This window comes from Acinetobacter sp. YH12076 (assembly GCF_013419525.1).
GTDB classification, from domain to species: domain Bacteria; phylum Pseudomonadota; class Gammaproteobacteria; order Pseudomonadales; family Moraxellaceae; genus Acinetobacter; species Acinetobacter amyesii.
Window position 1 is genome coordinate 173015 of the sequence record NZ_VOZY01000005.1, and the last position, 92158, is coordinate 265172.

93 protein-coding genes and 1 pseudogene (1 of these 94 only partly in view) are annotated in these 92158 nt (G+C 39.7%); 54 read left to right on the plus strand and 40 right to left on the minus strand.

Going from position 1 to position 92158, the window contains the following annotated elements:
• The 3 genes from FTU22_RS06515 to FTU22_RS06525 form a co-directional block, all read right to left on the minus strand.
• A protein-coding gene (locus FTU22_RS06515) for an LLM class flavin-dependent oxidoreductase (protein WP_180093571.1) crosses the window boundary here: on the minus strand, positions 1–921 show its 5' portion. The gene continues 87 nt to the left of window position 1, outside the view; only the first 921 of its 1008 coding nucleotides appear in the window; the start codon lies at positions 919–921; its stop codon lies beyond the left edge, outside the window.
• A gap of 178 nt (positions 922–1099) precedes the next feature.
• A complete protein-coding gene (locus FTU22_RS06520; RefSeq protein WP_168377731.1) occupies positions 1100–1627 on the minus strand; it encodes a hypothetical protein in 528 nt (175 codons plus the stop codon).
• A gap of 293 nt (positions 1628–1920) precedes the next feature.
• On the minus strand, positions 1921–2349 hold the full coding sequence (locus FTU22_RS06525; RefSeq protein ID WP_078188571.1) for a glycine zipper domain-containing protein: 429 nt from the start codon (positions 2347–2349) through the stop codon (positions 1921–1923).
• A 368-nt stretch (positions 2350–2717) separates the two neighbouring features.
• On the opposite strand from FTU22_RS06525, the gene prfA reads away from it, so the two are divergent.
• Both prfA and prmC read left to right on the plus strand, forming a co-directional pair.
• Positions 2718–3806 carry a peptide chain release factor 1 gene (prfA, locus tag FTU22_RS06530; RefSeq protein WP_078193958.1) on the plus strand — a complete coding sequence of 363 codons (1089 nt, stop codon included), beginning with the start codon at positions 2718–2720 and terminating at the stop codon, positions 3804–3806.
• Positions 3806–4624 (plus strand): peptide chain release factor N(5)-glutamine methyltransferase, encoded by an 819-nt coding sequence (gene prmC, locus FTU22_RS06535; RefSeq protein ID WP_180093573.1) that lies wholly within the window; start codon positions 3806–3808, stop codon positions 4622–4624. Before prfA ends, prmC begins: the two co-directional genes overlap by 1 nt.
• 115 nt (positions 4625–4739) lie before the next feature.
• On the opposite strand, the gene FTU22_RS06540 is transcribed toward prmC, so the two are convergent.
• The 4 genes from FTU22_RS06540 to FTU22_RS06555 form a co-directional block, all read right to left on the minus strand.
• Complete coding sequence (locus tag FTU22_RS06540) at positions 4740–5501, minus strand: ABC transporter permease (protein ID WP_373886245.1); 762 nt, start codon at positions 5499–5501, stop codon at positions 4740–4742.
• A gap of 70 nt (positions 5502–5571) precedes the next feature.
• Entirely contained in the window at positions 5572–6540 is a 969-nt protein-coding gene (locus tag FTU22_RS06545; RefSeq protein WP_078194005.1) for an aliphatic sulfonate ABC transporter substrate-binding protein, read from the minus strand.
• Between the two features lie 314 nt (positions 6541–6854).
• Positions 6855–7208 carry a hypothetical protein gene (locus tag FTU22_RS06550; protein ID WP_078193955.1) on the minus strand — a complete coding sequence of 118 codons (354 nt, stop codon included), beginning with the start codon at positions 7206–7208 and terminating at the stop codon, positions 6855–6857.
• A gap of 199 nt (positions 7209–7407) precedes the next feature.
• The gene (locus tag FTU22_RS06555) at positions 7408–8442 is read right to left on the minus strand and encodes an AraC family transcriptional regulator (protein ID WP_180093577.1); all 1035 of its coding nucleotides are present in this window, start codon (positions 8440–8442) and stop codon (positions 7408–7410) included.
• Between the two features lie 141 nt (positions 8443–8583).
• On the opposite strand from FTU22_RS06555, the gene FTU22_RS06560 reads away from it, so the two are divergent.
• The 3 genes from FTU22_RS06560 to FTU22_RS06570 all read left to right on the plus strand — a co-directional run bounded on the left by FTU22_RS06560 (position 8584) and on the right by FTU22_RS06570 (position 12750).
• Complete coding sequence (locus tag FTU22_RS06560; RefSeq protein WP_078193953.1) at positions 8584–9354, plus strand: 3-hydroxyacyl-CoA dehydrogenase; 771 nt, start codon at positions 8584–8586, stop codon at positions 9352–9354.
• Between the two features lie 318 nt (positions 9355–9672).
• A complete protein-coding gene (locus tag FTU22_RS06565; RefSeq protein WP_180093579.1) occupies positions 9673–10809 on the plus strand; it encodes an acyl-CoA dehydrogenase family protein in 1137 nt (378 codons plus the stop codon).
• A gap of 297 nt (positions 10810–11106) precedes the next feature.
• A complete protein-coding gene (locus FTU22_RS06570) occupies positions 11107–12750 on the plus strand; it encodes an AMP-binding protein (protein WP_180093581.1) in 1644 nt (547 codons plus the stop codon).
• Between the two features lie 162 nt (positions 12751–12912).
• Here FTU22_RS06570 and FTU22_RS06575 read toward each other — a convergent pair whose 3' ends face one another.
• Positions 12913–13428, minus strand: a complete 516-nt coding sequence (locus tag FTU22_RS06575; protein ID WP_180093583.1) for a pyridoxamine 5'-phosphate oxidase family protein — start codon at positions 13426–13428, stop codon at positions 12913–12915.
• Positions 13429–14082: 654 nt separating this feature from the next.
• On the opposite strand from FTU22_RS06575, the gene FTU22_RS06580 reads away from it, so the two are divergent.
• From FTU22_RS06580 to FTU22_RS06605, 6 genes are all read left to right on the plus strand, one after another.
• On the plus strand, positions 14083–14811 hold the full coding sequence (locus FTU22_RS06580; RefSeq protein WP_180093652.1) for a HesA/MoeB/ThiF family protein: 729 nt from the start codon (positions 14083–14085) through the stop codon (positions 14809–14811).
• 58 nt (positions 14812–14869) lie between these two features.
• Positions 14870–16168: an AarF/ABC1/UbiB kinase family protein gene (locus FTU22_RS06585; protein WP_180093585.1), complete on the plus strand. Its 1299-nt coding sequence runs from the start codon at positions 14870–14872 to the stop codon at positions 16166–16168.
• An 83-nt stretch (positions 16169–16251) separates the two neighbouring features.
• A complete protein-coding gene (folB, locus tag FTU22_RS06590; protein WP_111884985.1) occupies positions 16252–16632 on the plus strand; it encodes a dihydroneopterin aldolase in 381 nt (126 codons plus the stop codon).
• Entirely contained in the window at positions 16589–17038 is a 450-nt protein-coding gene (locus FTU22_RS06595; protein ID WP_180084829.1) for a 2-amino-4-hydroxy-6-hydroxymethyldihydropteridine diphosphokinase, read from the plus strand. The genes folB and FTU22_RS06595 overlap by 44 nt, the downstream gene beginning before the upstream one ends.
• A 243-nt stretch (positions 17039–17281) precedes the next feature.
• Positions 17282–17779 carry a DedA family protein gene (locus tag FTU22_RS06600; RefSeq protein WP_180093654.1) on the plus strand — a complete coding sequence of 166 codons (498 nt, stop codon included), beginning with the start codon at positions 17282–17284 and terminating at the stop codon, positions 17777–17779.
• Between the two features lie 77 nt (positions 17780–17856).
• Positions 17857–18537: a hypothetical protein gene (locus FTU22_RS06605; protein ID WP_180093587.1), complete on the plus strand. Its 681-nt coding sequence runs from the start codon at positions 17857–17859 to the stop codon at positions 18535–18537.
• A 69-nt stretch (positions 18538–18606) separates the two neighbouring features.
• Here the strand turns inward: FTU22_RS06605 and coq7 are convergent, their stop codons facing one another.
• Both coq7 and FTU22_RS06615 read right to left on the minus strand, forming a co-directional pair.
• Positions 18607–19242 (minus strand): 2-polyprenyl-3-methyl-6-methoxy-1,4-benzoquinone monooxygenase, encoded by a 636-nt coding sequence (gene coq7 / locus FTU22_RS06610; RefSeq protein WP_180093589.1) that lies wholly within the window; start codon positions 19240–19242, stop codon positions 18607–18609.
• A 3-nt stretch (positions 19243–19245) separates the two neighbouring features.
• The gene (locus FTU22_RS06615; RefSeq protein WP_180093591.1) at positions 19246–20565 is read right to left on the minus strand and encodes an MFS transporter; all 1320 of its coding nucleotides are present in this window, start codon (positions 20563–20565) and stop codon (positions 19246–19248) included.
• 177 nt (positions 20566–20742) lie between these two features.
• On the opposite strand from FTU22_RS06615, the gene FTU22_RS06620 reads away from it, so the two are divergent.
• Positions 20743–23484, plus strand: coding sequence for an autotransporter assembly complex family protein (locus FTU22_RS06620; protein ID WP_180093593.1), 2742 nt, complete (start codon positions 20743–20745; stop codon positions 23482–23484).
• Positions 23485–23505: 21 nt separating this feature from the next.
• Positions 23506–28026, plus strand: coding sequence for a translocation/assembly module TamB domain-containing protein (locus FTU22_RS06625; RefSeq protein ID WP_180093595.1), 4521 nt, complete (start codon positions 23506–23508; stop codon positions 28024–28026).
• 71 nt (positions 28027–28097) lie between these two features.
• Here FTU22_RS06625 and xseB read toward each other — a convergent pair whose 3' ends face one another.
• The 4 genes from xseB to FTU22_RS06645 all read right to left on the minus strand — a co-directional run bounded on the left by xseB (position 28098) and on the right by FTU22_RS06645 (position 31708).
• The gene (gene xseB / locus FTU22_RS06630) at positions 28098–28292 is read right to left on the minus strand and encodes an exodeoxyribonuclease VII small subunit (RefSeq protein WP_180004957.1); all 195 of its coding nucleotides are present in this window, start codon (positions 28290–28292) and stop codon (positions 28098–28100) included.
• Complete coding sequence (gene xseA / locus FTU22_RS06635; protein ID WP_180093597.1) at positions 28267–29562, minus strand: exodeoxyribonuclease VII large subunit; 1296 nt, start codon at positions 29560–29562, stop codon at positions 28267–28269. Before xseA ends, xseB begins: the two co-directional genes overlap by 26 nt.
• 136 nt (positions 29563–29698) lie before the next feature.
• The gene (locus FTU22_RS06640; RefSeq protein WP_180093599.1) at positions 29699–30994 is read right to left on the minus strand and encodes a Y-family DNA polymerase; all 1296 of its coding nucleotides are present in this window, start codon (positions 30992–30994) and stop codon (positions 29699–29701) included.
• 15 nt (positions 30995–31009) lie between these two features.
• Positions 31010–31708: a LexA family transcriptional regulator gene (locus FTU22_RS06645; RefSeq protein WP_257225896.1), complete on the minus strand. Its 699-nt coding sequence runs from the start codon at positions 31706–31708 to the stop codon at positions 31010–31012.
• A gap of 246 nt (positions 31709–31954) precedes the next feature.
• Here FTU22_RS06645 and FTU22_RS06650 point away from each other — a divergent pair, with 246 nt between their 5' ends.
• From FTU22_RS06650 to FTU22_RS06695, 10 genes are all read left to right on the plus strand, one after another.
• Complete coding sequence (locus FTU22_RS06650) at positions 31955–32389, plus strand: I78 family peptidase inhibitor (RefSeq protein ID WP_180093601.1); 435 nt, start codon at positions 31955–31957, stop codon at positions 32387–32389.
• 112 nt (positions 32390–32501) lie between these two features.
• Entirely contained in the window at positions 32502–32861 is a 360-nt protein-coding gene (locus tag FTU22_RS06655; RefSeq protein ID WP_078193938.1) for a hypothetical protein, read from the plus strand.
• A gap of 296 nt (positions 32862–33157) precedes the next feature.
• Entirely contained in the window at positions 33158–33427 is a 270-nt protein-coding gene (locus FTU22_RS06660) for a hypothetical protein (RefSeq protein WP_078193937.1), read from the plus strand.
• A gap of 296 nt (positions 33428–33723) precedes the next feature.
• Positions 33724–36363: a bifunctional aconitate hydratase 2/2-methylisocitrate dehydratase gene (locus FTU22_RS06665; RefSeq protein WP_180004960.1), complete on the plus strand. Its 2640-nt coding sequence runs from the start codon at positions 33724–33726 to the stop codon at positions 36361–36363.
• A gap of 99 nt (positions 36364–36462) precedes the next feature.
• A complete protein-coding gene (locus tag FTU22_RS06670; RefSeq protein ID WP_078193935.1) occupies positions 36463–37473 on the plus strand; it encodes a DUF4034 domain-containing protein in 1011 nt (336 codons plus the stop codon).
• 106 nt (positions 37474–37579) lie between these two features.
• The gene (locus tag FTU22_RS06675; RefSeq protein ID WP_078193934.1) at positions 37580–37795 is read left to right on the plus strand and encodes a hypothetical protein; all 216 of its coding nucleotides are present in this window, start codon (positions 37580–37582) and stop codon (positions 37793–37795) included.
• A gap of 204 nt (positions 37796–37999) precedes the next feature.
• Positions 38000–39223: a sodium/glutamate symporter gene (gene gltS / locus FTU22_RS06680; protein ID WP_180004961.1), complete on the plus strand. Its 1224-nt coding sequence runs from the start codon at positions 38000–38002 to the stop codon at positions 39221–39223.
• Positions 39224–39316: 93 nt separating this feature from the next.
• Entirely contained in the window at positions 39317–40174 is an 858-nt protein-coding gene (locus FTU22_RS06685) for a tetratricopeptide repeat protein (protein ID WP_180093603.1), read from the plus strand.
• A 203-nt stretch (positions 40175–40377) separates the two neighbouring features.
• Positions 40378–40590 (plus strand): DUF4177 domain-containing protein, encoded by a 213-nt coding sequence (locus tag FTU22_RS06690; RefSeq protein ID WP_078193931.1) that lies wholly within the window; start codon positions 40378–40380, stop codon positions 40588–40590.
• Complete coding sequence (locus FTU22_RS06695; protein ID WP_180004964.1) at positions 40587–40799, plus strand: hypothetical protein; 213 nt, start codon at positions 40587–40589, stop codon at positions 40797–40799. Before FTU22_RS06690 ends, FTU22_RS06695 begins: the two co-directional genes overlap by 4 nt.
• Before the next feature lie 85 nt (positions 40800–40884).
• Here FTU22_RS06695 and FTU22_RS06700 read toward each other — a convergent pair whose 3' ends face one another.
• On the minus strand, positions 40885–41370 hold the full coding sequence (locus FTU22_RS06700; protein ID WP_078188537.1) for an Lrp/AsnC family transcriptional regulator: 486 nt from the start codon (positions 41368–41370) through the stop codon (positions 40885–40887).
• 215 nt (positions 41371–41585) lie between these two features.
• Entirely contained in the window at positions 41586–42446 is an 861-nt protein-coding gene (locus FTU22_RS06705; RefSeq protein ID WP_180093605.1) for an alpha/beta fold hydrolase, read from the minus strand.
• A 173-nt stretch (positions 42447–42619) separates the two neighbouring features.
• Between FTU22_RS06705 and FTU22_RS06710 the strand changes: the two genes are divergently transcribed.
• Positions 42620–43081: a hypothetical protein gene (locus tag FTU22_RS06710; RefSeq protein WP_180093607.1), complete on the plus strand. Its 462-nt coding sequence runs from the start codon at positions 42620–42622 to the stop codon at positions 43079–43081.
• Between the two features lie 273 nt (positions 43082–43354).
• On the opposite strand, the gene FTU22_RS06715 is transcribed toward FTU22_RS06710, so the two are convergent.
• Both FTU22_RS06715 and brnQ read right to left on the minus strand, forming a co-directional pair.
• Positions 43355–43591: a hypothetical protein gene (locus FTU22_RS06715; RefSeq protein ID WP_078188534.1), complete on the minus strand. Its 237-nt coding sequence runs from the start codon at positions 43589–43591 to the stop codon at positions 43355–43357.
• A gap of 557 nt (positions 43592–44148) precedes the next feature.
• Positions 44149–45441 (minus strand): branched-chain amino acid transport system II carrier protein, encoded by a 1293-nt coding sequence (gene brnQ / locus FTU22_RS06720; protein WP_180093609.1) that lies wholly within the window; start codon positions 45439–45441, stop codon positions 44149–44151.
• Between the two features lie 349 nt (positions 45442–45790).
• On the opposite strand from brnQ, the gene map reads away from it, so the two are divergent.
• Positions 45791–46585, plus strand: coding sequence for a type I methionyl aminopeptidase (gene map / locus FTU22_RS06725; RefSeq protein WP_168378636.1), 795 nt, complete (start codon positions 45791–45793; stop codon positions 46583–46585).
• A 320-nt stretch (positions 46586–46905) separates the two neighbouring features.
• On the opposite strand, the gene FTU22_RS06730 is transcribed toward map, so the two are convergent.
• Positions 46906–47820, minus strand: a complete 915-nt coding sequence (locus FTU22_RS06730; protein ID WP_180004968.1) for a LysR substrate-binding domain-containing protein — start codon at positions 47818–47820, stop codon at positions 46906–46908.
• Between the two features lie 279 nt (positions 47821–48099).
• Between FTU22_RS06730 and FTU22_RS06735 the strand changes: the two genes are divergently transcribed.
• A complete protein-coding gene (locus tag FTU22_RS06735; protein ID WP_078188530.1) occupies positions 48100–49011 on the plus strand; it encodes a LysR family transcriptional regulator in 912 nt (303 codons plus the stop codon).
• Between the two features lie 127 nt (positions 49012–49138).
• Here the strand turns inward: FTU22_RS06735 and FTU22_RS06740 are convergent, their stop codons facing one another.
• On the minus strand, positions 49139–50050 hold the full coding sequence (locus tag FTU22_RS06740; RefSeq protein ID WP_180093611.1) for an alpha/beta fold hydrolase: 912 nt from the start codon (positions 50048–50050) through the stop codon (positions 49139–49141).
• 25 nt (positions 50051–50075) lie between these two features.
• Complete coding sequence (locus tag FTU22_RS06745; protein ID WP_078194002.1) at positions 50076–50615, minus strand: PadR family transcriptional regulator; 540 nt, start codon at positions 50613–50615, stop codon at positions 50076–50078.
• Positions 50616–50796: 181 nt separating this feature from the next.
• Here FTU22_RS06745 and FTU22_RS06750 point away from each other — a divergent pair, with 181 nt between their 5' ends.
• From FTU22_RS06750 to FTU22_RS06760, 3 genes are all read left to right on the plus strand, one after another.
• Positions 50797–52821, plus strand: coding sequence for an NADPH-dependent 2,4-dienoyl-CoA reductase (locus FTU22_RS06750; protein ID WP_180093613.1), 2025 nt, complete (start codon positions 50797–50799; stop codon positions 52819–52821).
• A 121-nt stretch (positions 52822–52942) separates the two neighbouring features.
• Positions 52943–53347: a nuclear transport factor 2 family protein gene (locus FTU22_RS06755; protein WP_078193923.1), complete on the plus strand. Its 405-nt coding sequence runs from the start codon at positions 52943–52945 to the stop codon at positions 53345–53347.
• A 203-nt stretch (positions 53348–53550) separates the two neighbouring features.
• Positions 53551–54642: a YheT family hydrolase gene (locus tag FTU22_RS06760; protein ID WP_180093615.1), complete on the plus strand. Its 1092-nt coding sequence runs from the start codon at positions 53551–53553 to the stop codon at positions 54640–54642.
• Between the two features lie 39 nt (positions 54643–54681).
• Here the strand turns inward: FTU22_RS06760 and FTU22_RS06765 are convergent, their stop codons facing one another.
• Together FTU22_RS06765 and dkgB are read right to left on the minus strand one after the other, a co-directional pair.
• Positions 54682–55857 carry an MFS transporter gene (locus FTU22_RS06765; protein ID WP_180093617.1) on the minus strand — a complete coding sequence of 392 codons (1176 nt, stop codon included), beginning with the start codon at positions 55855–55857 and terminating at the stop codon, positions 54682–54684.
• Position 55858: 1 nt separating this feature from the next.
• Positions 55859–56665, minus strand: a complete 807-nt coding sequence (gene dkgB, locus FTU22_RS06770; RefSeq protein WP_218945807.1) for a 2,5-didehydrogluconate reductase DkgB — start codon at positions 56663–56665, stop codon at positions 55859–55861.
• A gap of 110 nt (positions 56666–56775) precedes the next feature.
• Between dkgB and FTU22_RS06775 the strand changes: the two genes are divergently transcribed.
• Complete coding sequence (locus tag FTU22_RS06775; RefSeq protein WP_180063820.1) at positions 56776–57660, plus strand: LysR family transcriptional regulator; 885 nt, start codon at positions 56776–56778, stop codon at positions 57658–57660.
• 112 nt (positions 57661–57772) lie between these two features.
• Here the strand turns inward: FTU22_RS06775 and FTU22_RS06780 are convergent, their stop codons facing one another.
• A complete protein-coding gene (locus FTU22_RS06780; RefSeq protein WP_180063821.1) occupies positions 57773–58186 on the minus strand; it encodes an internalin in 414 nt (137 codons plus the stop codon).
• A gap of 229 nt (positions 58187–58415) precedes the next feature.
• On the opposite strand from FTU22_RS06780, the gene FTU22_RS06785 reads away from it, so the two are divergent.
• The 8 genes from FTU22_RS06785 to FTU22_RS16290 all read left to right on the plus strand — a co-directional run bounded on the left by FTU22_RS06785 (position 58416) and on the right by FTU22_RS16290 (position 65241).
• Positions 58416–60056 carry a CTP synthase gene (locus FTU22_RS06785; RefSeq protein ID WP_078188523.1) on the plus strand — a complete coding sequence of 547 codons (1641 nt, stop codon included), beginning with the start codon at positions 58416–58418 and terminating at the stop codon, positions 60054–60056.
• Positions 60057–60087: 31 nt separating this feature from the next.
• Entirely contained in the window at positions 60088–60945 is an 858-nt protein-coding gene (gene kdsA, locus FTU22_RS06790) for a 3-deoxy-8-phosphooctulonate synthase (RefSeq protein WP_078188522.1), read from the plus strand.
• Between the two features lie 64 nt (positions 60946–61009).
• Positions 61010–62299 (plus strand): phosphopyruvate hydratase, encoded by a 1290-nt coding sequence (gene eno, locus FTU22_RS06795; RefSeq protein WP_078188521.1) that lies wholly within the window; start codon positions 61010–61012, stop codon positions 62297–62299.
• Between the two features lie 16 nt (positions 62300–62315).
• Positions 62316–62708, plus strand: coding sequence for a septum formation initiator family protein (locus tag FTU22_RS06800; RefSeq protein ID WP_078188520.1), 393 nt, complete (start codon positions 62316–62318; stop codon positions 62706–62708).
• Positions 62671–63396, plus strand: a complete 726-nt coding sequence (gene ispD / locus FTU22_RS06805) for a 2-C-methyl-D-erythritol 4-phosphate cytidylyltransferase (protein WP_180093619.1) — start codon at positions 62671–62673, stop codon at positions 63394–63396. The genes FTU22_RS06800 and ispD overlap by 38 nt, the downstream gene beginning before the upstream one ends.
• An 85-nt stretch (positions 63397–63481) precedes the next feature.
• Positions 63482–64618 carry a rod shape-determining protein RodA gene (gene rodA, locus FTU22_RS06810; RefSeq protein WP_078193916.1) on the plus strand — a complete coding sequence of 379 codons (1137 nt, stop codon included), beginning with the start codon at positions 63482–63484 and terminating at the stop codon, positions 64616–64618.
• Positions 64619–64686: 68 nt separating this feature from the next.
• Positions 64687–64884, plus strand: coding sequence for a hypothetical protein (locus tag FTU22_RS16285; protein ID WP_257225897.1), 198 nt, complete (start codon positions 64687–64689; stop codon positions 64882–64884).
• A 39-nt stretch (positions 64885–64923) separates the two neighbouring features.
• Positions 64924–65241 carry a hypothetical protein gene (locus FTU22_RS16290; protein WP_257225898.1) on the plus strand — a complete coding sequence of 106 codons (318 nt, stop codon included), beginning with the start codon at positions 64924–64926 and terminating at the stop codon, positions 65239–65241.
• 138 nt (positions 65242–65379) lie between these two features.
• Here FTU22_RS16290 and FTU22_RS06820 read toward each other — a convergent pair whose 3' ends face one another.
• The 10 genes from FTU22_RS06820 to FTU22_RS06865 all read right to left on the minus strand — a co-directional run bounded on the left by FTU22_RS06820 (position 65380) and on the right by FTU22_RS06865 (position 73433).
• Complete coding sequence (locus FTU22_RS06820) at positions 65380–65682, minus strand: cyd operon YbgE family protein (protein ID WP_180093621.1); 303 nt, start codon at positions 65680–65682, stop codon at positions 65380–65382.
• A gap of 3 nt (positions 65683–65685) precedes the next feature.
• Positions 65686–65787: a cytochrome bd-I oxidase subunit CydX gene (cydX, locus tag FTU22_RS06825; protein WP_002120988.1), complete on the minus strand. Its 102-nt coding sequence runs from the start codon at positions 65785–65787 to the stop codon at positions 65686–65688.
• 24 nt (positions 65788–65811) lie between these two features.
• On the minus strand, positions 65812–66957 hold the full coding sequence (gene cydB / locus FTU22_RS06830) for a cytochrome d ubiquinol oxidase subunit II (protein WP_111884951.1): 1146 nt from the start codon (positions 66955–66957) through the stop codon (positions 65812–65814).
• Positions 66954–68540, minus strand: a complete 1587-nt coding sequence (locus FTU22_RS06835; RefSeq protein ID WP_078188514.1) for a cytochrome ubiquinol oxidase subunit I — start codon at positions 68538–68540, stop codon at positions 66954–66956. Before FTU22_RS06835 ends, cydB begins: the two co-directional genes overlap by 4 nt.
• Positions 68540–68731, minus strand: coding sequence for a cytochrome oxidase putative small subunit CydP (gene cydP, locus FTU22_RS06840; protein ID WP_078188513.1), 192 nt, complete (start codon positions 68729–68731; stop codon positions 68540–68542). The genes FTU22_RS06835 and cydP overlap by 1 nt, the downstream gene beginning before the upstream one ends.
• Positions 68732–69252: 521 nt before the next feature.
• The gene (locus FTU22_RS06845; RefSeq protein ID WP_180093623.1) at positions 69253–70332 is read right to left on the minus strand and encodes a porin; all 1080 of its coding nucleotides are present in this window, start codon (positions 70330–70332) and stop codon (positions 69253–69255) included.
• A gap of 312 nt (positions 70333–70644) precedes the next feature.
• Positions 70645–71058, minus strand: coding sequence for an HIT family protein (locus FTU22_RS06850; protein WP_078188511.1), 414 nt, complete (start codon positions 71056–71058; stop codon positions 70645–70647).
• A 31-nt stretch (positions 71059–71089) separates the two neighbouring features.
• Positions 71090–71359, minus strand: coding sequence for a YARHG domain-containing protein (locus tag FTU22_RS06855; RefSeq protein ID WP_078188510.1), 270 nt, complete (start codon positions 71357–71359; stop codon positions 71090–71092).
• 88 nt (positions 71360–71447) lie between these two features.
• Positions 71448–72320 carry an NAD(P)-dependent oxidoreductase gene (locus tag FTU22_RS06860; protein ID WP_180093625.1) on the minus strand — a complete coding sequence of 291 codons (873 nt, stop codon included), beginning with the start codon at positions 72318–72320 and terminating at the stop codon, positions 71448–71450.
• Between the two features lie 18 nt (positions 72321–72338).
• Positions 72339–73433 (minus strand): alpha/beta fold hydrolase, encoded by a 1095-nt coding sequence (locus FTU22_RS06865; RefSeq protein ID WP_180093627.1) that lies wholly within the window; start codon positions 73431–73433, stop codon positions 72339–72341.
• 142 nt (positions 73434–73575) lie between these two features.
• Between FTU22_RS06865 and FTU22_RS06870 the strand changes: the two genes are divergently transcribed.
• From FTU22_RS06870 to trpB, 10 genes are all read left to right on the plus strand, one after another.
• Positions 73576–74763 carry an O-succinylhomoserine sulfhydrylase gene (locus FTU22_RS06870; protein WP_180084924.1) on the plus strand — a complete coding sequence of 396 codons (1188 nt, stop codon included), beginning with the start codon at positions 73576–73578 and terminating at the stop codon, positions 74761–74763.
• A 32-nt stretch (positions 74764–74795) separates the two neighbouring features.
• Complete coding sequence (locus tag FTU22_RS06875) at positions 74796–75125, plus strand: YbaB/EbfC family nucleoid-associated protein (RefSeq protein ID WP_180093629.1); 330 nt, start codon at positions 74796–74798, stop codon at positions 75123–75125.
• 12 nt (positions 75126–75137) lie between these two features.
• Positions 75138–75734: a recombination mediator RecR gene (gene recR, locus FTU22_RS06880; protein ID WP_078188505.1), complete on the plus strand. Its 597-nt coding sequence runs from the start codon at positions 75138–75140 to the stop codon at positions 75732–75734.
• Positions 75735–75935: 201 nt separating this feature from the next.
• A complete protein-coding gene (locus tag FTU22_RS06885) occupies positions 75936–77078 on the plus strand; it encodes an HRDC domain-containing protein (protein ID WP_180093631.1) in 1143 nt (380 codons plus the stop codon).
• 124 nt (positions 77079–77202) lie between these two features.
• Positions 77203–77511 carry a YcgL domain-containing protein gene (locus FTU22_RS06890; protein ID WP_180011296.1) on the plus strand — a complete coding sequence of 103 codons (309 nt, stop codon included), beginning with the start codon at positions 77203–77205 and terminating at the stop codon, positions 77509–77511.
• A gap of 21 nt (positions 77512–77532) precedes the next feature.
• Positions 77533–77916, plus strand: a complete 384-nt coding sequence (locus tag FTU22_RS06895) for a hypothetical protein (RefSeq protein ID WP_078193907.1) — start codon at positions 77533–77535, stop codon at positions 77914–77916.
• A 21-nt stretch (positions 77917–77937) separates the two neighbouring features.
• Entirely contained in the window at positions 77938–78789 is an 852-nt protein-coding gene (locus tag FTU22_RS06900) for a MoxR family ATPase (RefSeq protein WP_111884943.1), read from the plus strand.
• Positions 78790–78868: 79 nt separating this feature from the next.
• Entirely contained in the window at positions 78869–79318 is a 450-nt protein-coding gene (locus tag FTU22_RS06905) for a hypothetical protein (RefSeq protein WP_180093633.1), read from the plus strand.
• A 202-nt stretch (positions 79319–79520) separates the two neighbouring features.
• Positions 79521–80708, plus strand: a complete 1188-nt coding sequence (locus tag FTU22_RS06910; protein ID WP_180093635.1) for a VWA domain-containing protein — start codon at positions 79521–79523, stop codon at positions 80706–80708.
• 131 nt (positions 80709–80839) lie between these two features.
• Complete coding sequence (trpB, locus tag FTU22_RS06915; protein WP_180093658.1) at positions 80840–82048, plus strand: tryptophan synthase subunit beta; 1209 nt, start codon at positions 80840–80842, stop codon at positions 82046–82048.
• Between the two features lie 31 nt (positions 82049–82079).
• On the opposite strand, the gene FTU22_RS06920 is transcribed toward trpB, so the two are convergent.
• The 4 genes from FTU22_RS06920 to FTU22_RS06935 form a co-directional block, all read right to left on the minus strand.
• Positions 82080–82442: a hypothetical protein gene (locus FTU22_RS06920; RefSeq protein WP_180093637.1), complete on the minus strand. Its 363-nt coding sequence runs from the start codon at positions 82440–82442 to the stop codon at positions 82080–82082.
• 122 nt (positions 82443–82564) lie between these two features.
• On the minus strand, positions 82565–82996 hold the full coding sequence (locus tag FTU22_RS06925; protein WP_078193901.1) for a CBS domain-containing protein: 432 nt from the start codon (positions 82994–82996) through the stop codon (positions 82565–82567).
• Positions 82997–83102: 106 nt separating this feature from the next.
• Positions 83103–83480 carry a DUF2750 domain-containing protein gene (locus FTU22_RS06930; protein WP_180093660.1) on the minus strand — a complete coding sequence of 126 codons (378 nt, stop codon included), beginning with the start codon at positions 83478–83480 and terminating at the stop codon, positions 83103–83105.
• Between the two features lie 139 nt (positions 83481–83619).
• Entirely contained in the window at positions 83620–83853 is a 234-nt protein-coding gene (locus FTU22_RS06935; RefSeq protein WP_078188494.1) for a hypothetical protein, read from the minus strand.
• A 221-nt stretch (positions 83854–84074) separates the two neighbouring features.
• On the opposite strand from FTU22_RS06935, the gene FTU22_RS06940 reads away from it, so the two are divergent.
• Complete coding sequence (locus tag FTU22_RS06940) at positions 84075–84434, plus strand: hypothetical protein (RefSeq protein WP_111884936.1); 360 nt, start codon at positions 84075–84077, stop codon at positions 84432–84434.
• A gap of 109 nt (positions 84435–84543) precedes the next feature.
• Positions 84544–84867, plus strand: coding sequence for a hypothetical protein (locus FTU22_RS06945; RefSeq protein WP_078193898.1), 324 nt, complete (start codon positions 84544–84546; stop codon positions 84865–84867).
• Here the strand turns inward: FTU22_RS06945 and FTU22_RS06950 are convergent.
• Complete coding sequence (locus FTU22_RS06950) at positions 84791–86359, minus strand: pitrilysin family protein (RefSeq protein WP_180093638.1); 1569 nt, start codon at positions 86357–86359, stop codon at positions 84791–84793. The two genes, FTU22_RS06945 and FTU22_RS06950, sit on opposite strands and share 77 nt — an antisense overlap.
• 126 nt (positions 86360–86485) lie before the next feature.
• Positions 86486–87799: pseudogene (locus FTU22_RS06955) on the minus strand (M16 family metallopeptidase); the annotation flags it as partial.
• A gap of 249 nt (positions 87800–88048) precedes the next feature.
• On the opposite strand from FTU22_RS06955, the gene ftsY reads away from it, so the two are divergent.
• The 4 genes from ftsY (at position 88049) to FTU22_RS06975 (ending at position 91685) form a co-directional block, all read left to right on the plus strand.
• Positions 88049–89155, plus strand: a complete 1107-nt coding sequence (gene ftsY, locus FTU22_RS06960; protein ID WP_180093640.1) for a signal recognition particle-docking protein FtsY — start codon at positions 88049–88051, stop codon at positions 89153–89155.
• A 174-nt stretch (positions 89156–89329) separates the two neighbouring features.
• The gene (locus FTU22_RS06965; RefSeq protein WP_180093641.1) at positions 89330–90016 is read left to right on the plus strand and encodes a nitroreductase family protein; all 687 of its coding nucleotides are present in this window, start codon (positions 89330–89332) and stop codon (positions 90014–90016) included.
• A 215-nt stretch (positions 90017–90231) separates the two neighbouring features.
• Positions 90232–90825, plus strand: a complete 594-nt coding sequence (locus FTU22_RS06970; protein WP_180093642.1) for a nitroreductase family protein — start codon at positions 90232–90234, stop codon at positions 90823–90825.
• Positions 90826–91007: 182 nt separating this feature from the next.
• A complete protein-coding gene (locus FTU22_RS06975; protein WP_180093662.1) occupies positions 91008–91685 on the plus strand; it encodes a DUF2057 domain-containing protein in 678 nt (225 codons plus the stop codon).
• Positions 91686–92158: the final 473 nt, after the last annotated feature.

A 92158-nucleotide genomic window follows, 5' to 3' on the forward strand; every position in this document is an offset into this window, starting at 1 on the left:
TTCATCAACGTCATATTTAGTGAGTAGGTTTTCTAAACCTGATCGAACGGTTGCATTTGAACCGACTTGTCCCATAGCGTAGAAATTATCAACAGACAGCTTTTCTGCAGCAGACCATAAGCCTTGCATACTGTCGACCGGAGCTTTGAGTTTTAAACTTTGACCACGCATTAAACCTAAAACCCGTTGGTAAGCACTCGTTGCTAGATATTCTGCTTCTTCATCTGTTTCAGCAACAACCGTTGGTACGCCCATAGACACATAAGGTTGATCTAAATATTCGGATGCTTGGAAATTTTCACGATAGAGCTGAATTGCTTGTCCAAGCATGCGTGGTGCGAAATGTGAAGCAAATGAATAGGGTAGACCTAAACGTGCAGCGAGTTGTGCACTGAATAAACTTGAACCTAGCAGCCATACGGGAACATGTGTATTTTGTCCCGGTGTGGCAATGATGCGCTGGTGAGGTTCAGGTGCTTTGAAGTATTGTAAAATCTCAAGAACATCTTGTGGAAATTGATCTTCGGTTTCCTGACGGCCACGGCGTAAAGCGCGCATGGTGGTTTGGTCAGTACCCGGCGCACGACCTAAGCCGAGTTCAATACGGCCGGGATATAGCGTTTCAAGCGTGCCAAATTGTTCAGCGACAACCAAAGGTGCATGGTTGGGCAACATAATCCCGCCTGAACCGAGCTTGATGGATTGTGTATTTGCTAAGAGATAACCGAGTAAAACCGCAGTTGCAGAACTTGCGATGCCATCCATATTGTGGTGTTCGGCTAACCATAGACGCTCATAGCCAAGTTGTTCTGCTTTCTGTGCTAACTGGAGTGCATGTTTGAGTGAAAATTCGATGGTTTTATCATCTCGAACAGGTGCGAGTTCAAGTATTGAAAATTTTGTATCGGCTAGAGTACGCATGTTTTCTCTCAGAGATCTTTATATCGAAATAATACGATATAAAAAGCTGAATGTATATCGAATAAATTCGATATGGTGTGGGGCGGTGTAAAAAGACAACTTTAGATATATCTAAACTTTTTTTATATACAAAAAAAGCACCCGAAGGTGCTGATTTTTTTCCATTGAAATATATCGATTAACGTTTACCGTTTTTGTACCAACCTAAGTGACGACCATTGTCTCCACGGTAGCCTCGGTCGTTGTAGCTGTAATTATTGGTACGATAGCCACGGTTGTTATAACGACGGTCATAGCGATCATCATAACGACCATTATAACGGTCATCATAGCGACGGTCTTCAGACACTTTTTTACCTAGTGCAGAACCACCGGCTGAACCAAGTGCAGCACCGATATAACCACCGTTTGTACCGCCCATGTTTTTACCTACGGTATAACCACCCGCACCACCAAGTGCGCCACCAATGATGGCACCATTACGGTCACGTTTGTTCGCCGATGCTGCAGCACCTGCACCGCCACCAATAGCTGAACCAATCATTGCGCCAGTTTGGCCGCCAACTTGGTTACCGATTGCTGCACCAACAACACCACCTAAAGCAGATGTTAATGCAGTATTGGTGCTATTACCTGCATGTGTTGCAGTCATAGTAAGCGCTGAAGCGGCAATTGCTGCACTGAATAGAATTTTATTAATTTTCATTTTTAAACTCCTTACGAAGCATGATGTTTATCTGTTGATATCAATATATGAAAACACATAGCGAATATTTGGAGCGTGATGTGAAATAAAATACGTGTTCCGTTGCTGCAATGTAAATTTTGCACTTTATTTCTACATGATTGATGACTTGGTTGGAGAGAAGGCAAATCTACATATGTATGAGCTGCAATAAATAAAGTTGTATTTATCATTTGAAAAAAGGCGATACATAAAAAAAGCACCCGAAGGTGCTCTTTTCACTATCCAATAAATTTGGACTCACTAATTTTGAATTAGTGACGACGACGGTAACGTTTTTTGTATTTACGTTCTTGCTGTTTGTCGTAAGCTTTGTCTTTAGAGATTTTATTACCTAAAGCCGCACCACCAGCAGCACCTAGTGCAGAACCAATGTAACCACCGTTTGTACCGCCCATGCTTTTACCAACGGTATAACCTGTACCGCCACCTAAAGCACCACCGATTGCAGATTCTGTACGGTTACGTTTATTACTTGCTACCGCAGCACCACCAGCACCACCAAGAGCAGCACCAATTGTAGCGCCGGTATTACCGCCCATGTTTTTACCAATTGCAGTACCTGCAACACTACCTAATGCACTAGCTGCAGCAACGCGTGTTGTACTATCTGCATTTGCAGACACAGTGAACATAGAAGCAGTTGCTAGAGTGGCTGTCATTAAAAGAGTATTCAGTTTCATAGTTCACTCCATGTCCTTCATAAACGCGAGGACTTTTTCATAATCATTTCGATGGCAGTAAATGTAACAAAACTATTCGCTATAAATATGGAGAGCTTTCACTTTATTTAGTGATTTGAGTGTCTAGTTTGTATAAGTTTTATTAATATTGTGAAAAAAACGGTCGAATGCTGAAAATCTGTACGACTTTGTGGAGAAAGGTAGGAGTGATGAAGTTCACATTTTGATATTTAGGCTCATAGATAGGCCAAAAAACAATAAATATGTCATTTCAGACCCATTATCGGTACACTAGCGCCATTATTTTGAATTTTGGCATATCCGTGAAAGTTTAGCGGTAGAGCCTGTGTATTGAGATTTTTTGAAAAATGAAAGAATCGTTACGTTTACGATTAGATCAGCTCTCTGACCGTCACGAAGAATTAAATGCATTACTCGCAGATGTAGAAGTCATTTCAGACAATAAACGTTTCCGTCAGTTGTCTCGTGAGCATAGTGATTTATCTGAAATCACCGAAGTTTGGAAAAAATACCGTCAAGCAGAAGAAGATATTGAAACTGCTGAAGTAATGATGACGGATCCAGATTTCAAAGAAATGGCTGTTGAAGAAATTAAAGAAAATAAAGCTTTGATTGGTCAGCTTGAAGCAGACTTAAACATTCTGATGATTCCAAAAGATCCGAATGATGCGAACTCTGCTTATTTAGAAATCCGTGCCGGAACAGGTGGTGACGAAGCTGCAATTTTCTCGGGTGACTTGTATCGCATGTACAGTAAATATGCTGAATCACAAGGTTGGCGTATTGAAGTGTTGTCTGAAAATGACGGCGAACACGGCGGTTATAAAGAAGTGATTTGCCTCATCAATGGTGAAGGCGTATATGGTCGTTTGAAATTTGAAAGTGGTGCACATCGTGTACAGCGTGTTCCTGCAACTGAGTCACAAGGTCGTGTTCATACTTCGGCATGTACTGTTGCGATTTTGCCGGAAGTTGATGTAGACACTAGTGTTGAAATTAATCCTTCAGAATTACGTATTGATACCTATCGTGCATCTGGTGCGGGTGGTCAGCACATTAACAAAACTGACTCCGCGGTGCGTATTACCCATATACCAACGGGTACAGTTGTAGAATGTCAGGATGAACGTTCACAACATAAAAACAAAGCCAAAGCGATGGCGTTATTAGTTTCTCGTTTAGAAAATGCCAAACGTGCGGCGGCAGATGCAGCGACATCTGAAATGCGACGTGACTTGGTGGGTTCTGGTGACCGTTCTGAGCGTATTCGTACCTATAACTATCCACAAGGCCGTATGACTGATCATCGTATTAATTTAACTTTGTATAAGTTAGATGCTGTGATGGAAGGTGATTTGACTGAATTGCTAGATAGTTTGCATCGTGAATATCAAGCCGATCAGTTGGCGTTATTAGCACAGCAGAATGGTGGTTAATGAATATTGCACAGGCTTTGGCCTATCGTGGTGAACCTGAAAGTTATGAACGTCAGGAAAATGCGTGGTTGTTAGAGCATATCATCAAGATTGATTCGTTTGATTTAATCATGAAAAAGGATCAAGAATTAACAGCTGAGCAAGAACAACAATATGTCGCATCACTTGCACGTATTGCAGCAGGTGAGCCTTTGGCATATGTCACAGGTTCTCAGCCATTTTGGACGCTAGACTTAAAAGTGACTAAAGATACTTTGGTGCCACGTCCTGATACGGAAGTACTTGTTGAAACTGTACTGCGTTTAGAACTTCCAGAAGATGCTCGTGTGGTCGATTTAGGAACAGGAACTGGTGCAGTAGCATTGTCATTAGCCAGTGAACGTCCAGATTGGTCAATTGTGGCTTCGGATATTTATGAACCTACATTGGAAGTTGCTGAATTTAATGCCAAAAAGCATGATCTTGAACATGTGCAGTTTGTCTTAGGTTCTTGGTTAAAACCTTTTGGACGTGCTTTCTTTGATGTAATTGTGTCAAATCCGCCGTATATCGATGCTGAGGATGTACACATGAAGGATTTGGCGACAGAGCCTGAACGTGCTTTGGTTGCAGACAATCATGGGCTTGCAGATCTTGAGCAAATCATTCTTCAAGCCAAAAAACATTTAACCGTGAATGGTTGGGTGGTGCTCGAACATGGTTATGACCAAGGTGAAGCGGTCAGACATTTGTTCTTACAAGCTGGGTATCGAAATGTTCGGACTGTAAAAGATTATGGTGGCAATGACCGTGTCAGCTTAGGTCAGTGGCAACATTGATTTGGTATTAGAGAAATAGTCAAAAATAAAGCGCATTGAATGCGCTTTATTTTTTTGTTTTTCAATTCACATGTGAGCGTTTGTATGTGTGCATTTGCAAGTGTAGAAAATAGGTTTACTTCACCACATCTCGCCAACGCATTAGATATTGTTCTAGATATTTCATTAGGCTATCGGTGATTTTCCCTAAGAGTGCCAATAGAATAATGGCGATAATCACGATATCTGGACGTGAGGTTTCACGACCATCACTGAGCAAATAGCCAATACCTTGCGTGGCTGCAATCAGTTCGGCAGCAATCATAAACATCCACGCCAAACTTAAACTATTGCGTAAGCCTGTAAGTATACCCGGTGATGCTGCAGGTAAAATAATCTCACGAATCTGTCTCAAATATTTCAAACGATAAACTTGAGCAACTTCAATGAGTTTTCGGTCTACACCTTGAATTGCTGCAACGGTATTGGTATAGGTCGGGAAAAAAGCACCTATGGCAATGAGGATGATTTTTGATGATTCATCAATACCTAACCATAAGAGCAGTAAGGGAATCCATGCCAAACTAGGGATAGATTTAATTGCTGAAAATGTAGGTTCCAAAAATGCTTCGGCTTGTTCGTTCAAACCAACTAAGAGTGCAAAAATCAGAGCAAGTCCGCTACCAATAAAAAAGCCTAAAAATACCCGCCAAGTACTAGTCCAGATATGCTGCCAAAGTTCACCTTCAGATAACTCTATAAATGACTGCCAAAGACTACTCGGAGCGGGGAGTAGATACGGTTCGATAACACCATTTTTGACCAAGATTTCACATAGCAGCAATAAAACCACAGGTAGAGCAAGACCTTTTAAAATCAAGATCAACTTGGGTTTTATATGGTTTGATGAATCGGAAGCGGTCGAAACCGCTGTATTGATTTTGGGTTGAGTCAGTGATGATAACATGTTATTTCACAACCTTTTTCGCATAACGTGCTTCAAAAAGTTGGTCAATGACTTGATTGACATTGGTTCCTTTACGAACTAAATCTTCTTCAGTCAAAATCGTGCCAGATTTCTTTAAGGCCGCAATGTGTTTAGCTGTTGGGATATTTTGATCAAAGTTGGTACGACTTAACTGGAGCTTGGCAACAGCCAATGGAAGCTTAGACTCACGTGCCAATAATTCGGCTAATTTATCTGGATTGGCTTTGGCCCATTGTCGTGCTTGTTCATAGGCTTTAATCACAGCTTCAACGGCTTCAGGACTTTGCTGGCTAAATTGTTGTTTGGTACTTAAAACGCTATAGCTGTTAAAACCCACATTTCGATAAAGCAAACGCGCGCCTGATTGTACCTGTGCCGATGCCATGAGTGGATCTAATCCCGCCCATGCATCGACTTGACCACGTTCTAAAGCTGTTTTTCCATCAGGATGTTGTAAATGTACCAATTGCACATCACGTTTATTGAGGCCGACTGTTTCCAACGACTGCAAAGTAAACATGAATGGATCGGTTCCTTTGGTCGCTGCAATTTTTTTGCCTTTGAGGTCTTTCAGACTTTTAATCGGAGAGTTTTTTGCCACAAGCAATGCCGTCCATTCAGGCTGTGACTGTATATATACGGTTTTAATCGGACTGCCATTGGCACGACTCAAAACGGCTGCAAGTCCTGCTGTTGAGGCAAAATCCACACTGCCACTATTGAGATATTCGAGTGAGCGATTACTACCTTGGCTAAAGACCCATTTAATTTGTGTTTTGGGTAATGCTTTTTCTAAGAGTTTTTGTTCCTTCACCACTAAACTGGTCGGTGCATAGTAGGCATAATCCAGTTTAAGTGTCGAAGGAATAGCAGCAAAGATAGAGCTACTGAATAGGCTGAATGTCAGCGTAGAAAAAATTAGTTTTGAGCTTTTAAATAGGGAAGTCATATCGTTCACAATCAAGTGTTGAATTATGAGCACATAGATACGACGGAAATATTTCAGAAACAAAACAGAATAAATGCTAAGAATAATAGAAATCGAGATAAGCGTATAAATCAAATATAGGTATTTGATTTAAAATACTTTATTGGATTTAATTGTGATGAAATTTCGTTATATAAATTAATGTGTAAACTTGCATGAAAAATGCTTAGATATTTTAGTGTAAAGAATATTCAAAAATTATAGTGAATTACAGACTTAAAATAACTTTTCCAATAAAAAAGCAGCTTTCGCTGCTTTTTATATGTGATCAATACTTACATTGGGTAGTCTTGTAAGCTATCGGAGACTTCAACTTGTTCTAAAGCTGATGTTTCTACTGCAAGACAGTAAGCAATAATTTTTGCAGTTGCACTCACTAAATTTTCATCTTTTAGATTTGCACCTGCTTGAATTGCTTCAATGTCATCTGCTTGGATATCCAGTGCATGAGCAACTTCAACTGCATTTTCAGTGCTAAAAAATTGTGAAATCAAATTTTGCAAATCGATATCTGCAACAGTTTTAAGCTGTTCGTGAAACAGTTCATCAATTGCGTCAATCTGAGTGAAAAGAGAATCTGAAAAGTTTTGAACAAGTTGTTGTTCAAGAACATCAATCATCTTAAGCATAGGAAAGCCTTTCAAGGAGATGCAGGAGAATTAGAAAAAAATAAGCAAAGTGCTTTAAATTGAGTGAAAAATAACCTAATTAGACTAAAGTAGCAATCGTTCAAGGATGAATGGTCAGTCTATTTATTGAATATTTTTAAGTTATTGATTTTCTATTAATTAGATGAATATTCAATTTATAAATAGCGAATATCAAATTTTAGGCCTTGAATTCAGGCGCATTATTTTGTCGATATGCACCAGGACTGACACCTGTCCATTTTTTAAAAGCCCGATGAAAAGCACTCGGATCATGAAAATTTAGTTCTTCACTGATATCTTGTAAGCTTTTATCGGTATGGGTTAAAAAATCGATGGCGGTATCTCGTCGGATATCATTTTTGAGTTGTTGATAACTCACACCTTCACTTTTAAGACGGCGATGCATCGTGGCTTCCGACATATTCATTTTGACCGCCAACTCATAAAACTCTAACCATTCGGCAGGAGGAACGTCTAACAGTTGTTTACGAATTTGGCTGCTGAGCGCATACGGGTTTTTAAAGCGTACCAAAAGGTTTTCAGGTGTTTGTTGTAAGAATTGATACCACGAACGTGTGTTTTGCTTGATTGGTAGACTTAAATAACTGGCATCGAGCTGTATGTAGTTTTGACTGGCTTGGTAATGAATATTTTCACAGAAGCGAACTTTGTAGTCGTGATCATCAATAGGTGCATCACATTTAAATTGGATTTGGTTTAATAAAATCCGTTGACCACTTAGCCAGCACAGTAGCGTATGGATAAGCATTAAATATGTGGCATAGCTGAACATGCGTTTAGGCGCATGTTGGTCATAGATCACGATATAAGCAAAGTGATCTTCAATGATTAAATCACTATGCAAGTCATCTAAAACCAGATTTAAAAATTGTAGGATTTGCTTGAGTGCATCACCCAAGGTACTGTTATGCATGACTATTTTCGACAGTAGCTTAAAACTACCACGTCGCATGGCATGCCGATCCATGCCAAAAAATTCATCATCCATCACATCTGCAAGATGAGTCCATAAAGCCGCATATTGTGAAACGGAAACTCTGGTCTTACTTGATAGCAGTAACTCTGAGGGTATACCAGACTTTTGTAAAATAGCAGAAATATCAAAGTGCTTTTTTTGCGCATCGTGTAATGCTTCATGCACCAAGTCGATTGAAATCGTCCCTTTGCTGTATTCGAGTCCATGCTTCGGCATATGTGCGGATAGGTCCTTGTTCAGAATTGTCCAAATACATCAGAAAAGATGCAACATTTGGAAATTGTACTGAATAAATTCTCTGTTTACTCTGCATCTTAAGTCGAATTTAAAACAAGACATCGTAAATAGGGAATTGATATGGACATTAAAGGAAAAGTTTTTGTTGTGACTGGTGGTGCATCAGGACTAGGCGCTGCGACAGCAACACATCTGATTGGCCTGGGTGCAAAAGTGATTATTGTGGATATGAATCATGAGCATGGCGAAGCGATGCAACGTCAACTGGGTGATCATGCCAAATTTGTTCAATTGGATGTCACTGATGAACAAGCGGTTGGCGCTTTCTTTGCACAAGTTGAAGCGGAATTTGGTCAACTCAATGGTTTAGTGAACTGTGCCGGTATCGCACCCTCTGCAAAAGTTTTAGGTCGTGACGGATTGCATGATTTGGCGATGTTCCAAAAAGTATTAAATATTAATGTTTCAGGTACATTTAATATGCTGCGCTATGCGGCACAACTGATTGCTAAATATGAATTAAAAGCGGGTGAAGAAGAGCGTGGCGTGATTGTGAATACGGCGTCAGTTGCTGCTTTTGATGGTCAAATTGGTCAGTCGGCTTATGCAGCATCTAAAGGGGCAGTGGTTGCAATGACATTACCTCTTGCACGTGAGCTTGCACGTGAGTCGATTCGTGTGATGACTATTGCTCCGGGCATTATGGAAACCCCGATGCTCAAAGGCTTAGCACAAAATGTACAAGATGCTTTGGGGAAAATGGTGCCTTTCCCACCACGTTTAGCAAAACCACAAGAGTTTGCAAAATTAGTGACGCATATTTTTGAAAATGCTTATCTCAATGGTGAAGTGATACGTCTTGATGGCGCGATTCGTATGCAGCCTAAATAGTTATTTATTAAAACTGCTTATTCAGGCTTCTACGGCGGAATCTGATCGAGAATAACTTCGTTGACAGTAGCTTATCTCGTTACTTTTGTTTCGGCAAAAGTAACCAAAACCATAGTCATTTGTAAAACTCGTCATCAAGTATTTATTGATTTACAGATTACAGAAACATTAGAGATTAATGGCGTCCTGCCTCAGACAGTTGCAAATGACGTCGTCGTGTATCCAACTTTGCTTTATACAGCCAAAGTATTTTTAATTTCGCAGTTATCCAAAAATTAAAGCTATACACGCTATAAAAGATTTAGAAAAGGAAGTCTCATGATTTTAAATGATGAACAAAAAATGGTTCAGGACATGATGCGAAGCTATTCGCAAGAAAAACTGAAACCGACGGCTGCAGAGCGTGATAAAACGGCAGCATTTCCTGAACAAGAGCTAAAGGAACTGGGTGAGCTAGGTGCTTTAGGCATGACGGTTTCGGACGAATGGGGTGGTGCAGGTTTAGACTACGTGTCTTTGGTTGTTGCCTTAGAAGAAATTGCTGCTGGCGATGGTGCGATTTCCACAATTGTTAGCGTACAAAATTCACTGCCATGTGGCATTACGCAGCGTTATGGTACAGAAGCACAAAAAGAAAAATACTTAAAAAAATTAGCCACTGGCGAATGGTTAGGTTGTTTTTGCTTAACAGAACCACAAGTGGGTTCAGATGCGAGTGCATTGGAATGTAAAGCGGAGCGTGATGGTGATGAGTGGGTGTTAAATGGCACCAAGCAATTTATTACTACAGGAAAACATGCCCAAGTAGCCTTGGTTTTTGCGGTAACGGATAAATCTGCAGGTAAAAAAGGGATTTCGTGCTTTTTAGTACCGACGGATGCACCTGGTTTTATCGTATCGCGATTAGAAGACAAAATGGGTCAGCATTGTTCCGATACAGCAACTATAGTTTTAGATGACTGTCGGATACCTGCCGATAGTCTTTTAGGCCAAGAGGGTGAAGGCTATAAAATTGCCTTATCAAACCTAGAGTCAGGTCGAATTGGCATTGCAGCGCAGTCTGTGGGTATGGCACGAGCAGCATTAGATGCAGCCGTTGAATATGCCAATGAACGAAAGGCATTTGGGGTGGAGATTGTACAGCATCAGGCCGTGGCATTTCGCCTCGCGGATATGGCTACCCAAATTGAGGCAGCACGCCAGTTAATTTTCCATGCAGCAACGTTAAAAGATGCAGGTTTTCCATGCTTAAAAGAAGCCTCGATGGCTAAACTTTTTGCATCGACAATGGCTGAACGGGTGTGTTCAGATGCCATTCAAATCCATGGAGGCTACGGTTATGTATCTGATTTCCCAGTTGAACGCATTTATCGTGATGTACGTGTCAGCCAAATCTATGAAGGTGCATCGGACATTCAACGTCTGGTGATTGCACGTGAAGTCACCAAAGGGTGATTGATTAAAAAATAGACTTTGGTCGATGTTCAAACCCTGCAATGGTATTGATGGTTATGGAAATTGCAGGGCACATCCAAACATGGTTATCTAGGTATAGACAGTCTAATAATAGATTGTTTAACAAAGTATAAGTTTCAAAACGAAAAAACCGACATTGCAATCGGTGTATGGAAAAGCAGTAAAAGCGGATGTGGCAAAGGAATCGTCACTAGTACGCAGCGGTACAACAACAAGATCAATAAACCTCAAAGTCTTGCACTTTGAATCATAGAGAACAGGATAGGAATTGTCGTCATGAAGACACTAGAACAAGCATATCGTGATTTTAATTTTGAAAAAATGGTTGCAGAACAATTGGTCGGTACGCCAAGTTCAATCAATGCTTATGATGAATGTTGTGGGCGCTATGTTGGGCAAAATCGAACTGCACTGATCTGGGAAGGTAAAAATGGTGAATCTGAACAATGGACTTTTGAGCAATTAGATTTAGCTTCTGCACAATTGGCAAATTATTATCAGCGCATTGGGCTAAAAGCAGATGATTGCATTGCAGGTCTATTACCCCGTACTGCAGAGTTATTGATCACCGTATTGGCAACATGGCGTATAGGGGCAATTTATCAGCCTTTGTTTACGGCATTTGAGTCCAAAGCGATTGAGCATCGGGTGCAAACTGCGGGAACAAAGCTGATTGTAACCAACACTGAGCAACGATCAAAACTCAATCATATTGATTTACCACATATTTTAACCGTGCATGCCGATCAAGCAATTCAGACAGATCCTGACTTTTGGTCAGAGCTGCAACTTCATGACACCACATATAACTCAGTACCACGTTCATTTGACGATGAATTTTTAATGATGTTTACATCGGGAACGACCGGTTTGGCCAAGTCTGTACCTGTGCCACACAAAGCGTTATTGGCATTTAAAGGGTATATGACACATGCGGTTGATTTGCGTGATGAAGATTCATTTTGGAATTTGGCAGATCCGGGTTGGGCTTATGGTTTGTACTATGGAATTGCAGGGCCATTAAGTTTAGGACACAGCATTATTATGGATGAACGGGCTTTTAGTGTTGATCATGCACTTCAAGTCATCAAAAAATATAAAGTCAGTAATTTGACCGGTTCTCCAACGGCTTTTCGTATGTTCTTTGGCTTCAAAGAAAAATTTGACGCATCCATAAAATCACATTTACGGGTTGTGAGCAGCGCAGGTGAGCCGCTAACGCCTGAAGTGATTCAATGGTTTAATCACGACTTAAACGTCAATATTTATGACCAATATGGACAAACGGAACTTGGAATGGTGATTGCAAATCATCATGCTTTAGAACACTACAAAAAAGTGGGTTCAGCCGGTTTTGCTATACCGGGTCATCGTTTCGCGGTGCTTAATAAAGACTATCAAGAAATTGAACGCGGTGGCATTGGAACATTGGCATTAGATTGGTCGCAATCTCCACTCATGTGGTTTACAGGCTATGGTGGCAATAACCGTAAAGCCTTTGTCGGGAACTACTATTTAACCGGTGATACCGTTCGTTTAAACGAAGAAGGCGGCATTGATTTTGTTGGTCGTGCAGACGATGTCATTACAACGTCAGGCTATCGTGTAGGACCTTTCGATGTGGAAAGCACATTATTAGAGTGTGAAGAGGTTTTAGAATCGGCAGTTGTCGGTAAGCCTGATCCTGAGCGAACTGAATTGGTTAAAGCTTTTGTGGTATTGAAACCACAATATCAAGCAAGTTCAGAACTCATGGATAAACTACAAGCCTATGTACGATCTCGTTTATCCAAGCATGCTTATCCAAAAGAAATTGAATTTGTAGATGGGTTGCCTAAAACATCGAGTGGAAAAATCCAACGTAACTTGTTAAAGCAACAAGAAGTGGCCAAAGCGCAATTAATTCAAAAGGTCAGTTGAGTCAATTTATATACGCAAAAAAGGCTGCTTGATGCAGCCTTTTTTAAATTGATGTTTGAGCTGGTGAAACCATTCATTCGAGATCATATATGCACTTGACTAACTATGGGACAATACAAATTAACCTAAAATTAAAGCATTAATTCGAATCAATAAAATCATTTATTCTAAGTTCAGGGTATTATGTTCAGTATCAAGTTCTTGAGTTTTACCCGTTAAATTGCCCTTCAAAACTTTGAATAAATGGGTGACTTTATTGTCTTTGACATTCCAGAATTCTGCACTAATAGCATTAGCTATCAAAACGCGAACAGTAGGATCAGTCTTGCCATCGAACCAGTTTTCAGCCCAAGGATTCCATAATTTATCGATTAGGGCCGCATCTGTACTGATTTCTCCATGAGCACTAATTGATACATAAATATCGTCTGAAGGTTTAGCGAATGCTAATCCAAGATGATTACGACCTGCATTGACTGCCTCTACAAGGTCATTGTTTTCTTTCATAAGAAAATAGATATTTTCATGCTCATTCATTTTATCAGAATTAAGCATGGTCATAGGTTGAGAATGAATTTCTTGCTTGTCAGTGACATGGCTAATCATGGTGAAACGCACGTCTTTAATGAGTTTCCATAATTTTTGTCGCTGATCTTGTTCAACGTATTCTTGTGACATTTTTATTCTCCACTTTTAAGTAATCACTTGGGGGTAAAGGGGTAAATATGACTGAGCACAAAGTATTTGAATAATGTGTGTTAGCTCATAAGTTTATCGAACATATTATGTCAGCAATTTAATTCTCACTGAATTCATACATATACCTACGGATTAAATCTCTTTGCATACATAAACGCTTAAAATGTCTTGAATTAAGTTTTATTTTTTGAAGCTAAGGTAGAAAAGAATCATTAAAATGAATTTAATGTAAGCAGCTCTAGTACAACTAAATATGTTTAAAAATATAACTATATTTATTATTTTTAAAACATGTATACGCTATACCTCTATGATGTTTCTACATACTAAGGTGTCTGAGATACTGTATTTTAAATAGTGTAATTGAAGATACGCTAACTAAGAAAAATACCATGTCTACAGAGCATTTATTTTAACTTTAAGCTGTATATTGTCTTGCTCAAATAGCAGGGTGTTTTTACACTGTTTCGGGTTTGTACTCGAACAACATTTGATGGATATCGGTGTTTTAATCTTTTGTGTGCGGTATAAACTCGCCCATTTTTTATGCTTGACGAATTTTAATAAGGAAATACTTTGTCTACGTTTAAATCGAATGAATCAACTTCTGAATTTGAATTAAGTGATGATGAAATGCATTTATACAGCCGTCAAATATTGCTTGATGGATGGGACATCGATGCACAAGAGAAGCTAAAACTTGCCAATGTACTCATCGTAGGGTGTGGTGGAATTGGGTGTACCACAGCCGAATTATTGGCACGTGCAGGCGTCGGACAAATTACTTTAATCGATGCAGATCGAATTGAAATCAGTAATTTGCAACGACAAATCGCGTATACCAAAAATGACGTAGGTTTTTATAAATCAGAAATTTTGGCTAAACGCTTACAAGCGATTAACCCGCATATCCGAGTGCAAAGCTATACCACAAAATTAGATGAAAGCAACGCAAAGACATTGATTTCACAGCAAGATTTGGTTCTCGATGGTTGTGATAATTTCAGCACGCGTTATTTGGTCAATGCAAGCTGCGTAGAAAATAATGTGGCGCTGATTAGTGCTTCAGCGATTGGTTTCCAAGGGCAACTGTTTATGGTCGAAGGAAACGCGGCATGTTATGAATGTCTATTTCCAAAAGAACAACAAGCCAATGAAAGTTTGCGCTGTGCAGACTCGGGTGTGCTTGCAACCACACCAAATGTTATGGCAAGTTTGCAAGCTCATCATGCTTTGCTCTATTTGGGTTTAGGGACGACAGCACTGAAACAAAAGCTTTTGTTATGGGATGGTTTGTCAATGAAACAAAAAATTCTCGCTTTTGAAAAAGATCCCGATTGTCCAATCTGTCAGGCAAGATAAAGCAGCAAGCCCTTATTTTTTTGCTACACTCATGTTAATTATTTTTTTCTAAGACATTATGAAAAACAATATCTGGTTAGATGGAATTCGCTCGGTTGCCCGAATGGGTGAGACCGCAGTGGTCGCGGCTAAAGCCGGTTTTAAATACGCGACAGAAAAACCAAGTAACGCAAAACTCATGCGTGAAACTTTTGAATCACTGGGTTCAACCTATATTAAATTAGGTCAATTTATTGCCAGTACACCTTCTTTATTTCCACGTGAATATGTCGAAGAGTTTCAAGGTTGTTTAGATCAGACACCGTCACTGCCGTTTAGTTATGTGCAGCAGGTATTGGCTTCAGAATTTGCTGGTCGTAATTTAGATGAAATATTTGCTTCAATTGATGAAAAGCCTTTAGCTTCTGCATCGATAGCACAGGTACACGCTGCTAAATTGGTCAGTGGTGATAATGTTGTTATCAAGGTGCAAAAACCGGGTGTCGAGACGATTCTCTATACAGATTTAAACGTTTTACATTGGGCAACCAAACTGGTTGAAAAAGCTGTACCTAAAGTCAAATTTGCTTCACTTGCAGATATCGTTGAAGAAATTAAAGTTCGCATGGTACGTGAGGTGGACTTTATTGAAGAAGCTCAAAATCTTGACGACTTTGTGAATTATCTGAATGTGACTCAAAACAAAGCCGCAACAGCACCAAAAGTTTATCACCAATATTCGACGCGTCGAGTCTTAACGATGGAACGTTTATACGGCGTACCATTGACTGATTTTGATGTGGTCAAGAAAGTCGCTAAAGATCCATCGCAAGTTTTGGTGACAGCGATGAATACATGGTTTGGCAGCTTAATGTTATGTAATAGTTTCCATGCAGACTTACATGCAGGCAACCTGATGCTGCTTGAAGATGGTCGAGTTGGCTTCATCGATTTTGGTATCGTGGGCCAGTTGAAACCTGAAGTGTGGACGGCATGTATTGCGTTTATGGATGCCCTACAAAAAACTGACTACAACTTGATGGCTGAAAATATGCTGAAAATGGGTATGACGGCTGTCAAAATTGACACACAAGTCTTAGCTGCCGACTTAGAGCGCTTATTTAGCGGTGTGCTTTTGGCCGATCCGCAAGAGTTATTAACCTCAAATCCTGCCGATTTGAATGACATCATGATGGATATGGTACAAGTCGGAGAGCGTCATGGTATTCGCTTCCCACGTGACTTCGCTTTATTATTCAAACAAATGTTGTACTTCGATCGCTTTATGCGCATCCTTGCGCCATATACTGATATTTATGCAGACCAGCGTATTCAAATGGTGCAGACTATGGACCCTAATTTATTGTTGAAGCAATAATTTAGCCGCAAGATATAAATAAAATCCTCTTGCTTAAACAGGAGGATTTTATCGATGTTTAAGATTTTATTTTGAGTGTAAGAATGGACGCAATTATCATTGAAGGTTTGAAAGTTGAAACTGTAGTCGGCTGTTTCAATTGGGAGCGTCAGATTATTCAGCCTTTGATGCTCGACCTCAATATTCAAACCAGTTTAGCGCAGGCGGCTCAGTCAGATGAGCTTGAAGATACCTTGAATTATGCTGAAATTTGCGAAATATCAGCCAAAGTCATTCAAACTGCTCAACCTAAATTGATCGAACATGCAGCAAAACTGGTGATTGATGCACTTTTCGCTACCTATGACAGCATTGAATCTATTATGATTACCATCCGGAAGCCTGCCATTATCGCGCAAGCCAATTCTGTAGGAATTCGTCTTGAACGCCACCGAAACGATTTTCGCCCTAGCTCTGGCGAGTAATTTCAATCCAAAACCGCATTTTCAACTGGCTTTACGTCAAATTCAGGCTTTGGGTCATGCTGAATTTTCCAAAATTTATGTGATTCCTTGTCGTGATGGCATTGGGGCGGATTATTGGAATGCAGCTTGTTTGGTGAAAAGCAGTTTATGTGTAGATGAAATCAGCACCTTACTGAAAAAAATGGAAGCAGACTCAGGTCGTGTTCGTCCATCTCATAATATCGCTTTGGATCTGGATCTGATCGCGTGGGGCGAAAGCTTAGCGCACATGCAATTTAATCCGAAAAAACTGCCTTTAGCACTCGATGTTAAAATACCAATGTTCGACATTTGGAAAAATGAAATGTTTGAACATCCAGCACATCAATTTCCTATGGTGAGTTGCCAAAAAGTTTTAGTGGATTGAGCGAATGAAACGAAATGTTTTCAATGCACATGAGTGATATTTCAAACTGACCTTAAATACGCTAGATAAACAATAACAAAAATATTCAAATCCTGTCATGGTATGAGCTAGCGTATAGGCTGTCGCAGGATTACATTATCTTTTTAGCTTCAAAATACTGATATGAACTGGACGGATCTGATTCAGCACTATGGCTATATTGCGATTTTTATTGGCATATAGTTTGAGGGAGAAACAGTGCTGATGATTGGCGCCTATGACGTCCATCAACACATACTTCATTTTCCAATGTTGATTGCAGTGGCGATGTTGGGCAGTTTTATTGGCGATCAGTTTTATTATCAAATGGGCGCTCGCTATGGGCAAAAACTTATCCAGTCGAATGCAGAATTTGCACAAAAATTCGATCGTGCGAGCCAGTTTATTGAACGTTATCCTATTTTGACCATTTTATTTATGCGCTTTGCTTGGGGTTTTAGAACTATTTTACCTATTGCAGTCGGTGTGCGTGCTTATCCTGTTTGGAAATATGTGCTGATTAATTTGGTTGCCTGTTTTATTTGGGCGATGTTGGTCGCAACGATTGGCTTCCAAATCAGTCATTATTTACATCTATTTTGGGCGAAAATGCTGCCTTATCATCAAGATATTTACATCGTTATTGCCGTTATTTTATGTATCGTATTCTTCCGTGTGCTCTATACGGTGTTGAAGTGGTGGTGTAAGCATCATCAACATTGATAAAGTGAACGTGGCTGATCTGATAAAGTCGTCAAGACATAATTAAAAGATTTAAAGGGATATTTAGTGAGAGCAATATGGGCTTAGGTTATGGTGCGGGTGCGGGAGGTTTTCTTATTATTTGCTTTGCGATTTTGGTGCTATTTATTGTCATTGCCATTTGGTTGAGTTGGAATAATTGGTATAAAAAGCAAAAAAATCGACCATATAAAGTAAATGCGGTACTTAAAATTGGTTTATCTGGCGTATTGTTTTTCCCTTTATTTGTTGCAGTAACGCTTGGATTTTTTGTGATTTCAGATCTTAGTTCTGACTATGCAGAGTGGCAGCATCAAAAGAAAATTCATATACAGTTGCAGGAACCCTTAAACTTTGGAGAGGTTGTATTGCCTGAAGGCACGTGGATTAACCGATCATTTGAAACCGACTATACTTTGGAGCAGATGACTGATATTCGTCAAGGTTTGACATCGGTTCGTTTTCCACAGCCTATTCAAATAGCTGGATTTGATGTTATTGCATTTGAGCTACATCGCCATTTATTGCTTGAGTTGGTACATGATCAAACCGTTATGATGAATAACCAAAAAGAAATTTGTCCGGCAGGATGGCTGCTTGAGTTAGGTGGAGCAGGTTATCCGTCCACTGCACAACGTTATAGTTTGAATTTTGATTGGTTTACACCAAGTCGATGGCAGCCTATAAACTGTTTTGATGGCGAAGGAATTATTGTATTAGAGTCAAAACATTACTTATGAAAAAGCCTGCATCATTGCAGGCTTTTTGTTCACTATTTATAAAACTTAGCGACAATCATTAGAAAAGCATTAAATGTAATAACTGGTTTTGGTCATCAGCTTTGAAATACCAGTCATGGCAATACGAACTGGAACAGGAAGGTCTACACCACCTGCATTGAGTGCTGTATCACGGTGATGAAGCTCATCTTCATTCATTTGCACTAAGATTTTACGTGAACGTTCGTCTTGTTCAGGAAGTTGGCGGATGTGGTCTTCTAAATGCAGACTCACCTGACGCTCAGTTTCAGCGACAAAACTTAAGCTGTATTTATCACCGGCAATACCTGCTAATGCACCCATCCCAAAAGAAAGGCCGTACCAAACAGGGTTGAGCAGACTGGTATGGCTGTCTAATTCTTTTAAGCGGTCTTCACACCATGCTAAATGGTCTTGTTCTTCAATCGCTGCTTGTTCCATTTCACGGCGTACATTCGGTAGTTTTGCTGTCAGTGCTTGCCCATGATAGAGCGCTTGTGCACATACTTCACCACTATGGTTGACCCGCATTAAACCTGCAACATGACGCGCTTCACTCACTGCTAATTGTGTTTCTTCAATGTTAGCAGGGTTTTCTCGATGTGCGGCAGTCGCCCCAGGTACTAAACTACGTAAGGCTTGATCAAATGAGTGAATAAGTTTGTCGACACCTGTAAATTGACGCATGGATTAATCCTCCAGAGAGACTTGCGTAGTTTGAAGCAAAGGTTTGATGCGTAATAGCAGCCAAATACAAAAGATTGCACTGAGCACTGCAGTTATACAAAAAAGTATTTTAATATCAATCTTTAAAACACTCAGAATGATAATTGAAAATATAGCAGAAGATACCATGAAAACGGCATTTAAAATGTTGTTTGCTGCAACTACACGGGCACGATGTGAGCGAGGCGAATAGGCTTGCATCATGGCATATAGTGGAACAATGTAAAAACCACCGCTAATACCCAATAAAGTCACTGCGATCATTACATGGTAATAGCTCCACCCTTGATGAAATACTTCCGATAAGGTAATAAGAGGGCCAGTTTGAGTGGGGACGAGGGTCAAACTAAACGCTAAATACAGTGCAAATACCGTTAAACCTACAGCACCGATGGGAACCATCTTAATATTGACTTGAGTGCCGCCCAATTTACGACAAAGCAATGAACCTACGCCCACACCGACAGAGAAAAAGGTCAATAGCAAGCTAACGACATTTTCAGAGGCATGTAGATTTTGCTGAGTCATTTGTGGAATTTGGGTGAGGTAGGTTGCACCATAAAACCAATACCACGAGTTCCCCAATAAAATAGTAAAAATCAGCGGCAAACTTTTGGCATATTTCATTGTTTGGTAACTAGTTCGGAAAAAGTTCCAATCGATTTTTAAATCTGGTGTAGTGACATTTTGCTTAAGAATAAAACGACTGGTGATATAACCTGAAATGGCGATGGTCATAACTGTCAGGCTGATCCATATTAAATTGCCTTGTGATGAAGCAATCACAGCACCACCCAAAATCATCCCGAATAAAATTGCCATGGATGTTGCCGATTGGAAGAGCGCATTGCCTGACATTAGCTCATTGGGTTTTAAAATTTCAGGCAAAATCGCATATTTGATTGGACCAAAAAATGTCGAATGGGTTCCCATCAAAAATAGAGCCAACAATAACAACCATAAATGACCGGTCAGAAAGCCAATGCTGCCGATGACCATGATGATAATTTCTAAAATTTTGATACCACGGACAAGTTGTGAACGTTCAAACTTATCTGCGATCTGTCCCGCTGTCGCTGAAAAAATAAAGTAGGGTAAAATAAACAATAATGCAGCTAGATTGTTTAGCGTGCTGATGGGTAATGCCTGTTGTTGGATTAATCCATAGGTGATGACCAACAATAAAGCCTGTTTGTAGACATTGTCATTGAGGGCCCCAAAAAATTGGGTCAAAAACATAGGCAGGAAGCGGCGTGTACCTAGCAGATGTTCGTTGTTATTCATAAGCGTCTTGCTACATTAAGTTTTATTAAGAAATGTGAGTGATTGGTAAAATCTCTAAAAAAATCATGTAATATGTTTTTGAGTTTGGGGATGGCGAAAAACCAATAGATATAAGATCTTTAGCTCTACATCTGATTGACTAAGTCCATTACATAATGAAATTTGTTAGAGTTTGCTATGCCTGCAAAAATCAAGTTTAAAAAAACAATGCTTCATCACAGTATGGCTCACTGCATACGACAGCATCATAGCAATAAAAGTCTTTATATGAGCATCTTTTTGACCTTGTGTGCTCAGCATAGTTTCGCCCAAACTCCCGCGGAAACTGTTCCAACCTTTGCAGATACAAAAGCAGAGATTGTTGCTGAAATCAAGGATGAAGCTGTAAAGCAAGGGTTGTCGACACCTGAAGTAGTTGAAAAAATTGAAAATATAAATGAGCCGGAAGAATCTGTTGATAGCATGAAAATGCTGCAAGAACAGCAGCAAGCAGGAACACAACTACAAGAATTTAAACCCATTGAGTTCGAAGATTTAGAAAACTTACCCGTGACACCTGTTGATCAAAACATGGCGAATGAAATCTTCCAAGTTGCTGAAGAAGCCAAACGTCAGGCGCAGGAGTACCGTGCGACACAGCAAACAGAAGTTGCTGTTGCGGACATTACCCAAAAAGAGTTAACGGAAATTAACCAAGCGCCAGTCAATATTGATCAGCTCATGAGTGAAATTCGCTCTGATAATGAAATTATTGCGACACAAAATGAAAATGCCAGTACTCTGCAAGAGCTGAATAATCCAACCGTGGAAGATGATGCAGAGCCGGGTATTTTTAAGCGCTTATTATATAAAGTACGTCCGCCACGTCAGATGAATACGGCAAAAGTGCCACGAATTAGTGCGGATGTTGAAATTACCTCAGCACATAATACCAGTCAGACTTCGAGTAAGGCTTACGGTGCGGCACTGGAGGATCTCAAAGCCAATATTAAAGGCAAGCTTTCAAGTTTTACTCAAGAGTCTTTTAGCGATTTTCCATCGGCTTTGCCTCAATTACGCAGCTTGTCCAATCAAGCTGCACAAGCTGTAGGTTTTTATCAGTCAGAATTCAAATTTGAAAAAGTGTCTGATAGTAAAGTTCGTGTATTGGTTACACCAAATACGCCTGTGCAAATTCAAAAGCAAAATATTGAATTTTCAGGGGCTGGAGCAAATCAAGCTCAGTTTCAGGTGATTGGTGTTTTACCAGATCAGGAAGAAGGTGACATTCTTAATCATGGTGAATACGAAACGACGAAAGGCCGAATTAATGATGCAGCAACTAATAACGGTTATTTCGACTCGTACTGGCGTTTGCACGATGTAAGAGTGGCTCAACCACAAAATACAGCCGATATCAATTTGCGATTTGAAACGGGTGAGCGTTATAAGCTTGGCGAAGTCGAATTTCGAATGAGTGATCCGAATGCAGAGTTTCCATTGGATCGCGATATTTTAGAAAGTTTGGTGACGTGGAAAGACGGTGCTGACTATACTTTCTGGCGTGTGAATGGTTTGGCTAACAACCTGACCAACTCTCGCTATTTTAACTACACCTTAGTTGATGCGATTCGACCAGACCCAATTGAAAAGCCGCTTGAACTGCCACCAGATATTCAGACCTTGGTCGATCAAAATCAGTTGTCTGAAAGTTCACAAGTAGTGAAAGACAAAACGGAAGTGATGTCGAATAAGGAAGTCACGCAAAAAGTGGTTGATGAAGACCAATTTGCGGGGGTGAATGATGCAGAGCAATCATCTAAATTACGCAGTTTGCAAGATACGCAAGATGCCAAACAAGCAGAACAAGAACGTTTAAAAGCGCAAGCACGTGAAGATAAAAAAGTCCCTGTGATCGTGACACTAAATGCAGATAAGTTGAATAGTGCAGAAATTGGTGCTGGTTTTGGTACCGACACCGGTACACGTGTTCGTGGCCAGTATCGTCGTGCCATTGTAAACAAACGTGGTCATTCTTTTGACGCCAACATGGAAGTATCCAAAATCCGTCAATCGATTGATGGTCGCTATAACATTCCATATAACCATCCATTAAATGACTATGTCAGCTTGGTCGGTGGTTATGAGCGTGAAGAACGTGATGATGTCGGTCAAGGCGTCAATCTTTCGATTGAATCTGCTGTAGCTGGGGTTGACCGGATTATTAAAAACCCACGTGGTAGTTGGCAGCATACCTTTGGTTTACGTTACCGTTTGGACCGTATTACCGATGACGGCCTAAGTCCTAGTGATGACATTCCAGATGCGTTCTTGGTAAATACCAACAATGAACAGCAGTCTTTGATGTTTGGCTATGAAATTTCTCGAACTGACTCTGATAAACGTGTGAATCCGAGTAAAGGGATTAAGCAAACCTATAAAGTTGAAGTTGGAAGTGAAAGCTTACTTTCAGATGCTGACATGGCGATCTTGAATGCGGGCTGGCGCTTTATTTATTCATTGGGTGAAAATGATAATCACCAGTTCGTGGGGCGCAGTGATTTAGGTTATATTCTGACAGAGAACTTTGATAAAGTTCCTTATAACTTACGCTACTTTACCGGTGGTGACCAAACCATTCGCGGCTTTGACTATAAGAGTTTAGCGGCCGAAGAAAATGGCTATAAAATTGGTGGTCAAGTCTTGGCAACGGGTTCATTAGAATATAACTACCAATTTAAAGAAGGCTGGCGTGCTGCGGTCTTTAGTGACTTTGGTAATGCGTACGATAAAGACTTCAATACACCGACTGCATATAGCGCCGGTGTGGGGATACGTTGGGCTTCTCCAATTGGCCCAATTCGTTTAGATGTCGCTACCGGACTTTCTGACGACAGCAAACCAATTCGTTTACATTTCTTTATTGGTTCACAATTATAATTTTTAGGTGATGTGTTTTTTATGACTGAACAAGAACAGCAAGAACCAGAAAACGAAACGCCGGTAGAGCAACTGCCGAAGAAGCGTCGTATTCTTCGAAGTGTCATTTTGACCTTCGTGTTCGTGCTTATCTTTTTGGTGGCTGCATTGGCGGTCATGTTCTCTACAGACAAAGGCAGTAAGTTTTTACTTGACCGTGTTCTGGAACGTCAGCAAATCATTCACTATGAATATGAAGGTGGTAACCTGTGGCGCGGCATTATTTTACGAAATGTCCTCGTTACGCTAAAACCTGTCGATGTAAAAATTGACCGTGCCGATATTACACTCGGTTGGCGTGCCATTATTAATAAAGAAATTCACTTAAATAAGGCAGATGTTAAAAATCTGCAAATTATTACCAAGACACCACCTAGCGATAAACCTTTTGCATTTAGTGAAATCCGTCTGCCTTTCGTCCTTCGTGTCGATCATGCAGATCTAGATCATATGCTGATTAAAACGCATAGTTCAGGTGTGGATTTTTATGATATTGAATTAAATGAAGCGCTTTGGTCTGGGACGGAATTAAAATTTGAAGATACCCGTATGGATATGGGCTATTTATCTGTGCGCCAAGCGTCTGGGAATATGAAGTTTGAAGGTAAATATCCGCTAAATGCTGTGGGTATAGTCAACTTACCTTCACTACGTGAAAGCTTGAATATTCATGATATTCAAGTGGTGGCTAAAGGATCGTTGGATACAATTCAAGCCGGTGTGGCAACACATACCCCAGATCTTTTAACTGGTTGGGCTGTGGTCCATCCGATGCGTCCACATGTCCCGATGTTTGGTGCGCTCAAATTTAAAAACTATCATTTACCGTTGCTGACTGAGCAAAAGCTTTTTGCTAAAAATGGTCTGGCAAAATTCAAAGGGGATATTCAGCGTCTCAATTTAGATTTAGATACGGACCTGAGCGGGGCCAATATTCCTGAGGGTAAATATACTGCGCTCATGAGTACGGACTTGGTCAACCAACTTGATATTACTAACCTAAATGGTCAAGTGATGGGCGGCGCTGTCAATTTGGGCGGCGTGGTGAGTTGGAAAGATCAGGTTACTTGGGATGTAAGCGGTCGTTTAGATAAAATTAATCCAAAACATAAGTTGATTCCGCAGGTGGTTCAAGATTTTCTACCTGTAAATTTAAACAGTAAGATTGCGTCTAAAGGCACCCTTGAAAAAGGCATGCACCTGACGGCGTTGGTGGATTTTGATCAATATGAAACTTGGAATTTAAAACTCGATCAAGCGCCTGCTAAAAATAATAAAGCTCAGCCGATGCTGATGGATGTGTCTTGGAAAAATATAGACCGTGCAGTGCCATATGTTGGATGGTTGAGTAGTGATTCGGGCAATGTGCAATTGGCGCTTACAGAAGATCAGCAAAACATTAATGTGGCGACCACCGTGTCACGACATGAAAAAGGTGCTCTGCCTGCTGGACAATATCAAGCCAAACTGGATCTGAAAAATAACAATCTCAATGTCCCTGCCTTTAGTTATGTGGCCGACAAAGGTCAGCTCAAAGGTAACGCAGTTGTAGAATTGCCTGATGAAAAACGTATGCTGAAATGGCAAGCCAATGTACAAGCACAGCAGTTCAATCCGCAAACTATCGTGGCTGCTGCGCCTGTCGATCAAATTACAGGGTCATTAAAAGCCAATGGTTATGCAAAACCAAATCAACAGATTATTCAGCTGAATAATATTGATTTGTTAGGCCGACTAGCACAGCAAAATGAAACGGTTCACTTAACAGGTCAATCTACTGCTGCGCTGACTTTCCATGATGAGAAACAAGGTGGAGGCTTTAAAGCTTTTGCTGTGAATTATGATGGTGGCCTCAATGCAAGCCAAGTTGCCGCAAGTAAAGGCAGTTTGATTTTCAAAGTATCTGGCACACCTGAATTAATTAAAATAGCCGAACTGCGTCATGATGGCGTGGCAGGTAAGATTTCAGCCAATGGACAAGTTTTACTACAAAAAGCCATTGGTTGGGATATTAATGCATCACTGGTGCATTTTAAGCCGCATTATTTTGCCTCAAATGTACGGGGTGAATTATCTGGAAATTTAAAAACCAATGGTGTGTGGTCAGATGCGCTAAAACGTATTCAAATTGAACGTCTGAATTTGGCAGGTATGATCAATAACAAACCTGTCCGTGGTCAAGGTAACTTGGCGATGGTGATTAATTCAAATCAATCTGGCTTTATGCCAAAACAGTTTGAAGCGAATAATTTGCTGTTGGCTTATGCCAATAACCAAATTCAAGCCACTGGTAATGCACAAAATTTACAATTGAAAATTAATGCACCAGCGTTATATGAAATTTATGCAGGCCTACGTGGACGTGCTTATGGCTACTTAAATGTTCAAGCACAGCCACGACTGCAAGCATCTGCCAATATCGCAATAGATGATTTTGCTTTTAATAATTTATTCAGTGTGAAAAAAATACGGATGCAAGGCGAGTTGCCAACTTCTGCGACTTCACCAAGTTTATTAACGGCAACGATGGATAATTTACGCAGTAACAACCGTGAGATTGTAAAAGGTCAAATTTCACTGGCCGGTACACGTAATGCGCATTTATTAAAAGTCAGTGCTGAAAATAAATTATCAAAATTTTATGTGCAGTTAGCTGGTGGTTTTAATGCACAAAATAACTGGCTTGGTCAGATTCAAAAAGGCGATTTTGACTCCTTGCGTACACGTCTCGTACAGCGTCAAAATGCATCGATTATTTACAACACTGCACAGTCTGACTTATTTGTTGGCGCACATTGTTGGATGAGCCAGCAAAGTGAATTATGTTTTGATCAGCCGATTCGTGTGAATAAAAACCGCGGCAATGTATCTTTTGTGACAAAAAACCTAGACCTAAATGACTTTGCTGCCTTTATGCCTGAAGGCCTGGCGATTACCGGTAAAGTGAACGGTTATGCAAAAGCGTCTTGGGCGAAAGGTGCAAAACCTAAAATTGATGCACGTTTAGTGACTCGTGACGGTTTACTTGGTTTAGCAGCTGAAGATCCACAGTATTTAGCATCCACTTTAAAATATGATGAAGTTGGCTTGATTGCGAAAAGTGTCGCTGAAGGGCTACAAATTCGACTCGATACCAAAGCCCCAGATATTGGTACAGGTTATGCCAATATTATTATTGATCCGTATAAAGCCAATAAACCGATCCGTGGTGAAGTGGCCTTTAACCAAGTTCAATTGAAAATCTTAAAACCATTTATACAAGATGTCCGTTCAATGGGCGGTACGTTGTCTTATGCGGCAAAAATTAGCGGAACATTGTCACAGCCTTTAATGGATGGTGAGATTCGAGTGAAAAATGGCTCGATTAGCATGATTTCATTGCCTGTGAGCTTGACCAATATTCAGTTGTATTCTGCTGTACGTCAAAACCATGCGACGATTGATGGTGCATTTAACAGTGGGCGTGGTGTAGGCAAATTAACCGGAAATATTGACTGGAAAAATGATCCACGTATCCAGTTGAATTTAACGGGTAATGAAATGTTGGTTCGTCAAGCGCCATTGATCACCGCTGTTGTAACGCCTGATTTATCTTTAGATGTGCTGCCTTTCAGTAAGAAATTAACCTTAAAAGGTAAAATTGATGTGCCGCGTGCATTGATTTCGATGCCAGAATCGTCTGCAACAGTGGTTGGGGTATCTTCAGATGTGCGTGTGGTACATGAAGGTGATAACCAACTTGAAATCTTAAAATCGGCACGTCCTTGGGATATTCGCGCTGACGTGCAGGTAAATATTGGTAATCAAGTGATTTTTCAAGGTTTTGATAGCCGAATTCCGTTGATTGGTCGTTTGAATTTGACACAACGTGGTTTAGAAACAGCAATGCGTGCCAATGGTGCAATTGGTGTTTCTCAGCGTGTGAAAATCGAAGCTTATGGTCAAAGTCTGGACTTGAACCGTGCGATTGCCCGTTTTAATGGACCATTGGCGAACCCTACTTTAGATATTGATGCCAATAAAGCCGTGCAAGGCAGTACTGTTGGTGTTCGTGTGACAGGTACAGCATCAAGCCCTGCAATTCAGGTGTATAACGATGCAGGTCTATCTGAACAAGAAGCCTTAAATGCCTTAATTACAGGTCGTATCAATGAAGGAAGTTCAGGTTTAAGTCAGGCGGAAGGTTTCCGTTCTGATGTGAACAACACGATTGCTGCAGCCGGTATTAGTATGGGCTTGGGTGGTACACGTGCATTGACCAATCAAATTGGTCGTACATTTGGTTTGAGTGGTTTGGCATTGGATGCTCAAGGAACAGGGGATGATACTCAGGTTTCTGTGACGGGTTATATCACACCTGACTTATTCATTCGTTATGGCGTCGGAGTATTTACACCTGTGAATAAATTGACCTTACGTTATCAAATGAATCAACGTTTGTACTTGGAAGCGAGTCAGTCTTTAGAGCGTGCAATCGACTTGTTCTATAACTGGCGCTTCTAAGAGAAGTCAAAATTTGAGTATAAAAAACGCAGCTTAGGCTGCGTTTTTTATACAAATGATGAGCTGAGATATCAATCTTTAAACGTATCATTCAGTGCCTGTTGTACCGCTTCAACACGAGACTTACAGGCTTTATAGGCTTGCATCGACTCTTCAACGATTTTCATAAGATTATCAATATCGGGTTCTTGCTGAGATTCGAGTAATTCAGCATTACGTTTTAAAACTTCATAGCCTTCTTTAAAACTTAGAGTATCGGTCGTCATGATTTTTTACCTGTATATGTTGAATGTCAGCCGTGATGACACCGTCTTGCATTTCAATTTCAATCGGTGAATGCGTGGAAGGCTGAAGATTTTGCGTTGCACGAATGGCGTGACCTTGCTGCCGGACGATGGCATAACCTTTGGAGAGCACATGTGCAGGGTTTTGCAGCAAAGTCTCACGTATGAGTATTTCAATATTCTGTGCAGCTGTTTTAAGTTGTAACTGAGCAAAATAAGCAGTGTTATCTTGGTGTTGTTGTAAGAGCCGAGTTGAGTCATTGATTTGACTCTGTGCCAAGGTCTTAATGACCTGTAGTAACTGATCATTTTGACTTTGATAAAGGGCAATTTGATGTTGAGAGCGCAGTTGAATGCTTTGTAATGCCTCTAAAACGTCCTGTGTTCGCTCAACAATATGATTACGAATACCCCCAATCACTTTACTCGGGGTGTCGAAAGAACGATGTGCAATTTCATCTAGAATCGTACGGTCTTTTTCATGGCCGATACCGACCCAAATTGGCACGCTACGCTTAGATAGAAGTGCAGCCAAATCATAATCATTCAGATAAGCAAGATCGTTAACAGCACCGCCACCACGAATAATCACGATCAAATCTGGCGCAGTTTGAAAGTCATTGGCCCATTGTCTTAAACCCAGTGCTAAAGCATCTCGGATACTTTGTGCTGCGGTATTTCCTTGAAAGGTTGCAGCATGATAGACAAATTCACACACGCCAGCATGTTGTAGCGCATCTGCATCTTTTTTAAAGTCACCTAAGCCAGCCGCATTTTCAGGCGCAATAACCAAGACATGCTGAATATCAAATGGCGCAGGCAAGTTTCGATTTTTATGAATCAGACCTTCGCTGGTGAGTTTTTCTAAAATTTGTTGATAGCGTCGAGCCAGATCACCCAAAGTAAAACTCGAATCAATTTCTTCGATATTGACTGAAAAGCCGTACTGCGGGTCAAATTTGGCACGCACTTTAACCAAGACATTTAAGTCACGACTGAGCTCAATGCCGCTTTCACGTTCAAATTTTCCGACAACTTTATTTGCAGTAAATTTCCAAATTGTGGCCTTACAACTGGCAATGACTCTATCACTTTCTTGTTCTTTTTCAGCTAATTCTAGATAGTAATGTCCACCTTTGATGTTTAAATTTCGAATCTCGGCTTTGACCCACACGGCATCATCAAAAGCCAATTGAATGACTTCTTTGACCGCAGATAGGTATTCGCTCAGCGTTAATTGAACATCAGACATAATTTAAAATAGGAGAATATACAAATGAATATTCATTTAAATACTAAATAAATATTCAGCAATTGCAAATGATCATTTCGGTTAACACAGCAGACATTAACAGCGCCACTACAGCGTAGCGTTTCAATCAAACGTTTTATTTCACACGGAGCAGTTCGTTCCAATTACTCAGGTAAGCGGGGGAACACAGATTTTTTTTCATCCGCCATGTTGCAGCATCGTCCTGCGCTAAGCCGATCGAGACAAAATGATGCCCAAATTTTTTTTGAATATCGTCGATGGTGTCGGACAGTTTCAAACGGCTTTGTCTTAACGCCATATCGCAAAACAAATCTGGGGTAAAGTTTTGTTTTGGAATGATTTCTAATAACACCACACCGGCTTTTTTATATTTAAATCCCGCTTTAAAGATTTTTTCGGCGGCACGCGTTGCTGCTTGGGTGATGCTAATTAAGTCATCGGTATGCTCATTCAGTGTAATGGCCAGATAAGGTGCGTATTTTTCAGTAGAATTAAAGCGACTCGTTTGAATAAACACTCCCACCATACGACATAGAGAATGATCTGCTCTTAAACGTGTGACGGCTCGCGCGATATATACACGAATAGAGGCTTTAATATCTTCCAGTTCGTAGACTGGCTGACCATAGGAACGACTACTGATAATTTGCTGTTTGCTCGGTGCTTCTTCTTCAATAGACAGACAAGATAGACCTTGCAGTTCCAAGACGGTTTTTTCCATCACCACACTAAATTTTTTTCGAATATCTTTAGGCTGTGCATTGATCAGATCTAAAACATAATGAATGCCAAGCTGATTCAGGGCTTTTGTATGATTCCGACCGACGCCCCAAACTTCATTGACTGGTGTCTGCGCAAGGAGTTGTTCTGAGGAACAAGGGTCCATTTCAACTAAATTGCATACACCGTTTAAATACGCATTTTTTTTGGCAAGATGGTTGGCCATTTTGGCTTCCGTTTTAGAGCGACCAATCCCGACACAGCAGGTTAAGCCTAGCCATTTTAGGATCGTCTCTCGTATTTCTTTGGCATATAGGCTCAAATCAAACAGTTCTTGATAGGCAGTGAAATCTAAAAAACACTCATCGATCGAGTAAACTTCACGGTCTTCGGGGCCGACATACAGGCCTAAAATATTCATAAATCGATTAGACATTTCGGTGTAGAGAGCATAGTTACTCGACAACACCTGAACATGATGCTGTTGGATTAAATCCTGAATTTGATAGACCGGCACAGCCATTTTAATCCCGAGGTCTTTGGCTTCCTGACTTCGAGATACAACACAGCCATCGTTATTGGACAGCACGACGACAGGGACATTATTGAGCTTTGGGTTAAAGACACGCTCACAACTGACGTAGCAGTTGTTAAGGTCAACTAACGCAAATATTTTATTTGCAGCTTTCATGGTGAATTCTTGTGTTTAGGTGTGTGATGAGCGCTTATAAAATTGCTTTAAATTAAAGGTCACGACACCCTGAACAACGATAGATTCGCTATCTGAAGGGATAATATGCGCATAGGCTGGATTTTCTGCTTTTAGCCAAATTTTGGGTAAGACTTTATTGGGGTCACCAAAAATGTCGGCAATTTCTTCTTTTGACATTTTTGCGGTGATCATCAATCGCTTTAAGGTGATTTCACGATTATCAATCAGTGCAACCACGATATCGCCATGTTTGGCTTCTAAGCTACGATCGACTAAAAAAGTATCATTAATTTCAAAGCCGGCGTTGAGTAAAGACTCGCTATCGACATGCGCAATAAATGTAGCGAGCGGGTTAATTACCAAATAATCATTTAGGTCTAAGGCTTTTTCAAAAACATCTTTATTGGCGAAAGCTGGGCCAGCAGGAATACGTTCCAAGGCAACGGGAAGTTCAATACGGGTATTTTTCTGAACAGGCTGAACATTGAGCGAAGAATCCAAAAATGGATCCATAGATAGTTCTTGAGATTGCCTTTCAAGCAGGGCATTGATGGTGGGACTGGGTTTGCCATCTGCGCCCATGAGCTGTTGCAAAGACGACCAAGCTTCGTCCGAAAAATAAATCGGCAGTTTTTTGACATATTTTGCTCCTACGCAACGTGGCGTGTTTGAAGAAAAGTACTTTTTTAGCATACGCGTTGAGCAGGTCATTTTTCAAATTTATAAAACCTTTAAAATCAAAGCTGCGACAAGTTTAGTCGTTTTAAATATTGCAAAAATCATCATCAGTTCAAAGAAAATGACGTTCTGTATTTTGAACATAGGGCACATTGCTGCCTAATTAAAGAAAGTGGAATGACAACTAAAAATTTCAATAAACAACTCGTTTATTTGGCACAAACTTGGTAAGTTAAATTTTTATATTCAGAAATAGACTTGATGAAAAATATATGGATTTTAGCTGCACTGACAGCATTTATGGCGGGTTGTAGCACAACACAGCAAACTGAAACTACATCAGAAAAAATTGGTATGGCAAATCCAGCCAGCCAGTATTGTGTAGAACAAAAAGGTAAGCTTGAAATTCGTGATGAAGCAAATGCTCAGGTCGGGTATTGCCATCTGCCAAACGGACAAGTGGTTGAAGAGTGGGCATTATTCCGTAGTAGCCAAACTGAATGTGTAGCTGATAAGGCTAAGACGCTGATTGGTCAAGTAAAATTGACTGAAGATCAGATCAAGGCGATTAGCCAAGCTCAAATTGTCCGTTTAGTAAAACCTGGGCAGCCAGTAACAATGGATTATCGTGTAGAGCGCGTCACCGTCACTGTAAATCCAATCAATAAAAAGATTATTCAAGCAACTTGTGGTTAATTCAAACGCATAAAAAAGGCCCGAAAGGGCTTTTTTTGTTTGTTCGGCTACGACTAATTTAAATGACAAATCCATTACGATCTTTTATATTGCCCCTCGTAAGGAGAAGTTCATGAAAAAGTTATTTGCTTTATCCGTTATGGTGGCTTTGGTCGGCTGTGCTGAAAAAAAACCATTAACCCCTGAAGAGCAGTGGCAGGGTTACTGCCGCAGTGTAGGTAATGCTGCACGTACGATTATGTTAGATCGTCAAAATGCAATTGAAAAAGACAAAGCAGTTGAGCATGCCAACAAAATTGAGGATGAAACCACCAAAGGATTTATCCTGAACATCATTGATGAAGTTTATGCCTTGCCGCAAGCTGAGATTAATACTGATGTTGAAAAAGCACGTGAAAAAATTCGTGCTGAGTTTACTGAAAAATGTATCGCAACACCGCATACCGAAATGCCAGATTATAAACCGTTCTAAGGAACGGTTTTTTATGCGAGAAAGCGCGTAAAGCAAAACCTAAAGGCTCTATTCAGCAGTGAGTAGTTACAACGGGGCAACTATCCGTTGTTTAGCCATATGATGGAGTTCATGCTTATTTTGCGAATGCATATTTATCTTCGGGTTACTTTGAATATGAGATGCTTAAAGATTTTAAAATAGCCTAAGCAGAGCGAAATACAAATTGTGACAACTTGCTAAATCATAAATATAGAAAAGCAAATCTTTTTAATGAATAATGAAATGGAGAATAAAAAACAGTAGAGGAGCAGAATATGGACGTTATAGGTTATATGCATCACTCAGATCTACTCCTAGAAGATGAACAAGGCGTAGCAATTATCGGTGGTGGGAACTACGTGCTCAGCATTGGAGATAAAGTCACATTACGCCAAAAAATAGATGAATTTTCTCAGCGTTATTTGGTCGATATCAGCTTTGCAAGTAATCAACATCAAACCACATGTCAGGACGAATGGTGCCTCAGATTTACAGGCGATCGAGCAGAACTTCAACAATATATCACTGCAACCACTGTACACTAAGGTGGAATATCCAATACTGATAAAAACAGGCAACATTTAGTTGCCTTTTTTTGATGGTTAATTTTAGTCAAAAGTTAATATGTGCAAGAAAAGCGTGTTCTAAGTATTGATTTTGCTTAATGTATAAACGATATGAGGATCATTTATTTATAAAATAACGGGCATCACGAAGAAACACTTGTAGTGCATTAACTTTTAACTGGAATTTTAGTAAAATTTAGCAGTCCATATTATTTGCGTAGCTTTATTTAAAGCAGGAATGCGTAAATAATTTTTTAAAAAAGAGGAATAACACCGTGCTAGAAGCTTACCGCCAACACGTTGAAGAACGTGCCGCACTCGGAGTCCCACCGAAGCCACTTGACGATGCTCAAACAGCTGCATTAGTTGAATTATTAAAAAACCCACCAGCTGGCGAAGAAGCATTTTTAGTTGATTTACTAGAAAACCGTGTTCCAGCGGGTGTTGACCAAGCTGCATACGTTAAAGCTGCTTTCTTAGCTGCTTTGGCAAAAGGTGAAGCGACTTCTCCACTAGTAACTAAAGAACGTGCGGTTTACCTACTAGGTACTATGCTTGGTGGTTATAACGTTGCTCCTTTAGTTGCACTTCTTGATGATGCAGAGCTTGGTGAATTAGCTGCTGACGCACTTAAGAAAACTCTTCTTGTATTTGATGCCTTCCACGACGTTGCTGATAAAGCAAAAGCGGGCAATGCGAATGCACAAGCAGTTATGCAATCTTGGGCAGATGCTGAATGGTTCACTAGCCGTAAAGACGTTCCTGAAGAAATCAAACTTACAGTTTTCAAAGTAACTGGCGAAACGAACACAGACGACTTGTCACCTGCACAAGACGCGTGGAGCCGTCCAGACATTCCGTTACATGCTAACGCAATGCTTAAAAACGTACGTGACGGTATCAATCCAGAAGTTCCTGGCGAAGTTGGTCCACTTAGCCAAATCAAAGAGCTTATCGCGAAAGGCAACCAAGTTGCTTACGTAGGTGACGTTGTTGGTACTGGTTCTTCTCGTAAGTCAGCAACTAACTCTGTACTTTGGTTCTTTGGTGACGAAATTGCTCACATTCCGAACAAAAAAGATGGTGGTTATTGCTTAGGTTCTAAAATCGCTCCGATTTTCTTCAACACTATGGAAGATGCTGGTGCATTGCCAGTAGAAATCGATGTTCAAAACATGAACATGGGCGACGAAATCACGCTTAAAATCGACCACGCTGCTGCTAAAGTAACTGCGTTCAAAGACGGCGTTCAAATCGCTGAATCTGAACTTAAAACTCCAGTTCTTTTAGATGAAGTACGTGCTGGTGGCCGTATCAACCTTATCGTTGGTCGTGGTTTAACAACTAAAGCTCGTGAAGCTCTTGGTCTTGCACCTTCAACTTTATTCCGTACTCCAGTTCAACCTGCAGCTACTGGTAAAGGCTTCACTCAAGCTCAAAAAATGGTTGGTCGCGCTTGTGGTCTTCCTGAAGGTCAAGGTGTACTTCCAGGTACTTACTGTGAACCTAAGATGACTACTGTTGGTTCTCAAGATACAACAGGTCCAATGACTCGTGACGAACTTAAAGATCTTGCTTGCCTAGGCTTCTCTGCTGACCTAGTTATGCAATCTTTCTGTCATACAGCTGCGTATCCAAAACCAGTTGACGTTCAAATGCAGCACACGCTTCCTGATTTCATCATGAACCGTGGTGGTGTTTCTCTACGTCCAGGTGATGGTATTATCCACTCTTGGTTAAACCGTATGCTTCTTCCAGATACAGTAGGTACTGGTGGTGACTCGCATACTCGTTTCCCAATCGGTATTTCGTTCCCAGCGGGTTCTGGTCTTGTAGCGTTCGCTGCAGCGACTGGTGTTATGCCACTAGATATGCCTGAATCTGTTCTTGTTAAGTTCAAAGGTAAAATGCAACCTGGTATCACTCTACGTGACCTAGTACATGCAATTCCTTACGTAGCGATCCAAGAAGGCGACTTAACTGTAGAGAAAAAAGGTAAGAAGAACATCTTCTCTGGCCGTATCCTTGAGATCGACCTTACAGAAATGGAAACTGACCTTACTGTTGAGCAAGCGTTCGAACTTTCTGACGCATCTGCTGAACGTTCTGCTGCAGGCTGTTCTATCACGCTTTCTGAAGAGAAAGTTGCTGAATACCTTAAATCAAACATTACTATGTTGAAATGGATGATTTCTGAAGGTTATGGCGATGCTCGTACAATGGCGCGCCGTGTAGAAAACATGGAGAAATGGTTAGCGAACCCAAGCCTAATCAAAGCAGATCCAGATGCTGAATACACTAAAGTGTATGAAATTGACCTTTCTACAATTACTGAACCAGTTCTTTGCTGCCCGAACGACCCAGATGACGCTAAATTGCTTTCTGACGTTGCTGGTACAAAAATTGACGAAGTATTCGTTGGTTCATGTATGACTAACATTGGTCACTTCCGTGCGGCTGGTAAACTTCTAGACAAAGTTCCTGGTGGTTCTTTATCTACTCGTCTATGGTTGGCTCCTCCAACTCGTATGGACGAACGTCAATTGATGGAAGAAGGTTTCTATAACATCTATGGTAAAGCTGGCGCTCGTACAGAAATGCCAGGTTGTTCATTATGTATGGGTAACCAAGCACGTGTAGCTCCGAACACTACTTGTGTATCGACTTCTACTCGTAACTTCCCGAACCGTCTAGGTCAAGGTGCGAACGTTTACTTAGCTTCTGCTGAGCTTGCTTCTGTTGCTGCTGTACTTGGTAAATTACCAACTCCAGCTGAGTACCAAGAATACGCAGCTCAAATTGATAGCATGTCTGCAGACATCTACCAATACTTAAGCTTCGACAAAATGGGCGACTATACTGACGCTGCTAAAGACGTTGATACTAAGAAAATTGCTGCTGCTCAATTGTCTTAATTGATTAAGTAGTTAATAAGAAAATCCCACGTCATGTGGGATTTTCTTTATTTAATAGAATCTTACTAATAATAAAACTGTAATTTAGAAATTGGCCTTATGAAACTAAAGAATTTATCTTTTATATTATTAACATTTTGTTCTACACAAATTTTTGCAGAAGTGTCGTATACGAAGTTAGCAAACATAAAATTGGTTGATGAAAGTATATATCCCACAGGATATGACATTCAGTCTGAAGTGGAAAATTTGATTAGAGAGAAAAAGTTCAAAGATATTTCAAACAAAGCACAACAGCTTTTAAATAGTGAAGAATATAATTTTGATGGTAAGTTTAAACATACTAGTTATTTAGATTCTTTTCTTGGGATTGTAAATAAACATCGAGTAACTTCTCCAAATTATTATAAAGAAAATATAGCAATCGCACAGAAATGGATTAAGGCTGAACCAGAGTCACCATTAGGTTATATTTACTATACGCTTTGGGTTAGAAAACATGCTTGGAGCATTAGAGGGGGAAGTTATACTTCACAAGTATCGAAAAAAAATATGCAATATTTTGGTGATCAATCAATTAAAAATTTAAATTTTTTATTAGAAAATTATGATGTTGCATCTAAAGATCCTTTTTATTACTACATACTGTTAATGACCCTACGTGATCTGGGGGCTGAAGAAAACTACTTAAAAGCTTATCAAGATGGAATTGTAAAATATCCAAAACAGCGAGTTATTTATAATACATTTATGGAGAGTTTTGAGCCAAAGTGGTTTGGAGAAAATTATGATGCTATTCAAATGATTATTAATGATATACAGGAAATGAATCCTGCAGAAAAAGATTTTCATTATTATCATATTCTATATACAGTACATAACAATAAGTATGATTTGAAAAAACTAAATGTAAATTGGGCTAGGGTTGAGCAAGGTGCCGTAGATTCTTTAAGTAAACTTACTTCTTTGAGTAAAATAAATGATGTGCAAAAATTGTATTGCTCTTATCCTGGGAATAGAGTGAGGTTGGAACGGTTATTAAAATCCTTTAAACAAGGACAATTAGAAAAAAGCTATATAGAAAATAGTTTGAATAACTGTCAAAAATAGAAATAATCGCCTCTTAATTGGAGGCTTTTATTTATAAATGTTATTTACAGTTCTAAGAATACAACGTTTAATCACAACTAATATTATTTTACAGTAGCATAGATCAGTGCCCAAACAATCCCGATTCCTCTGTATTGGTGGCTTCCTCAACGGAACCCAAGTCAAAGACCAAGGCGAAAGCTTTGTCTGTGTCGAAAATGGCAAACAGATGACTTACCACAAAAAAGAAATCTTTAACCAAGATGCTTGGGATCAAGATTACTATGTCTGTGAAACCACCAGTGATAAAGAGGCGCATAACTGGGTATTCGATATCAAATAATCTCTCAAAATTCCTGCTTTTCAGTCATAAACAGCAAATGCTCAGCACATCACATACGCTGAGCATTTTTATTTATTTCATTTATTAGGCTTCAGAAATGTGTAGTAGAAGAAGGGGCTAAATAACTTATTTACATTTTTCTAGCTGAAAAAATCAAATAATTATGTAAAAAGATAAATAAAATTGAGCACTTAAGATTAAATTATGAATTATGAGCTAGATGCTTTTTTGACAATTGTCGTGGCGGTTTTGGTTTTATTTATCGGGTATTTCTTTGTACATAAAATTTCTATCCTGAAAAAATACAACATTCCTGAACCAGTGGCAGGTGGTCTAGTTGCAGCGGTAATTACTTTTATATTATTTAAAAACTTTAATATCACCGTAAATTTTGATGCCAAAATTCAGCAAATATTCATGCTGATGTTCTTTACCTCTGTTGGCTTGAGTGCAAGTCTTGGAAAACTCAAAGAGGGTGGCAAGGCGTTAGTGCTGTTTTTAGGCTGTGTCATTATATTTGTCATGCTGCAAAACATCGTTGGTATCAGTTTAGCCAAAATTTTAGGATTAGATCCGCTCATCGGCTTAATTACAGGCTCAGTCACATTAACTGGCGGTCACGGTACAGCAGGCGCATGGGGTACAGTCTTTGAACAAGATCATGGTATACAAGGTGCAGTCGTACTCGGTATGGCAAGTGCAACCTTCGGCTTGGTCATTGGCGGCATGATGGGCGGGCCAGTGGCGAAATTCCTCATCCGCCGTTTTCAGTTGGCAGAAGAACTTGTACCCACATCAGGACGTAATGAAGCACCGCCTGCATCTGAAACGGCGCCTTTCGAATATCCTGAAAAAACTCGTTTAATTACCGCAGATGATGCCGTCAAAACGATGGGGATGTTTGCCATCTGTATCAGCTTTGCTTATTTCATGACAGAGTTTGCTCGTGGACAGTGGTTTGAATTACCTACCTTCGTTTGGGCTTTAGCGTGTGGTGTATTTTTAAGAAACACCCTTGAACTTGGCTTTAAAATTGAAATGTTTGATCGCTGTATCGATGTATTTGGTAACGCATCCTTGGCATTATTTTTATCCATGGCGCTGATGTCATTGCAGCTCTGGTTATTGGCAGATCTTGCAGGCCCGCTGGTGATTATTTTACTGGTACAAACCCTCGTTTTAGCACTGTATCTGTACTTTGTAACTTTTAGGATCATGGGAAAAAGCTATGACGCAGCAGTACTTTGTGCAGGGCAATGTGGTGTAAATTTGGGTGCAACACCGACAGCGATTGCTAATATTCAAGCAGTAACCAATACTTATGGGCCATCACATAAAGCCTTTTTAATCATACCTTTGACTGGGGCATTCTTTGTAGATATTGTCAATGCTGTGGTCATTCAGGCAACGATAGGCTTCTTTGGTTAATACTATATATAGCTTTAAAAAATGCTAAAGCATCTAGATAGAGTGTTTTAGCATTTCATTTTTCACCATCTTATTGATCAAGAATAATAAACAATGAAAGTTTTAAAATATCATTTGCCTTACATCAAATTGTTCATGCTATTTGTATTAACAGCACTTCCATTTTCTATAACCTATTCAGCCGAAATTGATGTCCAAAAGACCATAGTTCAAGCGCAAAATAACGAAAAGCAGGCGCTGTATGATTTGGCTGTACTGAAACATATGGGGCTAGAAGGTGTGGAGATTAATCTGCCTGAAGCCATAGCGCTGTATAAGCGTGCTTCTGCCTTAGGGCATCGCTCAGCAAATCAAAATTTGGGATTGATGTATTACAAAGGTGTAGGAGTAAAAGTAGATTATGCAGAAGCCGCAAAATGGTTTGAGATCGGTGCTGAAAGAAATTTAGAAGATTCAAAGCGTATGCTTTTGATCATGAATAAATATGAACTCATTCCAAGGAATGAGAAAAAATTGGAAAGTCTTTTAATTGAATTTGCAAATAAAGGCAAGCAAGAAGATATCGAACAATTGGCCGACTATTATTACTATACGAAGCAAAATATGCAGCTTGCTGAAAAGCCAACGATGTTGTTGGCTGAACAAGGCTTGGCTCAATATCAGTCCCGTTTGGGTATGATTTATTATCAAGGTATTGATGCAAAGCCTGATTATAAAAAGGCTTATCCGTGGTTTTTAAAGGCTGCGGAAGCAAATGATTTGAACGGAAAAATTAGCGTTGCAAGTTTTTATTTAGGTGGGCTAGGCGTACAGCGAGATTTTGAAAAAGCTGCTGCATGGTTTAATTCGGCTTATGAGCAAGACCCTGTGAAAACATGTGAAATTCACAGTCTTGTTTTGTCAAAATTGAACAATGAAATACAACAATGTGAGCTAAGTACAAAACAATAAAAAGCCCCATGGTTAGGGGCTAGTCGTATCACTCGCGTGATACTCATATAAGGCTCATCTCATACTGTGTATATTAAAGCATAAAATTGAAAAAAATGCTGAGTAAATTGACAGTTAAAACTTTGTTGTTTTAGGAAAAAGCGATCGCTATACTTTGCCATGAACATTTGTTCACTTCACTATAACCATAAAGAACTATATTGATGAAAGAATATAAAGTTGTTATCTATCAAGAAGGTATGCTGGGATCTTTGCTGCTTGGCTCTTCAAAAGTTGATCCTGTTAAATTCACCAATTTTTTAAATCAAAATGCACAGCAAGGTTGGGCGGTGATTACGATGGAAAAGGATATCCGTCGTATGCTGCTTTTTTGGAAGCGCGAAGCTTATGTAGTTGTTTTGGAGAGAGAAAAATGAAATACGGTGTCTTTAGTGCACTTATTATTTCAGTTTTATGGGGTTTATTAGCCATCGCTCAATTATGGTTTGAGTTGCTCAGTGTCGAAGTATTTACCAAACTAACCGTCACAGTAGCGATCTTAGAAGCCATCATTATTATTGCAACATTGGTCATACGTGAGTATTTGACAGATAAAAAATTGAAAAAAGATGGCTATATAGATTAGAACACATAAATAGGGCAATTGAGTGCTGAACTCAATTGCCCTTAAATTTTAAAGTCATCTTATAGATTAGATCTATATTGGCTCATTACTCAATCATCATGAGGTCAGCACTGCTGGCAGATTTTAATTGTCGTAGCGCAAAAATAGAGCGGGTATGGCGTATACCTTTCATAGAATATAAATTTTTACGTAAAAAACGCTCATAGTGTTCAGCATTTTTAACTGCAACTTTCACCAAATAATCATAATCGCCAGTGACTAAATGTGCTTCTACTACTTCTGGCATATTGGCTAAAGTTTCACTAAATTGATCTAAAATTTCATCGTCGTGACGTTCTAATGTGATTTCAATAAAGAATAATTCATTGATCCCAATCGATTTTGGGTTGATGTTGGCTGTATAGCCGTCGATAATTTTTAAATTTTCTAGACGCTTTAAGCGTGTCCAACACGGCGAAGAGGAGAGACCAACACGTTCAGAAAGCTGGGCTATGGTGAGTCGTCCATCTTCTCTTAATGCGGATAATATTAAACGATCAATTCTGTCGAGGTTGTGTCGTGCTTCACTCATGCCAAAATAGAATATAATTGAGAAAAAATAGTTATATCATTTTTTGCAATAGTCGGCTGATGAAAATAAGTACACTTGGACGTTCAGTGCAGATTTTAAAGATAGAAAATAGAATATGTAAGCTGTCAGGCAGTTTGAATGAATCTAAAAGTAGAAATTATTGTGCAGTCCATAAAAAGACCACTCAGCCGGATTACTGACTGAGTGGCAAAAACTTAAGCGTGTAACTGTTGTTCAATGATCGGCCATAGGTTTTGATGTGATGATTTAAACATCAACATATGTCCGATGGCTTTATGACCTGTTTCTTTCGGTTTTAACTCAATCATTTGAGTCAAAGCATTCGGGTATAAACGTAGCAAGTCTTTGACATTGGCTTCCGTGGCGATTTCGTCATCAGAGCTCCATACGGCAGTGATCGGGCAGCTCACTTGTTGATGAAAATCATGCTGAACAGTTTTGCCTAAGGCATTGATGACATAACCGGGTTTGCTACAAAATTCAGCCCATTCACGAGCTACATCTTTTGGCAAATTTTCACCCATGCCAATTGCATTGGTCGGGCCATAGCCAATGGTATAGCGTGCAATGGGGAAGATCACATTAAACATCACTGGAGCTAAAAGCTTGGTGCGACCTTTAAGATCTTTGATATGACCTGTAGAGCCAGAAACAGCAACCATTTTGGCGACTTTGTCAAAATTTGGCACGATGCCTAATAGTTGTCCGCCTGCGCTATGACCAAGTAATATCACTTTAGGCGCCTGCGTTTTACTGATTAAAGCGTCGATTGCCGCCGGGATATCAAGCTGCCCCCATTGAACAATACTTGCTGTCGATTCTTTTAGAGGGCTGTGTAGCGACTCACCAATACCACGAAAATCAAAAACTAAAACGTCATAGCCTTGTTGGCTCAACCATGTTGCATAACTATTATAAAATTGCTTGGTAATGCCTGTGGCTGGACAAATCAACACAGGTAAAACCTGTTTGAGCTCTGTCTGGTGTGGATAATAGCGCGCACTCAGTGAATAGCCGTCTTGGCAATGAATCGTGAGTTTTTCAGATGATGACATGATTCAAACTTCATGGGTGTGTTCCGATGACTCTAATTTACACAAGTTCCAAAAAGAAACCTGAAAAGAGTATGACTCTAAAGTCATGTCATAACAGGTTTGAAGCAAGTACTATTGCAGAAGAAATACAGATAAAAATAATGCGTGTAATTGAACAATGGATGTAAATTAAAATGGACATGCTTCAACTTTCGGGTGCAGTAAAAATTGCGATAGTCTTTAGTGGGATTTATTTATGGGTAGGTATGCTCACGGGTGTGTGGAAATATGCACAAATAAGACAGTCTGAACTGGCACGTGCGCATTATTATGTCGATATAGCACATCGGAGCAGTTTGTTATACGCCCCAGCGACGCTTATTTTAGCGGTATTGGCCTATTTTTCAGCACTTCCACATACACTCAATTTACTCTTTGTAATCATCAATTTGTTCTTTTTTAGCTTTTCGATTTTAAGCTATGTGCTGCATGGCTTTTTAGCTGATACCACCAATCAATTTAAAGTACCGCACGTCTTAGGCAAATGGCATTTACCTAAATGGATGATGAGTATGGCAATGCTTGGATTGGTGATAGGCGAGTTAATTGCAACATTCGGATTGCTCTTCGGAGTCATCGTTAAATTTTGGTTTTAAACAAAGCAATATCAATTAGAAATGGTTTGCATGAGATTGGAAGCTAATCAAGAACTAAAAGCTTTTAAAGTGCAGACGATGGCTATGTAGAAGAATTTATAAAACAAAATTTGAAGTTAAATAGAATCGAAAATTCATGAGAAAAGGCTGATGATTTTCTGGTTATTTTAGGGATTATTTGTATTGTTTTTTAAAATGGATTGAATAATCGAGAAGGTAGGGGTGGCATCTTTTCTTTTTTCAAGATGGATGATGCCTCATCCATCTTCTAACTTAAAATTCTGTTGATTTTTGCTTTCGATATTTGTGGTCAATGACTGCCCATAAATAAAAGGCTACAGAGACAATAAGCGCATAAGCAAAATATTCAGGTCTTAAATTTCCTTGTATTAAGCCTTGAATAAGTAGTGTCAGCATGAGAGCAATAGTGGTGCTTGTATAGGTCACCATGTTCTTATTTGCCTTCAGAGCGTTAATGAAGAATTGCTTTTTGAAATGTACTGATAACATCTCCACCCCTCCGTGTTGTTGTTTCGCCAAAACCCATGATTTTGGTCAGGTTTGAACTACTGTTGTACTTCGAAACTAGAAGTATTTCAATAGCAAATGTCATTATTTTGTCATAAAACTATGTTAGATCATCGTATAAGAATAATCATTTTATTCATATACTAAATATTATGAATCTAAAGGTGTTGACTGGTGAGTAAAATGGTCGATGCATAATATCTATGTATGAATAAGCAATATATATACCAACACGGGTATATCGGCTTTATGACACGAAACCGCCTAGCTTACAGTCTGAATCGGGCTTAATCATGGAGTTTGTGTACGGTGTATTTTGCAGAAAGTATTTGTATTTTAACTATTATTATATTTTGTAACCAAATGGCTGGCTTTTTTTCTCATCATGAAAATAAAACTTTATTTAAAAGTTCAATGACTTAGGATTATTGCGCTGTAGTAGGACAAATAAATGTCAGTTTGGGTAAAACTCGACAATTATTGGTCACAGGTAAAATCGTCATTCGGGTAAAACTCCGATTTTAGACAAGTCAAAAAGGTTATTTTTTAACTTTATCAATTACAGCAGCAATAATCAGCACAATTACAGAAGGGATCAGCCATGCTAAATTTTGTTGAGCAAGTGGTAGATTGGCAATAAAGCTTGGAAGAGTATCTTCGAAACCAGCCACTTTTAAACCATCAAAAATACCGAAAATAAACGCACATGCGGTAACAGGAGCAATAACTCGTGATGGTGAAATAAACCATTTAGAGCAGAAGCTCAGTAGGATAACTACAATCGCAGGTGGATAAATCGCACTTAAAACAGGAACTGAAACGGCAATGAGTTTGGTTAAACCTAAGTTTGAAATAAGCAGTGAGAAGCCAACTAAAATGAACACAAAAACTTTGTATGGAATTTTAGTCAATTCTGAGAAATATTCAGCACATGCGCAGGTTAAGCCAATTGCGGTCACCATACATGCAACAAAGATCATTGCAGATAGGAAATAAGCGCCCATATCACCAAAAGCATGTTGTACATATGCATGCAGGATCACTGCACCATTTGTTGCATTTGGAGCAATATCATGGCTGCCCATACCGAGTTTGAATAAGCTGATATATACCAGTGTAAGTCCAATACCAGAAATAATACTGGCAATGACAGCATATTTGGTGACGAGCTTACTATCCGTTACGCCGCGTGAAGTAATGGCTTTGACGATCACAATACCAAAAACTAAAGCGCCTAATGTATCCATGGTTAAATAACCATTTACTACACCTTCAGAAACTGGTGCAGTTACGTAGTTATCAATTGCAGGTGGAATCACACCGGCAGGGATAAAGAACGCAGAGATACCCAGTATAACGAGGCCTAAAATCTTGAGTGGTGAAAGGAAATAACCTACGGTATCTAAAATTTTATTTGGGTAAAGTGAAACAATCGTCACCAATGCAAAATAAATCAAGCTATAAATCAGCAGACTGTTTGCGCTGTTACCAAAATAAGAAGAGAAACCAATTTCATAAGAAACGGTAGCTGTACGAGGTGTTGCAAATAAAGGTCCAACAGCTAAGTAACACGCGACAGTAAGGATAATGCTGGCTGCTTTACCCAAAGGCGAACTTAAAACTTGAATAGAACCTTCAACACGCGACAAAGCAATAATCGTGATGACAGGTAGACCAACTGCGGTGATCAAGAAACCAAATGCAGCTAACCAAACATGTTCACCCGCTTGCTGTGCGACAATTGGTGGGAAAATAATGTTGCCTGCACCAATAAACAGTGCAAAGGTCATAAAACCTAAGGCAACAATATCCCGTGTACGAAGACTTGTCATAAAGGGGAGATGAACTGTGAAAAAAGGCAATTTTAGTGCAATTAAGCTCGTTTTTGGAGCAAAATTTATAAATCGTATAGATAGTTTTTATAATACGAATCATGAATATATTGACAGATAAAATAATGTTTTATTTATATTTATGATAAATAAAAGAAATTTATTGTATATAAAATTTTTATAGGAATAAGTTTAGCTATTAAGATTTATCAGATATAAATCAATTGTTCTAATTTTCAGCACTAAATAGGATGCTATAAGCCGAATAAATGCAGAAATATTGGCTGAATAAAACAAAAAAAATCTAAAAGGTCTATAATTCGGTGTATTCAAATTTGAGGATATTCAGATGAAAGCTTCCAAAATCACGATTAAAACCGAGCAAGATATTGAAAAATTACGCATTTCAGGTCGTTTAGCTGCTCAGGTTTTAGAGATGATCGGGGAGTATGTCAAGCCGGGCGTGACCACTGAATATCTAGACGATATCTGTAATGATTTTATCGTCAACACACTTAAAGTGATTCCTGCCAACGTTGGCTACTATGGCTATACCAAAACCACCTGTATTTCACCGAATGAAGTGGTTTGTCATGGTATTCCTTCGAAAGAAACCGTATTGAAAGATGGTGACATTATCAATATTGATGTCGCGATCATTAAAGATGGTTATTTTGGTGATACCAGTCGCATGTACTATGTGGGTGAGGTTTCGCCTGCGGCTAAAAAGTTAGTGGAAACTACCTACGAAGCCATGGTTGCAGGGATTCATGCAGTTAAACCGGGAGCAACTTTGGGGGATGTAGGCTATGCCATTCAACAAGTTGCTCATCGTGAAGGCTACAGCATTGTACGTGAATACTGTGGTCACGGGATTGGTAAAGTTTATCATGAGCAACCAAGCGTTTTACACTATGGTCAACCGGGTCAAGGTGTCATTCTGAAAAAAGGCATGGTCTTTACCATTGAGCCGATGATCAACAGCGGTAAAGCGCGAACTAAAGAATTAAAAGACGGCTGGACAGTGATTACTGCAGACCGCTCTTTATCGGCACAGTGGGAGCATATGGTGGTTGTAACCGATAGTGGTTTTGAGTTGCTATCTCCATGGCCAGAAGGTACAGGTACATATCCTGCAATCTAAGCTAAATCGCGAATTTAATCCTGAATCTGCTGTATCTAAATGATTGAAGTTAAATTAAATTATACATGTGTATAATTTTTGACTTTAGTCTAATAATTTGTGGTGTGTATGAACGTTATAGGTTTTAAGACTAAGAGGTTTTGTCTATAGCTTAATTTATAAGGCTTTGCTTATAACTCTGAAAATCAGTTAGAGCTATTAACGATTTAATAAAGATGTATTTTATTTATATAATATGATTACAGATTCTGCTGTAGTTTCTGATTTTACTTAGTTTTTAAGTTTTCGCTTACCCATCACATGGGTAAGCTTTTTTTTGCCTAAAATTTAGCGTGTTCATGTTGGCTGAGTTTTTCAACTAAGTAATCAATGAATACTCGTACAGCAGGTAATAAGCCACGACGAGATGGATAAACAGCATGGAATATACCATGTGCAGCTTTCCATTCAGGTAACACACGAACCAAAGCACCTGATTTCACATGGTCGGACACAATACTGTCGGGCAATAACACCACGCCACAATCTTGGCAGGCTAGCGCAGCTAACATAGACAGGTCAGAGCCCATCACCGTTGGATTCACTTTAATTTTTTTCTGATGATGCTGTGCATCGGTCACAATAATATGTTGATCGAGATGCTCATCCGCCATACTTAATATTTGATGTTGCGATAAATCTTCAGGGTGTTTGAGTTCGCCAAATTTATTCAGATACGCCTGACTGGCAAATAAGTGCTGCTCAATCGTTTCAAATTTACGAATGACTAAATTGGGGTCGTCGTCTAGATTTGAACGTACACGTAGCGCAAGATCGAAGCCTTCATTAATGATATCTACGCGCCGATTGGTCACCATCATTTGCACTTTGATTTCTGGATATTGCTTTAAAAATTCAGGCAATATTTTGGTCATTTCATTTTGCGCGATGGAAACAGGTAAGCTGACTTTAATTAAGCCGCGCGGCTGTGTGCTGAGATGATCAACCAAATCGTGTGCGGCTTGAGCGGCATTCATCATGACTTGTGCATGGCGATAGATATTCATACCAATATCTGTAACAGCAAAATGTCGTGAGCTACGTTGAATCAGGCGGACACCTAAACGTTCTTCTAAGTTATAGACCCGACGACTCAGTTTTGATTTTGGAATATCTGTTGCACGTTCTGCTGCACTAAAACCACCATGTTCGACCACTTGGGCAAAACAATAAAAATCATCTAGATCACTCAGCACTGTTCTTATTCCATATTTGCAACGATTTAGTTAATTAACTTGAATTGTTTCATGAAGTCAATCACGTTTTGTAGTTTTTCATGTGAAAAGGTTGAGCAAAATTGCCAAGACTAAAGTCGGGTTAACCTTGTAATCGTTTCACATTAGCATGACCAAACAATAAATGTGGTGTATACATCTTTTAAATAACCGAATTTGAAGGATGTGATTTGAGTGTCGTCCTGATATATTCAAATAAAAGACCATTATGAAAGAAATTCGACATTAAAGGACAATGTCATGGAATTAAGACATTTACGTTACTTTGTCGCCGTTGTAGAAGAACAGAGTTTTACGAAGGCTGCTGAAAAGCTATTTATTGCTCAACCTCCTTTAAGTCGTCAAATTCAAAATTTAGAAGAAGAGTTGGGTGCACAGCTTTTTGAGCGTGGCAGCCGTCCTTTAAGAACCACCACCATTGGCCGTTTCTTTTATCAGCAAGCCGTGAAATTACTTTCCAATGCAGAAGAAATTAAGCTCATTACGCAGCGGGCCAGTGCTACAGAACGTACCATTAATATCGGATATGGCGGTTCGCTACTCTGTGGTTTATTACCTCGAATTGTTTATTTGTTCCGTCAGCAATATCCACACTTAAATGTAAATTTAATTGAACTGAGTGCAGTCGATCAGATTCAGGCATTAAAAGAAGGTCGGGTTGATGCATGCTTTAGCCGAGTTCGGGTGTCGGATCAGGCGGTTAAACGTGTGCTATTGCGTGAAGAGCCTCTGATTGTTGCGGTGCATTCAAGCCATCCTTTATCTTCACAACAACAGATTGCATTGAATAATCTCAAAGATGAGCAGATTTTTATCTATCCAGCAACGGATGGTCAAAGTTATGCAACGCTGATCAAGTCGTTGTTTTTAGAATATGGTATGGAGCCGAAACGCTTTAACACTCAAGCTGATTTGCAGCAATCGCTAGGTATGGTCGCTGCGGGCGAAGGCATTTGTATTGTTCCTGAATCTGTACAAATTATGCAGTTTAGGCATGTGAATTATGTGAAATTATCGGATAGTGCTGCCATTAGCCAAATTTATTTGATTGTGCGGAATGATGATGAAGGGGAATTGGCGCGTCCTTTATTTGACTGTGTTTACCAAGTGTATGACTTGGAAGCAATTGAATACGATCGTCGGGTTTTCTAGGGTCTATTTTAAAAGTAATTATGAAGTTAATTTTGAAATTCAATTTTGAAGCAAACAGTTAAGTAACGTTTACCTTCATACAAAAATAGGCTCAATCTTGAAAGTTTTGAGCCTATTTTTTTCAGTCTTATAGGGTTACTTGTTTTAAGAACTTGGTGATTTCACGGCTAAATTTGACCGGTTCACTGATTAATGGAGTGTGTCCCGATTTTTTAAAAATAATCTGCTCAGCATTGACTAGGCTGTCAGCAATAATTTTTTGACCTTGAGCAGGATAGAGGATCGATTTTGCCCCTGTGAAAAAAGTCGTCGGAGCGGTGAGTGCTGCAATGGCTTCACGATAATCTTCAGTATGGTTCAAATAATTTTGAATATACCAATATAAATAGGCCACACTTTGTGAGGGTAACATCAGCTTCTGTAATGTTGGTTGTTGGTATGCAAAACGGAAAGCGGATAATGCATAAGGATTGCTATTTTGTAAGTCTATGAACCTTAACCAAGCGTCGACCAGACCTTGACGGTCATGTTTATTCATCTGCTGTGCAAATGGCACAGAGAGGTTGGTTGCAAGTACCTTCGAGATGTCTTCTAAAATACTTAAAAACTCAGTGTGGCGTTTGCCATATAAACCATATTGCCAATCTTCATCTACTCGAATTTTAGGCGTTTGATCGATGTGCAAATAACGTTTAATTTTTTCAGCAAACTGACCGTATTTTAAACCGTGCATGGTGGTCGTTGCCCCCATGGAGTAGGCAATGACCGTGATTTTATCGTAACCAAGTTGGGAAACTAAGCTGTCAATATCTCGCCAATGGCTTGAAATGGTATCCATATTTGGAATTTGACAATGTTTAGAGCCGCCAAATCCACGCCAGTCTGGAATGATAAATTTAAAGTGTTTTCGGTGTTGATGTAGAAAAGGGTGCCATTGCCAACTCTGCATTCCCAGCCCAGATAAAACCAGAATGGGTTCTCCTTGACCATATTCACGAACATACAGTTGTTGCTGATCGGGCATTGTATAGTGTGGCATGCGGCTTCCTATTTATTTTTTTGTTTTAGCGATTAAATTTATGCAACTGTGGAATGATGGTTTCGAGCCATTTGATCCAACCGATTTCCAAATCAATCCCAAGCTGTAAAATCATTTTATGAATGTACAAAGTACGGTCTTCATCATGCGCATGTGCAAAGTCTTTTGCAAAAATAGACTGGTACACTTTTAGTTTTTCTTTGTGAATTTCTAGATGACGTTCTAATTCGGGTAATACGCCATTTGTACCCAGCTGAGCTTCTGCACGTAAACGAACCATCAACTCTTCACGTAATTGAGCCGGAGGGCTTTGCTCAACCATCCAATTGGCTAATTCAACACGTCCAAGCTGTTCAACTTGGTAGGTTTTTTTACGGGTTGTGCTGTGCTCATCTTCAATGGTACTGATCCAGCCTTTTTGCAGCATGCCATTGAGTTCACGGTAGATTTGCTGATGTGTTGCATTCCAAAAAAAGCCCATAGAGCGGTCAAAACGGCGTGCAAGGTCAATTCCTGTACTCGGTTTTTCAAGTAAGCTCGTGAGTAAAACATGGGCTAAAGACATATATGGCTCAGTCAAAATAGTTTTGTACTTTTTATTATGCAACATGTTGCATAAAAATCAAATCTCGCATATAAATTAGTGCAACAAGTTGCAAAAATCTTGTATGCGTAGATGGAAAGAGAAAGCTCGTATACAAGCGAAGATAAAAATAGCCAGCTTTTCAGCACGCTAAGGAGAAAAAATGTCAAATTATCCAAATTTATTGGCACCACTTGATTTAGGTTTTACAACGCTAAAGAACCGTGTATTGATGGGTTCTATGCATATCGGTTTGGAAGAAGCGCCGGGTGGCTATGAACGCATGGCAGCTTTTTACGCTGAGCGCGCGAAAGGTGGTGTGGGTCTGATTGTAACCGGTGGTATTTCTCCCAATGATGATGGTGTGACATTTGCTGGTGGTTCAAAATTAGACTCTTTAGAAGAAGCAGAAAAACATAAAGTGATTACGCAGGCGGTACATGATGCTGGCGGTAAAATTGCGATGCAGATTTTGCATACAGGTCGCTACTCGTATCAAGCCAATAATGTTGCACCTTCATCTATTCAAGCACCAATTAACCCAGTAAAACCGCAAGCTTTAAGCACAGCAGACGTCGAACGCACGATCAATGATTTTGCAAAATGTGCTCAGTTAGCACAGACAGCGGGTTATGACGGTGTAGAAGTCATGGGGTCAGAAGGTTATTTAATTAATGAGTTTATTGCTGCACGTACCAACCACCGTGATGATGAATGGGGTGGCAGTTATGAAAACCGGATTCGTTTTCCAATTGAGATCGTGCGTCGTACGCGTGAATTAGTCGGTGAAAATTTTATTATTATTTACCGTCTTTCTATGCTGGATCTGGTTGAAGGTGGTTCGACTTTCGAAGAAGTTGTGCAACTTGCAAAAGCCATTGAAAAAGCCGGTGCAACTATTATCAATACCGGTATTGGTTGGCATGAAGCGCGTATTCCGACCATTGCAACCAAAGTGCCACGTGCTGCATTTACATGGGTGACCAAGAAATTAAAAGGTCTTGTGAATGTTCCTTTAATCACCTCAAACCGTATTAACACTCCTGAAATGGCTGAGCACGTACTTGCTTCGGGTGATGCAGATATGGTGTCCATGGCACGTCCAATGCTGGCTGATCCACGTTTTGTGGAAAAAGCAGAACAAGGTCGTAGTGATGAAATTAATACCTGTATTGGTTGTAACCAAGCCTGCCTAGATCATATTTTCTCGATGAAAATTGCAACATGTTTGGTTAACCCTCAAGCTTGCTATGAAACTGAACTGATTTTTAAAGAATCTGCACAGGTGAAAAATATCGCTGTGATTGGTGCGGGACCTGCAGGTTTAAGCTTTGCAACTTATGCTGCAGAGCGTGGTCATAACATAACTATTTTTGAAGCATCGAGCCAAATTGGTGGGCAGTTTAATATTGCGAAAACGATTCCTGGTAAAGAAGAGTTTTATGAAACGCTGCGTTATTTCAGACGTAAAATAGAACTATTGCCTCAGATTAAATTGGTATTGAACCATACGGCAACTTATGAAGAATTAGCTCAGTCTGATTTTGATGACATCGTGGTGGCGACGGGTGTAACACCGCGTCAGTTAGATATAGATGGTATTGATCATCCAAAAGTATTGAGCTATTTACAGGTATTACGTGAACGTCAACCTGTTGGCAAACGTGTAGCGATCATTGGTGCAGGCGGTATTGGTTTCGATACGGCTGAATATTTAACGCATGAAGGTGAAAGCGGTAGCCTCAATCCTGAGAAATTTTATGATGAATGGGGTATTGATACCACTTATGCGCAAGTCGGTGGCTTGAAAAATCCAGACGTCGAAGAATCGCCGCGTGAAGTGTATTTATTGCAACGTAAGGCTAAATCGGTTGGTGCTGGCTTAGGTAAAACCACGGGTTGGATTCACCGTACAGGTTTGAAACACCGCGATGTGAAAATGATTGCGGGTGCAAGCTACGACAAAATTGATGATCAAGGTTTGCATATTACCGTTGATGGTCAATCACGTATTTTAGATGTTGATCATGTGGTGATTTGTGCAGGTCAGGAATCCTATACCGCGATGTATGAACAGCTACAAGCAGATGGGAAAAATGTGCATTTGATTGGTGGTGCGAAAGAAGCAGGTGAGTTAGATGCTAAACGTGCCATTCGTCAAGGTGCAGATTTGGCTGCGGTGATTTAATCAGCCTCATACTCAACCACGACAACTTCATTCAATTTAATATGCAGTTGTCGTGCTTCCTCTCCATTTGGGAGAGGAGTTTGAGGAAAGGGAAATGATTCATCAAAAAAAAGACATAAACATGACTATTGAAACAACAAAAAAATCTGTTGCACGTTGGCACGAAATGCTTAACACACGGGATATGAATATTTTAAATGAACTCTTGGCAGAGGATGTGGTGTTTCGTTCACCTGTCGCGTTTAACCCATATCCAGGTAAGCCTGTAGTAACTTTTATTTTGACCAATGTGATTCAAATTTTTGAAAATTTTACTTACCACCGTGAGTTTTATAGTGAGGATGGCCTCAATGTTGTACTTGAGTTTTCTGCCAATGTTGGCGAGAAAAAGTTAAAAGGGATCGACATGATTCAGTTTAATGAACAAGGTCAGATGATTGATTTTGAAGTCATGCTTCGTCCAAAAAGTGGCTTGGAAGCATTGGCGGCGAAAATGGGTGAGCGCATTATGCAATATCAGCCTTAACTCTGCTGATTTTTAAATGCTCATCACAGAATGATAAAAAGCATGATGAATATTGTCATGCTTTTTGCTTATGAGGCTTAAGCAAACAAATATTGCTAGCGAGATACGGTTTTGTAGATACATTTTTTTAATGGGCATTGTTAGTCAAAGTGAAAAGATTGAAATGATTTGCTGTGGTGCGAAGCGAGGTGAAGGTAAGGTCAATGAATAATGTGATTCATAAAGGGCGTCAGGCTCTTTTAAATTTTGTAGATAATGCTATCGGTGCAGAATTACCACAGCTTTATTATCATCCTGAAGGGCAAATGAAACATGTGCTGCCGAAGTTAAAGCAACTACATGAAAAATATCGCCCTACGCCTTGGCTGTCGAATACCCACGCACATTTACTATATTTTGATGTCATTAAAAAGCGTCAAGTGAAGCTTAAATATGATGCTATAGAGCAGCTGACCATGGCTGATGGAGGGGTAACAGCCATTGCATGGTTGGGTTTGGATTTACCTGCGGATGTGCCAACTGTGGTGCTCATGCATACGATTACGGGAACGCCTGAAAGTATGCGGGAAGTGGTTCGGGATCTTCACCTATATACTGGTTGGCGCATTGCACTGTGTTTAAGACGTGGTCATGCTAATTTACCTATGCCTGTTGCCAAAATAAATTTATTTGGTTCAACCGATGACTTACGTGAACAGATTGCCTTTATTCAGCAGAAATTTCCCGCATCGAGTTTGTATGGCGTCGGTTCATCTGCCGGAACGGGGCTATTGGTCCGCTATTTAGGCGAGCAAGGTGAGGAAACACCACTTAAAGCGGCTTTTGCTTTATGTCCGGGCTATGACACTGAGCTTGGCTTTAAAAATGTTCATCCTTTTTACAGTAAAATGATGACCAAGAAGCTCTTTCAGAAGTTTGTAGAACCCTATTCTGCAACATGGTCAGCAATACCCTCTTTAGTTGAAGTACTAAAAAGTAAAGATCTGGCGCAGTTTGAGCGTGCTTATTTCCAAATGGCGGGTTTTGCCGATTATGAAAGTTATGCCAAATCCACTAACCCAATTTATGTATTTGAAAATCTTAAAATTCCTTTGATGATTTTAAATGCCGAAGATGACCCTGTTTGCCACATTCAAAACTTTGAACCCTATAAAGAATTAATCCGTTCTTTGCCGAATGTTGTGGTGGTAACCACCAAAAAAGGCAGTCACTGTGGTTATTATGAAGGTTTAGTGGAAACCCATTCATGGGCAACCAAATTAATGGCAGATTTTTTAAAGTTATATGCGAACTAAAAAATAGCCTACTTTGGGTAGGCTATTTTTAAGTGTGTGTTACTCAGCTTGTGCGCAACATGCGGTTGTTTGAGGTTTAAGCTTCATCTGTATCAATACTAAAATCAACGATATAGCACTTAGGGTGGCGCCTGCATAAGACACTGCTGCATAGCTTAGGTTGAGATTTAGCACTGCGGCACCTGCAACAGCACCCAAAGCATTTCCAAGATTAAATGCACCAATATTCACTGAAGAAGCGAGGCCTGGTGCATCGTGAGCGACTGTCATAACACGCATTTGTAAAGGTGGTACGACGGCAAAGGCTGCTGCTCCCCAGATGATTAATGCAATCGCTGCGCCAATGGTGGTGGTTGCTAAAATTGGAAATAACAGCATCATCAGCATCAGTAAGACTAAAAAGCCAATCAAGGTTTTATCTAAGGATTGATCTGCAAACTTACCACCGAAATGGTTGCCGATTGAAAATCCGATCCCGATTAAAACCAACATGAAAGTGATAAGCTCAGGACTTGCGTGGGTAAAGACTTTTAAGCTTGGTGCGATATAGGTATAGAGCGCGAACATAGCTCCAGCACTCATGACCGTGGTGAGCAGTGCTAAAACAACAGGCATGCGTGTTAATACTTTTAACTCTGCTCGTACATCAGGTTTTTCGGTCTGTTGCTGATGAGGTAGTGCTTTCCATAATGCCAACATGGTGATGATGCCCAGTAAGGTAATAGCGGCAAAAGACATACGCCAACCGATATTTTGCCCCACCCACGTTGCGAGTGGCACGCCGCCAATATTGGCAATGGTCAAGCCCATAAACATCATAGCAACGGCACTGGCTTGTTTATCTTTCGGCACAACACTCGCTGCAACGACAGAACCTAAGCCAAAAAATGCCCCATGATTTAAGCTAGTCACCAAACGTGCCGCCATTAAACCGAGATAATTGGGTGCAATCGTTGCCAAAATATTACCGATGGTAAAGATTGCCATTAGTAAAATAAGGGCAGTACGTTTAGGAAAACGTGCTAACCATAAGGTCATTAATGGGGCACCAATCATGACGCCAACGGCATAGGCACTAATCAGTAAGCCCGCTTGAGGAATGGAAACCGATAAATCTGCTGCGATTTCAGGCAAAAAACCCATCGGTGAAAATTCTGTTGTGCCAATTGCAAAAGCACCTACGGCTAATGCAATTAATGGAAAATTGAATTTCATATTAAATATCCCACACTGGAGCAAGTTCAGGTGGGTTCACTTCACGTGCATTTCTGTCTAGTGTGGCAATGGCCTGCATCTGTTCTGATGTTAAATGAATGTCTTGAGCTTTTAAGTTACTGGTTAAATGTTCACGTTGGGTTGACGATGGAATTACGGCATAACCCTTTTGCAGCGCCCAAGCGAGTGTCACTTGTGCAACTGAAGCTTGGTGTTGTGCTGCAATATCAGAAAGTATTGGGTCATTTAGCACTTTGCCATAAGCCAAGGTCATATAAGAGGTGACATCAATATTTTGCTGTTTTAAGTAAGTCGCAAGTCGTTCATTTTGAAGATAAGGACTCAGTTCAATTTGATTGGTTGCAATCTGCTCAGCACCTATACTGTCAATAGCTTGTTGAGTAAGCTCAATATTAAAATTAGATACACCAATATATTCAGTCAAACCTTGTTTTTTTGCCTCAAGTAAATGTCCCATTAATTCTGGAATATTGACTCCAAGTGCAGGTGCAGGCCAATGAATAAGTGTGAGGTTAACTGCATCCGTCCTTAATTTAATTAAGCTGTCTTTTAGACTGGGTATCAGTTTGTCGGCAGCATAATTTTCAGTCCAAATTTTCGTGGTTAAGAAAATATCAGCTCGATTGACCTGACTTTCATCGATTGCTTGGCCTACTTCTGCTTCATTACCGTAGATTTGTGCGGTGTCTACAGCACGATATCCAACTTCTAAGGCAGTTTTAACAGAATGAATGACAGTGTCACCTGTCAAACGGAAGGTGCCGACACCAAATTGAGGAACAATCATCAGGAATTCTCTTTTTTTGAGTTGATGCTATTGTGCTGCTAATTTTATTGAAGAAAAATGCATGAGTTTGGGATATATTATTGATTAAAAATCACGAATTCGAATATGCAATGAAATCGACCATTGAGGAGCTGCAGGCTTTTACTGTTATTGTAGATAGTGGCTCTATTATCAAAGCAGCAGAAAGATTAGATCAAACAGCATCTGGTGTCAGCCGCGCATTACAGCGTCTGGAATCTAAATTAAATGTAACCTTGTTGGAACGAACTACCCGCAAAATTAAGCTCACGCAAGAGGGGCAATTGTTTTTAGCAAAAACACGGCGGATATTGAATGATTTGAGCGAAGCAGAAGATTCTCTGCTGAAATTAGATGCAGATACTTCGGGGTTAGTGCGAGTCGATTCAGCAATTTCTTTTATTCTGCATATGATCGTTCCCTTGATTCCAGAATTTAATGCACGTTATCCGCATATACAGATTGAGTTAGTAAATCATGATCAAGTGATTGACTTATTAGAGCATAAAGCGGATGTTGCAATTCGCTTTGGAAAATTAAACGACTCCAGTTTACATGCAAAACTCATCTATAAGAGTCGACTGTGTTTGGTGGCGAGTCCTGAATATCTTCAGCAGCATGGACGTCCGCAAAATGCTGATGGGCTAACCGCACATGCTTTACTTGGATTTAGTCAAATTACCCATATGAATACTTGGCCGATCCAAGTCGCAGGGAAGCCCTTGACGATCCGACCAAATATTAAGGCATCAAATGGTGAAACGATACGTGAGCTTGCGATTCATGGTATGGGCATCGCTTGTCTATCGATTTTTATGTTAGAAAAAGATATTGCAGAAGGGCGATTGGTCCAGCTTTTAGACGATCAAATTGAGCCACATGAACAGCTTATTCATGCTGTCTATTATCAACAAGAGCATTTACCCAAACGTGTTCGTTTATTTATTGAATATTTAGCTGAAAAATTACAAGAATAGTTGTGAGAAAAAACAGTGCATTGTTGGGTACCGATTTTTATTTACATAGAAAAAATAAAAAACCCGACATTTGCCGGGTTTTTTTGATCATTTGTTTGATAAAACTTCGATCTTAGTTCTCTAAAGCTGGTGTTGCAGCGGCAATAGCAGCAGCAACGGCATCATCTTCAGATTGTGCAGAACCTGAGTTTTGTTTAGGTTGAGCAACTTGTGCAGGTTTTTCTGCCGCTTTAGGTGCTTCTGCTTTTGGAGCAGGAGCTTCTGCAGGTGTGGTAGGTTCACGACGAATTTCAGTTGTTGTATTCGGTGTTTCTTCACGAATCACTTCAACTTGCTGCTGAGTTGGTTCTTCAACAACGGGTTGTTCTTCAACTGGTTCTAATTGTGTAGGTACAGATGCTGTTGGTTCAGATGCTACAACTTCAACCTGTTCCTGTTCTTCTTCTTTTGGTGCTTCTTTTTTTACACATGCTGTAAGAAGTAGACCTGTTGCGATTGCACCGCAGATTAAAAGTTTCTTATTCATAATTACACAAAACAAAAAAGTGTGGATTGGATAAATGCATTATAACAGCAAATAAGAATATAGAAATGATAAGAACTTACTCTAAATTTTTATGATAATTGCTGTTACAATAGCCAATTGTTAATTGTTCTATGAATTGATGCGGAATGACTTTGCTTTCTTGGTACAGAGTAAAGTAAAATCGCACAACATTGTAGGCCAATTTAGGCTCCATTGTACGAGAAACTTAATGACCCATTTTATTTTCGTTACTGGTGGTGTTGTATCATCACTAGGTAAAGGTATTTCAGCTGCATCAGTGGCTGCGCTTTTAGAAGCCCGTGGTTTAAAAGTAACCATGGTAAAAATGGATCCATACATTAATGTCGATCCAGGGACTATGAGTCCATTCCAACACGGTGAAGTTTTTGTCACAGAGGATGGTGCTGAAACTGACTTAGACTTGGGTTATTACGAACGTTTCTTGCGTCGTGCGAAAATGACCAAACTGAACAACTTTACTTCAGGACGAGTGTACCAAGATGTCTTGAATAAAGAACGTCGTGGTGACTACCTCGGTGGTACAGTTCAAGTTATTCCACATATTACTGACAATATTAAAGAACGTGTTCTTCGCGCAGGTGAAGGCTATGACGTTGCGATCGTTGAGATCGGCGGTACAGTAGGTGACATTGAATCTCTCCCATTCATGGAATCTGTACGTCAACTTATGGTCGAACTAGGTCATAAGCGCACAATGTTAATGCACTTAACTTTACTCCCATATATTAAGTCAGCTGCTGAATTAAAAACTAAACCAACTCAACACTCTGTAAAAGAGCTTTTGTCGATTGGTATTCAACCAGACATCCTGATCTGCCGTACAGAGCATGATGTTGATGCTGACACTACACGTAAAATCGCGTTATTTACGAATGTTGAAGCTCGTGCAGTTGTGGTGTGTAAAGATGCGCGTTCAATTTACCAAATTCCACGTACTTTCTATGAACAAAACGTTGATGATTTAATCTGTGAACGTTTTGGTTATAACGATCTTCCAGAAGCTGATCTTACAGACTGGGATAACGTTGTAGATGCATTACTGAACCCTGAATACACAGTTCGTGTAGCGATGGTTGGTAAATACGTTGAACTTCCAGATGCATACAAATCTGTAAACGAAGCACTTTTACATGCGGGTATTCAAAACCGTGTGAAAGTTCAAATCGACTACGTCAATGCAGAAGAACTTGAAAGCCAAGATGTAAACGACGTATTAAAAGACGCGGATGCAATCTTAGTTCCAGGTGGTTTTGGTGAACGTGGTACAGAAGGCAAAATGAAAGCGATTCGTTTTGCACGTGAAAACGGTGTACCGTTCCTCGGCATCTGTTTAGGTATGCAGTTGGCTGTGATCGAATATGCGCGCAACGTTGCGGGTATTAGCGATGCAACTTCAACTGAATTTAACCGTTCTACAAAATCACCATTGATTGGTCTAATCACTGAATGGTTAGATGAGCGCGGCGAAGTTCAACAACGTAATGCAGATTCTGACTTAGGCGGCACAATGCGTCTGGGTGCTCAAAAATCTGAATTGGTTGCGGGAACAAAAACTGCACAAGTGTACGGTTCTGAAGAGATCGTTGAACGTCATCGTCACCGTTATGAAATGAACAACCGTTATATCCCAGTGCTTGAAGAAAAAGGCATGAAGATTTCAGGTTATTCTCCAGTACAGCGTCTTGTTGAAACTGTTGAAATTCCTGAACATCCTTGGTTTATTGCTGTACAATTCCATCCGGAATTTACAAGTTCACCACGTGATGGACACCCATTATTCGCAGGCTTTATTGATGCTGCTAAAAAGCAGTACCAAAAAGCGAAATAATGTGTTTTTGACTAAACCAGGAAGAGTTTAAATGTCACAATTAAAACCACAGGAAATTGTACGTTTAGGCGATATACAAATGGCAAATCATTTGCCATTTGTACTATTCGGCGGCATGAATGTACTTGAGTCAAAAGACCTTGCTTTTGAAATTGCTGAAACCTATGTGGATATCTGCAAACGCTTGGATATTCCATATGTGTTTAAAGCAAGTTTTGATAAAGCCAATCGTTCAAGCTTGAACTCTTTCCGTGGCCCAGGCCTGGAAAAAGGAATCGAGTGGTTAGCTGACATTAAAAAACACTTTAATGTGCCGATTATTACCGACGTACATGAACCATACCAAGCTGCGCCTGTTGCTGAAGTTGCGGATATTATCCAGCTTCCTGCATTTTTAAGCCGTCAGACTGACCTTGTTGAAGCGATGGCGAAAACTGATGCCATCATTAACATCAAAAAAGCACAGTTCCTCGCACCACACGAAATGCGTCATATTCTGCATAAGTGTTTGGAAGCAGGAAATGACAAACTGATTCTTTGTGAACGTGGTTCAGCATTTGGTTACAATAATTTAGTTGTAGACATGTTGGGCTTTGACATCATGAAAGAAATGAATGTCCCGGTGTTCTTTGATGTTACGCATGCGCTTCAAACGCCGGGTGGTCGTGCGGATTCTGCAGGTGGTCGTCGTGCACAAATCACGACATTGGCACGTGCAGGTATGGCGACTGGTTTAGCTGGTTTGTTCTTAGAAGCTCATCCAGATCCAGAAAATGCCAAATGTGACGGTCCATGTGCGCTACGCATGTCACAGTTGGAGCCTTTCTTGGCACAGTTAAAAGAACTCGATACCTTGGTTAAAGGTTTCGCAAAGTTAGATACACACTAATTCGATACACATTGATGCGTCACTTTTGACGCATCATTTTTATTAATCAACTGAGGAATTGTTCATGAGCCAAATCGTTGACATTCGTGCACGTGAAATTTTGGACTCTCGTGGTAACCCTACCATCGAAGCAGACGTAATCTTAGCCTCTGGCGTTGTAGGCCGTGCATGTGCACCATCTGGTGCTTCAACTGGTTCTCGTGAAGCTTTAGAACTTCGTGACGGCGACAAAGCTCGTTACTTAGGTAAAGGCGTTAAAACTGCGGTTAACAACGTTAACACAGTAATTCGTGATGCATTGTTGGGTAAATCAGTATTCGAACAAAAAGACATTGATAACACAATGATCGCGCTTGACGGTACTGAAAACAAAGAAAAATTAGGTGCGAACGCAACTTTAGCGGTATCGCTAGCTGCTGCACGCGCTGCTGCTGATGAAAAGAAAATTCCACTTTTCCAATACATCGCAGACCTTCGTAATAACAGCATTTTGACTATGCCTGTTCCAATGATGAACATCCTAAATGGTGGTTCACATGCGGACAACAACGTAGACATTCAAGAATTTATGATTGAGCCAGTTGGCTTCACTTCATTCTCTGAAGCTTTACGCGCTGGTGCTGAAATTTTCCATTCTTTAAAATCAGTTTTAAAGAAACAAGGTCTAAATACTGCAGTTGGTGATGAAGGTGGTTTTGCACCGAACCTTCGTTCTAACGAAGAAGCAATTACAGTAATTCTTGAAGCAATTGAAAAAACTGGCTACAAAGCAGGTTCTGATATTATGCTTGCGCTTGACTGTGCATCTTCAGAATTCTACAAAGATGGTCAATACATCCTTGCAGGTGAAGGCAATAAAGCATTCACAAGCAACCAATTTGCTGACTACCTTGCTGGTTTTGCAAAACAATACCCAATCATCTCAATTGAAGATGGTTTGGACGAGTCTGATTGGGAAGGTTGGTCTTACCTCACTTCAATCCTTGGCGACAAAATCCAATTGGTTGGTGATGACCTATTCGTTACGAATCCTAAGATTCTTCAACGTGGTATCAATGAAAAAGTGGGTAACTCTATCCTGATCAAGTACAACCAAATCGGTACGTTGACTGAAACTCTAGATGCAATTTACCTTGCAAAAGCAAATGGTTACACTACAGTAATTTCACACCGTTCTGGTGAAACTGAAGATTCAACTATTGCGGATCTTGCAGTAGGTACAGCAGCGGGTCAAATCAAAACTGGTTCACTTTGCCGTTCTGACCGTGTAGCGAAATATAACCAATTACTTCGTATTGAAGAATTGACTAATGCTGCATATCGCGGTAAAGCTGAGTTCAAAGGTTTGAACTAAGCAGATCATGCTATCTATGTTAAATGTATTTGACTCCAAAGCGAGTAAAGCATTGTTGGGCCTTGCGATCTTTTTGATCGCAGGGTTTCAATATTTATACTGGTTCGGTGAAGGTGGTTATCATCAACATCAACAACTGAGTCAGAAAATACAACAACAAGTCGAACTCAATGACGAATTAAAAGAACGAAATCGCGTGCTTGCCGCTGAAGTATACGATTTAAAAAATGGCGTTGAAGCTATTGAAGAGCATGCTCGTCTAGATTTAGGTTTAATTAAACCGCATGAAACTTTCGTACAGATGAGTACGATCAGTACTCAGTACAAACCAATTTATATTGATCCAAACGCAAAAGTAGACCTACGTACCAATGAGTCAGAACCAGCCGAACTTCCACCCGAACCTTAAATTGTGGGCTATTATTCCTGCTGCTGGTTCAGGAAGTCGATTTTCTAAAACTGAACTAAAACAATATCAAAACATTGCGGGTCTAACTGTGCTTGAACATACAGTTGCACGTCTCAACCAATTGCCGTTGACGGGTTATGTATTGGCTATAGGTGAGCAAGATAATGTTGCTCAGACCTTGGCACTCACTAATCAAGAGAAGGCTCATTTTTGTTTAGGCGGTGCAGAGCGTGTGCATTCTGTACTCAATGCATTGCAATATCTATCTTCGATTGCCAATGATGATGATTGGGTATTTGTTCATGATGCAGCACGACCATGTGTCTCACAATTGAGTTTAGAAGATTTAGTTCAATCGGCAGTCGATTCAGAGCTAAGTGCGATTCTCGCCATTCCAGTGCGCGATACTTTAAAGCGAGTTGAAGCGGCGCCACTTATATCAACAACGGTAGATCGTTCAACTTTATGGCAAGCGCAGACACCACAAATTGCCAAATTGGGTGTGCTGAAAAATGCCATTGAACAAGCGCTTGCCGCTGGTGCGACCATCACAGATGAAGCAAGTGCCTTAGAGTTTGTCGGTGAGCATGTCAATGTCGTGCAAGGTCGTTCGGACAATATTAAAATTACCTATCCTGATGACTTGGAATTGGCACGTTTAATTTTAGCGTCTCAAGTGAATAGATGATTATTTCAAGGAATATTTAAGGGACAGTGATTTTTACTGTCGCTTTAATCTATAATTCCCGCATCCTTTTTAGATCTGTTTCGCAATGATCCCTTCTCAACAGTATCGTTTTTTACGTCAGTCATTACGTGATGGCCGCAGTATAAAACACGATTCTTCTCGATGGGCTAAACTTCATTTAGACCCGTGGTTACTTTGCTTCTTGGTACTCAATGCAATATTGGGGCTGATGGTTGTCTATAGTGCGACCGCGGAAGATTCGGGAATGGTACTACGCCAAGCCACAAGTTTTGGTGTGGGCTTTATTGTGATGTTGATCTGTGCGCAAATTCCCCCCAAAGTTTACCAATCTATGAGTCCGTACTTATATGCCATCGGTATATTTTTACTGTTGTTGGTTCTGGTCATTGGTGAAAAAAGGATGGGGGCGAAACGCTGGATTAGCTTGCCGGGTATCGGCAGTATGCAGCCGAGTGAGTTTATGAAATTTGCCATGCCACTCATGATGGCGTGGTATTTTGCGCGAAAACCTTTTCCACCGAAATTTTTACAAATCGTCGGGGCATTAATTTTATTATTGATTCCATTTGCATTGGTCGCTTTACAGCCTGACTTGAATATCGGTTTGATTATTCCGGGTATTTTTGTTTTATTTTTAAGTGGTATGTCTTGGCGTTTAATTGCAGGTGCTTTAACCGCCTTTGCAATTGCAGCACCTGTACTTTGGATGTTTTTTTTACAGGAATATCAGAAAAAACGTGTACTGACGTTATTTGACCCTGAATCTGACGCGCTTGGTGCAGGTTGGAACATTATTCAATCTAAAATTGCCATTGGATCAGGTGGTTTAATGGGTAAGGGTTATACCGAAGGGACGCAGTCGCACTTGGGCTATCTGCCAGAGCATCATACTGACTTTATCATGTCGACCTATGCTGAAGAGTTTGGTTTTATTGGTGTATTTCTTTTATTTAGTTTATTTACAGCAATTATTGTTCGCTGTTTGATTATTGGACTAAATTGCTTCCATAATTTTGGACGACTCTATGCAGGAGCGATAGGATTAACTTTCTTCTTTTTTGTATTTTTAAACTCGGGTATGGTCAGTGGGATTTTACCGGTAACAGGTGATCCACTACCGTTGATGAGTTATGGTGGTACAGCTGTAATTGCGATGCTCGCAGGGATGGGGATTGTGATGTCGATTCATACGCATCGTTAAATTTTAAAGCTGGAATTAATCCGGCTTTTTTTATATTTTAAATTTTGGCATTTAAAAAATGGAAGCTGATGTTGATAGATATTTTTCGTGATTCTGAATCGATGTTGGATGAGCTATATAACGAGTTAAATCATTCAGCATTTATTGGTGGCGTGCAGCGACTTGATTTAGTCTATGAATGTTGTGAATTATCCATGGAGCATGGTGAAGCCATTTTACAACTTTTAGAATCACGCCAAGATATATCTGCACTCGCATTATTTTGAATTCAATTTGAAGCTGTGGTGAGGGCATATTGGTTACTAATGGTTGCCTCTAATATAGAAATTCAGAAATTTGAAATTCAACGAGAAGAAGAGTTGCTTCAGAATGTGAAAATTCCTACCGCAGCTGAAATGATTACAAAGTTAGAAAATGTTGTAGAAATTAAGCATATTGTTGAAATGTTTAAAGAGTTTAAGTTCTATTCGTTAAAGCATTTGCATTCAATTGTGCATACTGGTCGAAACTCATTAATTCAGCGAATAGCTGGGTTGGCGGATGCTCAGCGCATAATAATAGTGAAGCAAGTCAATGGATTTATCATAATGGCAGCTCAAAATTTTGCTAAGGCATGCCGCTAAAGAAAAATATATTCATCATATCCATGAAAAATTTAGAGGCTGTTTTCAAATGCAAGACGATATTACAGCAGAAAAAAAAGCCGAAATTGATCGTAAATATAATAAAGCCCTCAAGTGAGGGCTTTATTTAGATATTAATTAATGTAGGAACCATGTGTAGTAGCCCCACAGCATAAGTGGCCAAGCGAGGAGGGGGCTAAAAAGCCATTTCCAGAACCAATGGTGTGGCGTAAAACCCACACCATGCACAAAACCACCTGAAATACCTATCATGATGAACATCAGCGCTCGATGGCTATATCCACCATTGTCATCCAGCATGGCAGCAGGATGTACAAGTAACACGGCTGCCAAAGGAAAAGCTAACAGGCAGGAAATGACCATTGCAAATTTATTTGGCTTCTTTTCTACAAGTGGTTTTTCTACAGCAGCATCAGTCATTTGTTATTCCTCATCTAGATCTTGATGATGTTCGATGTAAAGCGCACTAAGTACACCTGCAAAACATGCCATCAAAATACCGAGAATCCAAGCAAAATACCACATCGTCTTTTCTCCTTAGACACAGCCTTAGTATAGGCTGTGTGAATTCTCTTCAATATGTTTGTTAGTCACTACACCCCACATCTTGTAGTAACACCAAGTTGTGTAGCACAGGATAATTGGGACAAAAATACACGCGGCAACTGTCATCACAGTCAGGGTGTTTTTACTTGATACCGCATCCCACATAGTCAAACTTACAGTTGGGTTGATGCTCGATGGCATAAGGAAAGGGAACAATGCAAAACCAGCAGTTAAGATTGCGCCAATGACTGCCAAGCTTGAACCAAGGAAGCTAAAACCTGCTTTACCTTTACCTGCGGCAAGGATAATGATCAAAGCACCTAAAATTGCCATGATTGGCGCAATCATAGTAATAGGATAAATACTATAATTGTTCATCCAACCTGGATTGGCATTGGTGATCACTTCTTTAGCCAATGGGTTAGCAACGCCATTCGTGTCAAATGGTTGCACTAATGTGTAGCCTTGGATATTACCGAAGTATAACCATGCGCCTGCAAGTAAGAAGCAAACCAAGAATACGATACCCATAAGCTGAGTCGCTTTTGCTGAGCGAGCACGTAGGTCGCCGTCTGTACGAAGCATGAGCCATGCACCACCATGTGCACAAAGCATAGATAAACTCACGATACCGCAAACTAAAGCAAATGGGTTAAGCAGTGCAAAGAAGCTACCTGTATAAGTTGAGCGAACAGTTTCGTCCATAGTGAATGGAACACCAAGGAACATATTACCAAACGCAACACCAAATACGAGGGCAGGAACGGCACCACCAATTGCTAAACCCCAGTCCCAAGAATTACGCCACTTGGTATTTTCGAGTTTAGAACGGTAGTCAAAACCGACTGGACGTAAGAAAAGGGCGAAGAGTACCAGTAACAGTGCCCAGTACATGCCTGAGAATGCAGTCGCATATACCATTGGCCATGCTGCAAACAGTGCACCACCGGCAGTAATAAACCACACTTGGTTACCGTCCCAGTGTGGGGCAATCGTATTGATTGCCGCACGACGTTCTTCGTCTTTTTTACCTACGAATGGCATGATCGCCATTGAGCCCATATCGAAGCCATCGGTGAGGGCGAAGCCGATCAGTAGGACACCGACTAATACCCACCAAATGATTTTGAGTAATTCATATTCGATCATGCTTGAGCCTCCTCATTTGCCTTTTTTGCAGCTTCAAGTTTCTCGAAGTGGTATTTACCAGTATGTAGAGAACTTGGGCCAAGGCGTGAGAATTTAATCATTAAGTACATTTCAATGATCAGCAGTACAGTGTAGAACGCTGCTAATGCAAGGATAGAACCCCATACATCACCTGTACTTAAGCTAGAAGCTGAAAGATGTGTAGGTAGAACTTCACCAATGGTCCATGGTTGACGACCAACTTCGGCAACATACCAACCTGTTTGTGCAGCAATCCAAGGTAATGGTAGAGCAAACAAAGCAAACTTTAATAACCAAGGTTTGTTTTCTGCATTACGTTTACCGACAGCAAAGGTAGCAAGTACGAACAGAAGGAGCATTAAGAAGCCAGAAGCAACCATTGCACGGAATGCCCAGAACAAGCTTGGAACATGTGGAATAGTGTCTTTTGCAGCTGCTTTGATTTGTTCGTCAGAAGCATCGACAACTTTGTCTGTGTATTTTTTCAGAAGCAAACCATAACCCAAGTCTTTTTGAGACTCAGCAAATGCTGCTTTAAGTTCAGGAGAAGTATCGCCTGCACGAAGTTGTTCTAACTGTGAGTAAGCCACCATACCGTTACGAATACGTGCTTCGTGTTGAACGATCAGATCTTTAATACCTGTTACTTCTTTATCAGTTGAACGTGTTGCGATAATCCCCATGACATAAGGAATTTTGATCGCGTAGTCAGTAGACATGGTTTCTTTATTTGGAATACCAAACAAAGTAAATGGCGCTGGAGCTGGGTGAGTGTCCCATTCAGCTTCAATCGCAGCAAGTTTAGTTTTTTGTACATCACCAATTTCATAACCAGATTCATCACCCAGTAAGATCACCGAAAGTGTAGAAGCTAAACCAAAGATTGCAGCGATAGCGAATGAACGACGAGCAAATGGCAAGTCACGTTTTTTTAATAAGTAGTAACTTGAAATGGCTAGTACGAAAATTGCGCCAGTCACATAACCAGCAGATACGGTATGTACGAATTTAACCTGAGCTACAGGGTTGAAAATCAGTGCACCGAAGTCCACCATTTCCATACGCATGGTTTCATAGTTAAATGCGGAACCGACAGGATTTTGCATCCAACCATTGGCCACTAAAATCCATAGTGCAGACATGTTCGAGCCAAGTGCAACTAACCAAGTTACAGCCAAATGCTGAACTTTAGATAGGCGATCCCAGCCGAAGAAGAATAAACCAATAAATGTTGATTCAAGGAAGAATGCCATTAGACCTTCGATGGCTAATGGTGCACCGAAAATATCACCGACATAGTGTGAGTAATACGCCCAGTTAGTACCGAACTGAAACTCCATGGTCAAACCAGTAGTAACACCTAATGCGAAGTTAATACCGAAGAGTTTTCCCCAAAATTTAGTCATGTCTTTATAAATTTCTTTGCCAGAAATCACATAGGTGGTTTCCATGATGGCAAGAATAAAAGCCAGACCTAAAGTCAGTGGAACAAAAATAAAGTGATACATCGCGGTCATTGCAAATTGGAACCGCGAAAGATCGACCACGCTTTCAGAAATCATCAACGTGTCTCCTTGATTTGGGAAGGACTGCCAGCAATATGCTCGGCAACTTGATTGTCAAAGTTTTTAGGGATAGTAGGGGCGTCAAACCAGATGTTTTTAATGATCATTAAAATAATCACTTTAATTATTAGTATTGCGGTTATTTCTCTGACCACACGACGATTTAAATCTTTGAATTTTAAGCTCATGGAGATAAGCCTATTCTTTAAACTTGTACTATATTATTAACAAATATATACAAAAAGCAAATAGGTTGAACAGTTAAAATAAAAATATATTATTAAGTAATTTAAATACAATCACTTATAGTACTTATTAGTTAAAAAATAAACTAATTTTTTTATTTTAATACTTGACTAAAACACTTGTGTTTAATTATTTTAAATCCGACTAAAACGCTTATATTTATATTTTAAATTCTGACTAATTTACTATATTTACTAAAAGTTACATTATTAATAATGAGAATCCTTATTGAGTGAATAAGATTTTTATTTGTTATGTTTAAGTTTTGCTAAAAAAATGGGCTATTGATGTAGTGCTGTTAAATGATCTCTATATGGTTAATGTTAAAGAGGCTGGACTAAGTTTTTTAAATACTTTTTAAATATTTGATACATGATGAACTTAGCTTATTTTAGTCCTGAGACATTACATTTGAGAAAAAAAAGACATACCGGAGTATGTCTTTTGGGGGAGATATTGCAGCTTAGAAGTCGTAACGTAGACCAAGAGAAAGTGCAGTTGCATTTTCATCACCGATCCCTGAAATACCGTTACCGAAGCTACGACCTTCTTTCCAAGGGTTGAGTATAGAGTTTTTGTCGTTAAGCACAGTTGCTAGGTTGCCGTATACGCGTAAAGTGCTATCTAACTTATGTTCTACACCCACACCGATCAAGCTTGCATTGGCATCATCAGCATCGACGTCACGGTAGAAGTATTCACCGCGTACTGAGGTTTTAGGCGTTACTTTATATTCGCCAGCTACACCAAAAACTTGAGCATCTGGGTTGGATGTATCGTTGTCGTGTTTAGCAATTTGGTATAGAGCACCCAAGTTAAATTCTTCAGTTAACTTATATGCACCGGCAATACGGAATGCATCTCGACTTGCGCCACCTGCTGCATTTGCTGCATTTTCATCATACTTTTCGTATGCTGCTGCAAAATCAATTGGACCTTCTTTATAGGTTAGAGCAAGGTCATAGGCTTTGTTATCATCTTTGCCTTCGCCATCTGCGTCACGGTCAATTTGTGTACCTGAATGCATCGACATTGCAGCTAATATATTGAAACCACCGCCAAATTTTGGAGATTTATATTCAATGGTGTTTTCATTACGTTCATCAAATTTTAAGTTGCCTACACGTGTTACGTTACGAACGTCACCAACCATGTCACCGAAGAAGTTCACAGGGCTACGTGCGACTTTAAATGGGCTGTCAAAACGACCTACACGTGCTTGACCATAAGTTGAACTTTTTAAACCCACGAATGTGTCACGTGTTGAAAAATCTACACCTTTACTGTCTTGGCTACCGCTTGCAAAGTTTACTTCTTGCTCAATTTGAGCGAATACGTTGAGGTCATCATTAATTTTTTGATCTACTTTGAAGCCTAATCGTGAAGCGTTAGAAGAAAGACCAACTTCGTTGTAATCTTTACCATCATCTAGATAGTCAAGAGAGACATGTGCACGGCCATAAATTTTTACATCTGCAGCTGATGCCATCATTGGTGTAAGAATTGTTGCCCCGATTGCTAATGCACATAGAGTTTTTTTCATTTGAAGCTCCAGAAGACTTTTCCAGTCATATCAATATGTTTTATCAGTAGCTTGGATAGAAGTAATTTCGCTATCTAATGGCGCTAAGTATTCATTACAAATAAGACAGTTCTATTAAGGAAATATTTCAAAACGGTGAAAGGTGATTTTTGGTTTAAATTGTTTTTATATTTATAAAAATGAATATTTATTAAGTGTTTATAGTTGAATTGAACATTAAGTTGTTTAAAGCTAAAAATAGTTAGCGTAATAGTGTAGATATAAAAAATGGAGCCGAAGCTCCATTGATCATCACTTTAAACTCAATTGAACTTAAAGTGCTGCTTTGATTTTTTCGCCAATGGCTTTAATTTTTTCCATATCGCCCATTTGTGCGGCATGTTTACCTAATTCATGCACCGAAGTCGGAATTAGGTGGAAATGCACGTGCGGAACAGTTTGACCCGCAGCAGCGCCAGACAACTGCATCAATACGATACCTTTCACGTCTAAAGCTTTTTCCATTGCTTTCGCAACTTTTTGAGCAACCTGAATGGTATAAGCAGCCGCTTCTGGATCTAAATCAAGCAGCGTAATAGCAGGGGTTTTAGGAATTACGAGCGTATGACCTTCGGCCTGTGGCATGACATCCATAAAAGCGAGTACTTGATCATCTTCATAGACTTTAAACGCAGGAAGTTCTCCGCGTAAAATCCGAGCAAAAATATTTTGATCATCATAAGTCATTGCTAAATTCCTTGAGCGAATTGAATCGTAATTATTTACAGTTCAATTCTTTCTGACGATCTTTGATCGCGTCAAGTCGTTGTTGCTCTTTTTCTGAAAATTTAGGCTTAGTTGTGTAGCAATTGTCATTGCCGAACTTCGCTTTAGCGTCAGGATCTTTAAAGCAGAAACCTTTCGATGCATAAATCACGTCATGGTCATTTTTCAACTTTTGGCATTCTTGCTCAGATGCTAAAACAGCAGTAGAAGCCCCGATTAAAGTTACAGCACCTAGCAAAGTTGCAAGGGTAAATTTGTTCATGCGAGTTTCCTCTGTCATTTGTAACAATGTGTGTTATGACACTAGAGTACAATATGATGGTTATTTATCGTTATTCAATGGCGAGTTATTACTCAATTGTAATTTTACTCCATTTTTCATACATAATCATAGCGCTTGAAAAATCACTGTTTTCTTCAGCTTGATCGCTTGATGCTTGGATTAAATTTTGCGTCAAAGAGAGCACAGGGGCTGAAAGTTTTGCTTGTCGTACCAGATCAACAGCAATTCCCGTATCTTTGGCAAGTAATGGAAGTGCAAAGGTTAATGGGAAGCTACGATTCAGTACGCGCTGCGGTAAAACTGTTTCAGTCACATTACTTTTACCGCTCGACGCATTAATACAATCGAGTGCTTCATGTAAGTCCACGCCATGCGCTTTTAAGGTGGTGAATCCTTCAGCAACTGCACAAAGATTTACAGCCATTAACATGTTGTTTACAGCTTTAACGGCAAAACCCGCACCTGGTTCACCCACATGTTTAATCAGTTTGCCAAATGTTTGGATCGCAGGTAATGCACGTTCAAAGGCTGCTTTGTCACCACCAATCATGACGGTTAATGTTCCCGTTTCAGCGCCAATGGTTTGTCCACTCACAGGGGCATCTAAGAATGCAACATTTTGCTGCTTTAAGGCAGCAGCGAGTTTTTTTGCAGATTCTGGCACACCGCTAGTACAGTCGACCCAAATCGAGCCTGATTTCAGCGTCACACTCGCAATTAAATTTTCAACATCTTGGCTGATGGGTAGGCATGAAAAAACAACATCCGCTTGTACTGCTTGCTCTAATGCAACCGCTTGCGTACCAAATTGAGCAGCATGTTGCTCTGCCTTGGTAAAGTTTCGATTCCAGACATAAACCGTGTTGAACTGTTTTGGTAGGTGCGCTGCCATACGGTAACCCATTGCGCCCAATCCGATAAATGCAACTGACTGAATCATCTTTACCCTCTAAATTTTTTATTTCAATAAACTGGATCTTTGTGTAAGCCACTGGGTCAAAGTTGGCCAAAATTGATTGGCACTTTTTTGACTCGACATCAGGCCGAGGTGACCACCGGGAATGAGAGTAAACGTGACATCTTGACTACTTGTCAATTCGCCTAAAGGACTTGCTGCATCAGCAGTAACGATTTGATCGCTAGAACCCGCGCCAATCAATAAAGAGCAGTGGATATTTTTTAATTTAATAACTTTATCTTTCAATTGAATAATGCCGTTTTTAAGTGGATTTTGTAGCCAAACATTGAACACCATGTCTTGGTTAATGCCACCCGGATAGTCAATCATGTGATTGAGAAAATCGCCCATGGTTGCATGTTCATACAGGTCATGCAGATTATCTAAGTTAGATAGAAATTGTTTTTGGCTTTTGAACCAACCCATTGGATCAACGATTTTAAATCCAATCGCATTGAGTACGCCCGGTGTATGGATAAAATGTTTAGGAATTTTCCCTGTGTAGACCTTATCTTGTAAATTCTTACTACGTGAAAGCAAGCGATTGGTTTTTTGAAATAGCTTTCCGATACGACCTGAGGCATAGCTATCAATCGGCGCGCCCATCACCATTAGATTTTTAACATGTTCAGGTTGATGTAATGCTGTATACAGCGTGACAAAGACTCCAGCCATACTCCAACCGTGTAGCGAGATGTATCGACTATCTGCATGCTCACAAATTTGATCAATACAATGTGGAATCACATCATCAATAAACGATAGAAAATTTAAGAAACGATCTTGATAGTTTAATTTTCCCCATTCCAACAAATAGACATCAAATCCACTATGTTGAAAATGTTTCACCAATGAGCGATATGGATACAAATCATAAATCGCCATATTGATGGCCAGTGGAGCAACAAACACTAAGGGTTCTTTGTATTTACGATCAGGCGAAGCGTAATACCGAACTTTTGCATGTTTATATTCAGTAATTACTTCATAGGGTGTCGATTGAGAAAGGACCAGCGATTTTGCATTAAACACACGTGTAGACAAGTGTTTAATTTTCTTTTGCTGCGCCAGAAATTTCTGTTTGAAAGGATGCATAACTGTCAATTGCCTAAGTCCTTGTAGGATTGGTCGAAGTCTAAGCGATAATTTCGTATTTTACCTTGACCTTAAATAGCTTAGACGCTCAAAATATTGGCAATTCTTCACAAAGGCAGTTCTTCGCAACTGAGTAATACAGATGAGCCAACAAGACGACATCGAATACCAATTAGAGACTTTAGCGATTCGTACAGGTCATATTCGTACTTTTGAGGGTGAACATAGCGAGCCAATTTTCCTGACTTCATCATTTGTTTGTGAAAGTGCAGCAGATGCCGCAGCAAAATTTTCAGGTCAAATTGAAGGCAATACCTATTCACGTTATACCAATCCAACTGTACAAGCGTTCGAAAAACGTTTAGCTGTTTTGGATGGTGCTGAAGCCGCAGTTGCGACAAGTTCGGGTATGGCAGGCGTACACGCGATCACTTTGGCATATTTAAAAGCTGGCGATCATGTGGTGTGTTCACGTGCTGTCTTTGGTTCGATCATTTCTCTGTTCGAAAAATATGTCATCAAATTTGGTGTTGACGTTACTTTTGTTGATTTGGAAGATTTAGATGCTTGGAAACAAGCGATTCGCCCAACTACACGCCTCTTGTTTATTGAAACACCGTCAAACCCATTAGCTCAAGTAGGGGATTTACAAGCCATTGCTGATATTGCACATGCGCATGGGGCATTATTTGCAGTCGATAATACTTTCTGTACACCGGTGTTACAGCAACCGATTAAATTCGGTGCGGACCTCGTGATCTATTCATCAACAAAATATATTGATGGTCAAGGTCGCGCGCTCGGTGGTGCAGTTGTAGGTAGTGCAAAATTGATGGAAGAGATTACAGGTGTTATTCGTACACTGGGTAACTCGATGAGTCCATTCAATGCATGGATCTTCCTGAAAGGCCTAGAAACTTTAAGCTTACGTATGAAAGCCCACTGTGCAAGTGCTCAAACTTTAGCTGAATGGTTAGATGCGCACCCGAAAGTTGAAAAAGTGTACTATGCGGGACTTCCAAATCACGAAGGTCATGAGTTGGCGAAAAAGCAACAAAAAGGCTTTGGCGGAGTTGTATCGTTTGTTGCCAAAGGCGAACGTGAAGGCGCTTGGACAGTGATTGATAATACTAAGTTCCTTTCTATTACAAGTAACTTGGGTGATGTAAAGTCAACAATTACCCATCCTGCAACGACTTCTCATGGCAGAATGTCAGCAGAAGCGAAAAAAGCAGCAGGGATTAGCGAAGGTTTAATTCGCGTATCTGTTGGTTTAGAAGATATTAATGATATTATTCGCGATCTTTCACGCGGTTTAGATCTTATCTAAAGTGAATTCATCAGTTTTGTTCGGAGATTTTTATGAACATTAATATGCTCATGCAGCAAGCTCAACGCATGCAAAAAGAAGTTGAGAGCAACATTAAAAAAGCGAAGGAAGAGCTTGCACAAGTTGAAGTTCACGCTGAAGCAGGTGGTGGTCTGGTTAAAGTTACTATGACTGCGCGTCATGTGGTGAAACGTATTGAAATCAATCCTGAACTACTTCAAGATGATCCAGATATGATTGAAGATTTAATTGCAGCGGCAATGAATGATGCTTCACGTCAAGCTGAAGTGATTTCAGAAGAAAAACTGAAATCTGCAAACTCGGGTATGGGGCTTCCACCAGGCCTTTCAGGTTTATTCTAAGGAATACGTTAAATGTTTAGTGATCGTTTTGATCAACTTGTACAGGCATTGCGTATTTTGCCAAGCGTTGGGCCAAAGTCGGCTCAACGAATGGCACTGCACTTAATCATGAAAAATAGGGAGGGTGCTGTTGGTCTGGCACATGCCTTGACTGAAGCAACCAACTATATTCATGAATGTTCCATTTGCCATTCATTGACTGAAGATGAAGTGTGCAACATATGCGTCTCGTCAGAACGTGATGATCAACTGCTTTGTGTGGTTGAATCTCCCGCAGATGTCATGGCAATCGAGCAAAGTGGCAGTTTTAGAGGGAAATATCATGTATTGGGTGGACATTTGTCGCCACTCGATGGTATTGGCCCCGACGAAATTGGTATTCCATATTTAATTCAACGACTAAGTGATGGTAAAGTGCAGGAAGTGATCTTGGCGACCAATGCAACGGTTGAAGGTCAAGCGACAGCACATTATTTGGTTGAAGCGACTAAACATTTACCAATACAAATGACCCGTATTGCACAGGGAGTACCACAGGGTGGTGAGCTTGAATATGTGGATAGTCATACCTTAAGTCAGGCCGTGCATAACCGAATGCGAATGAAGTAACTATAGAGCGAAACTCGTTTCGCTTTGTATAATTTTCACCTAATTATTTATACTTAATAACGATTAAAGTTTTTGTTTACAATGAATAAAAAAGCCAATTAAAGGAAATAAGTCACTAAAATAACGTTTTTCCTTATAGATAAATAATATATATCAGTTAATATAAGCTCATAGAGCATCTAAAATTAGACTCAGCAACTTATGTATCAATTCATTCAAAATCAGCCAGATTTAAATTCTGTTTTAAATCTTATGGACCAAAGCTCGATTTACGGACTCGACACCGAGTTTATAAAAGTAGATACCCTGTGGCCCAAACTTGGACTTTTCCAAATTAATGTACAAAATCAGGTGTATTTACTTGATGGTACAACCCTCGATTTAACCCAATTCTGGCAAAAATTATTTGCGGCTCAGCAAAACATTTTTCATGCATGTAGTGAAGATATCGACCTGATTTATCACTATGCACAGCATAAGTCTTTAGAAAATGTCTTTGATACCCAAGTTGGGATGTCATTTTTAGGGTATGGCTTACAAGTCAGCTATCAAAATGCCTTAAAAACTATGCTCGATGTAGATATAGATAAAGATCAGACACGTTCAGATTGGTTGGCTCGTCCACTCAGTGCCGAGCAATTGAACTATGCAGCGAATGATGTACATTATTTAATGAATTTAAGCCATACGATTCAGAATGAATTGGCTGCGAAAAGTTTATTAAATTGTGTGCTTGAGGACTGCAAAAATTTAACTTATGAAATTGGCACTGAAACGCCGATCCATATGCTGTATCACGATATTGGTAATTATCGACATTCACGTCGTCAGCTCATGCAAATTCAGCAATTGGCCGTTTGGCGTGAGCAAATGGTGAAAGCCTTAAATCAGCCACGTAGCTTTATTCTTAAAAACTCAACCATCATTGATATGGTAGAAAAAAATCCAAAAAATAATTTTCAATTGAGTGCAGTGAAAGACATTCGTCCGAACATTGTGCGTGAGCATGGTAAAATTATTTTAGATTTGTTGAAGTTTTTACCAGAACAAGCTGAATGGCCGCTGCGTATGGCACGTCCAATTCGTCATTCGTCTCAGGATATTGGTTCGCGCGTCGATACCGTTATTCAGCGTGCAGTACAAGAAACCTCTGTGCCTAAAGAAGTTTTAATGCGTAAAAAATGGTTAAATGCTTTGTATCAGCATGTGGTTTTTCATAATGATGAACAAGATTTACCGAGCTATTTGTTGGGCTGGCGCTATGATTTGCTGACGAAGCCTTTAATTGAAGTACTGCATGCCGATGAAAGCTATCTTTCTGGTCAAATGAAAGTGATGGAATAAGTTCTGATTGATTAAAGAACTATCACTTATACAAATTCACGACTGATGCGTTAATAAACACTAATGTATCAGTCTTTTTTTTGATGTATCCTTTGCCTTGCGTTTAATGAGTATTGATTCAATTATGTACTGTTCTATCTACAAATCGAGCAAAAAAGATGAAATGTATCTTTATATTGCTCGTCCTGAAGTTAATGAAAACGAAACTGAAGCGACAGATCCGCTTGCAGTAATGCCTGATGCTTTACGTACAGCGTTTGGTCGTGCCACATTTGTCATGGATCTAGAACTTAGTGAATCACGCAAACTTGCACGTGTGAACGTATTGCATGTCATAGATTCAATTGAAACAAAAGGGTTCTTTATTCAAATGCCTCCAGAAGGTTTAATTGACCCAAATGCAGTTGAGCCAGAAGGCTTGCGCGGCGCTTAAGTTAATTCAGGAGTTGTGATAATGAATGGTGTAGTATCGGTATTGGACTCAATTCCTGAAAGCAGTATTGCAATTACGGTTTACCTAGGTGGGGCTGTAATTGCTTTGTTGTGTTGGTATGGGCTGATGAAGCGCTTACCCAAAACGATCGGTGCCATTGGTTGGCTTATCGTATTTGCTATTTTATTAACACCAACCGTTTCTGAAGGTTCAAATGCAGCGATCGCACCTGCGATTTTTGGTTTGATTTTTGGTGTATTAACAAAAGATCAGCCATTGGTTTGGTTGAATCTATCGCTGATTCTCTTTGTGGTGGGTATTGGTTTAGTCCTTGGATATTTTTGGACAAAATACAATGCAGCGAAACCACAGCACGTTGTAAACAAGAAAATTTCACCGCTTTAAATAAAAAAATAAGGTTATGTCATGTCTGTTGAAACTCAACAATTTACTGGTACAGATCAATATATTGCGACCGATAGCTTAAAACTTGCAGTAAAAGCTGCACGTTCATTGCAAAAGCCACTTTTGGTTAAAGGTGAGCCGGGGACAGGTAAAACACTTTTAGCCGAACAAGTGGCTGAAAGTTTAGGCCTTAAGCTCATTACTTGGCATATCAAATCGACGACCAAGGCTCAACAAGGTTTGTACGAGTACGACGCCGTATCTCGTCTGCGTGATAGTCAGTTGGGTGATGACCGTGTTTATGACATCAAAAATTATATTAAGCCGGGTAAGCTTTGGGAAGCATTCACTAGTGAAGAACGTTGTGTACTTCTAATTGACGAGATTGATAAAGCAGATATCGAATTCCCTAATGATTTGCTGCATGAACTCGATAAAATGTCATTCTTTGTGTATGAGACGGGTGAGACAATTACGGCTACACAACGTCCAATCGTGATCATTACTTCAAATAATGAAAAAGAACTTCCAGATGCCTTCTTGCGTCGTTGTTTCTTTCATTATATTGAATTCCCTGACGAAGCAACCATGCGTGAAATCATCGATGTACATTTTGAAAATATTTCAAGTACCTTGGTTTCTGAAGCACTACAAATCTTCTTTAAATTACGTCAAATTCCGGGTTTAAAGAAACCGCCTTCAACCTCTGAGTTGATTGATTGGTTGAGTTTGCTGATGGCGGATGATATGCCAGAAGATATTTTACGAAATACGGATAAATCAAAATCAATTCCACCGCTTTATGGTGCCTTGATTAAGAACGAACAAGATGTGCAATTGCTTGAGCGTCTAGCATTTATGTCACGTCGTTAATTGATATCAATTCTTTAAAAGATTTAAAAGCCGGTTATCCGGCTTTTATTTTGAGTATTAAAAAATATAAGGGTGAATTATGCAGACAAGCGCATACGTATCACGTGTACATTTAGCTGTACCTAAGAGATTAAAGCCAACTGTGCTTTTGTTGGCTGCGAGCTTTTATCTCCCTGTTTTTAGTTATGCAATGGATGATGCTCAGTTTGAACAGCAGCATCAACAGCTACTCCAGGATGCGTATTGGGCGCAAGTTGCAGAACATCAACTTAAAGAACTCATTGATCAATCAGATCATCTCGCAGCTCAAACGGCCATTCAACAAAAGACCTGTGCTGCAACTGTACTTGAGCTGAAATACTATGATTTTGTGATCTTGAACCTAAGCGATTTTAACCGCTATAAAAACAATCAAGGTTTTCATAAAATCGTAACCATTGAAAAGTTACAGCAAGATCGTCTTGATGTTCAGCACAAATATGAAACTCTTAAACAATCGCTTAATAATAGAAATGCGACTTGCGAATAAATCATACCGTATGTGTTTCTTTGGGTAGTAGGGCAACGTATATGAACACGCAGTAAAAGCTTTTGGCTTTACTTGTAGGGATCAATTTTTCATAATGGAGGATGTAAGGCAAGACTCAGTTGCAGATGAAATAACAAGATCACATGCATTCACACTGGATTTGACCTCCTGATATTTAATTTTTATTGGATTTTATTCGCCTATGTTTGTGCGATTGTTTTATACCCTTCGAAAATACGGTGTTCCTGTTTCAACTCGTGAATTGATTGACTTGAACCAAGCAGTGGCAGCAGGGCTGGTCTTTGCAGATCAAAATGAATTTTATCAGCTTGCAAAAACCGTCATGGTCAAAGATGAGCGTTACTTTGATAAGTTCGACCGTGCAATGAAAGATTATTTTGACGGTATTGCTACCTTTGATTTAGATGAGCTATTAAATCATGTGCATAAACTGCCAAAAGATTGGTTTGACCTTGAGCTCATCGAAAAACATCTAACACCTGAACAACGAGAAGAATTAAAAAAAGCCGGATCATTAGAAGAACTGATGAAAATGCTTGAAGAGCGTTTGCGCGAGCAGCATAAAAAGCATCAAGGTGGTAATCGGATGATCGGTACGGGCGGTACCTCGCCCTTTGGTGCCTATGGTGACCATCCTGAAGGTGTACGTATCGGTGGGCCTGGTCGTAAACGATCTGCGGTGAAAGTGTGGGAACAACGACAATACCGAAACCTAGATGATGAGCAGATTCTTGGCAGTCGTCAGATGCAGATGGCATTGCGTCGTTTGCGTAAATTTGCTCGCCAAGGTGCAGCAGAAGAGCTAGATATTGACGGAACCATTCGTGAAACGGCCAAACAAGGTATTTTGGATGTGCAGTTGGTTCCTGAACGACGTAACCGCATTAAAGTCTTGATGCTTTTTGATGTTGGGGGCTCGATGGATTCACATATTGCCCAATGTGAGAAGCTATTTTCCGCTGCAAAAACTGAATTTAAAACCTTAGAGTATTTCTATTTCCATAACTGTTTATATGACTATGTGTGGAAAGATAATATTCGCCGTTCAAGCACGCGTATGAATACATGGGATCTATTCAATACCTATGGGCGAGATTACCGTGTCATCGTGGTCGGTGATGCGAGTATGGCACCTTATGAATTGAACTCTGTAGGTGGTTCTGTGGAGTATATGAATGATGAAGCGGGTCAGGTGTGGTTACAGCGCTTACGCAATCACTTTGATAAAACAGCATGGTTAAACCCCGAAGAAGAAAGTTATTGGCATTACACCCAAACCATAGCTGCGATTAAACAAATCTTTGAAGATCATATGTTCCCAATGACCCTAAAAGGCGTGGAAGATATGACGAAATATTTAGCGCGCTAAAGCGTTAAAAACGATACTTTTTCTTATCAATGATGTTTATATTACTTACTCCAATTTTGCATTGTTTCTTATTTTCAAAATTGGATAGTATTTAAAAGTCTTTGTTCTGCATACAACATGAAGGAAATATGATGGATCATCAAATTAATGGTATCGCATTACCTAATGAAGAAGGTTTCTTCGGTAAATACGGTGGGCAGTTCATTCCACCAGATTTAAAACAGGCAATGGATGACATTAATATTGCTTATGAGCAAATTCGTCATACAGAAGAATTTCAAAATGAATTGAAAGAGTTGTTTGCACACTATGTTGGACGTCCAAGCCCATTGTTTTATGCGAAGCGCTTGTCAGACAAATTAGGTGGGGCACAAATCTACCTCAAGCGTGAAGACCTTAACCATACTGGCGCACATAAAATTAATCACTGCCTTGGCGAAGCTTTGTTAGCAAAATACATGGGTAAAACCAAAGTGATTGCAGAAACTGGTGCAGGTCAGCATGGTGTAGCTTTGGCAACGGCTTGTGCCTTGGTGGGTATTCCATGTGAAATTCACATGGGGCAAGTGGATATTGAAAAAGAACATCCAAACGTGGTGAAAATGAAGATTTTAGGTGCCAACCTTATCTCTGTTACACGTGGTACAGCTACGCTCAAAGATGCAGTAGATAGCGCTTTTGAAGAATATTTAAAAGATCCAACCAATTTTATTTATGCGATTGGTTCAGTGGTTGGCCCACATCCATTCCCTAAAATGGTTCGTGACTTCCAGTCAATTATTGGAGATGAAATTAAAGTTCAAGCCAATGATCGATTTGGTGCAAATCCTGACTATGTAGTTGCATGTGTGGGTGGTGGTTCAAATGCCGTTGGTGCATTTACAGCATTCCTCAATGATACAGATGTAAAACTTGTGGGTGTGGAGCCTGCAGGCCATGGTTTAGATACCAATATGCATTCTGCAACATTGACGCTGGGTAAGCCAAGTCAAATTCATGGCATGGCATGTTATGTCCTTGAAGATGAGCAGGGTGAACCGTTGCCAGTGCATTCAATTGCATCAGGTTTGGACTATCCAGGGGTGGGGCCACAACATAGTTTGTTAAAAGACCTAGGTCGTGTTGAATATACAACAGCGACAGACCAAGAATGTTTAGATGCATTCATGACGCTTTCACGTGTGGAAGGTATTGTGCCTGCACTAGAAAGTTCACATGCGGTTGCATGGGCAATTCGTGAAGCATCAAAACTTGCCAAAGATGTGAAGATTGTTGTTAACGTTTCAGGCCGGGGCGATAAAGACTCAGACTATGTGGCTGAAAAATTAGGTTTAAATTAATTACTGCCATTAAAAAAGACTAAGTTGCTCATCATCTGTTGATGGTGCAAAAATCTTTTGCAGTTGTATCTGTTGATGGTGCAAAAATCTTTTGCAGTTGTATAGCCCGATCTATATTCGAAGTATCCCAGTTTTTAACTGGGATATTTTTTTTGACATAATTTTTATATATAGTGTGGTTAACGCTTGATGTAATTGGAATTAACTCAGGATGTAGCGCATAAATAATTGCCTTTGCATCTAAAATTTCAGCGACAGCAGAAGCAATCTCTAAATTGATCGTACATCGGTGGTATTGCAGCAGTTCATCGTCTTTCATCGATAACATTAAGCGTTCTAATTCTAAAATGATGGCATCTAGTTGGTCTAATTTATCTAAAGCGGGTTTAAGCATAAGAAAGGAAATTGAGAAAAGTAATTAATTTGTAATGTGTATGTCATTACAAATTTTGAATTATATTAAATTATTGATTTTTAGAATTCCCCCTTAAAGCTTATCAAGGGGGATTTTTGAGTTTAGCCAGAAATATATTGTTGAAGTTGTTCGATCAGTTTGCGTTGATCATCCATTGCTGCTTTTACAAGGTCGCCGATGGAGATTAAGCCAGTTAATTTCTGTTCCTCAACGACAGGTAAATGACGTAAATGGCGATCTGTCATGAGTTCTAAACATTCTTCGACAGTCGCTGCACTTGTCACGGTGATGACACTACCCGTCATAATTTCGCTGACAGAGGTATCGAAAGATGTTCTTTCCATCAGGGCGATTTTACGTGTGTAATCACGCTCAGACAAAATACCAACGACTGTGCCTTCATGGGTCACAACGAGGGCACCAATGCCTTTTTGTGCCATCAGGGAAATGGCTTCGAGTACAGTCGCATCTGGAGTGATGGTGTAGATTTCTTGATAAGCTTTGTCTTTAAGTACTTGGGCAACTGTAGTCATATTTTCATTCCTTTATAGTAGTTTTTGTTTAATTTAAATTAGCGCGAAATTTGAAAAAAGCAAATACTTTTCAGTGCATGTTGGGGTCAAACATGCACTGAGGGTTTTATGCCATTTGAATCTTATCTTGGTTAAAAAAGAATAAACGCATTTGCGAGGTTGTGAGCTTGAGACGGATGTGACTTGAGCTATGCAACGCAGGGATGACTTTAAGGCGTGTTAATGTCGGTAATAGCGATGCCTCAAAATCTTGTGGTGTAATGCGTCGTGGAGTGTAGTTGGGCCAATGCTTTTTGGCATATTTATGCGCTTGAATGCCATTTAACCAAAACGGGAAGATAATATGATCTTGATCGCTGGTCATTGCCCAACCTTGTTGGTGGTAGAGACCCCAAAGGACTCCACAGTACATCATGGTTTTTAAAATACTAATTTTGAAAAATAAATCTTTTGGAATAGGTTTATATTGCTTTAATTTAGACATCATATGCAGCGTGTTGTTGATGTTGCTCCTATTGTAGGAAATTCTTATGAAAAAGCTGTGTAAGCTTTGAACTTGATTGTAAGAATTTATGTAGTTAAAAGTTGAAGGGTGTAAAAAACGCCACCTTAGTGACGTTTTGTTATGCTTGCAAGGTGGCCATGTTCTGCCAATATTGCGCTTTGAGTGAGTCACGTTCTACGCGGAAGCCTTGATAATAAAGTTCAGCCAAAAATAACGCTGCTTTACCATGTCCAGCACGAGCTGCATCTTCCAATTCATGAACTGCATCGCTGAAGTTCATTTGAGATTGAATTGTGTTTACCGCATTTGCGTATACATGTTCGAGTTCATGTTGAGAGAATTGTTGAATCATATTTAACTCCTTATTCTAATTATGATCATTAAGGGCCCATTCTTTAGCCCTATTAACTAATTTAACTAAGTATTATTAAACTAATATTACAATTATCTTGAATTGTCAACTATTCACGTAAATATTTCTAATTTGCTATAGTTTACATGATTAAACAATGGACAATTGTTTTCGTGAGTAAAATACTATCATAAGAAGTTGTAGATAATAAGGAGAAGTAAATGACAAGAGTTTTAGACGGTTTAACTTTAGATTATCCTCCGACATTAGCGCAAATTGTGGAGTTGGCACATCTACATCGTCGCAATCTTGATGAAGCAATTTTTCATCAAGAAATTCATTTAGGGGATTTTGGTTTGGCACAGCGCAAACGTGTATATGATTTCACACGGGATTTAGATAAGGCACAGCGCTTAGAATTTTACAATGCATATAATGGCGAATTACTCAAAATCGCCGATGATGATGATTTACATCCTGCGCATGCAGAAGGTGGAATGAGTATTTTTGCAGTATTTATCGTTTTGGCGATTATTGCATTAATTCTTTATTTTGCGGTGATACGTACCATTATTCATTAAATTGTTTAGCTAACTCACAGACTGAAACAGTGAACTGATGCAGTTTTAAGCGCTGTGACTTGAACTTCTTGAACGTCAGCCATACACTACTTTGAACCTGAGGTAGTGTATGACTATTGATTTAGAAAAAATTATTCAATTCAAATCTAAAATACAGCTAGAGCAAATTTATAATATCTTTGTTTCAGTCATGATCGTGGTGATTTTGGTATTGGCTGTGATTGCCTTATATCGTCCTATTTCTGTACAGCAATACCAAAACGTGTCACGACTTGCGTTGCAGCAAAGTTATCCTGAAACACAGGAAATGGCGATGCTGCTGAGACAGCAAGATCGCATTCGTGTGGGTGCTTATCTTAAATTGATGCATGCTTATCAGATGGAGTCTGTGCGAGCACATCAACTTCCGGCTTTGGCAGAGGAACAGCTTTAGTTGCAGGGATTATCTTGGTTGGAGCTGCTTGTACATTCTTCTCCAATATCTGCTGTACTTCATTTTTATCTAAAGTTTTGCTCACTACAATCACAGTCATATTTTCAGGGTGCATGTAAGTACGAACCGCATTTTGTACATCAGCTACAGTTATTTTTTCCAATAATTTAGGGTACTGTGTCAAATAATCTGGGTCTTGTTGATAAAAGCCCAATAGACCAAGCTGTGCATTGATCGTTGCATTGCTGCTGTAATTATTTGGAAAAGCACGCAGCATGCCTGCTTTGGTTTCTTCCATTTGTTTTTGATCAATAGGCATTTTGACAAAATCATTTAAAGCATTATGCGCAACTCGAATACTATCTATCAGCTGATCTTGACGTGTTCCATAGCTAAAGCTAAAAATACCGGGTGCTTGGCTAAAGCTAAATGCACTATAGGCACCATAAGTATAGCCACGTTTAACGCGAAGCTCTTGCATGAGGATCGAGTTAAAACCTCCACCACCAAACATTCGATTGGCTACTTCTAGGGCTAATCGATCTTTGTTATCACGTGTCGTTCCTAAATGTCCAAACATGATGTTGGCTTGGGTGGAATTGTAGGGAAGATGGATGATATCAAAGCCTTTTTTTTCTTCTGGTTGTGCAAGTACCTTAGCTTTTTCACCTTGGTTTAAGTTTCCGGAAATACGTTCTGCAAGGTTTTGTGCTTCTTTTTTGCTGAGTTTGCCTGTAATGGCAATATTCATGTTTTGAGCAACTAAAAATTGATTACGAAACTTCTTTAAAATGTCAGGGGTGATTTTTTTGATACTGCCATTGGTTCCAGTAATCGGTTCTGCATATGGGTGTGTGCCGTATACAGCCCGATAGAAACGAATATTCATTAAGCGACTTGGGCTTTCTTGGAGTTGTTTCTGACCAGCTTGGTTATTGCTGAGTGCTAAGTTGAGACTGGAGTTTTTAAAAGTCGCATTTTTAATCACATCCATCATCATACTTAAAGCAGGTTCTAATTTTTTAGGGTCTGACAATACGCGTAGCCGAACGACAAACATATCTCGATGTGCTTGTACGCTAAATTGAGCACCTGTTTGGTCAAAAACCGAGGCAATTTGCGTTGCATTGTATTTTTCTGTGCCTTCATCGATTAAACGTGCAGCCATGTTGGCAACACCATACAAGCCTTTTCCGACTTCTTCATCACGAGCAGAACCTGCATTAAAGGTCAGTTGAATATCCACCATAGGTAGATCTTGTGATTCAACAAACAGGCTATTTACGCCATTTCGGTTTTTCAGCACTTGAACAAGCGGAGCACGGTAGTCTTTATCAATCTGTAAATTCTTTAAACTTTGCAGCATGGGGATAGATTGTAATTGGCTCGGATTATCGTTGAGGTCGGGAACATTTTCCTTATAAGTTTCTGCATGAAGGATTGAGCCAAACGCAGTGAGTAAGCTTAGAGATAAAATTTTCGTAATAGTCATCACTAATCCTTACAAGACGCTTTCAGTGTTTTGGGTTGAGCTGATTTGTTCCTCTGGAATAACAACTTCCGTTTGAGCGGATTTTACTGTTTGATCTGTTTTATTTGAGGTTGTTGGAACCTCCGTCTGTTCTGGAAGTAGATACATGGTGCTTAAATTTTCTCGGACAAAATACGCATTTGCGACACGTTGAATATCCTGTGCGCTGACGTTTTCATATAGTTTTGGTAATTCGTCCATTAGCCTGAAACTGAGTCCATTGACTTCTAAGTTGCCGATTGTCTTGGCTTGGCTGCTGATGTCATCTTGGTTATAGATTAAATTGGAGACAAAACGTGTGGTGATACGTTCAACTTCAGGTGTTTTGACTAATTCTGTTTTTAAAGTGTCGATTTCATCTTGTATCGCTTTTTGCGCTTGTTCCATTTTGACGCCATCGGCAGGGAGTGCTGAAATGGTAAACAAACTGTCTCCACGATTGTATGGATCATAAGAAACACTTACAGCAGTAAGTAATTTTCTATCGCGTACCAGTTTGTCTTGTAGGCGCGATGAGATGCCGCTGTCTAAAATATTGCGAATAATATTGAGAGCATAAGCATCTTGTGGGTTTTTTGCGGTAGCCAGTGAGCGTACATTCCACGCCATATACAAATTGGGCACTTGTACGGGTAAATTTAGTTCCATATGACGATAGCCCACACGCTCGAATTCCCTCACATCGTTACGATCAGGTGTTTTACGTGATGGAATATCACCAAAGTATTTTTGAACTTGACGAATGGCTGCTTCGGCATCGACATCACCGACAATCACCAAAATGGCGTTGTTTGGGGTATACCAATCTTTATACCATTGTTTTAAATCTGCTAATTTGATGTTTTGCAGATTTTTCATATGTCCAATGACGGGTTGACGATAGTGACTGGTTGGATAAGAAATCCATTTGAAACGTTCATAAGCCAAAGAACGAGGGTTGTCATCTGTACGCTGTCTGCGTTCTTCCATAACCACTTTAATTTCAGGCTCGAAATCTTGTTGTTGCAATCGTAAATTACTCATACGATCCGCTTCGAGCTCCAGCGCCATAGGGAAGTAGGCTTTAGGATACAACTGATAATAATTCGTGTAATTGGTAAAGGTTGCAGCGTTGATGCTGCCGCCATAGATACGGCTGAGACGTGTAAATTCATCATTAGGAACTTTGGTGGTTCCTTTAAACATCATATGTTCGAGCGCGTGGGAGATCCCTAATAGATTGCCCGACTCATCACTACTACCCACACGGTACCAAATATGGGTCATTACCATCGGCGCACGGTGGTCTTCACGGATAATGACCTTTAAACCATTTTTAAGGGTGGTTTCAAAGGTGCTACGTGTTAATTGGGTACGTGTGTCTGCATGTAGATTGGGTGCAGACCAAAGGCAACTGCTGATGACACAGATAGGAAGCGCAGAGCGAAATAAAGTTTTAAAAAAATAAGGAGAAAATCTGTTTTTATGGGACACAAAGGAATCCATTAAAATGCATTTTATAGCTATCTAGTTTTCCTAAAGTTAATTTTGATTGCAAGTTCAACATGTTGTTTTTTAGTGTGCTTCGCTCTGACGGGCGTGTATCGACTCAATTTAAGATAACTTATGATAGAATCGGTTTTTTAACGCAGTGCTTTTCAAGGATTCGGCATGCAACAGCAATCTCATGGGCAGAATAAATTTTTGATTGATGCTGATATCGGTGATGACGATGTCACGCTACCGAGTTTACCTGCGGTAAATGTGCCGATTATCGAGACACCGAAAGTACAGCAAGAAGTTGCTGCACCATTACAAGAAACAGAGTCAGAAACTGAAGACTCGAAGGTGAAAGGCGGCTTCTTTAGTCGTATGAAAGAAGGTCTAGCAAAGTCACGTAAGAACTTGGCAGACGGCATGGTGAATATCCTGATCGGTGGAAAGGAAATTGACGATGAACTTTTAGAGGAAGTTGAAGAGCAACTTTTGGTTGCTGACATTGGTGTCGATGCAACCAAAACGATTATTGCGAACTTAACTGAACGTACTGAACGTGGCGATTTAATTTACTCACACTCTTTGTATAAAGCGCTTCAAGAAGAACTTGTGACATTACTTGCACCACGTGTTAAACCGCTACATATTGACAGCAATAAAAATCCGTATGTGATTTTGGTTGTTGGTGTGAATGGTGTGGGTAAAACCACCACAATTGGTAAATTGGCGAAACGCCTACAAGGTGAAGGTAAAAAAGTAATGTTGGCTGCTGGTGATACATTCCGTGCAGCAGCGACAGAACAATTACAAATTTGGGGCGAACGCAATAATATTGCCGTTGTGGCGCAAGGTCATGGTGCAGATTCTGCTTCTGTTATTTTTGATGCATTTGAAAGTGCTCGTGCAAAAGGCGTAGATGTGCTGATTGCAGACACTGCAGGTCGTTTACATAACAAAGGACACCTCATGCAAGAGTTGTCTAAAGTAAAACGTGTAATGCAAAAAATTGACGCTACAGCTCCTCATGAAGTGATGTTAGTGGTAGATGCAGGTACAGGTCAAAATGCCATTAACCAAGTTGAAATGTTTGATGAGGCAGTAGGGCTTACAGGTCTAACCATTACTAAACTGGATGGTACTGCGAAAGGTGGTGTGTTATTTAATATTGCAAGCCGTACCCATGTGCCAATTCGTTTTATTGGTGTAGGTGAGAAAATTGATGACTTACGTCCATTCTCAGCAAAATCATTTGTCGCAGCATTATTTGAAACTGATAAATAAAATGCGTTAAATGTCACATAAACTCCGCAAAATGCGGAGTTTTTTGTTTTTGAGCTTACTGATTGATTTAAAAAGCAACATGTGAATAAATCATAGTCAAAATTCAGCCTGATATACCCTTAGAATAAGTAAGGAATTATTGTTATATATAAAAATTGCTTTGGGGTGTTTAGGGTGGCGTTACTCGATAAAATTGGTCATGTATTGACTGCGGATATCACTAAAGATTTTAAATTAAAAAAGAAAACTACCGAACATGAAGTAGAAGCGTCATTTGTCGACCAACTAAAGAAACGTCGTAGTATCTACGAGCTTGGAAAGAAGGTGCATTACAGTCAGGCTTATTTGGCGGAACTGATTCAAGAATCCGTAAGAAGCTGTCCATCTGCATATAATTCGCAAAGCACACGTATTGTGGTTTTATTTGGTGAATCTCATCAAAAATTTTGGGAGATTGTAAAAGACGTACAACGCAAGAATGTTGCGAGTTATATTTTTGAAGGTGTGGCGCTCAAAATAGATCAATGTGCAGCTGGCCAGGGAACTGTGCTTTTCTATGAAGATCAAGCTGTGATTCAACAATTACAAAAGAAAGTGCCATTAAGTGCAGAAGATTTTCCAGTGTGGTCGGAGCAAACGTCTGGCATGGCCCAATTCGCAGTATGGACTTCGATCGCAGATGCAGGTCTAGGCGCATGTTTACAGCACTATAATCCACACATTGATTATGCTGTTGCCGAACACTTTGATATTTCAAAACAATGGCTGCTACGTGCGCAGTTGGTCTTTGGTTCAATTGAAGGCCAAGCGCCTGAACGCTTAGAACCAGAAGATCAAGATCAGTTTAGAATTTATGAGTAATTTCTATGTGCTGTAAGTTGCTTTGATTTCTGCCGTACTAAAGACAGTGAAACCAAAATCTGAATGTAAGTGGGTTGTAGGTATTTAGATGCTTGCAACTGATTGTTCTAGAAATAAGACACAATGTTGTAAATATAGTCATGCAACGGTTAAAAACTTCACCTATTATAAATCTCAATTTAGTAAGCTAATTGAAAATAAAAAGAGGTCTTGTAATGTCATTCTTGAATCAAATCGAACAACGTCGCACAATCTATTCTATTGGTAATAACGTTACTTTATCGCAAGATGAAATTGAGCAAACCATTAAAGATGCTGTACGTTTAAGTCCGTCATCATTTAACTCTCAAACGTCTCGTGTCGTTATTCTGTTTGGTGATGCACATCAAAAATTCTGGGATATCGTACGTGAAACTTTACGTAAAATTGTACCTACAGATGCATTTGAAGGAACCAATGGCAAGATTAATAGTTTTGCAGCAGGTTTTGGTACAGCATTATTTTATGAAGATCAGGCTGTAGTAAAAGCTCTCCAAGAACAATTTGCACTTTATGCAGATAATTTCCCAGTATGGTCTGAACACTCAACAGCGATTGCTCAATTTGCTACTTGGACGGCTTTGGCTGAAAAAAATATCGGTGCATCATTGCAACATTACAATCCAATTGTTGATGCTGAAACAGCTGCGGCATTTGATGTGCCAGATCAATGGAAACTACGTGCACAACTTGTTTTCGGTTCGATTGAAGCACCTGCAGGTGAAAAAACCTTTATTGCAGATGAAGAACGATTCAAAACATTCAAGTAATGATGTTGTGATGAATTAAAAAGGATGCTTTGAGCATCCTTTTTTTATATGCAAAATTCTTTAATGAATATCAAAATAATGTCTTGAAACAAAATATACAGTGATTGTTAGATGTCATAAGATTGTCACATATGCATTGCATAGTGCATTCGAAACTAAATAATTGATAAAGAGTGATAATGATGACTTTAAGATTAACTGTTGCTGCTGCAGCGCTGATGTTAAGTAGTGCCGGATTTGCAGCTGTAACTTTGACTGTTCCGGAAGAAATTAAAATAGTTGCAGTTAATGATCAAGAAGTTACTGGTGGTTTATTTCGATCTACGGAGAAGTATAAGCTAGATGCAGGTGAAAACCTATTAACGGTACGTTATAGTGAATTTTTTCAACATGCTGATAATTCTCACGATATTTTAAAGTCAGGTGTGGCCGCTATTCGTACTCCAGCACTGATTGATGGTCAAGAGTATCGTTTGGGTCTAGTCAATGCACCAAAAGATTTTGATGCTGCGCAAAAATATAAAGACCAACCGATATTTGGTTTGTATGACAGATCTAATCAATTACTTGTGCAGCAAGCTGGGGCGAAGAAAGAACAAAAATCGATTTTCTCCAATGGTGTTTTAGGTAATGCTGTAGATTTTACGAAGAAAGAAGCTGTACCAGAAAATCAACCGGCACCTGTTTATGCACAATCCTTAAATGTAAAACCAACAAACGTGGCAGCTCCTGTGGTCGCTCCAAAAAATATAGCTGTTCATCAAAATGGGGCAGATCAACAATTTATTCAGCTTTGGCAGAAGGCTAGTAAAGCTGAACGACAAAAATTTATGAGTTGGTTGGCTGAGCAAGCAAACTAAAGTCACTTTTGTAACTTCATTAGTTTTCTTAAAATCCGTGATATTCGAAAAGTCCGTTGAATTACGGGCTTTTTAGATTGAAGAATATAAAAATCACCAAGAATTATAAAATTCGTCTTTCATAAAGCAAAATATAAGGATATATTGATCTTTAAATAAGCAATAGATTGCTTTTAGTTTAAAAAATATACACTCAAGTAAAATATTATAGAAATTTCTATGATAGGGGCTTGTGTTTGTTTTGAAACTCTATAGAATACGCTGCATACCAACGCAGACAGCGATAAACGTAAGGTTTTTAGTTGTTTGATGTTGTTTTCTTATTTGCTGACGAAGTATTAAGAAAATCATTAAGAGATTATGAAGAACAACTTGTGTGGATTTTTACTGATTGATCGATCGAAATTATTTTCATTGATTGATGGTAGAAATTACTCGAAGTTTATTTGAGCAAATTTTTGTCAGTAATTGAT

Bases quoted from the DNA above. Each gene is read 5' to 3' on its own strand.
- FTU22_RS06520 (WP_168377731.1), bottom strand. From the start codon at position 1,627: ATGAAAATTAATAAAATTCTATTCAGTGCAGCAATTGCCGCTTCAGCG.
- FTU22_RS06525 (WP_078188571.1), bottom strand. From the start codon at position 2,349: ATGAAACTGAATACTCTTTTAATGACAGCCACTCTAGCAACTGCTTCT.
- prfA (WP_078193958.1), top strand. From the start codon at position 2,718: ATGAAAGAATCGTTACGTTTACGATTAGATCAGCTCTCTGACCGTCAC.
- prmC (WP_180093573.1), top strand. From the start codon at position 3,806: ATGAATATTGCACAGGCTTTGGCCTATCGTGGTGAACCTGAAAGTTAT.
- FTU22_RS06545 (WP_078194005.1), bottom strand. From the start codon at position 6,540: ATGACTTCCCTATTTAAAAGCTCAAAACTAATTTTTTCTACGCTGACA.
- FTU22_RS06550 (WP_078193955.1), bottom strand. From the start codon at position 7,208: ATGCTTAAGATGATTGATGTTCTTGAACAACAACTTGTTCAAAACTTT.
- FTU22_RS06555 (WP_180093577.1), bottom strand. From the start codon at position 8,442: ATGCCGAAGCATGGACTCGAATACAGCAAAGGGACGATTTCAATCGAC.
- FTU22_RS06560 (WP_078193953.1), top strand. From the start codon at position 8,584: ATGGACATTAAAGGAAAAGTTTTTGTTGTGACTGGTGGTGCATCAGGA.
- FTU22_RS06565 (WP_180093579.1), top strand. From the start codon at position 9,673: ATGATTTTAAATGATGAACAAAAAATGGTTCAGGACATGATGCGAAGC.
- FTU22_RS06570 (WP_180093581.1), top strand. From the start codon at position 11,107: ATGAAGACACTAGAACAAGCATATCGTGATTTTAATTTTGAAAAAATG.
- FTU22_RS06575 (WP_180093583.1), bottom strand. From the start codon at position 13,428: ATGTCACAAGAATACGTTGAACAAGATCAGCGACAAAAATTATGGAAA.
- FTU22_RS06580 (WP_180093652.1), top strand. From the start codon at position 14,083: ATGCATTTATACAGCCGTCAAATATTGCTTGATGGATGGGACATCGAT.
- FTU22_RS06585 (WP_180093585.1), top strand. From the start codon at position 14,870: ATGAAAAACAATATCTGGTTAGATGGAATTCGCTCGGTTGCCCGAATG.
- folB (WP_111884985.1), top strand. From the start codon at position 16,252: ATGGACGCAATTATCATTGAAGGTTTGAAAGTTGAAACTGTAGTCGGC.
- FTU22_RS06600 (WP_180093654.1), top strand. From the start codon at position 17,282: ATGATTGGCGCCTATGACGTCCATCAACACATACTTCATTTTCCAATG.
- FTU22_RS06605 (WP_180093587.1), top strand. From the start codon at position 17,857: ATGGGCTTAGGTTATGGTGCGGGTGCGGGAGGTTTTCTTATTATTTGC.
- coq7 (WP_180093589.1), bottom strand. From the start codon at position 19,242: ATGCGTCAATTTACAGGTGTCGACAAACTTATTCACTCATTTGATCAA.
- FTU22_RS06615 (WP_180093591.1), bottom strand. From the start codon at position 20,565: ATGAATAACAACGAACATCTGCTAGGTACACGCCGCTTCCTGCCTATG.
- FTU22_RS06620 (WP_180093593.1), top strand. From the start codon at position 20,743: ATGCCTGCAAAAATCAAGTTTAAAAAAACAATGCTTCATCACAGTATG.
- FTU22_RS06625 (WP_180093595.1), top strand. From the start codon at position 23,506: ATGACTGAACAAGAACAGCAAGAACCAGAAAACGAAACGCCGGTAGAG.
- xseB (WP_180004957.1), bottom strand. From the start codon at position 28,292: ATGACGACCGATACTCTAAGTTTTAAAGAAGGCTATGAAGTTTTAAAA.
- xseA (WP_180093597.1), bottom strand. From the start codon at position 29,562: ATGTCTGATGTTCAATTAACGCTGAGCGAATACCTATCTGCGGTCAAA.
- FTU22_RS06640 (WP_180093599.1), bottom strand. From the start codon at position 30,994: ATGAAAGCTGCAAATAAAATATTTGCGTTAGTTGACCTTAACAACTGC.
- FTU22_RS06645 (WP_257225896.1), bottom strand. From the start codon at position 31,708: ATGCTAAAAAAGTACTTTTCTTCAAACACGCCACGTTGCGTAGGAGCA.
- FTU22_RS06650 (WP_180093601.1), top strand. From the start codon at position 31,955: ATGAAAAATATATGGATTTTAGCTGCACTGACAGCATTTATGGCGGGT.
- FTU22_RS06655 (WP_078193938.1), top strand. From the start codon at position 32,502: ATGAAAAAGTTATTTGCTTTATCCGTTATGGTGGCTTTGGTCGGCTGT.
- FTU22_RS06660 (WP_078193937.1), top strand. From the start codon at position 33,158: ATGGACGTTATAGGTTATATGCATCACTCAGATCTACTCCTAGAAGAT.
- FTU22_RS06670 (WP_078193935.1), top strand. From the start codon at position 36,463: ATGAAACTAAAGAATTTATCTTTTATATTATTAACATTTTGTTCTACA.
- gltS (WP_180004961.1), top strand. From the start codon at position 38,000: ATGAATTATGAGCTAGATGCTTTTTTGACAATTGTCGTGGCGGTTTTG.
- FTU22_RS06685 (WP_180093603.1), top strand. From the start codon at position 39,317: ATGAAAGTTTTAAAATATCATTTGCCTTACATCAAATTGTTCATGCTA.
- FTU22_RS06690 (WP_078193931.1), top strand. From the start codon at position 40,378: ATGAAAGAATATAAAGTTGTTATCTATCAAGAAGGTATGCTGGGATCT.
- FTU22_RS06695 (WP_180004964.1), top strand. From the start codon at position 40,587: ATGAAATACGGTGTCTTTAGTGCACTTATTATTTCAGTTTTATGGGGT.
- FTU22_RS06700 (WP_078188537.1), bottom strand. From the start codon at position 41,370: ATGAGTGAAGCACGACACAACCTCGACAGAATTGATCGTTTAATATTA.
- FTU22_RS06705 (WP_180093605.1), bottom strand. From the start codon at position 42,446: ATGTCATCATCTGAAAAACTCACGATTCATTGCCAAGACGGCTATTCA.
- FTU22_RS06710 (WP_180093607.1), top strand. From the start codon at position 42,620: ATGGACATGCTTCAACTTTCGGGTGCAGTAAAAATTGCGATAGTCTTT.
- FTU22_RS06715 (WP_078188534.1), bottom strand. From the start codon at position 43,591: ATGTTATCAGTACATTTCAAAAAGCAATTCTTCATTAACGCTCTGAAG.
- brnQ (WP_180093609.1), bottom strand. From the start codon at position 45,441: ATGACAAGTCTTCGTACACGGGATATTGTTGCCTTAGGTTTTATGACC.
- map (WP_168378636.1), top strand. From the start codon at position 45,791: ATGAAAGCTTCCAAAATCACGATTAAAACCGAGCAAGATATTGAAAAA.
- FTU22_RS06735 (WP_078188530.1), top strand. From the start codon at position 48,100: ATGGAATTAAGACATTTACGTTACTTTGTCGCCGTTGTAGAAGAACAG.
- FTU22_RS06740 (WP_180093611.1), bottom strand. From the start codon at position 50,050: ATGCCACACTATACAATGCCCGATCAGCAACAACTGTATGTTCGTGAA.
- FTU22_RS06745 (WP_078194002.1), bottom strand. From the start codon at position 50,615: ATGTCTTTAGCCCATGTTTTACTCACGAGCTTACTTGAAAAACCGAGT.
- FTU22_RS06750 (WP_180093613.1), top strand. From the start codon at position 50,797: ATGTCAAATTATCCAAATTTATTGGCACCACTTGATTTAGGTTTTACA.
- FTU22_RS06755 (WP_078193923.1), top strand. From the start codon at position 52,943: ATGACTATTGAAACAACAAAAAAATCTGTTGCACGTTGGCACGAAATG.
- FTU22_RS06760 (WP_180093615.1), top strand. From the start codon at position 53,551: ATGAATAATGTGATTCATAAAGGGCGTCAGGCTCTTTTAAATTTTGTA.
- FTU22_RS06765 (WP_180093617.1), bottom strand. From the start codon at position 55,857: ATGAAATTCAATTTTCCATTAATTGCATTAGCCGTAGGTGCTTTTGCA.
- dkgB (WP_218945807.1), bottom strand. From the start codon at position 56,665: ATGATTGTTCCTCAATTTGGTGTCGGCACCTTCCGTTTGACAGGTGAC.
- FTU22_RS06775 (WP_180063820.1), top strand. From the start codon at position 56,776: ATGAAATCGACCATTGAGGAGCTGCAGGCTTTTACTGTTATTGTAGAT.
- FTU22_RS06780 (WP_180063821.1), bottom strand. From the start codon at position 58,186: ATGAATAAGAAACTTTTAATCTGCGGTGCAATCGCAACAGGTCTACTT.
- FTU22_RS06785 (WP_078188523.1), top strand. From the start codon at position 58,416: ATGACCCATTTTATTTTCGTTACTGGTGGTGTTGTATCATCACTAGGT.
- kdsA (WP_078188522.1), top strand. From the start codon at position 60,088: ATGTCACAATTAAAACCACAGGAAATTGTACGTTTAGGCGATATACAA.
- eno (WP_078188521.1), top strand. From the start codon at position 61,010: ATGAGCCAAATCGTTGACATTCGTGCACGTGAAATTTTGGACTCTCGT.
- FTU22_RS06800 (WP_078188520.1), top strand. From the start codon at position 62,316: ATGTTAAATGTATTTGACTCCAAAGCGAGTAAAGCATTGTTGGGCCTT.
- ispD (WP_180093619.1), top strand. From the start codon at position 62,671: ATGAGTCAGAACCAGCCGAACTTCCACCCGAACCTTAAATTGTGGGCT.
- rodA (WP_078193916.1), top strand. From the start codon at position 63,482: ATGATCCCTTCTCAACAGTATCGTTTTTTACGTCAGTCATTACGTGAT.
- FTU22_RS16285 (WP_257225897.1), top strand. From the start codon at position 64,687: ATGTTGATAGATATTTTTCGTGATTCTGAATCGATGTTGGATGAGCTA.
- FTU22_RS16290 (WP_257225898.1), top strand. From the start codon at position 64,924: ATGGTTGCCTCTAATATAGAAATTCAGAAATTTGAAATTCAACGAGAA.
- FTU22_RS06820 (WP_180093621.1), bottom strand. From the start codon at position 65,682: ATGACTGATGCTGCTGTAGAAAAACCACTTGTAGAAAAGAAGCCAAAT.
- cydX (WP_002120988.1), bottom strand. From the start codon at position 65,787: ATGTGGTATTTTGCTTGGATTCTCGGTATTTTGATGGCATGTTTTGCA.
- cydB (WP_111884951.1), bottom strand. From the start codon at position 66,957: ATGATCGAATATGAATTACTCAAAATCATTTGGTGGGTATTAGTCGGT.
- FTU22_RS06835 (WP_078188514.1), bottom strand. From the start codon at position 68,540: ATGATTTCTGAAAGCGTGGTCGATCTTTCGCGGTTCCAATTTGCAATG.
- cydP (WP_078188513.1), bottom strand. From the start codon at position 68,731: ATGAGCTTAAAATTCAAAGATTTAAATCGTCGTGTGGTCAGAGAAATA.
- FTU22_RS06845 (WP_180093623.1), bottom strand. From the start codon at position 70,332: ATGAAAAAAACTCTATGTGCATTAGCAATCGGGGCAACAATTCTTACA.
- FTU22_RS06850 (WP_078188511.1), bottom strand. From the start codon at position 71,058: ATGACTTATGATGATCAAAATATTTTTGCTCGGATTTTACGCGGAGAA.
- FTU22_RS06855 (WP_078188510.1), bottom strand. From the start codon at position 71,359: ATGAACAAATTTACCCTTGCAACTTTGCTAGGTGCTGTAACTTTAATC.
- FTU22_RS06860 (WP_180093625.1), bottom strand. From the start codon at position 72,320: ATGATTCAGTCAGTTGCATTTATCGGATTGGGCGCAATGGGTTACCGT.
- FTU22_RS06865 (WP_180093627.1), bottom strand. From the start codon at position 73,433: ATGCATCCTTTCAAACAGAAATTTCTGGCGCAGCAAAAGAAAATTAAA.
- FTU22_RS06870 (WP_180084924.1), top strand. From the start codon at position 73,576: ATGAGCCAACAAGACGACATCGAATACCAATTAGAGACTTTAGCGATT.
- FTU22_RS06875 (WP_180093629.1), top strand. From the start codon at position 74,796: ATGAACATTAATATGCTCATGCAGCAAGCTCAACGCATGCAAAAAGAA.
- recR (WP_078188505.1), top strand. From the start codon at position 75,138: ATGTTTAGTGATCGTTTTGATCAACTTGTACAGGCATTGCGTATTTTG.
- FTU22_RS06885 (WP_180093631.1), top strand. From the start codon at position 75,936: ATGTATCAATTCATTCAAAATCAGCCAGATTTAAATTCTGTTTTAAAT.
- FTU22_RS06890 (WP_180011296.1), top strand. From the start codon at position 77,203: ATGTACTGTTCTATCTACAAATCGAGCAAAAAAGATGAAATGTATCTT.
- FTU22_RS06895 (WP_078193907.1), top strand. From the start codon at position 77,533: ATGAATGGTGTAGTATCGGTATTGGACTCAATTCCTGAAAGCAGTATT.
- FTU22_RS06900 (WP_111884943.1), top strand. From the start codon at position 77,938: ATGTCTGTTGAAACTCAACAATTTACTGGTACAGATCAATATATTGCG.
- FTU22_RS06905 (WP_180093633.1), top strand. From the start codon at position 78,869: ATGCAGACAAGCGCATACGTATCACGTGTACATTTAGCTGTACCTAAG.
- FTU22_RS06910 (WP_180093635.1), top strand. From the start codon at position 79,521: ATGTTTGTGCGATTGTTTTATACCCTTCGAAAATACGGTGTTCCTGTT.
- trpB (WP_180093658.1), top strand. From the start codon at position 80,840: ATGGATCATCAAATTAATGGTATCGCATTACCTAATGAAGAAGGTTTC.
- FTU22_RS06920 (WP_180093637.1), bottom strand. From the start codon at position 82,442: ATGCTTAAACCCGCTTTAGATAAATTAGACCAACTAGATGCCATCATT.
- FTU22_RS06925 (WP_078193901.1), bottom strand. From the start codon at position 82,996: ATGACTACAGTTGCCCAAGTACTTAAAGACAAAGCTTATCAAGAAATC.
- FTU22_RS06930 (WP_180093660.1), bottom strand. From the start codon at position 83,480: ATGTCTAAATTAAAGCAATATAAACCTATTCCAAAAGATTTATTTTTC.
- FTU22_RS06935 (WP_078188494.1), bottom strand. From the start codon at position 83,853: ATGATTCAACAATTCTCTCAACATGAACTCGAACATGTATACGCAAAT.
- FTU22_RS06940 (WP_111884936.1), top strand. From the start codon at position 84,075: ATGACAAGAGTTTTAGACGGTTTAACTTTAGATTATCCTCCGACATTA.
- FTU22_RS06945 (WP_078193898.1), top strand. From the start codon at position 84,544: ATGACTATTGATTTAGAAAAAATTATTCAATTCAAATCTAAAATACAG.
- FTU22_RS06950 (WP_180093638.1), bottom strand. From the start codon at position 86,359: ATGACTATTACGAAAATTTTATCTCTAAGCTTACTCACTGCGTTTGGC.
- ftsY (WP_180093640.1), top strand. From the start codon at position 88,049: ATGCAACAGCAATCTCATGGGCAGAATAAATTTTTGATTGATGCTGAT.
- FTU22_RS06970 (WP_180093642.1), top strand. From the start codon at position 90,232: ATGTCATTCTTGAATCAAATCGAACAACGTCGCACAATCTATTCTATT.
- FTU22_RS06975 (WP_180093662.1), top strand. From the start codon at position 91,008: ATGACTTTAAGATTAACTGTTGCTGCTGCAGCGCTGATGTTAAGTAGT.